Annotated in this window: 95 protein-coding genes and 2 tRNA genes (2 of these 97 cut by a window edge); 57 read left to right on the forward strand and 40 right to left on the reverse strand. The window is 73.4% G+C overall.

What is annotated here, in order from left to right:
- Window positions 1-2,335, forward strand: the 3' portion of a protein-coding gene (locus ACIP4O_RS03275; RefSeq protein ID WP_401570904.1) for a PQQ-binding-like beta-propeller repeat protein. The gene continues 14 nt to the left of window position 1, outside the view; the window shows 2,335 of its 2,349 coding nt (coding positions 15-2,349); its start codon lies off the left edge, out of view; its stop codon occupies window positions 2,333-2,335.
- 8 nt (window positions 2,336-2,343) lie between these two features.
- Here ACIP4O_RS03275 and ACIP4O_RS03280 read toward each other — a convergent pair whose 3' ends face one another.
- The 3 genes from ACIP4O_RS03280 to ACIP4O_RS03290 all read right to left on the reverse strand — a co-directional run bounded on the left by ACIP4O_RS03280 (window position 2,344) and on the right by ACIP4O_RS03290 (window position 7,108).
- Window positions 2,344-2,991 carry a hypothetical protein gene (locus tag ACIP4O_RS03280; RefSeq protein WP_401570907.1) on the reverse strand — a complete coding sequence of 216 codons (648 nt, stop codon included), beginning with the start codon at window positions 2,989-2,991 and terminating at the stop codon, window positions 2,344-2,346.
- A gap of 354 nt (window positions 2,992-3,345) precedes the next feature.
- Window positions 3,346-3,579, reverse strand: a complete 234-nt coding sequence (locus ACIP4O_RS03285; protein ID WP_401570910.1) for a hypothetical protein — start codon at window positions 3,577-3,579, stop codon at window positions 3,346-3,348.
- A gap of 361 nt (window positions 3,580-3,940) precedes the next feature.
- Entirely contained in the window at window positions 3,941-7,108 is a 3,168-nt protein-coding gene (locus ACIP4O_RS03290; RefSeq protein ID WP_401570913.1) for a BTAD domain-containing putative transcriptional regulator, read from the reverse strand.
- 248 nt (window positions 7,109-7,356) lie between these two features.
- Here ACIP4O_RS03290 and ACIP4O_RS03295 point away from each other — a divergent pair, with 248 nt between their 5' ends.
- Window positions 7,357-9,954: a bifunctional FO biosynthesis protein CofGH gene (locus ACIP4O_RS03295; protein WP_401570916.1), complete on the forward strand. Its 2,598-nt coding sequence runs from the start codon at window positions 7,357-7,359 to the stop codon at window positions 9,952-9,954.
- Between the two features lie 158 nt (window positions 9,955-10,112).
- On the forward strand, window positions 10,113-11,354 hold the full coding sequence (locus ACIP4O_RS03300; protein WP_401570918.1) for an ADP-ribosylglycohydrolase family protein: 1,242 nt from the start codon (window positions 10,113-10,115) through the stop codon (window positions 11,352-11,354).
- 147 nt (window positions 11,355-11,501) lie between these two features.
- On the opposite strand, the gene ACIP4O_RS03305 is transcribed toward ACIP4O_RS03300, so the two are convergent.
- The 3 genes from ACIP4O_RS03305 to ACIP4O_RS03315 all read right to left on the reverse strand — a co-directional run bounded on the left by ACIP4O_RS03305 (window position 11,502) and on the right by ACIP4O_RS03315 (window position 13,829).
- The gene (locus ACIP4O_RS03305; protein ID WP_401570921.1) at window positions 11,502-11,705 is read right to left on the reverse strand and encodes a DUF397 domain-containing protein; all 204 of its coding nucleotides are present in this window, start codon (window positions 11,703-11,705) and stop codon (window positions 11,502-11,504) included.
- Window positions 11,706-11,949: 244 nt separating this feature from the next.
- The gene (locus ACIP4O_RS03310) at window positions 11,950-12,825 is read right to left on the reverse strand and encodes a helix-turn-helix transcriptional regulator (protein WP_361319960.1); all 876 of its coding nucleotides are present in this window, start codon (window positions 12,823-12,825) and stop codon (window positions 11,950-11,952) included.
- A gap of 296 nt (window positions 12,826-13,121) precedes the next feature.
- Window positions 13,122-13,829, reverse strand: coding sequence for a GPP34 family phosphoprotein (locus ACIP4O_RS03315; RefSeq protein WP_361319963.1), 708 nt, complete (start codon window positions 13,827-13,829; stop codon window positions 13,122-13,124).
- A gap of 203 nt (window positions 13,830-14,032) precedes the next feature.
- On the opposite strand from ACIP4O_RS03315, the gene ACIP4O_RS03320 reads away from it, so the two are divergent.
- Window positions 14,033-16,606: a D-alanyl-D-alanine carboxypeptidase gene (locus ACIP4O_RS03320; RefSeq protein WP_401570924.1), complete on the forward strand. Its 2,574-nt coding sequence runs from the start codon at window positions 14,033-14,035 to the stop codon at window positions 16,604-16,606.
- A gap of 240 nt (window positions 16,607-16,846) precedes the next feature.
- Window positions 16,847-18,871, forward strand: a complete 2,025-nt coding sequence (locus ACIP4O_RS03325; RefSeq protein ID WP_401570927.1) for an MFS transporter — start codon at window positions 16,847-16,849, stop codon at window positions 18,869-18,871.
- A gap of 153 nt (window positions 18,872-19,024) precedes the next feature.
- On the opposite strand, the gene ACIP4O_RS03330 is transcribed toward ACIP4O_RS03325, so the two are convergent.
- A tRNA-Arg gene (locus ACIP4O_RS03330) sits at window positions 19,025-19,097 on the reverse strand.
- Window positions 19,098-19,286: 189 nt separating this feature from the next.
- Entirely contained in the window at window positions 19,287-20,783 is a 1,497-nt protein-coding gene (locus ACIP4O_RS03335; RefSeq protein WP_401570929.1) for a M6 family metalloprotease domain-containing protein, read from the reverse strand.
- Window positions 20,784-21,141: 358 nt separating this feature from the next.
- On the opposite strand from ACIP4O_RS03335, the gene ACIP4O_RS03340 reads away from it, so the two are divergent.
- Window positions 21,142-21,900 carry a TetR/AcrR family transcriptional regulator gene (locus ACIP4O_RS03340; protein WP_401573792.1) on the forward strand — a complete coding sequence of 253 codons (759 nt, stop codon included), beginning with the start codon at window positions 21,142-21,144 and terminating at the stop codon, window positions 21,898-21,900.
- Between the two features lie 427 nt (window positions 21,901-22,327).
- Complete coding sequence (locus ACIP4O_RS03345) at window positions 22,328-23,896, forward strand: MFS transporter (RefSeq protein WP_401570932.1); 1,569 nt, start codon at window positions 22,328-22,330, stop codon at window positions 23,894-23,896.
- A 552-nt stretch (window positions 23,897-24,448) separates the two neighbouring features.
- Here the strand turns inward: ACIP4O_RS03345 and ACIP4O_RS03350 are convergent.
- A complete protein-coding gene (locus tag ACIP4O_RS03350; RefSeq protein WP_401570934.1) occupies window positions 24,449-24,964 on the reverse strand; it encodes a MarR family winged helix-turn-helix transcriptional regulator in 516 nt (171 codons plus the stop codon).
- A gap of 215 nt (window positions 24,965-25,179) precedes the next feature.
- Between ACIP4O_RS03350 and ACIP4O_RS03355 the strand changes: the two genes are divergently transcribed.
- Window positions 25,180-25,944 (forward strand): dioxygenase, encoded by a 765-nt coding sequence (locus ACIP4O_RS03355; protein WP_401570937.1) that lies wholly within the window; start codon window positions 25,180-25,182, stop codon window positions 25,942-25,944.
- A 179-nt stretch (window positions 25,945-26,123) separates the two neighbouring features.
- On the opposite strand, the gene ACIP4O_RS03360 is transcribed toward ACIP4O_RS03355, so the two are convergent.
- Window positions 26,124-27,188, reverse strand: a complete 1,065-nt coding sequence (locus ACIP4O_RS03360; protein WP_401573794.1) for a questin oxidase family protein — start codon at window positions 27,186-27,188, stop codon at window positions 26,124-26,126.
- A gap of 364 nt (window positions 27,189-27,552) precedes the next feature.
- On the opposite strand from ACIP4O_RS03360, the gene ACIP4O_RS03365 reads away from it, so the two are divergent.
- A complete protein-coding gene (locus ACIP4O_RS03365) occupies window positions 27,553-27,987 on the forward strand; it encodes a pyridoxamine 5'-phosphate oxidase family protein (protein ID WP_401570940.1) in 435 nt (144 codons plus the stop codon).
- A 135-nt stretch (window positions 27,988-28,122) separates the two neighbouring features.
- Here the strand turns inward: ACIP4O_RS03365 and ACIP4O_RS03370 are convergent, their stop codons facing one another.
- Window positions 28,123-28,656 carry a GNAT family N-acetyltransferase gene (locus ACIP4O_RS03370; RefSeq protein WP_401570943.1) on the reverse strand — a complete coding sequence of 178 codons (534 nt, stop codon included), beginning with the start codon at window positions 28,654-28,656 and terminating at the stop codon, window positions 28,123-28,125.
- A gap of 197 nt (window positions 28,657-28,853) precedes the next feature.
- Between ACIP4O_RS03370 and ACIP4O_RS03375 the strand changes: the two genes are divergently transcribed.
- Both ACIP4O_RS03375 and ACIP4O_RS03380 read left to right on the forward strand, forming a co-directional pair.
- On the forward strand, window positions 28,854-29,879 hold the full coding sequence (locus ACIP4O_RS03375) for an RNA polymerase sigma factor RpoD/SigA (RefSeq protein ID WP_401570945.1): 1,026 nt from the start codon (window positions 28,854-28,856) through the stop codon (window positions 29,877-29,879).
- 266 nt (window positions 29,880-30,145) lie between these two features.
- Window positions 30,146-30,427 carry a hypothetical protein gene (locus ACIP4O_RS03380; RefSeq protein ID WP_401570948.1) on the forward strand — a complete coding sequence of 94 codons (282 nt, stop codon included), beginning with the start codon at window positions 30,146-30,148 and terminating at the stop codon, window positions 30,425-30,427.
- A gap of 387 nt (window positions 30,428-30,814) precedes the next feature.
- Here ACIP4O_RS03380 and ACIP4O_RS03385 read toward each other — a convergent pair whose 3' ends face one another.
- Window positions 30,815-31,552: a DUF6227 family protein gene (locus tag ACIP4O_RS03385; RefSeq protein ID WP_401570950.1), complete on the reverse strand. Its 738-nt coding sequence runs from the start codon at window positions 31,550-31,552 to the stop codon at window positions 30,815-30,817.
- A gap of 635 nt (window positions 31,553-32,187) precedes the next feature.
- On the opposite strand from ACIP4O_RS03385, the gene ACIP4O_RS03390 reads away from it, so the two are divergent.
- A complete protein-coding gene (locus ACIP4O_RS03390; protein ID WP_401570953.1) occupies window positions 32,188-32,661 on the forward strand; it encodes a hypothetical protein in 474 nt (157 codons plus the stop codon).
- 59 nt (window positions 32,662-32,720) lie between these two features.
- On the opposite strand, the gene mscL is transcribed toward ACIP4O_RS03390, so the two are convergent.
- From mscL to ACIP4O_RS03420, 6 genes are all read right to left on the reverse strand, one after another.
- Window positions 32,721-33,293, reverse strand: a complete 573-nt coding sequence (mscL, locus tag ACIP4O_RS03395; protein ID WP_401570955.1) for a large conductance mechanosensitive channel protein MscL — start codon at window positions 33,291-33,293, stop codon at window positions 32,721-32,723.
- A gap of 207 nt (window positions 33,294-33,500) precedes the next feature.
- Window positions 33,501-33,869, reverse strand: a complete 369-nt coding sequence (locus tag ACIP4O_RS03400) for a hypothetical protein (RefSeq protein WP_401570958.1) — start codon at window positions 33,867-33,869, stop codon at window positions 33,501-33,503.
- An 874-nt stretch (window positions 33,870-34,743) separates the two neighbouring features.
- Window positions 34,744-35,631, reverse strand: a complete 888-nt coding sequence (locus ACIP4O_RS03405; protein WP_361320009.1) for an S-methyl-5'-thioadenosine phosphorylase — start codon at window positions 35,629-35,631, stop codon at window positions 34,744-34,746.
- Between the two features lie 454 nt (window positions 35,632-36,085).
- On the reverse strand, window positions 36,086-36,415 hold the full coding sequence (locus ACIP4O_RS03410) for an FmdB family zinc ribbon protein (RefSeq protein WP_401570961.1): 330 nt from the start codon (window positions 36,413-36,415) through the stop codon (window positions 36,086-36,088).
- Window positions 36,416-36,514: 99 nt separating this feature from the next.
- The gene (locus tag ACIP4O_RS03415; RefSeq protein ID WP_401570963.1) at window positions 36,515-37,876 is read right to left on the reverse strand and encodes an MFS transporter; all 1,362 of its coding nucleotides are present in this window, start codon (window positions 37,874-37,876) and stop codon (window positions 36,515-36,517) included.
- Window positions 37,877-38,121: 245 nt separating this feature from the next.
- Window positions 38,122-40,503 carry a potassium/proton antiporter gene (locus ACIP4O_RS03420; protein WP_401573796.1) on the reverse strand — a complete coding sequence of 794 codons (2,382 nt, stop codon included), beginning with the start codon at window positions 40,501-40,503 and terminating at the stop codon, window positions 38,122-38,124.
- 440 nt (window positions 40,504-40,943) lie between these two features.
- On the opposite strand from ACIP4O_RS03420, the gene ACIP4O_RS03425 reads away from it, so the two are divergent.
- The gene (locus tag ACIP4O_RS03425) at window positions 40,944-43,874 is read left to right on the forward strand and encodes a penicillin acylase family protein (RefSeq protein ID WP_401570966.1); all 2,931 of its coding nucleotides are present in this window, start codon (window positions 40,944-40,946) and stop codon (window positions 43,872-43,874) included.
- Window positions 43,875-44,037: 163 nt separating this feature from the next.
- Here ACIP4O_RS03425 and ACIP4O_RS03430 read toward each other — a convergent pair whose 3' ends face one another.
- Window positions 44,038-44,655 carry a 5-formyltetrahydrofolate cyclo-ligase gene (locus tag ACIP4O_RS03430; protein ID WP_401573798.1) on the reverse strand — a complete coding sequence of 206 codons (618 nt, stop codon included), beginning with the start codon at window positions 44,653-44,655 and terminating at the stop codon, window positions 44,038-44,040.
- 101 nt (window positions 44,656-44,756) lie between these two features.
- Here ACIP4O_RS03430 and galU point away from each other — a divergent pair, with 101 nt between their 5' ends.
- The 6 genes from galU (at window position 44,757) to ACIP4O_RS03460 (ending at window position 50,625) form a co-directional block, all read left to right on the forward strand.
- The gene (gene galU, locus ACIP4O_RS03435; protein WP_401570969.1) at window positions 44,757-45,665 is read left to right on the forward strand and encodes a UTP--glucose-1-phosphate uridylyltransferase GalU; all 909 of its coding nucleotides are present in this window, start codon (window positions 44,757-44,759) and stop codon (window positions 45,663-45,665) included.
- The gene (gene glp, locus ACIP4O_RS03440; protein WP_401570972.1) at window positions 45,665-47,053 is read left to right on the forward strand and encodes a gephyrin-like molybdotransferase Glp; all 1,389 of its coding nucleotides are present in this window, start codon (window positions 45,665-45,667) and stop codon (window positions 47,051-47,053) included. The genes galU and glp overlap by 1 nt, the downstream gene beginning before the upstream one ends.
- A 152-nt stretch (window positions 47,054-47,205) precedes the next feature.
- Window positions 47,206-48,345 carry a bifunctional molybdenum cofactor biosynthesis protein MoaC/MoaB gene (gene moaCB / locus ACIP4O_RS03445; RefSeq protein WP_401570975.1) on the forward strand — a complete coding sequence of 380 codons (1,140 nt, stop codon included), beginning with the start codon at window positions 47,206-47,208 and terminating at the stop codon, window positions 48,343-48,345.
- Between the two features lie 26 nt (window positions 48,346-48,371).
- Window positions 48,372-48,989, forward strand: coding sequence for a GNAT family protein (locus tag ACIP4O_RS03450; protein WP_361320030.1), 618 nt, complete (start codon window positions 48,372-48,374; stop codon window positions 48,987-48,989).
- A gap of 165 nt (window positions 48,990-49,154) precedes the next feature.
- Entirely contained in the window at window positions 49,155-50,465 is a 1,311-nt protein-coding gene (locus ACIP4O_RS03455) for a hypothetical protein (protein WP_401570978.1), read from the forward strand.
- Between the two features lie 86 nt (window positions 50,466-50,551).
- Window positions 50,552-50,625: transfer RNA gene (locus ACIP4O_RS03460), tRNA-Ala, on the forward strand.
- Window positions 50,626-50,859: 234 nt separating this feature from the next.
- Here the strand turns inward: ACIP4O_RS03460 and ACIP4O_RS03465 are convergent.
- The 4 genes from ACIP4O_RS03465 to ACIP4O_RS03480 form a co-directional block, all read right to left on the reverse strand.
- Window positions 50,860-51,054 (reverse strand): hypothetical protein, encoded by a 195-nt coding sequence (locus ACIP4O_RS03465; RefSeq protein WP_401570981.1) that lies wholly within the window; start codon window positions 51,052-51,054, stop codon window positions 50,860-50,862.
- 382 nt (window positions 51,055-51,436) lie between these two features.
- Window positions 51,437-53,188: a hypothetical protein gene (locus ACIP4O_RS03470; protein WP_401570984.1), complete on the reverse strand. Its 1,752-nt coding sequence runs from the start codon at window positions 53,186-53,188 to the stop codon at window positions 51,437-51,439.
- Between the two features lie 92 nt (window positions 53,189-53,280).
- The gene (locus tag ACIP4O_RS03475; RefSeq protein ID WP_401570987.1) at window positions 53,281-54,099 is read right to left on the reverse strand and encodes a YwqG family protein; all 819 of its coding nucleotides are present in this window, start codon (window positions 54,097-54,099) and stop codon (window positions 53,281-53,283) included.
- Window positions 54,100-54,213: 114 nt separating this feature from the next.
- Complete coding sequence (locus tag ACIP4O_RS03480) at window positions 54,214-54,702, reverse strand: DUF4265 domain-containing protein (RefSeq protein WP_401570990.1); 489 nt, start codon at window positions 54,700-54,702, stop codon at window positions 54,214-54,216.
- Between the two features lie 270 nt (window positions 54,703-54,972).
- Here ACIP4O_RS03480 and ACIP4O_RS03485 point away from each other — a divergent pair, with 270 nt between their 5' ends.
- Entirely contained in the window at window positions 54,973-55,095 is a 123-nt protein-coding gene (locus tag ACIP4O_RS03485) for a hypothetical protein (protein WP_401570993.1), read from the forward strand.
- 344 nt (window positions 55,096-55,439) lie between these two features.
- Here ACIP4O_RS03485 and ACIP4O_RS03490 read toward each other — a convergent pair whose 3' ends face one another.
- Entirely contained in the window at window positions 55,440-55,580 is a 141-nt protein-coding gene (locus tag ACIP4O_RS03490; protein ID WP_401570995.1) for a hypothetical protein, read from the reverse strand.
- A gap of 333 nt (window positions 55,581-55,913) precedes the next feature.
- Here ACIP4O_RS03490 and ACIP4O_RS03495 point away from each other — a divergent pair, with 333 nt between their 5' ends.
- Together ACIP4O_RS03495 and ACIP4O_RS03500 are read left to right on the forward strand one after the other, a co-directional pair.
- Window positions 55,914-56,369: a hypothetical protein gene (locus tag ACIP4O_RS03495; protein ID WP_401570996.1), complete on the forward strand. Its 456-nt coding sequence runs from the start codon at window positions 55,914-55,916 to the stop codon at window positions 56,367-56,369.
- Complete coding sequence (locus tag ACIP4O_RS03500; protein WP_401570999.1) at window positions 56,366-58,618, forward strand: NB-ARC domain-containing protein; 2,253 nt, start codon at window positions 56,366-56,368, stop codon at window positions 58,616-58,618. Before ACIP4O_RS03495 ends, ACIP4O_RS03500 begins: the two co-directional genes overlap by 4 nt.
- A gap of 80 nt (window positions 58,619-58,698) precedes the next feature.
- Here the strand turns inward: ACIP4O_RS03500 and ACIP4O_RS03505 are convergent, their stop codons facing one another.
- Together ACIP4O_RS03505 and ACIP4O_RS03510 are read right to left on the reverse strand one after the other, a co-directional pair.
- Window positions 58,699-60,552 carry a hypothetical protein gene (locus ACIP4O_RS03505; protein ID WP_401571002.1) on the reverse strand — a complete coding sequence of 618 codons (1,854 nt, stop codon included), beginning with the start codon at window positions 60,550-60,552 and terminating at the stop codon, window positions 58,699-58,701.
- 303 nt (window positions 60,553-60,855) lie between these two features.
- Window positions 60,856-61,341 carry a GNAT family N-acetyltransferase gene (locus ACIP4O_RS03510; protein ID WP_401571005.1) on the reverse strand — a complete coding sequence of 162 codons (486 nt, stop codon included), beginning with the start codon at window positions 61,339-61,341 and terminating at the stop codon, window positions 60,856-60,858.
- A gap of 77 nt (window positions 61,342-61,418) precedes the next feature.
- Between ACIP4O_RS03510 and ACIP4O_RS03515 the strand changes: the two genes are divergently transcribed.
- On the forward strand, window positions 61,419-62,222 hold the full coding sequence (locus ACIP4O_RS03515) for an exodeoxyribonuclease III (protein ID WP_361320063.1): 804 nt from the start codon (window positions 61,419-61,421) through the stop codon (window positions 62,220-62,222).
- 106 nt (window positions 62,223-62,328) lie between these two features.
- On the opposite strand, the gene ACIP4O_RS03520 is transcribed toward ACIP4O_RS03515, so the two are convergent.
- Window positions 62,329-63,027, reverse strand: coding sequence for a MerR family transcriptional regulator (locus ACIP4O_RS03520; protein ID WP_401571009.1), 699 nt, complete (start codon window positions 63,025-63,027; stop codon window positions 62,329-62,331).
- Window positions 63,028-63,647: 620 nt separating this feature from the next.
- Here ACIP4O_RS03520 and ACIP4O_RS03525 point away from each other — a divergent pair.
- From ACIP4O_RS03525 to ACIP4O_RS03545, 5 genes are all read left to right on the forward strand, one after another.
- Window positions 63,648-64,148, forward strand: coding sequence for a peptidylprolyl isomerase (locus tag ACIP4O_RS03525; protein ID WP_401571012.1), 501 nt, complete (start codon window positions 63,648-63,650; stop codon window positions 64,146-64,148).
- A 919-nt stretch (window positions 64,149-65,067) separates the two neighbouring features.
- Entirely contained in the window at window positions 65,068-66,612 is a 1,545-nt protein-coding gene (locus ACIP4O_RS03530; protein WP_401571015.1) for a flavin-containing monooxygenase, read from the forward strand.
- Between the two features lie 29 nt (window positions 66,613-66,641).
- The gene (locus tag ACIP4O_RS03535) at window positions 66,642-67,742 is read left to right on the forward strand and encodes an alpha/beta fold hydrolase (protein ID WP_401573800.1); all 1,101 of its coding nucleotides are present in this window, start codon (window positions 66,642-66,644) and stop codon (window positions 67,740-67,742) included.
- Between the two features lie 71 nt (window positions 67,743-67,813).
- Window positions 67,814-68,680 carry an SDR family oxidoreductase gene (locus ACIP4O_RS03540; RefSeq protein WP_401573802.1) on the forward strand — a complete coding sequence of 289 codons (867 nt, stop codon included), beginning with the start codon at window positions 67,814-67,816 and terminating at the stop codon, window positions 68,678-68,680.
- A 100-nt stretch (window positions 68,681-68,780) separates the two neighbouring features.
- Window positions 68,781-68,954, forward strand: a complete 174-nt coding sequence (locus tag ACIP4O_RS03545; protein WP_203607248.1) for a hypothetical protein — start codon at window positions 68,781-68,783, stop codon at window positions 68,952-68,954.
- A 207-nt stretch (window positions 68,955-69,161) separates the two neighbouring features.
- Here the strand turns inward: ACIP4O_RS03545 and ACIP4O_RS03550 are convergent, their stop codons facing one another.
- Together ACIP4O_RS03550 and ACIP4O_RS03555 are read right to left on the reverse strand one after the other, a co-directional pair.
- Window positions 69,162-72,779 carry a S41 family peptidase gene (locus ACIP4O_RS03550; protein WP_401571019.1) on the reverse strand — a complete coding sequence of 1,206 codons (3,618 nt, stop codon included), beginning with the start codon at window positions 72,777-72,779 and terminating at the stop codon, window positions 69,162-69,164.
- Window positions 72,780-72,877: 98 nt separating this feature from the next.
- Window positions 72,878-74,218: a SulP family inorganic anion transporter gene (locus ACIP4O_RS03555; RefSeq protein ID WP_401571021.1), complete on the reverse strand. Its 1,341-nt coding sequence runs from the start codon at window positions 74,216-74,218 to the stop codon at window positions 72,878-72,880.
- Window positions 74,219-74,326: 108 nt separating this feature from the next.
- On the opposite strand from ACIP4O_RS03555, the gene ACIP4O_RS03560 reads away from it, so the two are divergent.
- The 6 genes from ACIP4O_RS03560 to ACIP4O_RS03585 all read left to right on the forward strand — a co-directional run bounded on the left by ACIP4O_RS03560 (window position 74,327) and on the right by ACIP4O_RS03585 (window position 80,373).
- Complete coding sequence (locus ACIP4O_RS03560) at window positions 74,327-74,773, forward strand: MerR family transcriptional regulator (RefSeq protein WP_401571023.1); 447 nt, start codon at window positions 74,327-74,329, stop codon at window positions 74,771-74,773.
- A gap of 246 nt (window positions 74,774-75,019) precedes the next feature.
- Window positions 75,020-75,616: a TetR/AcrR family transcriptional regulator gene (locus tag ACIP4O_RS03565; RefSeq protein ID WP_361320081.1), complete on the forward strand. Its 597-nt coding sequence runs from the start codon at window positions 75,020-75,022 to the stop codon at window positions 75,614-75,616.
- Between the two features lie 274 nt (window positions 75,617-75,890).
- Window positions 75,891-78,179 (forward strand): MMPL family transporter, encoded by a 2,289-nt coding sequence (locus tag ACIP4O_RS03570; protein ID WP_401571027.1) that lies wholly within the window; start codon window positions 75,891-75,893, stop codon window positions 78,177-78,179.
- A 354-nt stretch (window positions 78,180-78,533) separates the two neighbouring features.
- Entirely contained in the window at window positions 78,534-79,106 is a 573-nt protein-coding gene (locus ACIP4O_RS03575) for a dihydrofolate reductase family protein (RefSeq protein WP_401571030.1), read from the forward strand.
- Between the two features lie 54 nt (window positions 79,107-79,160).
- Window positions 79,161-79,688 carry a tetratricopeptide repeat protein gene (locus ACIP4O_RS03580; protein WP_401571033.1) on the forward strand — a complete coding sequence of 176 codons (528 nt, stop codon included), beginning with the start codon at window positions 79,161-79,163 and terminating at the stop codon, window positions 79,686-79,688.
- Window positions 79,689-79,854: 166 nt separating this feature from the next.
- Window positions 79,855-80,373 carry a pyridoxamine 5'-phosphate oxidase family protein gene (locus tag ACIP4O_RS03585; RefSeq protein ID WP_401571036.1) on the forward strand — a complete coding sequence of 173 codons (519 nt, stop codon included), beginning with the start codon at window positions 79,855-79,857 and terminating at the stop codon, window positions 80,371-80,373.
- Between the two features lie 78 nt (window positions 80,374-80,451).
- Here the strand turns inward: ACIP4O_RS03585 and ACIP4O_RS03590 are convergent, their stop codons facing one another.
- The gene (locus tag ACIP4O_RS03590; protein ID WP_401571039.1) at window positions 80,452-80,934 is read right to left on the reverse strand and encodes an SsgA family sporulation/cell division regulator; all 483 of its coding nucleotides are present in this window, start codon (window positions 80,932-80,934) and stop codon (window positions 80,452-80,454) included.
- Between the two features lie 158 nt (window positions 80,935-81,092).
- On the opposite strand from ACIP4O_RS03590, the gene ACIP4O_RS03595 reads away from it, so the two are divergent.
- The 5 genes from ACIP4O_RS03595 (at window position 81,093) to ACIP4O_RS03615 (ending at window position 85,879) form a co-directional block, all read left to right on the forward strand.
- On the forward strand, window positions 81,093-82,163 hold the full coding sequence (locus tag ACIP4O_RS03595; protein WP_401571042.1) for an energy-coupling factor ABC transporter permease: 1,071 nt from the start codon (window positions 81,093-81,095) through the stop codon (window positions 82,161-82,163).
- Window positions 82,164-82,167: 4 nt separating this feature from the next.
- Window positions 82,168-82,929: a cobalt ECF transporter T component CbiQ gene (gene cbiQ, locus ACIP4O_RS03600; protein WP_401571045.1), complete on the forward strand. Its 762-nt coding sequence runs from the start codon at window positions 82,168-82,170 to the stop codon at window positions 82,927-82,929.
- A complete protein-coding gene (locus ACIP4O_RS03605) occupies window positions 82,917-83,780 on the forward strand; it encodes an energy-coupling factor ABC transporter ATP-binding protein (RefSeq protein WP_401571048.1) in 864 nt (287 codons plus the stop codon). Before cbiQ ends, ACIP4O_RS03605 begins: the two co-directional genes overlap by 13 nt.
- Window positions 83,777-84,985, forward strand: coding sequence for a serine hydrolase domain-containing protein (locus ACIP4O_RS03610; protein WP_401571050.1), 1,209 nt, complete (start codon window positions 83,777-83,779; stop codon window positions 84,983-84,985). Before ACIP4O_RS03605 ends, ACIP4O_RS03610 begins: the two co-directional genes overlap by 4 nt.
- Window positions 84,986-85,066: 81 nt before the next feature.
- The gene (locus ACIP4O_RS03615; protein WP_401571053.1) at window positions 85,067-85,879 is read left to right on the forward strand and encodes an SDR family NAD(P)-dependent oxidoreductase; all 813 of its coding nucleotides are present in this window, start codon (window positions 85,067-85,069) and stop codon (window positions 85,877-85,879) included.
- Between the two features lie 44 nt (window positions 85,880-85,923).
- Here ACIP4O_RS03615 and ACIP4O_RS03620 read toward each other — a convergent pair whose 3' ends face one another.
- The 4 genes from ACIP4O_RS03620 to ACIP4O_RS03635 all read right to left on the reverse strand — a co-directional run bounded on the left by ACIP4O_RS03620 (window position 85,924) and on the right by ACIP4O_RS03635 (window position 90,837).
- Entirely contained in the window at window positions 85,924-86,844 is a 921-nt protein-coding gene (locus ACIP4O_RS03620) for a phosphotransferase (RefSeq protein WP_401571056.1), read from the reverse strand.
- A gap of 216 nt (window positions 86,845-87,060) precedes the next feature.
- Window positions 87,061-88,680 carry a penicillin-binding transpeptidase domain-containing protein gene (locus ACIP4O_RS03625; protein WP_401571059.1) on the reverse strand — a complete coding sequence of 540 codons (1,620 nt, stop codon included), beginning with the start codon at window positions 88,678-88,680 and terminating at the stop codon, window positions 87,061-87,063.
- Window positions 88,681-88,815: 135 nt separating this feature from the next.
- Window positions 88,816-89,046, reverse strand: coding sequence for a hypothetical protein (locus tag ACIP4O_RS03630; RefSeq protein WP_401571062.1), 231 nt, complete (start codon window positions 89,044-89,046; stop codon window positions 88,816-88,818).
- A 36-nt stretch (window positions 89,047-89,082) separates the two neighbouring features.
- Window positions 89,083-90,837: a dolichyl-phosphate-mannose--protein mannosyltransferase gene (locus ACIP4O_RS03635; RefSeq protein ID WP_401571065.1), complete on the reverse strand. Its 1,755-nt coding sequence runs from the start codon at window positions 90,835-90,837 to the stop codon at window positions 89,083-89,085.
- A 178-nt stretch (window positions 90,838-91,015) separates the two neighbouring features.
- Between ACIP4O_RS03635 and rsmI the strand changes: the two genes are divergently transcribed.
- The 5 genes from rsmI (at window position 91,016) to ACIP4O_RS03660 (ending at window position 94,880) form a co-directional block, all read left to right on the forward strand.
- Window positions 91,016-91,924, forward strand: a complete 909-nt coding sequence (gene rsmI / locus ACIP4O_RS03640; RefSeq protein WP_401571067.1) for a 16S rRNA (cytidine(1402)-2'-O)-methyltransferase — start codon at window positions 91,016-91,018, stop codon at window positions 91,922-91,924.
- A 274-nt stretch (window positions 91,925-92,198) separates the two neighbouring features.
- Window positions 92,199-92,729 carry a hypothetical protein gene (locus ACIP4O_RS03645; protein WP_401571070.1) on the forward strand — a complete coding sequence of 177 codons (531 nt, stop codon included), beginning with the start codon at window positions 92,199-92,201 and terminating at the stop codon, window positions 92,727-92,729.
- 115 nt (window positions 92,730-92,844) lie between these two features.
- Window positions 92,845-93,744, forward strand: a complete 900-nt coding sequence (locus ACIP4O_RS03650) for a TatD family hydrolase (protein WP_401571072.1) — start codon at window positions 92,845-92,847, stop codon at window positions 93,742-93,744.
- Between the two features lie 19 nt (window positions 93,745-93,763).
- The gene (locus ACIP4O_RS03655) at window positions 93,764-94,051 is read left to right on the forward strand and encodes a hypothetical protein (RefSeq protein WP_401571075.1); all 288 of its coding nucleotides are present in this window, start codon (window positions 93,764-93,766) and stop codon (window positions 94,049-94,051) included.
- 313 nt (window positions 94,052-94,364) lie between these two features.
- Entirely contained in the window at window positions 94,365-94,880 is a 516-nt protein-coding gene (locus tag ACIP4O_RS03660; RefSeq protein ID WP_401571078.1) for a GNAT family N-acetyltransferase, read from the forward strand.
- Window positions 94,881-95,043: 163 nt separating this feature from the next.
- Here ACIP4O_RS03660 and ACIP4O_RS03665 read toward each other — a convergent pair whose 3' ends face one another.
- Window positions 95,044-96,069 (reverse strand): aldo/keto reductase, encoded by a 1,026-nt coding sequence (locus ACIP4O_RS03665; protein WP_401571081.1) that lies wholly within the window; start codon window positions 96,067-96,069, stop codon window positions 95,044-95,046.
- 181 nt (window positions 96,070-96,250) lie between these two features.
- Between ACIP4O_RS03665 and ACIP4O_RS03670 the strand changes: the two genes are divergently transcribed.
- The 6 genes from ACIP4O_RS03670 (at window position 96,251) to ACIP4O_RS03695 (ending at window position 104,246) form a co-directional block, all read left to right on the forward strand.
- The gene (locus ACIP4O_RS03670; protein ID WP_401571084.1) at window positions 96,251-97,174 is read left to right on the forward strand and encodes an AraC family transcriptional regulator N-terminal domain-containing protein; all 924 of its coding nucleotides are present in this window, start codon (window positions 96,251-96,253) and stop codon (window positions 97,172-97,174) included.
- A gap of 98 nt (window positions 97,175-97,272) precedes the next feature.
- Window positions 97,273-98,163: a 16S rRNA (adenine(1518)-N(6)/adenine(1519)-N(6))-dimethyltransferase RsmA gene (gene rsmA, locus ACIP4O_RS03675; RefSeq protein ID WP_401571086.1), complete on the forward strand. Its 891-nt coding sequence runs from the start codon at window positions 97,273-97,275 to the stop codon at window positions 98,161-98,163.
- A complete protein-coding gene (locus ACIP4O_RS03680) occupies window positions 98,160-99,068 on the forward strand; it encodes a 4-(cytidine 5'-diphospho)-2-C-methyl-D-erythritol kinase (RefSeq protein ID WP_401571088.1) in 909 nt (302 codons plus the stop codon). The genes rsmA and ACIP4O_RS03680 overlap by 4 nt, the downstream gene beginning before the upstream one ends.
- A 155-nt stretch (window positions 99,069-99,223) precedes the next feature.
- Complete coding sequence (locus tag ACIP4O_RS03685) at window positions 99,224-101,020, forward strand: ABC-F family ATP-binding cassette domain-containing protein (protein WP_401571091.1); 1,797 nt, start codon at window positions 99,224-99,226, stop codon at window positions 101,018-101,020.
- Between the two features lie 287 nt (window positions 101,021-101,307).
- Window positions 101,308-103,206, forward strand: a complete 1,899-nt coding sequence (locus tag ACIP4O_RS03690; RefSeq protein WP_401571094.1) for a PQQ-binding-like beta-propeller repeat protein — start codon at window positions 101,308-101,310, stop codon at window positions 103,204-103,206.
- A 344-nt stretch (window positions 103,207-103,550) separates the two neighbouring features.
- Window positions 103,551-104,246, forward strand: a complete 696-nt coding sequence (locus ACIP4O_RS03695) for a LuxR C-terminal-related transcriptional regulator (RefSeq protein WP_361320918.1) — start codon at window positions 103,551-103,553, stop codon at window positions 104,244-104,246.
- A gap of 118 nt (window positions 104,247-104,364) precedes the next feature.
- Here the strand turns inward: ACIP4O_RS03695 and ACIP4O_RS03700 are convergent, their stop codons facing one another.
- Both ACIP4O_RS03700 and ACIP4O_RS03705 read right to left on the reverse strand, forming a co-directional pair.
- A complete protein-coding gene (locus tag ACIP4O_RS03700) occupies window positions 104,365-104,733 on the reverse strand; it encodes a hypothetical protein (RefSeq protein WP_401571097.1) in 369 nt (122 codons plus the stop codon).
- Window positions 104,734-104,779: 46 nt separating this feature from the next.
- Complete coding sequence (locus tag ACIP4O_RS03705) at window positions 104,780-106,447, reverse strand: sodium:solute symporter family protein (protein WP_401571098.1); 1,668 nt, start codon at window positions 106,445-106,447, stop codon at window positions 104,780-104,782.
- 325 nt (window positions 106,448-106,772) lie between these two features.
- On the opposite strand from ACIP4O_RS03705, the gene galT reads away from it, so the two are divergent.
- The 4 genes from galT (at window position 106,773) to ACIP4O_RS03725 (ending at window position 111,071) form a co-directional block, all read left to right on the forward strand.
- Window positions 106,773-107,867, forward strand: coding sequence for a galactose-1-phosphate uridylyltransferase (gene galT / locus ACIP4O_RS03710; protein ID WP_401571101.1), 1,095 nt, complete (start codon window positions 106,773-106,775; stop codon window positions 107,865-107,867).
- A 34-nt stretch (window positions 107,868-107,901) separates the two neighbouring features.
- Window positions 107,902-108,873 carry a UDP-glucose 4-epimerase GalE gene (galE, locus tag ACIP4O_RS03715; protein WP_401571103.1) on the forward strand — a complete coding sequence of 324 codons (972 nt, stop codon included), beginning with the start codon at window positions 107,902-107,904 and terminating at the stop codon, window positions 108,871-108,873.
- Window positions 108,870-110,099 (forward strand): galactokinase, encoded by a 1,230-nt coding sequence (gene galK, locus ACIP4O_RS03720; RefSeq protein WP_401571105.1) that lies wholly within the window; start codon window positions 108,870-108,872, stop codon window positions 110,097-110,099. Before galE ends, galK begins: the two co-directional genes overlap by 4 nt.
- 234 nt (window positions 110,100-110,333) lie before the next feature.
- Window positions 110,334-111,071: a LuxR C-terminal-related transcriptional regulator gene (locus ACIP4O_RS03725; protein ID WP_401571107.1), complete on the forward strand. Its 738-nt coding sequence runs from the start codon at window positions 110,334-110,336 to the stop codon at window positions 111,069-111,071.
- A 340-nt stretch (window positions 111,072-111,411) separates the two neighbouring features.
- Here ACIP4O_RS03725 and ACIP4O_RS03730 read toward each other — a convergent pair whose 3' ends face one another.
- Entirely contained in the window at window positions 111,412-111,909 is a 498-nt protein-coding gene (locus ACIP4O_RS03730; RefSeq protein ID WP_401571110.1) for a MarR family winged helix-turn-helix transcriptional regulator, read from the reverse strand.
- 99 nt (window positions 111,910-112,008) lie between these two features.
- Between ACIP4O_RS03730 and ACIP4O_RS03735 the strand changes: the two genes are divergently transcribed.
- From ACIP4O_RS03735 to ACIP4O_RS03745, 3 genes are read left to right on the forward strand one after another with little or no spacing between them, the layout of a single operon-like run.
- The gene (locus ACIP4O_RS03735; protein WP_401571113.1) at window positions 112,009-112,404 is read left to right on the forward strand and encodes a RidA family protein; all 396 of its coding nucleotides are present in this window, start codon (window positions 112,009-112,011) and stop codon (window positions 112,402-112,404) included.
- Window positions 112,405-112,427: 23 nt separating this feature from the next.
- Entirely contained in the window at window positions 112,428-113,240 is an 813-nt protein-coding gene (locus ACIP4O_RS03740) for a trans-aconitate 2-methyltransferase (RefSeq protein ID WP_401571115.1), read from the forward strand.
- A gap of 15 nt (window positions 113,241-113,255) precedes the next feature.
- Complete coding sequence (locus ACIP4O_RS03745; protein ID WP_401571117.1) at window positions 113,256-113,639, forward strand: VOC family protein; 384 nt, start codon at window positions 113,256-113,258, stop codon at window positions 113,637-113,639.
- A 30-nt stretch (window positions 113,640-113,669) separates the two neighbouring features.
- Here the strand turns inward: ACIP4O_RS03745 and ACIP4O_RS03750 are convergent, their stop codons facing one another.
- The gene (locus ACIP4O_RS03750) at window positions 113,670-114,245 is read right to left on the reverse strand and encodes a Uma2 family endonuclease (protein ID WP_401571120.1); all 576 of its coding nucleotides are present in this window, start codon (window positions 114,243-114,245) and stop codon (window positions 113,670-113,672) included.
- Between the two features lie 187 nt (window positions 114,246-114,432).
- Window positions 114,433-114,826 carry the 3' portion of a TetR/AcrR family transcriptional regulator gene (locus ACIP4O_RS03755; RefSeq protein WP_043255687.1) on the reverse strand. 209 nt of this gene lie beyond the right edge of the window, so only the last 394 of its 603 coding nucleotides appear in the window; its start codon lies beyond the right edge, outside the window; it ends in the stop codon at window positions 114,433-114,435.

Raw genomic sequence — 114,826 nt, forward strand, 5'->3', positions numbered from 1 at the left:
ACAGCACGATCCGCGACGCATCGGGCAGTTCGAGGTGCTGGGGCGGCTCGGCGCGGGCGGCATGGGCCTCGTGTACATGGCGCGGTCCGCCTCGGGGCGGCGGGTCGCGATCAAGACGGTGCGGGCCGAACTCGCGCAGGACCAGCTCTTCCGCGTGCGGTTCACCCGCGAGGTCGAGGCCGCCCGCGCCGTCTCGGGCTTCTACACGGCCGCCGTCGTCGACGCCGACCCGCGTGCCGCCGTGCCCTGGCTCGCCACCGCCTACGTGCCCGCGCCCTCGCTGGAGGAGATCGTCAACGAGTGCGGGCCGCTGCCCGCCAACGCGGTCCGCTGGCTCGCCGCGGGCGTCGCCGAGGCCCTGGAGTCGATCCACGGCGCCGGGCTCGTGCACCGCGACCTGAAGCCGTCGAACGTCCTCGTCATGCACGACGGCCCGCGCGTCATCGACTTCGGCATCGCGTCCGGGGTCTCCAACACGCGCCTGACGATGACGAACGTCGCCGTCGGCACCCCCGCGTACATGTCCCCCGAGCAGGCGAAGGACTCCCGCAGCGTCACGGGCGCGAGCGACATCTTCTCGCTCGGCTCCACGCTCGTCTTCGCCGCGACCGGCCACGCGCCCTTCCACGGCGCCAACCCCGTCGAGACGGTCTTCATGCTGCTGCGCGAGGGCCCGGACACGGAGGGCATGCCGGAGGAGCTCCAGCCGCTCATCGAGTCGTGCATGGGCATGGAGGCGGCGATGCGCCCGAGCCCCGCCGACCTCCAGGCGTCCCTGTCGCCGCACCTCTTCGCCGCCGGCGCCGACGACAGCGGCACGGCCTCGGCGTGGCTGCCGCAGCGCGCGGTCGCGCTCATCGAGTCCAAGAGCCGGACGGGCATGGGCCCCCGGCAGCCCGCGCCCCCCAAGCCCGTGCCGCCGAGCCCGCCCGTGCCGCCGAGGCCCCCCGTCGAGCCCGCCGTCCCGAACCAGCCCGGCAAGCACGCCGCCGAGCCCGAGGTCATGCTGCCCGGGGCGCGCGTCCCGGTCCGCGAGGGCCCGCGCGTCGCCGAGGCGCGCGCCGTGGGCGAGGCGGAGCGGCAGGCCGGGCATGTCGCGCTCGCCTCGCGGTGGACGCGCGAGTCCAACCGCCGTGCCCCGGTCGCCGCGCCGCCCACGACGGCGGCGACCGAGCCGCGCCCCGGCGTCCCCGGGCAGCCGTGGCGGCCCTGGCGGTTCCGCATGTCGAACGACGTGTGGGGCACACCCGTGCTCGCCGACGACCTCGTGTACGTGACGTCCTTCGAGGTGCACGCGCTCGACGTGGCGACGGGTCGCCGCCGCTTCAAGACGCGCGACGTCGCCCTCGTCATGGCCGTCGACCAGGGCCGTATCCACGCCTCGGACGGCCCCGGCGTGCACGCGCTCGACGCCCGCACGGGCAGCGAGATCTGGCGCGCCGCGGCGCCCGGCTGGGTCTACGGGCTCGCCGCCGGGCGCGGCACCGTGCTCACCGCGAGCCGCGGCGGCACCGTGCGCGGCTGGGACGCGGCGAGCGGGGAACGGCTCTGGGAGGCGAACGGCCTCCAGACCGACTTCGAGACGGCCGAGGCGGCCCCCGTCCTGCACGAGGGCACCGCCTACCTGTGGCAGGACGCCCGGCTGCGGGCCGTGGACGCGCGCACGGGCGCCGAGCGCTGGTCGTACCCGGTCGGCGACGTCAGCGCCTGCGGCGGCGTCCCGCCGCGCGTCACCCCGGCGGCGGACGGCGGCGTGTACGTGTGCGCGGGCACCCGCGTCCTCGCGATCGAGGCGCTCGGCGGGCGGGTGCGCTGGCAGTTCGAGGCCCCCGCGGTCTTCCTCAGCCCGCCCGCCTTCGCGCCGGGACCCGCCGTCACGGGCGGCGGCGTGTACGTGGCGGACTACCACGGCGCGGTGTGGGCGCTCGACGCGGAGGACGGCCGCGACCGCTGGCGCATCGCGACCGAGGCCCGCTCCTCGGTCGATCCGGTGCTCGTCGCGGGCGGTCTCGTCCACGTCGCCTCGGGCAACGGCATGTACACCCTCAACGCGGTGCACGGCACGCCCGCCTGGCGCTTCCAGGCGGGCGGCGACATCGTCGGGGCGCCGGTCGCCTCGGGCGATCTGCTGCACTTCGGCTCGGCGGACAACTGCCTCTACACCCTGAGCGCCTCGGGCGGTCAGCTGCGCTGGAAGCTCCTCACGGGCGGCGCCGTGACCGGCTCGCCCGTCGTGCGCGGCGGCGTGGTCTACGCGTGCAGCGGCGACCGCTGCGTCTACGCGCTCGACGCGAAGGAGGGGACGGGGACGCAGTCGGCGCAGGGGCGCGGCTGAGCCCCGGTTCAGCCCTTCTCGCGCCGGATCGTCGGCAGGGGAGTGGTCGGCTCGGGCTCGGCGCTCCCGCAGGGGCCCGGGCGGCTCGACCCGTACGCGCCGCTCGCGCCGCCCGCACCGTAGGAGGCCGGCGCGTGCCAGTCGTCCTCCTCGGGGCCGTCCGCGTACGGGCCCGCGCTCGCGGGCGGCGGCGGGGGCGGCGGGGCGGGAGCGGCGGGGGCCGGTTCGGGGGCGCGGACGCGGCCTGTCATGACGGCCGCCGCGAGGATCAGCAGGACCCCGCCGGCGGCGGCGGCGCCCGCGCCGGTGCGTACCCCGGAGCCGTCCGCCGCGATCGTGAGCGCGTCGCCGCCTGCCTGCGCGGCCCGTACGGCCCACAGCACCGTGCAGCCGAGCGCGATTACCCCGGCGAGCAGGACGACGGTCCGCAGGCGGGTGAAGAGGCCGAGGAGCGTCAGCGCGGCGGCGAGGAGGAACGGCAGGAAGAGCGACCACAGCAGATTGGGGTGCGCGGCCGTGATCCCGCCGGAGCCGAAGAGGTCGGGGAGCCGGTACTCGCGGCCCAGGCGCGAGGCGTACCAGGGGCGGAAGGGGCTCGCGACGGCGGCGGCCGCGCCGAGCACGGCGAGTACGCCACCGAGGACGTTACGGACCATGGCGGGGCCTCCCTGTCGGCCGTTGTCTGTCCCGCGTCTACCCGCCGCGGCGGGCGGCAGACACGGAAACCGGCCAACAGCACGGCACCGAAAGGCATTTGGGCATACGAACGCACCGGCCGTGACGGTCTTCCCCCGATGGCCGTCACGACCGGTGCGCTTTCCCCTTTTCTTTTTCCCCCGGGTCCGTGACGGCCCCCCAGCCGTCACGGACCCTCGGTCCCCCTGCGTGGCGCACGTCCCCCGTACGCCCCCGTGGTCAGCGGGGACCCGCTCACCCGGCGTCCGTGCCCCCTCGTGTCCCCCGTTTCCCCCGTGAGGACATCCCCCGTGGGGACGGACGCCGGGTGAAGATCACTTCTTCTCGTCGCCCGCGGGGCGGTCGAGTATCTTCGCCTCCGGGTCGGCGGGGCTGCCGGTGGCGTAGACGTCGCCCAGCGGGGTGATCGTGGCGTCGCCGCCCTCGCTCAGCTTCGCCTCGCCGCCGTCGGGGTTCGCCGGGCTGCCGGTCGCGTAGACGTCCTTGAGCGGCTTCATGGCGCCGCCGTTGTGCTCGGTGGCGGGCTTGGGCTGCTGGCTGTCGGCCATCGTCTCTGCTCTCCTGTTCGACGGGGACGGTGGGTTGCCGCCCGCCCGGCCACTCCCCCGGTCGGAGGCCGGGCGGGCAGTTACCGGGCGGTTCACCCTAGCGGGTGAGGAATGCCCGGAGCCGTGCCGTCTGCCCCCCGACGCGACGGAACGGTTGGAAGAAGCATGGCCGGTGGCGATAAACGAACGATGAACGCGAAACCCGTGCCGGGAAACCGCTGCTGAGCGGCCGTCCGCGTCCCGGGAGCGCCTGCCGGCGACCGCGTGCGCCGGGCCTGCCGACGGCCCCGGGCGGAGCCGAGGGGACCTCACGGAGCCGCTGGTGCCCTCGGGCAGGGGCCGGTGGGGCCGGGGGAGTCGGTCAGGGGGCGGGCACCGTCGCGCTCAGGGCCCGGACGGCGGTCGCCTCGGCGCTCGCGCCCTGCTCCTCGTACACCCTTTCCGCCTCGGCCCAGCACACGTGCGCGCGGCCGGGCTGCCCGGTGCGGGCGAGGGCGCGCCCGAGGACGACGAGGACCTGCGCCCTGCGCCACTCGCCGCCCACGTCGCCCAGGACCGTGAGCGCGTTCTCCGCGTCGACGGCCGCGCGGGCCGCCTCCGCGCCGGCGAGCCGCACCTCGGCGAGCCGGCACAGCGTCATCCCCTCCCACAGCCGCTGCCGGTTGGCGCGGAAGACGGCGAGCGCCTCGTGGAGCCGCTCGGCCGCCTCGGCGGACCGGCCCGCCGCGGTGAGCGCGAGACCGAGCGCGTACCTGCCGTTGGCGCCGCGCAGCGCGTTGCCGCTCGTGTCGTTGAGGAGGGTGCCGCGACCGGCGAGCGCGATGGCGCTGTCGAGCCGGCCGGTGGCGAGGTGGATACGCGAGAGATTGCACAGCGCCGCCGCCTCGCCCGCCTGGTCGCCGAGCGCGCGGAAGTGCTCGACGGCGGAGCCGAGATGGTGCTCCCCGACCTCGTACTCCTCGCGGTAGAGGGCGCCGACGCCGAGGATGTTGTGCGCCCACGCCACCACGAGCGCGTCGTCGGTGCCCTCGCCCCGCGCGGACTCGCCGCTCGCGCGGGCGAGGATGCCTTCCGCGTTCTCCCGCACCTGGCCGAGCCCGCCCGCCGCGTGCTCGGCGTCGGTGAGGACGAGCAGCGCCCGGTTGAGCGCCCGCCACGCCCCGTGCTCCTCGGCCCGCTCGATCGCGGTACGGGTCACCTCGCGGTACTGCCGCGCGTTCGCCCCCGACTCGCTCAAGTCCTTCGCGACCCACAGCAGATCCACGGCGGCCGCGAGCGAATCGGCCCGCTCGGTGGCCCGGCGCGCGGTCGCGAGGAGGCTCTGCGCCTCCGCGTACAGCCAGTCCTGCGCCTCCTCGGGCGCGGTCAGCTCCAGGCCCGGGTAACGGGTCGTGGCGAGGTGGTCCACAAGCCGGTCCCCGGGCCGTTCGAGGGCGTACACGCGAGCCGTCGTCGCGAGGTAGAAGTCGAGGAGCCGCCCGAGGGCGTCGGCGCGCGCGGAGGCGGGCTGCTCGTCGCGCTCGGCGCAGGAGCGGGCGTAGAGCCGGACGAGGTCGTGGTAGCGGTAGCGGCCCGGCGCGGCCGATTCGAGGAACGAGGTGTCGACGAGGGATTCGAGGAGGTCCTCGGCCTCGTACCGGTCCAGGCCGAGCAGCGCCGCGGCGGCGGCGAGCGAGATGTCGGGGCCCTCGACGAGCCCGAGCAGCCGGAAGGCCCGCGCCTGGTCGGCTTCGAGCTGCCCGTACCCCAGCTCGAAGGTCGCGGCGACGGCGAGGTCACCGGCCTGCAACTCGTCGAGCCTGCGCCGTTCGTCGGCGAGCTTCGCGGCGAGTACGGAGACGGTCCAGGTGCGGCGCGCGGCGAGCCGGGAGGCGGCGACGCGGATCGCGAGCGGCAGGAAGCCGCAGGCGGCGACGACGTCGAGCGCCGCCTCGCGCTCGGCGTGCACGCGCTCGGCGCCGACGATGCGCGTGAACAGCGTGAGGGCTTCCTCGGGGGACATGACGTCGAGGTCGACGAGGTGCGCCCCGGCGAGGCCGACCATGCGCTGGCGGCTCGTCACGAGCGTCGCGCAGCCCTCCGTACCGGGCAGCAGCGGACGGATCTGCGCGGGGTCCTTGGCGTTGTCGAGCAGGATGAGGACGCGGCGGCCGTCGAGCGCGGAGCGGTAGAGCGCGGCCCGTTCGTCGAGCGAGGCGGGCAGCGCGGTGTCGCGCACGCCGAGCGCGCGCAGGAAGCCGCCGAGCACCGTCTCGGGGTCGACGGGGTGCGCGCCGGCGCCCTGGAGGTTGGCGTAGAGCTGGCCGTCGGGGAAGGCGGCGCGGGAGCCCTGCGCGACGTGCACGGCGAGCGTGGTCTTGCCGACCCCGCCGATGCCCGCGACGGCCGAGACCGCCATGACCTGCGAGCCCGCGCCCGCGAGGGTGTCGCTCAGCTCCTTGACGAGGTTCTCGCGTCCCGTGAAGTCCGCCACGGAGGCGGGGAGCTGCGCGGGCTTGAGCGGGGGCGGGCCGCCGCGCGGGGCGGGCTGCGGGGAACGGGCCAGTTCCTCGTCGCCCGCGAGGACGCGCTGCTGGAGCCGGGCGAGCGCGGGCCCGGGGTCCACGCCCAGCTCCTCGGCGAGCAGGCGCCGGGTGTCGGTGTAGACGGCGAGGGCCTCGGCCTGGCGCCCCGAGCGGTAGAGGGCGAGCATGAGCAGTTCGCGGGGGCGCTCGCGGAGCGGGTGGGCCGTGGTGAGCGCGGTCAGCTCGGAGACGGCCTCGGCGTGGCAGCCCTGCTCCAGGTCCATCGCGAAGCGGGATTCGAGCACCTGGAGCCGCCACTCGGCGAGCCGGGCCCGCTGGTTGGCGGCGTGCGGCCCGGGGACCTGGGCGAGCGGCTCGCCCTCCCACAGCGCGAGGGCCTCGTCGCTCAGCGCTCTCGCCCGGCACAGGTCCCCCTCCTCCCGGGCGGCGTCGGCGGCGGCGACCAGCTCCTCGGCACGGCTGAGGTCGAGGGCCCGCGCGCCGAGCGCGTCGGGGTGCAGCGCGTAGCCGCCCGCCTCACTGCGCAGGACACTCCCGCCGAAGGCCTTGCGCAGCCGCGAGGCGTACGTACGGAGCGCGGCGAGGGCCTGCGCGGGGGGCTCCTCGCCCCACACGGCGTCGATCAGCTCGGGCGCCGTCGCGGTCCGGCCCGCGCGCAGCAGCAGCACGGCGAGGAGGGCGCGTTGCTGCGGGGACCCGGTGGGGAGCTGCTCGGTACCGCGCCAGGCACGGATGGGGCCGAGGAGGGCGAAGCGGAGGGGGGCGGGGGCGGTGGGGGATTCCGGCGCGGTGGGGGGTTCCGGCGAGGCGGGGTGCGGTGCGGTGGCCGGCGGTGCGGTGGCGTCCGGTGCGGTGGTGGGCGGCGAGGCGGGGCGCGGTGCGGTGGCGTCCGGTGTGGCGGTGTCCGGCGAGGTGGGGTGCGGCGTGTGGGCGGGGGGCGCCGCGTCGGTGGCGGGTCCCGCGTCCGGGGCTCCCCGCCCCGGTATCCCGGGTCCGTCGTTCATGCTCGTCTCCCCTTCGCCGGCCGCCCCGGCCGGCCATCGGCGGTCACAGAGGCCAGTTTGCCTGCCGGGGGCGGAAACGTCAGCCTCGGGAGGGGGTGAGGGGCTGTCAATCAGGCACCCCACCGCGGGCCCCGCACCCGGCCACCGCCCAGCCCGCCCCCCACCAGCACCCCCCGCACCCCCACCAGCGCGCTCCCCACCGGCAGGCCCTCCGCCCCCCGCCCCGCCCCCGTCCTATGCTCGACGTCATGACTGCTCCGCACCCCTCCCGGCCCACCGAATCCGCCATGCGCCGCGCGCTGCGGCGGGCGAGGGACGGGGTCGCGCTCGATGTGACAGAGGCCGCCGTCCTGCTCCAGGCCCGCGGCGACGACCTGAAGGACCTCTCGGCCTCGGCCGCGCGCGTCCGCGACGCGGGCCTCGAAGCGGTCGGCAGGCCCGGCGTGCTCACGTACTCGAAGAAGGTCTTCATCCCGCTCACCCGCCTGTGCCGGGACACGTGCCACTACTGCACCTTCGTGACCGTCCCCGGCAAGCTCCGCCGTGAGGGCCGGGGCATGTTCATGTCGCCGGACGAGATCCTGGAGGTGGCCCGCGAGGGCGCCGCGCTCGGCTGCAAGGAAGCGCTCTTCACGCTCGGCGACAAGCCCGAGGACCGCTGGCCCGAGGCCCGCGAGTGGCTCGACGCGCACGGCTACGACGACACGCTCGCGTACGTACGGGCCATGGCGATCCGCGTCCTGGAGGAGACCGGTCTCCTGCCGCACCTCAACCCCGGCGTCCTGTCCTGGTCCGACCTCCAGCGGCTCAAGCCCGTCGCTCCCTCGCTCGGCATGATGCTGGAGACGACGGCGACCCGGCTGTGGTCCGAGAAGGGCGGCCCCCACCACGGCTCCCCCGACAAGGAACCCGCCGTGCGCCTGCGCGTGCTGGAGGACGCGGGCCGCAGCAACGTCCCCTTCACGAGCGGGGTCCTCATCGGCATCGGCGAGTCGTACGAGGAACGCGCCGACTCCCTCTTCCAGCTCCGCCGCGTCCAGCGCGCCTACCACGGCCTCCAGGAAGTCATCGTCCAGAACTTCCGCGCCAAGCCCGACACGGCCATGCGCGCGATGCCGGACGCGGAGCTGGAGGAACTGGCCGCGTGCGTCGCCGTCGCCCGTCTCCTCCTCGGCCCCGAGGCGCGCATCCAGGCGCCGCCCAACCTCGTCGACCGCGAGTACGGCCTCATCATCGGGGCGGGCATCGACGACTGGGGCGGCGTCTCACCGCTCACGCCCGACCACGTCAACCCCGAGCGCCCCTGGCCGCACATCGACGAACTCGCCGCCCACACCGCGGAGTCCGGCTACGAGCTGCGCGAACGTCTCACCATCTACCCGGAGTTCCTCCAGCGCGGCGAGCCCTGGCTCGACCCGCGCCTCCTCCCGCACGTCCGCGCCCTCGCCGACCCGGAGACGGGCCTCGCGCGCCCCGACGCGCGCCCCGAGGGCCTGCCCTGGCAGGAGCCCGACGAGGGATTCACCGCGAGCGGCCGCACCGACCTGCACACGGCGATCGACACGGAGGGCCGTACGGGCGACAGGCGCGGCGACTTCGACGCGGTGTACGGGGACTGGGCGGCCCTGCGCGAGCAGGCCGCGCCCGGCATGGTCCCCCAGCGCATCGACACCGACGTGCGCCAGGCCCTCGCCGTCGCCGCCGACGACCCGACCCGCCTCACCGACGACGAGGCCCTCGCCCTCCTGCACGCCGACGGGCCCGCGCTCGACGCCGTCTGCCGCGTCGCGGACGACATCCGCAAGAGCGTCGTCGGCGAGGACGTCACCTACATCGTCACGCGCAACATCAACTTCACCAACGTCTGCTACACCGGCTGCCGTTTCTGCGCCTTCGCGCAGCGCCGCACCGACGCCGACGCCTACACGCTCTCCCTCGACCAGGTCGCCGACCGCGCCCAACAGGCGTGGGACGTCGGGGCCGTCGAGGTCTGCATGCAGGGCGGCATCCATCCCGACCTGCCCGGCACCGCCTACTTCGACATCGCGCGCGCGGTCAAGGAACGCGTCCCGGGCATGCACGTGCACGCCTTCTCGCCGATGGAGGTCGTCAACGGCGCGGCGCGCACGGGGCTTTCGGTGCGGGAGTGGCTCACCGCCGCGAAGGAGGCGGGCCTGGACACGATCCCCGGCACGGCCGCCGAGATCCTCGACGACGAGGTCCGCTGGGTCCTCACCAAGGGCAAACTCCCCGCCGCCGACTGGATCGACGTCGTCACGACCGCGCACGAACTCGGCATCCGCTCCAGCTCCACGATGATGTACGGGCACGTCGACCAGCCCCGCCACTGGCTCGGCCACTTCCGCACCCTCGCGGAGATCCAGCAACGCACGGGCGGCTTCACGGAGTTCGTGACGCTCCCCTTCATCCACACCAACGCCCCCGTCTACCTCGCGGGCATCGCCCGCCCGGGCCCGACCGCCCGCGACAACCGCGCGGTCACCGCGATGGCCCGCATCCTCCTGCACCCCCACATCCCGAACATCCAGACGAGTTGGGTGAAGCTCGGCGCGGAAGGCGCGGCGGAGATGCTCCGCTCCGGCGCCAACGACCTCGGGGGCACCCTGATGGAGGAGACCATCTCCCGCATGGCGGGCTCGCGTTACGGCTCCTACCGCTCGATCCGCGACCTCGAGGCCATCGCCGAGGCAGCGGGCCGCCCCCACCGCCCCCGCACCACGACATACGGCGAGGTCCCGCCCGAACGCATGACCGCCGCCCGCGCCTCCGACGGCCACCTCCCGGAACTCCTCCCGGTCCTGGACGGGGCCGGAGGAGCGCACTGACCTGCCGGGCCCGCGGGCGGGGGGCGCCGCCCGCGCGAGGCGGCGTTCCCCGCCCGTACACCTGTCGCCTCCCTCCCGCCCCCGCGTCCCCCGTGACACCCCGTCCCCGCACCCGCTAGCGTGCGAGATCCCCACAGCGGCGAAGGAGGCGGCAGCCAATGGGCAGCGCGACACCCGGGACCGCGGACCGCGCGCACGCCACCCCACCGGGAGCGCGGACGCCACCCGGGGCGGACGTCGCGCCGGGAGCGCGGGCCCGGGACGGAGCCGGTCGGGAAGCCTCCGGGCGGGCCCCCGAGCCGCAGGCCGTCTGGGGCCGCCCCGAGCAGCAGGACTACCGGGCCCGTATCCGCGGGACGCTCCTCGGCGCCGCGCTCGGGGACGCGCTCGGGGCGCCGCTCGACGTGGCCGGGGGCGAGGCGTTCTGGGCGGACGGGCCCGGGGATCTGCTCGCCGTGCCGGGCGGGGGGCGGGCAGGGACCGTCACCGCGCACACCCAGCTCGCGCTCTTCACCGCCGAGGGCCTCGTCCGCGCGCAGGTACGGCGCGACACGGGCGCCTGGCACCCGCCCACCGATCTGCACGCCGCCTACCGCCGCTGGTACGCGACGCAGGCCGAGTGGGGGCCCGACGAGCGCCGTACGGCCGATGGCTGGCTCGCCCGCGAGGAGTGGCTCTACGCCCGCCGCGCCCCCGACCGCGACTGCCTCACCGCGCTCGGCGACGCGAGCGCCGGCACCCTCGACCGCCCCCGCAACCCGCGCGCCCTGAGCCTCGCCCCCGCGACCCGCTCCACGCCGCTCGGTCTGCTCAGCGGCTGGGACCCGGCGCTCGTGCTCCAACTCGCCCTGGAATGCGCCGTGCAGACCCACGGGCACCCCGTGTCGATGCTCACCGCCGCAGCCCACGCCCTTCTCGTCCACGCGCTGACCCGGGGCGCGGGCCCCGAGGACGCCGTACGGGCCGCGCTGCCGCTCCTCGCCCGCCACCCCGGGCACGAGCCCGTCACCGAGGCCCTCACCGCGGCGCTCGACGCCGTACGCGCCGGAGCCCCCGACCGCCCCCGGGCCGCCGCGCTGCTCGGCGACGGCTCCCCGGCGCGCGGACTCGCGCTCGCCGTCTGGGCCGCCGCCGTCGCCCCCGATATCCGTACCGGTCTGCTCCTCGCGGTCGGCCACGGCCCCCACTCGGCCGCGCGCGGCGCGTTGTGCGGCGCGCTGCTCGGTGCCGCGCACGGCGACACCGCGCTGCCCCCCGACTGGCTTCCCGCGCTGGAAGGCCGCGCGAGCCTCCTCGCCCTCGCCGAGGACTTCGCCCTGGAGATGACCCAGGGCCCCGCGCTGCACGGCCAGGACCGCGCCGTCCCCGCCTGGCTGGAGCGCTACCCGCGCGAACTGTGAGACGGGGCGGGGTGGTCGCGGGCATGCGGGAGCCCCCTCGGCCAGGACGGCGGACCGGTCGAGAGGGCTCGTGCCGCCGCGGCCCGCCCCGGGGTGGGAGGGGAAGCGGCTGTGCGGGGTGCGGGCGCCGCAGGCGCTGCGGGCTGATCAGGCGCCGGCGACGCGGGTGACCGCGCTGACGAAGGTGCCCCAGGAGGCCGCCGGGAAACCCAGCTCGGGCCCCTCGGTGACCTTCGAGTCGCGCACCGAGATCGCCGCGCTGACCGGGGACTTGACCTCGACACAGGCGCCATTGCCAGTCGAGTAGGAGGACTTGACCCATTCGTTGGTGCGACCGTGCTGAAGAGACATGAGAATTGCTCCGGTTGTACGAGGAGGTGGCGACGCCCCCGCCGGAACGGCCGACGGGCGCCGATACGCCCCTGACGTGCCCGTTCGGGCCGCATCAGGTGGCGTGAAGGACGCTACCCGCCCCCCGCGCCGCCGAAAGCGACCGTTCACCCGACCGGATGGCATATTCCAGAGGTCCCTACCGCGAGCGCGGGAAAAGGTGTACCGTCCCGCGCCGCGCGGTCAACTCAGCGGTTAAGAAGCCTCATTCGGCGCCCGAGCCGTACAACTCCTGGCCCACGCGCGTGATGAAGTCGCGGCTCACGTCCGGGTTGAGCGCCATCGCGCGCAGGTGCTCGTACATGACGCTGTACTGCTCGACCTCCGCGGCCTTCTCCAGGTAGAGGTCGCTCACGACACCCTCGATGTAGACGACGCTGGAGTCCGCCGTGTCGGGGAACTCCAGTACCGCGTACTGCCCGTTGAGCCCCGGGTGCGCGCCCACCTCGAAGGGGATCACCTGCACCGTGACGTGCGGCAGGTGGGACATCTTCACGAGGTGCTCCAACTGCCCCCGCATGACGTCCTCGTCGCCGACCCTGCGGCGCAGCGTCGCCTCGTCGATGACGGCCCAGAGCCGCAGCGGCTTCTCGGCGTCGACGTCCCGGACGCGGTCCTGGCGCGCCATCCGCACCCGCACCCGCTTCTCGATATCGGCGGCGGCCGTCTCGGGCAGCGCGCCGGTGACGAGCGCGTGCGCGTACTCGGGCGTCTGGAGCAGCCCCGGCACGACCTGCGGGTCGTAGATCCGCAGACTCGCCGCGTCCGTCTCCAGGCCGATGTAGATGGAGTACGGGATATCGCCGAAGGTGTGCCACCAGCCCTGCTGGCGCGAGTCCTTGGCCATCTGCATGAGCGAGTCGACGATGCGCAGGTCCTCGACCTCGTAGACCCCGCACAGGTCGCGGACATCGCGCTGGCTGATGCTGCGCCGCCCGTTCTCCAGGCGGCTGATCTTCGACTGCGAGACGAGCAGGCGCTCGGCGACCTCCTCGGCCGTCATGTTCCGGGCCTCGCGCAGTTTGCGCAGTTCCTGACCCAGTCGCCGACGCCTGACGGTGGGGTTGACATTGGACGCCACGGGCGGGCACCTCCGGCTCGCGTTCTTCACCGCCCCGCACGAGGCGGCGCGTGTCTGCTGCTCAGCAGGGTGCCACCGACACGCCGTACCCGGGCGCGAAACAGTCGAGTTGAGCCAAAAACGCGGAAGGGCACGACGGAGGGGCGCCCGATGGTGTAGGGGGGCGCGGCGGGTGGTACGGGTCCGGGGCGCCGCGCGCCGTCTGCCGCCCGGCCGGGTCCGCCCCGTACCCGTCCATCCGTATGCGTGGTCCTCGCTCTACCCGCACATCGAGAACCACCCGTCCGCCGCGGGCGTCAGCGCACCGCCGTGCCCACCGACGCCGCCCGCTGCGGCTGCGAGGGGACGCGTCCCGGTGCCTGTCCGCGCCGCGCGGGCGCGGCCGCCCCGTTCTGCACGTCCATGACCGCGTGCGCCACGAGCCCGCCCATCGGGTCGTGCCGGATCAGGTCCCGCAGCCGGGAGCGCGAGGAGCGCCCCTCGTTGCCGGGATAGAGGTGCTTGCCGAGGCCCACCGCGTGGGCGAGGGCCGCGAGGGCGGCCGTGCGCGGGTCCGGTGGCACGCCGGTGCGGATTGCCGTGTCGAGCCGGGACCTGATCTCCCTGCTCGTCGACGTCTCCGCGGCCTGGTAGCGCGTCGTCGGCAGCACCCCGCACATCTGGCCCGCGACGGCGGTGACCATGCCGATGCGCTCCAGGTGCGAGAGATACGTCTGACGCAGCCCGAGACGTGGCCCACCGATCCAGTGGACCGCGCGCACCGGGGCGCCACGCCTGCGCAACAGCTCAAGCGCGTGGTCCAGGGTCGGATCACCGGTCGGCCGCGGTACGACCACGGCGATCCGGTCCCCGTCCGGGGCTATCCGTCCGGCCAGCGCCAGCTCCACTAGCTGTGCTCCGGCCAGACCGAGGTCGAGCGACTGCGGCTGCGCTGTGGTACCCGTGGCCGGGTCCAGAGCGAGCAGCAGAAGCTCCTCCGGAAGTGTTCTGCGGCTCTTGCCCATCCATGCCTCCCCGCGTGGATGTCTGACAGGGTGACCCCTCTCACATTGGTCTGTCGAGGGTGCCTGACCTTTTCGGCAGGGAATGCGCACACATGTCGTTCTTGTCCCGAGCCCGAGTCGCGGCCGTGCCAAGGACACTGGTAGAGGTTCGGCAGCACGACCGGTTCGAGTGCGTGCGCGCACGGCTTACGGAGGAGGCATCGGTGGCGGGCGAGTCCCCCGACAGGGCACAGGAGCACAACTCACCGGAGGGAAGTGCCCGGACACGTACGACGGGAACGGGGGGAGGCATCCCCGTCTCGCGCCCCGACGACCGGCTGCGCGCGGCGGTCGCGCAGTGGGTGCGCTCGGCCGACGAGGCGGAGGGACCGGCCGCACGGGCGGAGGAACCGGCGCCACGCGCGGAGGAACCCGCCGTACGGGCGGAGGAACCCGCCGTGAAGCCCGCGGGCCCCTCGTGGGCGCGGGGGGCGCGGGAGGACGACGACAGGGAGCCGGACGGCCCGGGGGCCGGGGCGGCACCCGAGGAGGCCGGGGCGGCACCCGAGTGGGAGGCCGAGGCCCTGCCCGCGCAGGCCGAGGAGCCCCCCGTGCCCGAGGAGTCGCCGGAGCCGCCGGCGGCCAAGGGGCCCGCCGGGGAACCGGAGGAGGCGAAGAAAGCCGAGGAGCCCGAGGCGGCCGCCGAGGAGCCCGAGCAGCCGGAGGAGCCCGAGGCGGAGCCGGAGCCCGCTCCCGGGCCGAAGCGCGCCCCCACGTCCCGTGGACTCTCGTTCCACAAGGTCGACACCCCCACCACGTCCCTCTCCGTCTTCGGCGTCCTGCGTCCCCCGGTCGACAACACCACGACGGTCCTGAAGCTCCCGGAGGCCGAGGCCCCGAGCTCGAAGCTCAGCGACGCCCCGAAGCCCGCCCAGAAGGCCCCGAAGCCCGCGTCCCCGGAACCCACCGAGGCCCCCGAGCCCCCGAAGCCCGCCGAACCCCTCAAGCCCGCCGGACCGCTCCCCGACGAGGAGCCCCCCGCCGAGCGCACGAGCACGTTCGTCCCGCTGCGCCCCCTCGACGACGCCCGCCCCGCCGCGCTGCGCCCGAAGGACCCCCGCGCCGCGGCGGGGACGCCCGCCGAGCCCCGTGCCACCGGCAAGGGCGCGGAGAAGGCCCGCGACAAGGCCACGGACGCGGCCCCCGCCAAGGCGAAGAAGAAGCCCAGGACGGACGCCCCGGCCGCCCAGCCCTCCGGGGCCGCCGCCGGGAAGTCCGCCCAGCCCTCCGGGGCCGCCGCCGGGAAGAGCGCCGCGTCCGCGGACGACTCCGCCGCCAAGTCCTCGTCCACCTTCGGCGCCGGTTACACCGCGTCCCAGCCCGACAACACCACCACCGGCTCCACACCGTCCTCCACGAGCCCCACGACCCCCGCCTCGATCACCGCCGAGATCCCGGCCGGGACGGCCGTCGGCGCCGAGGAGACCCGCCAGCAGCCGCTGCCGCCCAAGGCGCCGCTCGACCTGCTCGCCGAGCTGACCAACACGCCGCCCCCGCCCGAGACCCCGATGCGCACGGTCGTGCGGCGATTCAAGATCTGGACGCCGCTCGTCCTGCTCGTGGTCGTCGTCCTCGGCATCGTGCAGGCGGTGCGCCCGCTCCCGCGGCCCACGCTCTCGCTCACCGCCGCGACCACGTACCAGTTCTCCGGCAAGGCGGCCCCCATGCCGTGGCCGAAGAGCGGGCAGGCCGCGATGGACGTCGACGGGCTCGGCAGTTTCGGCAGTGCGGGCGCCCAGAAGCCGGTGCCGATCGCGAGTGTCGCGAAGGTCATGACCGCCTACCTCGTCCTGCGCGACCACCCGGTCAAGAAGGGCGGCGACGGGGCGAGCATCACGATGGACCAGAAGGCCGAGGACGACGCGGGCCTGTCCGCGCAGAACGAGTCCACGGTCGACGTGCGCGCGGGCCAGAAGCTCTCCCAGAAGGAGGCGATCGAGGCGATCATGCTCGCCTCGGCGAACAACATCGCCCGCCAGCTCGCCCGCTGGGACGCCGGTTCCGAGAAGGACTTCGTCGCGAAGATGAACCGGGCCGCCGACGAACTGGGCATGAAGAACACGACGTACACCGACCCCTCCGGCCTCACCAAGACGACCGTCTCGACCGCCGAGGACCAGGTGAAGCTCGGCAAGGTCGCGATGAAGGACCCGCTCTTCCGCGAGGTCGTGCGGATGCCCGCGTACGTCGACAGCAACGGCAAGACGCAGACGAACTGGAACCGGCTCGTCCCGATGAACAACACGGTCGGCATCAAGACGGGGACGACGACGGCGGCCGGCGGCAACCTGCTCTACGCCGCGACGAAGGAGGTCGGCGGCACGACGCGCACCATCGTCGGCGCCGTGCTCGCCCAGCCGCCCGCGCCCGAGGACAACTCGATCCTCACCGGCGCGCTCAACGCGGGCAAGGCGCTCATCGAGGCCGCGCAGGGCACGCTCGTCGCTGAAAAGGTCGTGAAGAAGGGGGACGTCGTCGGTAGTGTCGACGACGGTCTCGGCGGCACGACGTCCGTCGTCGCGGCCAAGGACCTGACAGCGGTCGGCTGGCCGGGGCTGACCGTACGGCTCAAGCTCGTCGACGACGGCACGGCGCTGCCGCACGAGGCAGCGGCGGGCACGAAGGTCGGCGTGCTGCGGGCCGGGGACGGCACGAGCAGCGCCGTCGAGATCCCGGTCGTGCTCGGAGCGGCGCTCAACGAGCCGGGCCTCGGCGCGAAGCTCACCCGGCTGGGGTGAGCGGGAGCCCGGGGGAGGCGGCTCACTCGGCCGAGTGGCGGCCCCCTCCGGTGCCCCGCGCTCGGGGCGGGCCGCGTGCTCGACGGGGCGTGGCGGGTGGATGACCGGGGGTGAGGACCACCTCGCCCCCGGTCACGAGGCGCGTGCTAGCGTCACCGGATCGGGGCAGAACGGACAGGCGGTCGCGAAGTCCACCCGGCAGGACCGGGAGCGGCCGGCACGGGGTTGGGAGGGCCTTCGGTGGCCACTGCGGAGCCGACGCGAGCGGACGGCGTGGACGGGGCGCGCCGCGTGCGCGCGTCCCGGGACGCGGGAGCGGAGCGGTCGCCCGCCCCGGAGCGCTCCACCGCGCCCGTACGAAGCAAGGAAGCCGCACGGGACGAGACGGCCGTACGGGACAAGGCGGCAGTACGAGGCAAGGCGGCCGTACGGGACAAGGCGGCCGTCCCGCGCCAGGGCGGCGCCCCTGAGGCGGCACCCTCCCTTCCCCCGCCGCCTCCGCCCCCGCCCGCCGCGCCCCGCCCCCGCTGGCGCCGCTTCGCCTTCCACCCCGTCACCGTCGCCACGACGCTCTCCGCCGTCCTCCAGCTCGTCTGGTTCTTCACGTTCGCGAACAGCGGGGGAGACCTCGCGGCGCAGGACGCCTGGGCCGAGTTCGTCGGGCGCCACCCCGACTCCGCGTACAACCTCGCCTGGTACGGGGGCATGCACCCCGTCTCGTACAGCATGGTGTCGCCGTACCTGATGCACGTGCTCGGCGTACGCACGACGCTGATGCTCGCGAGCACCGCGGCCGCCGGCCTCATCGCGTACTGCGCGACGCGCGTCAAGGCGGTGCGCAACCCGCACCTGGTGGGGCTCGCGGGCGTCTACGCGCTGCTGTGCAACACCGGTTCGGGCCGGGTCACCTTCGGCCTCGGGATGATGTTCTCCGTGGCCGCCGTGGCCGCGGTCTTCGCCTGGCCCGGACGCTGGCGCGAGGCGCGCAGGACGCGCGCGGTCGTCGCCGCGCTCTGCGCGGCGCTCGCGACGGCGGCCTCGCCGGTCGCGGGCCTGTACGTGGGGCTCGTCGCCGTCGCGATGTTCCTCTGCAAACGCCGCAAAGCCGCGTACGTCCTCGGCATCCCGCCGCTCCTCGTGGTCGGCGTCTCGACGCTCCTGTTCCCCTTCTCGGGGACGATGCCGATGTCGCTGGGCTCGGCGAGCCTGCCGATGCTCTTCTCGGTCTTCGCCTTCCTGCTCGTGCCGAAGTCGTGGCACACCGTGCGGATCACGGCGGTGGTCAACTTCGTCGTCGTGCTCGGCGTGTGGGTCATCAGCTCGCAGATCGGCAGCAACATCACACGGCTCGCGATGCTCTTCGGCGGCGTCGTGCTCGTCGCCGCGCTGCCGTACCTGCGCGCGCGGAGCTGGCGCTGGTGGACGGCCGTCGTGGGTATCTGCGGCTTCACCTTCTGGATCGGCCTCAAGACGGCGGACGACATCGTCCACACGACGCCCGCCGCCTCCTGGGGCCGCGAACTCGCCCCGCTGATCCACCAGCTCCAGCACCACGACGCCGAGAAGGGCCGCGTCGAGGTCGTCCCGACCGGCGGCCACCGCGAGGCCTCGGCGCTCGCCCCGTACTTCAACCTGGCCCGCGGCTGGACCCGCCAGGCGGACATGGAACGCAACGCGCTCTTCTACGACTCGACGCTCAACTCGGCCAACTACCACGAGTGGCTCAAGCGCTGGGCCGTCCACTTCGTGGTCCTCCCCACGAGCGACGACAAGCCCGACGGCGACGGCGCGACCCGCGAACGCGCCCTCATCTCGGCCGGCCAGCCCTACCTGGACCTGCTCTGGGCCGACGCCAACTGGCAGGTCTACGAGGTCGACCACCCCGTCCAGCTCGCGGAGCCCCCCGCGACGGTCACGAGCGCGGGCCAGTCCGAGCTGGTCATCAAGGTCACGACCCCGGGCCGCGTCCTGATCCGCATCCCGTACTCGCCCTGGCTGAGCGTCGTCGACAAGGACGGCAAGAGCTACCACGCCCCCAAGGAGACCGAGGCGTCCAAGAACCGCGAGGACGACTCGGCCCCGAAGTCCTTCCGCAACCTCCACGGCTGCCTCTACGAGACCCCCGAGGACAAGTCCGGCGACAAATGGACCGAACTCCTCGCCCCCCACCCCGGCACCTACCACATCGCCGGCCCCTACCAAATCCCCCGCGGCACCCCCTGCCCGGAAGAACTGCGGCCCCCGGAGCCGGACCCGGCGAACTGACTCAGGCGCACCTTCACCCAGCTCACGCCGAGACGCCCCCGCTGGGACAGCCGCGCCCGCCGAAAGGAGACCACCTCCGAAAATTCGTAGGTGGTCCACACACCGAAAGGGCCCCACCTCAGGATTTCCCGAGGTGGGGCCCTTCTGAACCGGTGCCCCCGGCAGGATTCGAACCTGCGACACCCGCTTTAGGAGAGCGGTGCTCTATCCCCTGAGCTACGAAGGCGGGGTCCGTGGGATCAGCGCAGCTGAGCCAGGACGCCGGTGGCCGTCGGCGGGGTGCCGGTGGCCACCGTCAGTGTAGCGGGTGGGGAGCGGGGGCGGGGTGCCGCCGAGGGGCGTCCCCGGCTGCCGTTCGGGCCGCCGCGGGCGGGCGCGGGCGTACGGGGCTGTCGGGTCGGGGGGCGACCGGACCTCAGTCCCTGTGCACCCGTACCCGCCACTTCCCGTCCTCCGTCTTGCCCAGGACCTCCACCCGTGTCCGCGAGCCGTCGTCGCGGTAGGTCTCGCCGACGCCGAAGGGGGCGTCGGAGAGTTCCGCGTGGACGTTGGGGCTGCGGGTGCAGCCTCCGCTCTCCTGCTTCGAGTCGGCGACCATGATGGGGCCCTGGCCCGTGTCCACGTCCGCGTCGACGCGGTAGACGAGGACGCCCGGCTTGCAGACGCTCTCGTCGTTGCCGCCCCGGGTGCGGACCTCCGCGGCGATTCCGGACGTCTGCGTCAGGGGGATGAAGAGGAGCTTCCTGTCGTGGCCCGGCGCGGCGAGCGGTGCCACGGTGAAGTCGTGGGTGCCGGGCGAGGCCACGCAGCCGACCTGCTCGTCGTCGAGCCAGCCCAGCTTCCACTTGTGCCAGCCCAGCAGGTCGTTGTCGGCCCCCCAGTCCTCGCTCATGATGTCCCAGTGCCCGACCGCGCCCCCGCCGTCCTGCGTGTAGAGGTCGGGAAGGCCGAAGACGTGGCCGTTCTCGTGCGGGAGGACGCGGTAGCCCGTGCGCGAGTACGAGCCCGAGCCGTCGTCCTGGCGGCTGTAGAGGAAGCTCGTGTTGGCGAGCGGGACGCCGTCGGCGACCGGCGCCTCGCGGTTGCCCGCGAAGGTCACGGAGAGGACCGTGTCGAGCGCGGACGGCCCGGCGTTCGGTGTCACGAGCACGTTCACGAGGTCGTACGAGGCGAAGTCGACGAGCGGGTCGGAGATCTTCACGAGGTCGCGCACGAGCTTGCGGTAACCCGGCTCGAAGGGGGCGCCGCGCTCTATCCCGTACGCGGAGAAGGGCTTCGGCATCCGCAGCCAGCGCTTCACCGGCGTCTCGGGCCGGTAGTCGATGCGCCCGTACGAACTCCGCTCGAACCACCGCGTGGTCTGCGGGAAGAACTCCCCGAGCCGGTCGTCGACCGTGCCCTCGCCGTGCGCGTCGGAGAAGTCGACGAGGAGGTTGAGCGCGCGCACGCGCCCGGTGGAGCGCGCGTACCCGGCGGTGGTCGGCAGCCCCTCCGACATCTGGGTACCGAGCGGCCCGGATATCCGGCACGCGTCCACGTCGTCCCCGCCCCCCGCGGCGACGGGCCCCGCGGCGGAGTGCCCGGCGGCGTCGGGGGAGCCCGAGCCCGTCGTGCTGAGCGTGACGGCGACGGCGAGCGGGGCGAGCGAGGCGACCGCGATGCCGCGGCGGAGTCGGGCGGCGCGGCGCAGGCGGGCGGCGGGGGCGGGGGCGGGAGCTGAGGAGGGGGTGGTGGATGCGCTGGGGGTACGGGGCGTGGCCGCGCCTGCCGTGGCGCCTGGGCCGGTACGGGGTCCGGCCGCGTCCGGGGCGGGGTTCCGGTCGTCGTCAGGAGCGGGCTTCCGGCTGTCCTGGCCGCCCCGGCCGGGTATCGGGCCCGAGGGGGGAGGCGCCCCGTTGGTCGGCTGCTCCATGCGTACCGGCCCTCCGTTCGCGGCAGCCACCGTCCTGACCTGCGAGGCTGCCCCCTTCCCGGCCAGCCTCCGGGCGGGACGGGCGGCGCGCGCGCCGGGTGCGGCCGATCGGTGGTTTTTGTGTGACGCGGGTCACATGCCGTACGGGAAATTTCCGGGGAGGCCGTCCCCGTTTAGGAAGGTGTCGTCACGAGGCGGGGAGTGGGTCCCCGTTTCGGGCGCGCAGGATTCGCAGGACGCACGCGGGACTCGGGGCGCCGCTTCGGCGGACGCCTCGCACGGCACGTACGTACGAGTGGGCAGCGGCCCGCGCGCGAGGGCCCCGGCCGGGGCCGGAAGGGAGGTGGCGGTGCTCGCCATGACCGAGGACATGACCGAGGACATGACCGTCGGCACGACCAGTGGTGTGACCGACGGCGATGACGTGGCCCGCTCCCGTACCGCAAGCGCGGGGGCCTCGTGCGGCACGCGGTGCGCGGGGGAGCCGGGGAAGAAGGCCGGGCGGCCACGCGCCGACGCGGTGCGCAATCGCGAGCGGATCATCGATGCCGCGCGCGAGATGGCCGCGGAGCACGGCGCGGAGGTCTCGATCGACGAGGTCGCCCGCCGCGCCGGAGTCGGCAACGCCACGGTCTACCGGCACTTCCACGACCGCTCCGCCCTCATCCGCGAGGCGGTCAGGTCCGTCATGGACCGGACCGCCGAACGGGCCGAGGAGGTGCTCGCCCTGTCCGGGCCCTTCGACGCGCTCTGTGTCTTCGCGCACGGGGCCGTCGAGGACCGTGCGGGTGCCATGTGCGGGTTGCTCAGCGCGAACGCCGACGAGGCCGAGCGTGAACACCCGGACCTGCGGGCCGCCCGCACCCGCCTGGAGGCGGGCGTGGAGGCAGTGCTGGGCCGGGCCCGCGAGGCCGGTGAACTGCGCCCCGACATCGGCGTGGGCGACCTGATGTTCGTCCTCTCCCAGCTCGCCCGGCCACTCCCGGGCTGCACCGCGGCCCTCAACGACCGCTATGTCCACCGCCATCTTCAGCTCTTCCTGGAGGGACTGCGGGCCCCGGCCCGCTCGGTCCTGCCGGGCAGCGCCGCCACCCTGGAGGCTCTCCGCACCACCTGACGGCTCCACCCCGACGGCCCCTCGCGAGGGCGGGCGACCGCCGCCGGCCGCGCTCCGTACCGCGTGTACGGACCGGACGGCGCGGCACCGCGCCCCGCGAGACCCCGCGCGTGTCCCGCGGGCCCGTACCACCGCGCGAGACCTCGCGCGCCGGGCCCGTACGGCCGCGCGCGTCGCGCGGCCCGAGGGCCCGTACCACCCAGTTCCACGCACACTCCAGTTCCACGAACACCCTGCTCACCCGACCGGTCGAGGTGTCGGTCCCTCCGGGCCGATGATCGCGACTTCTCGTCTTAACCCGGTCGCAACCACCCGCACGGTGCGGCGTACGACGATGTCGCCCACCGGCCCCTCCGTCCTTCCCGTCACCCTCCACGGCGCCGCGCCGAGCGATGGCGCGCGCCCGCGTCCCGAGGTGGATCTCCCCATGTCAGAAACCGTCCGTACCGGCCCCACGGCCGCTTCGCACGCCGACCCGGCCGCGCCCGACCCGCGCCGCTGGAAGGCTCTCGTCTTCATCGCGCTCGCCCAGCTGATGGTCGTGCTCGACGGGACGATCGTGAACATCGCGCTGCCGAGCGCGCAGCGGGACCTCGGCATCTCCGACGGCAACCGCCAGTGGGTCATCACTGCCTACGCCCTCGCCTTCGGCGGGCTGCTCCTCTTCGGCGGCCGCATAGCCGACATGTGGGGCCGCAAGCGCACCTTCATCACCGGCCTCATCGGCTTCGCCGCTGCCTCCGCGCTCGGCGGCGCCGCCAACGGCCAGGCCATGCTGCTCGGCTCCCGCGCCCTCCAGGGCATCTTCGGCGCCCTGCTCGCCCCCGCGGCGCTCTCGCTGCTCGCGGTCACCTTCACGCAGGCGAAGGAGCGCGCGAAGGCCTTCGGCATCTACGGCGCCATCGCCGGTGGCGGCGGTGCCGTCGGGCTCATCCTCGGCGGCTTCCTCACCGAGTACCTGAACTGGCGCTGGACCTTCTTCGTCAACGTGCCGTTCGCCGTCGTCGCCGCGCTCGGCGCCATCTTCGTCGTCGTCGAGCCGAAGGGGCAGCGCAACAGCGCCTCCCTCGACATCCCCGGCGTCCTGCTCTCGACGCTCGGCCTCGTCTCGCTCGTGTACGGCTTCACGCGTGCCGAGTCGGACGGCTGGAGCGACAGCATCACGATCGGCAGCTTCGTCGCGTCCGTCGTGCTGCTCGGCTCGTTCCTCCTCGTCGAGGCGCGCGTCAAGTCGCCGCTCCTCCCGCTGCGCGTCGTCGCCAACCGCACCCGGGGCGGGATCTACCTCTCGCTCGGACTCGCGATCATCGGGATGTTCGGTCTCTTCCTCTTCCTGACCTTCTACCTCCAGGTCGTGAAGGGTTACTCGCCCGTCAAGACCGGTTTCGCCTTCCTGCCCATGGTGGCGGGCATGATCACCGGCTCGACGCAGATCGGCGCCCGGCTCATGACGAAGGTCCCCGCGCGCTTCCTGATGGGCCCGGGCTTCCTCCTCGCGGCGGTCGGCATGCTGATCCTGACGCAGATGGAGGTCGGCTCGGGCTACGCGAGCCTCGTGCTCCCGGCCGAGCTGATGCTGGGCCTCGGCATGGGTACGGCCTTCATGCCGGCCATGTCGCTCGCCACGCACGGCATCCAGCCGCGTGACGCCGGCGTCGCCTCCGCGATGGTCAACACCTCGCAGCAGGTCGGCGGCGCGATCGGCACGGCGCTCCTCAACACGATCGCGGCCTCGGCCACGACCGCGTACCTCACCTCGCACGCCGGCAAGGGCGGCGACGCCCGCCTCCTCCAGGCCGAGGCCCTCGTCCACGGCTACAGCAACGCCATCTGGTGGGCCGTCGGCATCCTGGTGGTCGCCGCGACCCTCGCCTTCACCCTCGTCTCCACCGGCAACCGCAAGAGCGGCGCGGCGGCGACGAGCGGCGACGGCGAGTCGGCGGACGCCAAGTCGGCGGACGCCGAGATCGCGGACATCCCGGTCATCGCTCACTGAGCGGCTGGCCGGCTGGCCGAGCGCTGGCCGGCTGGCCGGCTGGCCGAGCGGTTGGCTGGCTGAACGGCTCGCTGGCTGAGCGGCTCACGCGAGTGGGCGGGGGGCCGGTGGGTTCCGGTACGGGGTCCGGTGCAAGGTTTCCGTACGGGGATCTGCGGCGGATCGGGCCCGGCCGGGCCTGGGCCCTTGACGGGGCTGGGACCCGTGGCGGGCTCGGACCTGTGGTGGGTCGGGGCCCGTGGCGGGCTCGGACCTGTGGTGGGTCGGGGCCCGTGGCGGGCTCGGACCCGTGGTGGGTCGGGGCCCGTGGCGGGCTCGGACCTGTGGTGAGCCGGCTTGCTGAGCCGGGCCTCCTGAGGTGACAACGCGATACGAACGGCCCGGCGGCCGGGACTACGAGCCCTTGGCCGCCGGGCCGTTGGCGTTCCTGCGGCCCGCGCCCGCGTCGTCCCCGCGCCCGCGTCGTCCCCGCGCCTGCGTCGCCTTCGCGCCCGCGTCGCCCTCGCGCCCGCGTCGCCCTCGCGCCCGCGTCGTCCCCGCGCCCGCGTCGGCTCAGCGGAGCCAGGGCAGGTCGCTGTCCGGGGCCGTGGGCTGGAGTCCGTCGGCGATCGTCCGCATGATCTCGCCCAGGGCCCGCTGCTGCTCCCCGTCGAGCCGGTCGAAGAGCGCCTTCCGTACGGCGGCGACGTGCCCGGGCGCGCTGCGCCGCAGCATTTCCGCTCCCGCCTCGGTGAGCACGGCGAACTGGCCCCGCTTGTCCCCGGGGCAGTTCTCGCGCCGTACCCACCCGTTCCGCTCCAGGCGCGCCGTCGCGTGCGAGAGCCGTGAGCGCGTGATCTTCGCCCGGCAGGCCAGCTCCGTCATCCGCAAGCGGCCGCCGGGCGCCTCGGAGAGCGTGACGAGCAGCCCGTAGTACACGTGCGGCATCCCGGCGTCGCGCTGCAGCTGCCGGTCGAGGTGATCGTCCAGCAACGTCGTCGCCTGCCGGAACGCCCGCCAGACCTCCTGCTCGGCGTCCCCCAGCCACACGGGCCCGGCGGCGGGAGCGGGCGTCTTTCCCTCGCTCATCCTTGCCTCCTCCTCGCGGTGGGCCTGGCGACCCGACGACCTTATTGAAGCTTAAACAATGTTGTCGTACTCTCGCTGAGTGAGAAGCGCTTGATGTTTCAAGCATCATGAGTCGCCTCGCGCGGGTCGCGTCACCCCCGGGCCGAGGACACGAGAAGGAAGCAGGTCCACGGATGCCGACCCCGGCCCCGCCCCCCGCCCCCGCCGCAAGCCGTATGCCCACGCTGTACCTGAGCCACGGCGCGCCGCCGCTCGCGGACGACCCGGTCTGGCCCGGCCAGCTCGCCGCCTGGTCGGCCGAGCTGCCCCGCCCCCGCGCGATCCTCATGATCTCCGCGCACTGGGAGGACGCCCCGCTCGCCCTCGGCGCCACCCGCACGCTGCCCCTCGTCTACGATTTCTGGGGCTTCCCGGAGCACTACTACGCGGTCCAGTACGCGGCCCCCGGCGCCCCGTGGCTCGCGGAAGCGGTCCGCAAACTGCTCGGCGGCGCCGGCACCCCGGTCCAGGACGTCGAGGACCGAGGCCTCGACCACGGCGCCTACGTCCCGCTCGTCGAGATGTACCCGGACGCCGACATCCCCGTGCTCCAGATCTCCCTGCCCACCCTCGAGCCCGAGCGCCTCATGGACCTCGGCCGCAGACTCGCCCCGCTGCGGGACGAGGGCGTACTCATCGTGGGCAGCGGCTTCTTCACGCACAACCTCGCCGCGCTGCGCCACGCGGGAGGTGTGCCGAGCTGGTCGACGGAGTTCGACGACTGGGGCAGGCGGGCGCTGGAGGACGGCGATATCGACTCCCTCCTCGACTTCCGCCGCACCTCCCCCGCCGGACAGCTCGCCCATCCCAGGACCGAACACTTCGCCCCCCTCTTCGTCACCCTCGGCGCCGCCGACGCCACCGGCGAACTCGACACCCGCCGCAGCGTCATTGACGGCTTCTGGCTCGGCCTCGCCAAACGCTCCCTCCAGTTCGGCTGAACTCCGGGGTCAGTTGTTCGGCAGCTGTTGGGGTCGGGCGTGAGCGGGGGTGGTCGTCCGCGTGGGCGGGGTGTGGAGCCCGGCTCCGCCTCGTCCACCGCCCCCCCCCCGCCTCGTCCTCCGTCCCCCTTGCCTCGCCCCCGGACCGCTCCAGCGCCCGCCGACCCCCGATCCGCCCCTCACCACACCGGTTCGATGAGTTCCACCGCGCGGAGGGCCGCCGCTCGTGCACGGGGGTCGGTGAGGTGCAGGGCGGGGTCGAGTGCCGTGTCGGCGAACTTCACCGCGTGTTCGTCCCCGTGGGCCGCCGCGCGGGCGAACACCTCGGCCTCGTCCAGGACTTCGGCCTCCGCCTCAAGTGCCTCCCAGGACGCGGCCCGTGCCGGGCCGTAGGCAGCCGTCACCGCCGCACTCGCCGCCCAGGCCGCCGACAGGCTCGGCGCCCAGAGCCCGGAGGGCAGTGCGGGCAGCGTGCGCAGCACGGCGTTGGGCGCCGTCGCGGCGTGCACGAGCATCACCGGCTCGCCGTGCGCGTGCGTCGCGTACCGGTGTACGGCCGCCGCGACCAGCTCGCGGAGCCGCTCCGCCGTCTCCTCGGGGCCACGGACCTCGACGGCCGGCCACACCGGGAAGGCGTCGAGCCGCGCCAGCCGTTCCCTGGTGCCCCCGCTCTGCCTCCGGATCGCCGGCACCGCCTCCAGCGCCTCGCCCGCGCTCGCGTGCGACTCCAAGGCTCGTACTCGTGGCAGCGACTGGCTGCGCGCCGCCCAGTACCCGAGCGCGTGCGCCAGCTCCGCGAGCCGTGGCAGGGCCGGGTCCCGTACCGCGGACGCCTCACCCCCGCCCACCGCACCCGCCTCCGTCGCGAGCAGCGTCCGCACGGCGTGGCCGGTCCGGATCACGGGGTGTGTCGCCCCGGCCGCGATCCCCGGCAGCAGACGCGGCCACCACGTCGCGAGCACCGTGCGCCACGGCGCCTCGGCGAGTCGTACGCCGAAATAGGTCGTCCAGTCCGCGATCCGGCGCGGATCGCCCATCGCCTCCTGCCAGTTCTCCTCGGTGACGCGCGCGTACGAGGAGGGGGCCTCCTCCAGCTTGTGCCGGTAGCGATCGACCCAGCGGTGCACCGTGCCGCCGTGCCCGCCCCGCACCAGCGCCTCGACCGCCATCGGCGCGTGGTTGCTCAGCCAGCCGTTCCGCTCCGGTCCCGTGGAATGCAACCGCTCCAGGGCCTCGTCGAGCACCCCGTCGTCTCCCCCTCGGGGGACCCGCACCGCCTTCCGTACGCCTCCTTCCGCCCGCGCGTCGACCGGTACCGCTCCCGGTCGCTCGCGGGTCCGCCGCTCCTCGGTGGTCCGCTTGTCCTGCTGCCGCTGGTGAAGGGCCCCGCGTGGGGTGTCATCGGGAGTCATGACGCCGCACGCTAGGCCGTTCAGCAGAGGAACGTAACGGACCGTAGTCCTAGTTCCCACGTCCAGTGACTTTTTTCGGGTAGACCGGAGGGACTGGGGCCAAAGGCGGGGGGCCCGCCAGGACCCGTACCGAAACCCCTGGTCAGCAGCCCGGGACCGACGGGGAACAAGCAGCCGGACCAACGAAGGAGTCTCCATGACACTCAGCCCGGAGGAGCGCCGCGCCTTTCTCGACGAGCCGCTCATCGCCACCCTCGCCGTCGCCAGGGAGGGCGAGCGCGCGCCGCTCGCCGTGCCCGTCTGGTTCTGGCAGGAGGACAACGGCGACCTGCTCTTCTTCACGGAGGCCGACTCGCTGAAGTCCCGGCTCGTCGAAGCGGCGGGCCGCTTCAGCCTGCTCGTACAGCGCACCGAACCCACGTACCGCTACGTCTCCGCCGAGGGCCCGGTCGTCTCCGCGACGCCGACGACCCCGGACGAGTCGTACACCGACGCCTCCCGCTACCTCGCCCCCGACAAGGTCGACGCCTACGTCGAGCGCACCGGCGCCACCGGCGACCCGACCGCCGGCCTCGTCACCTACCGCATGCGCCCCGAGCACTGGTTCTCCGCGGACCTCGGCTCGCTCTGACCGCGCCGCCGCCCGGACGGGGGCGCGAGGTGCGCGGCCGTCACTGAGAGCCGCGCACCGCTCCCGCCCGCGCACGGCGCACCGCGCACCGCGCTACGGCCTACGGTCCGTGGCCTACCGCCTACGGCCTACGGCCTACGGCGCGAGCTCCTTCTCGTACCACGCCACGTCCCAGTACCGCCCGAACTTCCTCCCCACCTCCGCGTACGTGCCCAGGTGCCGGAAGCCGAAGCGGCCGTGGAGCGCCTGTGAGGCCCGGTTCGGCAGGGCGATCCCGGCGTAGGCGCGGTGGACGTCCTCCCCGGCGAGATCCGCGAACAACGCGGTGTACAACAGCGTGCCCAGGCCGCGACCCCCCTCGCCGGGACGGGTGTAGACGCTGACCTCCACGGAGGTCGCATAGGCCGGCTTGGCCCGGAACGCACCGCTCGTCGCGTAACCGAGCACGTCCGCGCCCGCCGGACGGCCGGGGTCGCGGGCGACGAGCAGCCGGTGCGGGCCGCTGATCGGGTGAGCGCGGAACCACTCCAGACGCTGATCGGGAGTGAATGGAACCGTGTCGAATGTGATCGGCGTCTCTGTCACATAGTGGTTGTAGATCTCTGTGAGCTGCGGCAGATCCCCGTCCTGCCCCGCCCTGACCTGCACCTTTTCGGTGGATTCTGGCATCTTCCCTCCCCCTGTGGCGCGACAGGGTACTGCATGATCCCGAAGATTGATGTGCCCCCGGGGAATTCTGTCCTGTTTCCGGTCGTTGTTTCCCACAGATGCCGGGCACCCGCGAGGGTGAAGCACTCCGCGCGAGAGCGTGCCGAGTGCGGCATCCGACAGGGAGCACGTCCACCCACCACCGCAAGGGAGTACGCATGGCAACCCGTGCCGTCGCCCGTCGTAAGTCCGCCACCGGGAGCGGCGCCTCCCAGGCTTCGGGCTCCGGGGAGACCCGGGGTTCCAGGGGTGCCCGTTCCATGGGCGGGGAGATAGCCGACCGCGACCTGGTCGGCATGTACCTCGACGAGATAGCCCGTACGCCGCTGCTCGACGCCGCCAAGGAAGTCGAGCTCTCGCAGACCATCGAGGCGGGAGTCTTCGCGCGCCAGGTTCTCGACGGCGAGACCGACACCAAGAACGAGGCGTCCCGCGAGGAACTGGAAGAGCTCTGGGAGGCGAGCGAGCGGGCCAAGGACGTCTTCATCCGGTCCAACCTGCGACTCGTCGTCGCCGTGGCCCGGCGCTATCCGCGTGCCGGACTGCCGCTCCTCGACCTGATCCAGGAGGGGAACGCGGGCCTGGTGCGCGCGGTCGAGAAGTTCGACTACCGCAAGGGCTTCAAGTTCTCCACCTACGCGACCTGGTGGATTCGCCAGGCCATCACCCGGTCCATCGCCGACCAGTCGCGCACCATCCGACTCCCCGTCCACCTCGTGGAGGAGCTGGGCCGCATCCGCCGGGTCCAGCGCGAGTTCAACCGCGAGCACGGCCGCGACCCCGAGCACGCCGAGATCGCCGCCGAGCTGGGTTCGACGCCGGAGCGCGTCTCCGACGTCCTCGACTGGGCGCGCGACCCCGTCTCGCTCAACATGTCCGTGGACGACGAGGGCGACACCCAGTTCGGTGACCTCCTGGAGGACACCTCGGCCGTCTCGCCGGAGCAGTCCGTCATGACGCTGCTGCGCAGCGAGGAGCTGGACGAGCTGATCGGCCGGCTCGACGAGCGCACCGCCTCGATCATCAAGATGCGCTACGGCATCGATGACGGGCGCGAGCGCACCCTGACCGAGGTCGGCAAGCAGCACGGCCTCACCCGGGAGCGCATCCGCCAGATCGAGAAGCACGCCCTGCTCGAACTGAAGAAGCTGGCGCACGACACCGGCTTCGACGCGGCGGCGTAAAGGCCGCGGACCGCCGCGAGCCTCCCGCCCGCACCACTGGGCGTACCGGAAGGGCCCGAGCCGCGAGGCACGGGCCCTTCGGCGTGCCGTGGGGTACGGGCCCCTCGGTGTGTCGTGGGGCGAGTGAACGCGCACGCGCGAGGTGACGTGAGGACGCGTGCATCGGGTCGAACCTGGGCAGAAGTGGCATAGGAGATGCGTCACTTCGGGAGTAAGAAGCCGATTTTTCCTCTCATTGGTCCAGTGGAGTGAGGTCTACTGAAGCCATGCCTCAGCACGTATCGGTCATGCAGCAGGTCGGAGTGGCCGCCCTGGTAACGGCGGCGGTCGCCTGGGCCGTTGGGCTCGCCCGCGGGGCGCGCGGTGTACGTGGGGTACGTGGCACCGAGCCCGTGTCCCCGCGCGTGGCCACGACTCCGGCACCCGCCGGTGCGCGGCGCCCGCGGATACCGCGCCAGTCCGTCCCCGCCTCGGAGAGCGTCGAACTCACCCCCGCCGAACGCGCCGCCTTCGCGGGCCTCGTCCGGCGCCTCGAAGGACGCGGCTGAACGCGATCACGGGGTTGCTTGGACCGGGAGGGGGCGGGGTCGCCCGTATCGGTGGGTCGGCCGTGTCGCCGTATCGGTGGGGCGGCCTTGTCAGTGGCCGCGTTGGTGGGTAGGCCGTGTCGGTCGGCGGGTCGGCGGGTCGGCGGGTCGGCGGGTCGGCGGGTCGGCTGGGTCCGTGAGTCAGCTGCCCGTGGGGCGGTGCGTGCGTGGCTGCCTGGTCGCCGGTGCCGACTGCCCGCTCGTGCCGGTTCTCGCGCGGAGACCCCGGCCGGGTGACGGGCGGCCTTCCCGCTGTCGCGCGCCGACCTTCCCGCTTCGCCACGTGTGCCGACGGGCGCGGGTACGAGCGGGGCCGGCTCCGGACGACCGGCCCGGTCCCCCTCCCTCTCAGAGCACGCGAGCGCGGCGTTCCATCGCCTCGTGCGCCTCCCCTTCCGTCTCGTAGACCTCGCACATGTGGCGCCGGTCGGGCGTCGCCGTGTGCTCGACCTCCCACAAGGACACCTCGGTCCCGTCCAGGAGGAGGAAGGCGTGCTCGTAGAGAGCGAAGCCGATACCGGCGGCTGCCCGCAGCCCCGGGCGCGTGAACGCCTGGGTGATCTCGTGCGCGAAGGCGTTCCGCAGCAGGTCGGCGATGTCCTCGCGCGGGCAGTCCTCGTTCTCGGCCCGGCGCAGGAGCCGGCGGGCGTGGTCGGCCGAGTTGTCCGGGACGTATTCGCGGTGCGGGACCGTCTCCTCGGCGATCAGGTCGGAGGCGGACGGATCATCGATGTCGGACGACAGCGTGTTCCACTCCGTCGGGGTGAACGGGGCGCGCGACGCGGCCACCCTGGCTTCCTCGGGGTCCGCGTAGACCTCGTGGAGTATCTCGTTCCCGGGAGCGCCGCGCCGCGTGATCTCCCACAGGGTGAGATCGCTGCCGTCGGGCAGCAACCAGCAGTGGCGGTAGGTCTCCTGGTGCAGCGTGGCGCTGTGGTGCGCCGAGTGCAGGGAGGTGTCGTGGGCGAGTGCGGAGTCGAGCCGAGCGAGGATCTCGTCGGGCAGTTCGAATGAGTTGAGGGCGCGTCCAAGCAGTCGCATGAGGGGGTTCTCCGGCGACTCAGGTGTCTCGTACGGAACGCTCAAGGCATCTCCCGGCGTTGCTGCATGTCACCTCGTGGGTGCATACCGTAGCCCTATGGTTGGACATCATGTCCGGGAATCGTGAAAACGAACGAAGCTCGCGGGTGGTTCCCGCACATGCCCTCGTCGTATGCCCCGAATCCGGAAGCGACGCTCGGAAGGTAGCGCCAACTGCCACCGAGGCGGAAGACGGCACGCTTGTACGGAAACTGACGCCTCGTCCACCCAAAGGGTTGCCCTCCACCGCTCAAACCCGGCTGGCCATCCCGAGTCCGCCGGAGCCCGCTGCCGCCGGGTCCCGCCCGGACCCGGGCCCCGTCCCTGACAGCCCCGCGGCCCCGCCTTCCACGTACGTCGGCGTGTCGCCCCGAAGCCCACTGCGCCGGTGGCCGGCGGAGGCGCCGGAGCCGCACGGCATCCAGGGTGGTGCGGATGCGCGCCAGGGGCGCCAGGGCGGGCCCGGGGGGTGCCACAGCGGGCGCGAGCGCCCCCATCGAGGCCCACCCACACCTCCATACCGCGTTCCACGCGGCCCGCCCGGCGGCACGCGTCCCCGGGCCGCCACCCGCGCGCCCACTCCACTCCGGCCCGTACCGCTCGCCCGCCGGGGAACCGGAGCGCGGACGTACGCTGGAGGAATGAGCGAGACCCCCGAGCCGACGGCCGGCCCTTCCCAGCAGCCCCTGCCCGGCTCGGCGGAGGCCCAGACGCCCGGCGAGGCGGGGGCCGGTGCGCCCGGCCCGGCGGAGGCTGGAGTTCCCGGCCCGGCGGAGACCAGTGCGCCCGCCCCGGCGGAGACCGGTGCGCCCGGCCCGGCGGGGGCCGGGATACCCGGCCCGGCGGAGGCCGAGGCACCCCAGGGCGCCCCGACCCCGGGCGAAGCCGCTGCGCCCGCCCCGGCGGCGGGCACGGAAGCCGTGGCCGCCCCCGCTGAGGAGGTGGAGGCCGCTCGCCTGCGGCGGGCCAAGGCGCGCCTGGTCTTCGACGATCCGCTCTACGGGCGGGGCCGCGACGACTCCGACCGGGGCTGGGGCGACCGCCCGGTCCCGCGCGGTGGCTCGGCGGCCGACCTGGCCCGCTTCCTCGACGAGAAGCCCCCGCACCACATCTGACCGAAGGCGGTCCCAGGAGCCCCACGCGCCCAGCCGGACATGGCCCAGCCGGACGTGGCTCAGCCCTTCGTGGGCCCCCGGTTTCCTGTCGGGCCCTCCGGTGAACCCGGCCCCTCCGGCGGCTGCCACGCGGTCGCTCCGGGCGCCGCCGGGCCGTTCGGCGCGGCCTCGCCGCGCGCGATCCGGGCGGCGACGAGCTCGTCCCTGATGTCCTTCAGCACGTCCAGCTCCGAGGCCGGCACCTCGGGGGCGCCGTACTTCGCCTCGCGACGGGCCGCCAGCCGGGACAGGTAGCGCGACATCGGCAGGACCATCAGGAAGTACACGACAGCTGCCGTGATGAGGAAGGTGAGGGCCGCGCTGAGGACCGTGCCCCACATGATCTGGATACCCTCGGCCTCCTTGCCCCCGCTCGCGGGGCGGCAGGGACTTTGCAGGCAGTAGCTGTACTTGTCCAGGTCCTGTGTCCCGAAGGCGCCGACCAACGGGTTGATGACGCCCTTGACCACCGCGTTGACGATGTTCGTGAAGGCGGCCCCGATGACCACGGCGACCGCGAGGTCGATGACATTGCCGCGCATGAGGAAGGACTTGAAGCCTTCCCACACACCAGGCTTGCTGTTCTCGCTCACCCAAGGACCTTTCCGTATGCGTATGTTGTGCGGTGCAAACAGTCCCGCAACCTACGACATCCGTCCCGGCCCCTGTCCAATTGGCCCCCTCTATCGAGGGACTTGACACGGCCCGGCCCGCTGTCCCGCGTACGGACCCGAAGCCCGGAGCCGACTTCTCCCCGGCTCTCCGGGGCAATACCCTCGCCACCATCTGCGGCAGGTTCCTCAGCATGCGACCACCGCCAGCGCGGAGGTCGCGGATGCCGCGGCGAGGTCCACTGCCGAGGCGCGCGGCACCGTGAGCACGATGACGGAGCCGGAATCCGTCGCGTCCCAGCGCGTTTCCGCGTCGGCCTCCGGCCAAACCTCCGCCCTCGCCCCCGCCCCCGCGCTCGCGGGAGACGGAGCCGGGAGGGACGCCGTCGTCTCCCCGGACGGCGAAGGCGCGGAGCCCGGCGGGCGCGGAAGCGCGACGACCCGCGCCCCGGTCACCACGACGCGCGCCGTGCGCGGGCCCGTGCCGCTCACCGCGATCACGTCCACCCGGTCGCCGGGCCGCACCAGTCGCAGACCTGCGGGATCCGCGATCCGCACCGCCGTGCGTACGGAACGCTGCTCGGGCGGGGGGCGCGTCCCGGCGGCATGAGCTCCGGCGGCCTGCGTTTCAGCGGCTCGCGTTCCGGCGCGCCCCGGCCCGGAGGCGCCCTTCGCCGACGGAGCACCGGCCTCCGGTGAAGGTACGGCGACGAGGAGCGCGCCGCAGAGCGCCAGGAGCGCGAGGGCCAGGCCTCGGCTCGAAAGGCGCCCTGGCCACAGTCGGCCCAGTCCCGCACGGCGGACGGGCAGCGGCGGGAAGAGCGGGACCGTACCGGTCGGCGGTACTTCGCGCCCCGGCGGCCCCGTCCCCGTACCCCCGCCGGACCGGGCGCCGTCCCGCCCATTGCCGGGGATGCCGTGCCCCGCGAATTCGTTCCCCGTGAGGCCGTGATCCGTGAGGCCGTGATCCGTGAGGCCGTGACCCGTGAGGCCTAGATCCGTGGGGTCGTGATCCGTGAGGCCGTACGCCGGGGGTTCGTGCCCTCGGAGCTCCTGCTTGGTGGAGGCGTGTCCGAGGGCCTCGTGCCTTGAGGGCTCGTACCCGAGGGGATCGGGTCCGTGCGGAGCCCGCGCGGGCTCGCGCGACAGAGAAGAAGAGAGGGAGGAAAGGGGCGTGGAAGGCGTGTGTGTCATGACGGGCGGTCCGTTCGTACCGAGGGATGGGCCCGGTGGTGGCACGGGACGCGCCACCACCGCGTCCGTCACGTGGCCGGCCGAGCACCGGTACGAAGCGGACATGCACACCCTGCCCGAGCGGACTGACACTCGATGAACGCCTGTGGATAACTCAGGACTTGCCGAGATATCCACAACCCGAACGAGTGATCGCTTTCTCTCCGGCTCGACACGGACCGCCCGAGGTGTTCTACGGTTACGGCAACGCGAACCCGGGGTCCCATCCCCCGAGGGCCTTCGTGCACAGGCAGGCCCGGTCCTCCGTAGCCGGAAGATCTGCCACGACGTCGAAAAGGACCGTCCGCAGTCGGTCGACGTTCGCCGCGAAGACCTCCAGCACATCCTGGTGCGAGACACCCTCCCCTGTCTCGGTGCCCGCGTCCAGGTCGGTGACCAGCGTCAACGAGGTGTAGCAGAGCTCCAGTTCACGAGCGAGCATCGCCTCCGGATGCCCGGTCATCCCGACCACCGACCAGCCCTGCGCCGCGTGCCAGCGTGATTCGGCACGGGTGGAGAACCGCGGACCCTCCACCACGACGAGCGTTCCGCCGTCCACCACGTCCCAGTCGTGCCGCCTGGCCGTGGTGAGGGCGACGGACCGGCCCGTCGGGCAGTACGGATCGGCGGGGGAGACGTGGACGACGTTCGGCACGGCGCCGTCCGGACGTGGCTCGCCGTCGAAGTAGGTCTGGGCCCGGCCCTTCGTACGGTCGACGAACTGGTCGGGAACGAGCAGGGTGCCAGGACCGTACTCGGGCCTGAGCCCACCCACCGCACAGGGCCCGAGTACCTGCCGCACGCCGACCGAGCGCAGGGCCCAGAGGTTGGCGCGGTAGTTGATGCGGTGGGGCGGCAGGTGGTGGTCGCGCCCGTGCCGGGGCACGAACGCGACCTGCCGGCCCGCCACCTCGCCGAGGAAGAGGGAGTCACTCGGCGGCCCGTACGGAGTCTCGACCGAGACTTCCGTGACGTCTTCGAGAAAGGAGTAGAAGCCTGAACCGCCGATGACCCCGATATCGGCCCGGGGCCCCGAGGGGCCCGCGGCACCGGGCACAGCGGGGCTGGTGGAGGTGGTGTTCGACATGGCGGCACATTATCGGGACACCACCAGGAACACGTCCGGGCCCCGCCCCTCCGGCGGAGCGGAGGAACAGGGCCCGGACGAGGAAGCGGATGGTCCGTCGCCGTCACTGCGGGGCCGACTCAGGATGGGAGGAGTCGGCGATCCCGGCCGAGGCCGGAGGCCGCGCGCACGCGCGAGCTACAGGTGACGGACCTGTCCGCGACCCGGGACGCAGCCCTGCCCCGGTGTGGGAACAACCGTGCCCAGGGGCTGGGGGCCGGCCTGCACACGGCGCGGGAGGCGACAGATCCACCGTGCGGGAACCGCCAGGTCCACCGTGCGGGAACCGCCAGGTCCACCGTGCGGGGACCGGCAGCTCCACTGTGCGGGAACCAGCAAGTCCACCGTTCGGAGACCAGCGCGTCCGCGCCACGGGGGCAAGGCCCGTCCGTGGCAGCGGACCGCGGGGCAGGTCTCAGGCGGCGGGCGCCGGCGAGGTGCTGCTGGAGGAGCTGCTGCTCGACGAGCTGGAGCCGGCGTCCGACTTCTTCTCCGCCGCGGGCTTCGCGGAGGCGTCTGAGCCGGTCGAGGTCTGGGGCTTGGCCGCGGGGGAGCTGCTGCTCGACGCGCCCCGGCTGTCGTTGCGGTAGAAGCCCGAGCCCTTGAAGACGATGCCGACAGCGGAGAAGACCTTCTTCAGGCGGCCCCCGCAGTTCGGGCACTCGGTGAGTGAGTCGTCCGAGAACTTCTGGACGGCCTCCAGGCCCTCACCGCACTCGGTGCACTGGTACTGGTACGTCGGCACTTGCTTCCTCCTGGCACTCTGACTCGATGAGTGCTAACGACACTCCATAGTGACGTATTCCGCGCCGTCAGTCCACTGCCGACGAGCCCCGGTGACCGATCACACGCCTGGCGCGGGCTCCTCGGCGGCCCCGGCCGGGGCCTTGGCGGCGGTCGGTACGAGTCGCCCGCGCAGGAGTGCCAGCGTGAGGAGGGCGGCCAGTGTGCCGAGTGCGGGGACCAGGAAACCGGCCTGTGAACCGTGCGCATCCGCGAGCCTCCCCGCGGCCGTCACCGCCGCCGCCTGCCCCAACGCCACCGCGCCGGTGAGCCAGGTGAACGCCTCGGTCCTGGCCCGGACCGGGACCAGCGCGTCGACCAGGGTGTACCCGGTCACCAGGGAGGGCGCGACGCAGAGCCCCGTCAGGAATCCGACCACGGCGAAGAGAGGAACGGAGTGCACGGCCCACAGGGTCGAGGCCACGACGGCGAGCGCCGTGTAACCCACGAGCAGTCGGCCGTGCGCGGGCCGCTTCCAGGCGATGGCGCCCACGGCGGCGCCCGAGAGCATGTTCCCGCAGGCGAAGATCCCGTAGAGGAGGCCGTTGACGCCGGAGTGACCCGACTCCTCGGCGAAGGCCGTGAGAGACACCTGCATACCGCCGAAGACCACCCCGATCCCGAGGAAGGCCACCACCAGCACTCGGACGCCCGGCACCCGCAGAGCCGAGGACGGTCCGGCCGTCCCCGTGCGGCCCGTGCCCGATTGGCTTGGGGCCGCCCCGCCGGGTTCCGTTTCACGGCCCGGTCCGGTGGCGGGCTTGTGGTGCCCGCCGCTCGGCAGGCCCGCGCGCTGGGCGGCGAAGAGCAGGCCGCCGACGAGGGTGAGTGTGGCCTCGGCGGCGAGACCGGCGACAGGGTGCACACCGGTGCACAGCGCGGTGGCGAGGACCGGTCCGATGACGAACGTGAACTCGTCGGTGACCGATTCGAAGGCGGCGGCCGTGGGGAGGAGCGGGCTGCCTGCCAGCTTGCCCGCCCAGCGCGCCCGCACCATCGGGCCGACCTGCGGCACCGACGCGCCGGACGGTACGGCCAGCAGGAACAGGGCCCACAGCGGGGCGTCGGCGAGAGCGAGGGTGGCCAGCGCGGCGACCGAGACGGCATGCAGGAGAACGCCCGGGACGAGCACGGCGCGTTGTCCGTGGCGGTCCGCGAGCCGGCCGTTCTGCGGGGCGAAGAGGGCCATCGAGACGCCGGTGACGGCGGCGACGGCGCCCGCGGTGCCGTAGGAACCGGTGGTGTGTTCCACGAGCATGACCATGCCCATGGTCAGCATTCCGAAGGGCTGCCGGGCGGCGAAGCCCGAGAGGAGGAAACCGGCGACGCCGGGGGTGCGCAGGAGCTGTCCGTAGCCGGGGCGGCGCGGGGGTGCGCTCTTGGGGGAGCCGGGGCCGGACGAGGAGGCGACCGTGGTTGCCACGGCGCACACCTTTCTGCCGCCTGGTAGCGCCTCGACGGGGAGGCACCGAGAGCTGTCCACTCGCGCGGGACTGCGGTAGATACCAGCGCCCGGGAGGGCGTCACGGCCGCCATACGGTCGCGCCAGCTCTGCGTCAGGCAGAGTTGGTCGGTCAGTGATGCGCACCCATCGTATGACGGGCGCGGGCCCCGGCGCGCCCTCGCCGCCGGGGCCTCGCACCAGCGACGAGCGACGGTAGCGGCAGCTCAGGCCGGGTCCCGCTCCTCGTCCGGCTCCCCGATCCCGGCCCCTTCGGCCTGGTGTTCCTCGGCCGGGCGGAGGTCCTCCGGCGTGCGGTGCTCGGCGTCGGACGCGTCGCGGGCCGCCTGCTCGCGCGCCCTGTCGCGTACCGAGGAGGCGGGCGGCAGCGGTGGCACGGAGCCGTTGCCGCGCCGCTCGGCGGCCGGAGCCTCCCGCTCCTCGGGCACGAAGGCATCGCCCGAGCGGCCTGCACCGCCCGAGCCCGTACCGGCCGCGCCGCCAAAGCCCGTACCGGCCGCACCGCCGGCACCCGGACCACCCGCACCCGAGCTGCCCGTTACGCCTGAACCCGTCCTGCCACCACTGCCAGTACCCAGGCCGTCCGCCCCCGAGCTGCGCTGACCGAACCGGCCCGTCCCGGAGCCGTCCACCCGCGAGCCGTCCGCCCCGGAGCCACCCGTGCCCGCCCCGCTCGCCGCGCCCGACTCTCCGTACTCCGGGCGGATCTTCCCGTTCTCGCCGCGCCCGCTTACGTCCGCGGACCGGCTGAATCGGAGGCGGCCCAACGCACGGCCCCCAGTCTGTCCGGCTCCCTGCTCCCGCGGGGCCGCCCCCCTCCCGGCCGCGCCGGACCGCCCGGCACCGGCACCGGCACGCGCCGCTCCCGCCCCGGACCGCCCCGCACCAGCCCCGGCACGCCCCGCACCCACTCGACCCGAGCCCGAGCCCGCACCCGCTCGACCCGAGCCCGCACCCGCTCGACCCGAGCCCGCACCCGCTCGACCCGAGCCCGAGCCCGCACGCGACCGTCCCGAGCCCGCGCCCGCCCCCATCCGTCCCGCGCCGGCCACCGCGCCCGTCACCGCGCCGGAGGTCGCGCCCGAAGTCGGGCCCCCAGGCTCCTCGGCTCCCAGCCAGCCCGCGAGCTTGCCGCCGTGGGCGACGGCGCGGAGGCGGTCCTCCGCGGCCTCGCGGACGGGGTCGGTGGCGACGACGAGGAGTTCGTCGCCGCGGTGCAGGGTCGTGGTCGGGGTGGGGACGAAACTCGTGCCCTCGCGGACGACGAGCGTGACGGCAGAGCCCTTCGGCAGTCGCAGTTCGCTCACCTCCACGCCGTGCATCCGCGAGTCGCCGGGGACCGCGACCGACAGGAGGTGGCCGCGCAGGCGCTCCAGCGGCGCGGACTCCACGCCGAGGTCCGCGGTCTCGGCGCGGTTGCCGAGGCCCAGGCGGCGGGCGAGCCAGGGCAGGGTCGGGCCCTGGACGAGGGTGTAGACGACGACGAGGACGAAGACGATGTTGAAGATGTGCTGGCTGTCCTCGATCCCGCCCACCATGGGGATCGTCGCCAGGATGATCGGCACCGCGCCGCGCAGTCCCGCCCACGACATGAGCGCCTGTTCCCGCCAGGGCAGCCGGAAGGGCAGCAGGCTCAGCAGGACCGAGGCCGGGCGGGCGAGCGCGGTCAGGACGAGGCCGATGAGGAGGGCGGGAACCATGTCCGCGGCGAGTTCGTGCGGCGTGACGAGCAGCCCGAGCAGGACGAACATGCCGATCTGCGCGATCCAGCCGAGGCCCTCGGCGAAGCCCCTGGTCGCGGGCCAGTGCGGCAGCTTGGCGTTGCCGAGCACCATCGAGGCGAGGTAGACCGCGAGGAAGCCGCTGCCGTGGACGAGGGCGCCCGAGGCGTAGGCGGTGACGGCGATCGCCATGACCGCGATCGGGTAGAGCCCCGAGGCGGGCAGTGCGACGTGGCGCAGCCCGTACGCGCCGAGCCAGCCCACCGCGAGGCCCACCGCGGCCCCGATGGCCAGTTCGAGCGCGATCTCGCCGAGCAGCACGTACCAGTGCTCGACCGGGCCCGCCGTGGAGAAGGCCACGACGAGGATGACGACGGGCGCGTCGTTGAAGCCCGACTCCGCCTCCAGCGTGCCCGTGATGCGGGAGGGTAGCGGCACCTTGCGCAGCACCGAGAAGACCGCCGCCGCGTCCGTCGAGGAGACCACCGCGCCGATGATCAGCGCGGGCCGCCAGTCGAGACCCACCACGTAGTGCGCCCCGAGCGCCGTGATCCCGACGCTGATCCCGACACCCACCGTGGAGAGCGCCGCCGCCGCGGGCAGCGCCGGGCGGACCTCTTTCCACTTCGTGCCGAGCCCGCCCTCGGTGAGGATCACCACAAGGGCCGCGTAGCCGATGACCTGGGTGAGCCGGACGTCGTCGAAGGACACGTTGCCGAGTCCGTCGGTGCCCATGACGACACCGATGCCGAGATAGACGAGCAGGCTCGGCAGGCCGCTGCGCGAGGAGAGGCGCACGGCCGCGACGGCGACGAGGAGGACGACGGCGGAGACGAGCAGGAGCTGGTTGAGGTGGTCGACAGTCAGGGGCCGGTTCCTTTCCGCGGGGGCGGGAACCCGCGTCCACCGGGGGCGGACGGGGAGGAGGTGCCGGCAAGGGGTACGAGCCGGGCGGAGGGGGCGACTCCGGAACAGAGCCGACCCGGTTACTTCGTTACCTTACCTAATCGTTAACGGTTTCTTGATGCGTCTTCGCGAACCGGCCGCACCGCGTGCGTGCGTCTGACCATGCGGAGATACGACCGCCTTGCACCGGAGAAGTCGGCACACATGGGGCAAGCCGGTCGGGCGGGGGAGTGCTCAAGTGCCGTGCGAAGCGGGGCGAACGGGCCCTGCGGCCCCGCCTCCGTCCCCGTACCGCGTCCTTGGCCTCCAGGCGCTGCGCCTATGGTTGCTCCAGCGTTGGGGTGACTCTCCGCCCGGACGATTCCGCCCGCTCGGCCGCTCGAAGGACAGCAAGGACAGCGATGCCCGCGAATACAACCCCCTCTTCCGGTCATAAGTCCGGCAAGAAGAAAGGGCGTCGAGCCCGCCTCCTCGTGATCCTCCTGGTCCTCGTCGTCGTGGCGGGAGTCGGGTACGGCGGCTGGTGGGGAGTGAGCACCGTACGGGCCTCCTACCCGCAGACGAGCGGGACGCTCCAACTCAAGGGCCTGAGCGGCAAGGTCGAGGTCCGCCGCGACGCCTACGGGATTCCGCAGATCTACGCGGACAGCGACGCCGACCTCTTCATGGCGCAGGGCTACGTGCAGGCCCAGGACCGCTTCTACGAGATGGACGTGCGCCGCCACACGACCTCGGGCCGGCTCTCCGAGATGTTCGGCGACAGCCAGGTCGACACCGACGCCTTCCTGCGCACGCTGGGCTGGCGGAACGTGGCGCAGAAGGAGTACGACACGAAGCTGTCGGCCGCCACGAAGCGCTCGCTCGATGCCTACACCCAGGGCGTCAACGCCTACCTCGCGGGCAAGGACGGCAAGGACATCTCGCTGGAGTACGCCGCGCTCGGCTTCACCAACGACTACAAGCCGCAGAAGTGGGACGCGGTCGACTCGGTGGCGTGGCTCAAGGCGATGGCCTGGGACCTGCGCGGCAACATGCAGGACGAGATCGACCGCTCCCTGATGAGCAGCCGCCTCAGCGCGAAGCAGATCAAGGACCTCTACCCCGAGTACCCGTACGAGAAGAACGCGCCGATCATCCAGGGCGGCGGCGTCGACCCGGTCACCGGCAAGTACGACCCCGACTACAAGGGGTCCCCCGGCGGGATGGGCACGGGCGTCGGCGACGGCACGTCCACGGGAACCGACGGCACGGGTACGGGCACCGGTACGGGTACGGGTACGGGCACCGGAACAGGTACGGGCACGGGTACGGGTACGGGCACCGACGGTACGGGCACGACGGGCACCGGTACGGACGCCACCGGCACCAACGCCACCGCCACCGGCACCAACGCCACCGCCGCCCAGGGCAGCTTCGGCTCCACCGACGCCGAGGCCATCAGCGACAAGCTCACCGGCGTCTACGACGCGCTCGACCGCGTCCCCGACCTGCTCGGCCCGAGCGGCAACGGCATCGGCTCGAACTCCTGGGTCGTCTCCGGCAAGTACACGACGACGAACAAGCCGCTGCTCGCCAACGACCCGCACCTCGCCCCGCAGCTCCCCTCGGTCTGGTACCAGATGGGGCTGCACTGCCGCACGGTCTCCGCGAAGTGCCAGTACGACGTCTCCGGCTACACCTTCTCCGGGATGCCCGGCGTCGTCATCGGCCACAACGGCGACATCTCCTGGGGCATGACGAACCTCGGCGCCGACGTCACCGACCTCTACCTGGAGAAGGTCACGAGCGACGGCTACCAGGTCGACGGCAAGATCAAGAAGTTCACGTCCCGCAAGGAGACGATCAAGGTCGCGGGCGGCACGTCGAAGGTCATCACCGTCCGGGAGACCGACAACGGCCCGCTCATCTCCGACCGCGACGACGAACTGACCAAGGTCGGCAAGAAGGCGCCCGTCGCGAGCGCGGCGCCCGACCGCGGCGACGGCTACGGCGTCTCGCTGCGCTGGACCGCACTCGACCCCGGCCGTTCCATGGACGCGGTCTTCGCCCTCGACAAGGCGAAGGACTTCAAGGAGTTCCGCTCCGCCGCGGCGCTCTTCGAGGTCCCCTCGCAGAACCTCATCTACGCCGACACCGAGGGCCACATCGGCTACCAGGCACCCGGGAAGATCCCGGTCCGCGCCAAGGGCGACGACGGTTCGCTGCCCGCGCCCGGCTGGGACTCCGACTACGACTGGCAGGGCTGGATCAAGCAGGACGAACTGCCCTGGGAGTACGACCCGGCGCGCGGCTACATCGTCACCGCCAACCAGGCCGTCGTCGACAAGGACGACTATCCCTACGAGCTGACGAGCGACTGGGGATACGGCACCCGCAGCGAGCGCATCACCGACCTGATCAAGTCGAAGATCAAGGACGGCGGCAAGATCTCCACCGACGACATGACCTCCATGCAGATGGACAACAGCAGCGAGATCGCCCGCCTGCTCACGCCCTACCTGCTGAAGATCGACGTCAAGGACCCCTACGTCCGCGAGGCGCAGAAGCTCCTGGAGGGCTGGGACTACACCCAGGAGCCCGACTCGGCCGCGGCCGCGTACTTCAACGGTGTGTGGCGCAACATCCTGACCCTCGCCTTCGGCCAGAAGCTGCCGAAGGAGGTACGGGTCAAGGACGAGTGCCTCAACGTCGAGCCGGCCGGCACCACGGGCCCCGTCGACGAGGACACCCGGGTGCGCGAGTGCGGGCAGCGCGACGCGGACAGCGCGCAGCCCGACGGCGGCGACCGCTGGTACGAGGTGGTCCGCGAGCTCGTCAAGGACCCGAAGAGCCAGTGGTGGTCCTCGCCCAAGACCCGCAAGGACAAGGCGACCGCCACCCGCGACGGTCTCTTCGCGCGCGCCATGAAGGACGCCCGCTGGGAGCTGACCGCGAAGCTCGGCAAGGACATCGACACCTGGAGCTGGGGACGCCTGCACCAGCTCACGCTGAAGAACCAGACGCTCGGCACCGAGGGCCCCGGCTTCCTCCAGCGGATGCTCAACCGCGGCCCGTACAAGCTGGGCGGCGGCGAGGCGGCGGTGGACGCGACCGGGTGGAACGCGGCGGGCGGCTACGACGTCGTCTGGGTCCCGTCGATGCGGATGATCGTGAACCTCGCCGACCTCGACAAATCCCGCTGGATCAACCTCACGGGCGCCTCGGGCCACGCCTACAGCGCCCACTACACCGACCAGACGAAGAAGTGGACCGAGGGCGAGACGCTGCCCTGGGCCTACAGCGACTCGGCGGTGAAGAAGGGGACCAAGGACACGCTGATCCTGGAACCCTGAGCCACCCGCCGCACGCGAGCGGCGGTACGGGTCCGCACGGCGGTACGGGTCCGCACAGGGGTCCGGGTGAGGGGCGCTCCCACGACGGGGGCGCCCCTCACCCGTACCCCCGAAGCACGCCCCGCTCGTACGACTGCGGGGCGCGCCCTCGCCCGGTACCGCTCTAGCCGCCGAACCGCCGCACCCCGGCCGGGGTCACCGCCGCGTGCACGGGGCGGTCGTGCGGCTCGGCGGGGACGCTCTCGCGCACCTCCTCCTCGTACAGCAGGACGAGCAGGAGCGGGTCGGCGCCGGATGCGGCGAGCCGCGTCAGGACCCTGTCGTACGAGCCGCCGCCGCGCCCGAGCCTGCGCCCCGCGCGGTCCACGGCGAGTCCCGGCAGCAGCACGGCCCCCGCCTCCGTGACCGCGCCGGGCCCGAGTCGCGGACCGGCGGGCTCGCGCAGCGTCATCCGGCCCGCGCGCCGGACCTCGCGCAGCGAGGCGGGACCCTCGTAGGCGGCCCAGTCGAGGTCGTCGTCGGGCAGCAGCACCGGCAGCAGGACCCGTACGCCCCGCGCGTGCCACAGCTCGACGAGCGGCGCGGTGTCCGGCTCGCCGCCGATCGACACGTACGCCGCGACGGTCCGTACCCCGTCCAGCTCGGGGAGCCGCGCGGCGACCTCGGCGAGCGTGTGTCCCAGGCGCCGTACTTCCGCGGCCGACCTGGCCTTTCGCGCTGTCAGCAGGGAGCGCCGCAGGGCCCTCTTCGCCTCCTTCGCCTCGCTCGACGCACCCGGCATTGGGCTCAATGCGCGCTCCTTATTACGTCATATCAGTCAATATGACCGCTACCTGTGGACAACTTCTCGGGCAATGGCAAAGCCCTGGCTATGGTGGCGCCATGACTTCCGCACACTCCAGGATCACGAAGGTCGTGATCCCCGCCGCCGGCCTCGGTACCAGGTTCCTCCCGGCGACCAAGGCCACCCCGAAGGAAATGCTGCCGGTCGTGGACAAGCCCGCGATCCAGTACGTCGTGGAGGAGGCCGTCTCCGCGGGTCTGAACGACGTCCTCATGGTGACAGGCCGCAACAAGCGCCCGGTCGAGGACCACTTCGACCGGAACTACGAGCTGGAGGAGGCGCTCCGTCGCAAGGGCGACGGCGACCGCCTCGCCAGCGTGCAGGAGTCCTCCGACCTCGCGGACATCCACTACGTGCGCCAGGGCGACCCCAAGGGCCTCGGGCACGCCGTGCTCTGCGCGGCGCCGCACGTGGGCCAGGAAGCCTTCGCCGTGCTCCTCGGGGACGACCTCATCGACCCGCGCGACCCGCTCCTCGCCCGGATGATCGAGGTCCAGGCCCGTGAGGGCGGCAGCGTCGTCGCGCTCATGGAGGTCCCGCCCGAGCAGATCCACCTCTACGGCAGCGCGGCGGTCGAGACGACGGAAGACGACGACGTCGTGCGCATCACCGGGCTCGTGGAGAAGCCCAATCCCGCCGACGCGCCCAGCAACTACGCGATCATCGGCCGCTACGTCCTCGACCCGCGCATCTTCGACATACTGCGCAAGACCGAGCCGGGACGCGGCGGCGAGATCCAGCTCACCGACGCCCTCCAGCACCTCGCCGAGGACGAGAACGCGGGCGGCCCGGTGCACGGTGTCGTCTTCCGCGGCCGCCGCTACGACACCGGCGATCGCGGCGACTACCTGCGCGCCATCGTCCGGCTCGCGTGCGAACGTGAGGACCTGGGCCCGGACTTCCGCGCCTGGCTCCGCAGTTACGTCGACGAGGAGATGCAGCCGTAGTGAGCACGACGACGCAGCCCCAGGGCCCCGAGGCCATTTGGCCGGTGACGGCGCACCTGGACGACATCCTGGCCACGGTGCGCCCGCTGGAGCCGATCGAGCTCCAGCTGCTCGACGCCCAGGGCTGCGTCCTCGTCGAGGACGTGACCGTGCCGCTCTCGCTGCCACCCTTCGCCAACAGCTCCATGGACGGGTACGCGGTCAGGGCGGCCGATCTCGCGGGTGCCGGCGAGGACGCGCCCGCCGCGCTGCGGGTCGTCGGGGACGCGTCCGCCGGCCTCCTCGCCCCGCCCGCCGCGGGCGCGGGCGAGGCGGTCCGCATCATGACCGGTGCCCCGCTGCCCGAGGGCGCGGACACCGTCGTGCCCGTCGAGTGGACCGACGGCGGCCTCGGCGCCGGCCCCGTCGACCGCATGACCCCGCACAGCACCGCCCCCGAGGGCGCCTCGGGCACGGTCCGTGTCTTCCGGCCCGCCGAGCCCGGCGCGCACGTACGGGAGGCGGGCGGGGACGTGCGCGAGGGCGACCTCGCGCTCGCGGCGGGCACCGTGCTCGGCCCGCCCCAGCTCGGCCTGCTCGCCGCCGTGGGCCGCGACACCGTCCGCGTACGCCCCCGCCCCCGCGTCGTCGTCCTCGCCACCGGCAGCGAACTCGTCCAGCCGGGCGAGTCCCTGGCCCCCGGCCAGATCCACGACTCCAACAGCTTCACCCTCACCGCGGCGGCTCGCGACGCGGGCGCGCTCGCCTTCCGCGTCGGCGCCATCGGGGACGACGCCGAGACCCTGCGGGCCACGATCGAGGACCAGCTCATCCGCGCCGACCTCGTGGTGACCTCGGGCGGCGTGAGCGTGGGCGCGTACGACGTGGTGAAGGAGGCCCTGACCGACTGGACGGGGCTGCCGGAGTCCTCCGCCGAAGGAGAGGGCGAGGAGGAGGGCGCGGGCGAGGGCGTCCCCGCGGCCGAAGGCGCCGAGCCGCCCCGCGGTGTCGCCTTCCGCAAGCTCGCGATGCAGCCGGGCAAGCCCCAGGGCTTCGGCACGATCGGCCGCGACGCGACGCCCGTCCTCGCCCTCCCGGGCAACCCGGTCTCCGCGTACGTGTCCTTCGAGCTGTTCGTGCGCCCGGCGATCCGCGCCCTCGCGGGCTTCACGGACCTGCACCGCCCCACCGTCCGCGCCCTCGTCGAGGCCCCCAAGGCCCTCACCTCCCCCGCGGGCCGCCGCCAGTACCTGCGCGCCCGCCACGCGGACGGCCGCGTCACCCCCGTCGGCGGCGCCTCCTCGCACCTGGTCGGCGCCCTCGCGCGGGCGGACGCCCTCCTCGTCGTGCCCGAGGAGCGCACCTCGGTGGAGCCGGGCGAGGAAGTGGAGGTCGTCCTGCTCGGCTGAACGGCTCCGGTACGGGGCGGCTCCGCGCGGCGCGTGGGGCGCCCCGGGACCGGTGCTGCCCTGATTCCACCGGGCTCGGGCGAGTACCGTGGCTGCCCGACACCGGCCCGCGCGGGACGCCCGCGAGCCCTCGACGGGAGCATTTTCGCCTCATGACCGCCACGCCCGCGGGGGCCGCCGCCCCCGAGCCCGCGGACCCGCCGCCCGGCGGGCTCACCCACCTCGACTCCTCGGGCGCGGCCCGCATGGTCGACGTGACCCGCAAGGACGTCACCGCCCGCACCGCCCGCGCCACCGGACGCGTCCTCGTCACCCCCGAGGTCGTCGCCCTGCTGCGGGGCGAGGGCCTGCCGAAGGGCGACGCCCTCGCGACCGCCCGCATCGCGGGCATCATGGGCGCCAAGCGCACACCGGACCTCGTACCGCTGTGCCACCCCCTGGCCCTCTCCGGCGTGACCGTGGACCTGGAGGTCACCGACGCGGCCGTCGCGATCACCGCCACGGTCCGTACGACCGACCGCACGGGTGTCGAGATGGAGGCCCTCACCGCCGTCTCGGTCGCGGCCCTCACGGTCGTCGACATGGTCAAGGCCGTCGACAAGGCCGCGACCATCACCGACATCCGCGTCGAGACCAAGACCGGCGGCAAGTCGGGCGACTGGCACCGCGACGGCGCGTCCGCGGGGACGGGCGCGAGCCCCGAGGACCGCGAGGCCGCGCCCCGTACGCCGCTCGGCCCCCGTACCGCCCTCGTCGTCACCGCCTCGAACCGGGCGGCCGCCGGGGTCTACCCGGACCGGGGCGGGCCGCTGATCGCCGAGGCGCTGCGGGCCTGGGGCTTCGCGACCGAGGGCCCGCAGGTCGTGCCGGACGGGGCGCCCGTGGAGGCAGCGCTGCGCGCCGCGATCGCGACCGGCTACGGCGTCGTCGTGACGACGGGTGGCACCGGGCTCACACCCACCGACCTCACCCCCGAGGCGACGCGCGCCGTCCTGGACCGCGAGATCCCGGGCGTCGCCGAGGCGATCCGCGCCGAGGGGCTCGGCAAGGTCCCGAGCGCGGCGCTCTCGCGCGGGCTCGCCGGGGTCGCGGGGACCACCCTCGTCGTGAACCTGCCGGGCTCCACGGGAGGGGTCCGCGACGGACTCGCCGTCCTGGAGCGCTGGCTGCCGCACGCCGTCGACCAGATCCACGGCGGCGACCACCGCCCGGCGCCCGGGCAGACCGGGGCCGGCACCCACCCGGAACCGGGCCCCTCCGGCTCCGCCGATACTGCCGGGAGCCCGAGCTGAACGGGTATCTGCCCACGTGGCCCGTCGTGCTGACGGAGGGCGACGTGACCCTGCGCCCGATAAGACAGCGGGACCAGAGCGCCTGGCGCGAGGTCAACCGGCGCAATCGCGACTGGCTGCGCCCCTGGGAGGCGACGATCCCGCCGCCGACCCCCTCGGGCCCCATCACGCACCGCCCGACCTACCGTCAGATGGTGCGACACCTGCGCACAGAGGCGAAGGCGGGCCGCATGCTGCCCTTCGTCATCGAGTACCAGGGGCGCATGGTCGGTCAGTTGACGGTCGCGGGAATCACCTGGGGTTCGATGTGCTCGGCGCACATCGGGTACTGGGTGGATCAGGACATCGCCGGACGGGGCGTCATGCCGACCGCGGTCGCACTCGCGGTCGACCACTGTTTCTTCCGGATGGGCCTGCACCGCATCGAGGTCTGCATCCGCCCCGAGAACGGCCCGAGCCGGCGCGTCGTGGAGAAACTCGGCTTTCGCGAAGAAGGCCTGCGCCCTCGTTATCTGCACATCGACGGCGGCTGGCGCGACCACCTCGTCTTCGCGCTGACGGCGGAGGAAGTACCGCACGGGATGCTGACGCGGTGGCGGTCCCGGCGCAGCTCACCGGGGGAGCGGAAAAGCCCCTCATCGTAATTCGAAAAGGCATTCGAATATGAGGGTGATCTGATCCTTACATACCATTCATGCCTTTCCGGTGATCAGATCGTTCCTAAAAATGCCCGTGTTATCAGTAGGTTCGTGCGACACACCGACTCAATTGGCGGATCGCCCGGTGAAAACCCCTCTACCGTGTGAGAGGTGAGCAGTAGTGGCCTCATTTACGCAGTCATCGTCGGGGCCTGGGCGGCCTACCTGGTGCCCATGTGGCTCCGCAGGCAGGACGAGCTGAACGAGGCCCGTCCGACGGAACGTTTCAGTACCGCCATCCGGTTGCTGTCCGGACGCGCGGGAATGGAACGCCGTTACGCCAAGGAGCTGCGGGAACGCGCCCCGGGCGAACCGGCGCAGGCCCTCGCGGGCGAAGCGGAGCCGACCGAATCGGTCGACGTCCGCGCCTTCGCCGCGCCCAGGACCGAGCTCCGCCCGGCATCGCGGCAGCAGCCGCCCGCGTTCCCCTCCTCCCCTTCGCCCGCCCCCGCCCCGCCTCCCGAGGCGCCGCGCGAGCCGGTCGCCGAGGAGCCGCACGGCCGCGAGCAGGCCCGGCACGGTGGGGCGGCACGGGGCCCGGCGGAGACCGAGGCGGTACGGGACGAGCGGCCCCGGACCGTATGGAGCCCCGGTGCCGCCGAGGTGCAGGCGCGGGCCCGCCGCACCCGCGTGCTCGCCCGCCGCAGGCGCACCACGGTGCTGCTCTTCCTCGTCTTCACGCTGGGCTCGGTCGCCGCCGCCGTGTGGGGACTCGGCTTCCTGTGGGTGCCCGCGATCCCGGCGGTGCTGCTCAGCGCGTACATCGTCTACCTGCGCGGCCAGGAACGCCGCCGCTTCGCGTACACGATGGACCGCCGCCGCGCCGAGGACGCCGCGGCCCGCCTGCGCGACCACGGCCGCGCCGAACGGCCCGAGGACCCCGCCCCCGAGCGCCGCCCGGCCCCTGAGCGGCGGCCCGCTCCCGAGCGCCGCCCGGCTGCCGAGCGGCGTCCCGTGGTCGACGAGCGCCCGACCGAGCCGGTGGCCGTGCGCCCGGAAGCGCCCGCGCGCCGCACCCCCGCCGAGGAGACGCGGCATCCCGAGCCCGCCGGTCACCCCGACGCCTCCGCGCTCGCCGCTGGCCGCCGCGCCCTCGTGGAGCAGACCGACCACGCGGAGTGGGTCGACCAACAGCGCGCCCCGGGCAGAGAGCCGCGCGGCGCGGGCTGGGACCCCGTGCCCGTACCGCTGCCGACGTACGTCACCGCCCCCGTCGCCCCGCGCGCGACGCAGGACGTCGACCTGGGCGCCCCCGACGTCTGGTCCTCGGCCCGCTCCACCTCCGCGGAGCCCACCCCGCGGCCCGAGCCGGAGCAGCCCGTCGAGTCCCGCCCCTCACGCCGCACCCGCGGCCGCCGCCGCACCACCCCCCTCTTCGACCAGTACGAGGAGAAGCCCCCGCGCCGCGCGGCGGGCGAGTGAGCCGACGGCCGCGCCGGGGCGCCTGACCTGTGCGGAACGGATTACCGAGCACCCCTTCGGGGGTGCTAGAGTTTCACTCGTCGCAAGGGCCTGTGGCGCAGTCCGGTAGCGCACCTCGTTCGCATCGAGGGGGTCAGGGGTTCGAATCCCCTCAGGTCCACAGACGACTGTTCTTGAGTTTGCTCAGGAGTGGTGACGAGATCCCGTCCGATCGCAAGATCGGGCGGGATCTTCGTCGTTTCGGGGGTCGTTCGATGCCTGTTCGGGGTGGTGGATGGCGGCGTATCGGGTCTGGCGGGTTGCCCGGCAGGTGCCTGGCCGCTGCCGGGGCATGCGAACCGGCCCCGGTCGCCCGGGGCTGGTGATGGTGCTGTGCGGTTGTGGCGCTGCCCGATCAGAGGTTGGCCGGCGGATGCCGCCCCATGTCGAGTGGGGTGGGCATGCACGCCAAGTCATGACCTGGGGCAGCTGGAACGGATTCGAAGTCGGCGTCGGAGAGTCGGCTGCCAGTGCGCTCGTAGAGCCAGGTTTCCAGGATGTCCAGGTTTCCGATGGTCACCATGATCGCGATGAGGATCGTCTGGGCCACCTGGTGGGCGCTCGGCGGTGCATGGGGATCCCGATGTTCATCTCGGCGCTCTTGAGACGACCGTTGAGCCCCTCGTTGTGGGAGCGGATCGGCTTGTAGATCCGGTCCCAGGCGGGGCTGAGGTAGTGACTGTCCTGCCGGAACTTTGCGATCTTCAGGTCTCCGGCCGCGTCGGCGGGGACGCTGATCGCGGATGCCCCGCAGACGGCGGGCAGCGCCTCGTTGCCGGGAGGGTCCGTCCACTCTCTGTCAGGGAGCTGGATGGTCGGGCGAGCCGAGGCGTGGCTGGTGCGAGAGCGGAGATCCGCCAGTTTGATCACGGTCTGAGGCGGGCCCGAGGCGGTCGGTCGAGTAGGGCGGAGGCGTTCTCGGCGTGGACAGTTCACCGAAGGCGACGGGCCGGCCGCTGGGCATTGCAGGCGCACGTTCCGCGGGCGTCGGCGTTCTGCTTGAGCTTGAGGAAGTAGGGCAGCCGCTCGGCGGCCACCGGTTTCAGTTCATCGAGCCGACGGCGGAAGGTCTTGTCGTCCATGCCGTGAGTGGCCTGGGCCAAGGCGTTGGGGATGTGTGGACAGGTGAGGGAGCCGTCGATCAGTACGGCTCCTTGCCAGCTGCCCTGGATGCCACGGTCGGCCGCCTTGTAGTCCAGGGCCAGGCGGTAGCCGAGTCGGCGTACCGGAACCTGAAAGTTCTCCGGCGAGCAGCCGGTGCAGGCCCGATCTGCGGCACAGGTACCTGTCGGCAGTCGAAGCTCGGCGAGGTGCTTCAACACGGTGACCGCGTTCTCGCCCGTACGGACGGTCGGAGTGTCCAGGCTGAGGCCGAGGCAGAGCTGCGGGTAGGAGGGCGCGCGGCGGCCCTTCGCGGCTCTTTCGCCTGTGCGGGAGTGAGCGGCGACGAGCAGGCTTGCGCTGTAGCCGAAGATGCCCTTGTCGGAGCCGCCGCTGAAGTGCCAGCCGGCGGTGATCTCGACGGAGGCCGTGCCCGAGTAGTCGCTGTCGGGCTTGGCCAGAACCGGGATCGAGGTGGCGTCCACTCCCACGTCACCGGCCCAGCGCCGCATGTATCCGTGTTGCTGTGCCAGCCGGACTGGAACCAGTACGAGGTCGTTCGCCAGCCTTTGGAGCCGGTTCGCGGCCGCGCGGCCGACAGCCTCGTCCCGGGCAGCGGAGTGGATGTCAGCCTCCGCTTGGCCCAGGCGCCGGCGCCGGTCGCATCGTGCCGGGTCGAGCGCGGTGGTGATCCGGTCCAGCCCTCGGTAGAGGCGACGACTGGCAGCTATGCACGCACGTGCCGTGGACGGCGGAACCTCGGGGACGCCGAGCCAGGCGCGTGCTGCCGGCTGAAGACGGAAGTGCAGGATCTGCCAGGCGTCGGAGACCGTGGCTCGGCCCGTGTAGTACACGGCGAGCATCAGCCCGGCCAGTACGGTCCTCGGCCGAACGCCTGGTGGCCCGGGGCGGCCTCTCAGCATGTCTTCCAGCTGCTGGGGCAGGCCGGAGCGGTCGAGGACGGTCAGCAGCTGTCCGACCTTCGAGTCGGGGATCTCGGTGAGCCGTCCAGGCCGCAGCCGTGGTCGCGCATGGCGGGCGGCCAGCTGGTCGGTCTCAGGCCGCGCCCTCGCGAGCGGCGGCCGCGCAGCGGTGGTGTCGGTGCAGGTGCCTTGGTGGGCCACGGCATCCGGAGCATCCTCCGAGCTGCCGTGCATGCGCTCTGCGACCGCCACCACGGCCTGGACCAGTACTGCGGGCTCACCGACCTCAACGCACTTCCACGGCGGACCGGCCGGAGGTGCGGGATCCTCGGGCAGAGAGCTCGGAAGGGCGACGTCGGCGCCGGCCTGCTCATGGACCAGGCCGTCCTGTTGGAAGACTTCTTCGAGAGTCGCAGCATGGACCTCGCTGTGCCCCTGCTGAAAACCGGCGTGGGCACGGGCCACGTCGGCCACCCGAATCCGTTCACTCCGGAAGAACGGCTCCAGAGCCATGCGCTCGTACCCGCTGTGGACGGCCAGCGAGAAGACCGGCCACCACCCCTCCAGCTCCGGGTCCATCGACGGCTCTCCGTACCAGAAGCTCGACGGAACGAATCGGTAGTGACCGTGGGCGCGCACTGCCGTCAGACGGCGGCCCATCCCGGAAAGCTAGGCCGCGGCGGCGCGGGCAGCGTCCTCACTCGGCAGGACCAGCGTGTACTGGACTCCCCAGGCGGGAGGTGCCGCGCTCATCAGCTGCACTGCCAGGTGAACATCGCCCGCTCGAAGCGCCGCTCGGCCAGATCTTCCGGGCGGATCAGCCAGTACAGGGCTCCGGCATCGCCCCACATCATGTCCGCGGCGTCCTCGCTGTCGAACTGGGCCAGCAGCAACCAGTTGCCCGCCTCCTCGGACAGCCGCGGGTCGTCCCAGGACGCCTCGCCGTCCAGGACCGCCTCCGCAATCTCGATCTCGACCGGGTTCTGCACTGAGTGAGCGTGGCCGCCGATCTGATGCCCTACCTCATCATCGAACTCCCACAGCGCGTCGAGGAACTCCTGTGAGCAGACGGGGTGGTCGTACCGGTTCCCCAGTGGGGCGTCTGGGGCGAAGGCGGCCCGGACGGACGGATGCCAGGGCTCGGTCGCCGTCACCTCCACTCGACCGGTCAGCGGCACCGCCGGATACGGCTTGAGCCCTGCAGGCGCTTCATGCTCCGCCACCTTCTCGTCAGCCGCCACATAGAGCACGCGGGCGCCCGCCCAGCTCTCCCGGTCCTCGGCCAGAACGAGGGCCTCACCGTCGTCCAACTGCCCGTCGAAGTAGAAGAACAGCAGTGTCCCCGCCGCGGGCAGGTCGATGTCCAGCGCCGCCGCCGACAGGCGCGCGCAGTCGATCGAGGCAATGAAGGAGAGCGGCCCGCGCCCATCCCACACCGGCCACTCCGCGCTGGCAGGCAAGGCGGGAAGACCACCGAGGCGACCCACGGCGTCGTCAGTGTCAGTTGCTACCTCAAGACGCATGCCAGGGCGAAGCAGACCGAGCCACTTCTCAGAATCCTCGGGCGACATGTGCTGCAAGGTGAGGGATCGAAGGGCTTCTCGGGAACCATGTGTCATGCGCCCGATCATCCACGGTGACGCTGACAGAGACCTCGGCGGCCTTCCCGTTGCACACGCGGCCGTTCAGTCCGTGGCCGTGGACCTCCAAGCAGCGGTAACGCACCCTTCTTCCCAGTGCCACCAGCCCTCCGTCGCACCGTGTTCAAGGAGCTTTCGGATCTGTGGCAGGTCCGCCCCTGGCGGGACATCCAGTGCAACCATCCGGAATCTCTCGATACCTTCGCCTGTCGCGCCGAGCTTGTGGAAGATCTCCAGAACGCTCTGCCGGGCTGCGGCTGATCCGCCGTCCTTGAGCACGATCAGCCGGATCGTGCAGTTCTCTGAAGCTCGGACCGTCTCTCCAGCCCAACGGATGCCCTCAGCGTCGATCTCAACCCGGATGATGTCGTCGCTGGCGACGCCACGGACGAACCACGGGGTGTTGTCCAGCTGCACGGTGCCGTCGCCGAGGTCCATGGCCCACAGGTTCTCGATGCTCGCCGGCGGCCAGCCGTCTTCGTCAATGTCCAGCCGGAAATGGACCTTCACATGGTCGTCACTGGTGTTCGTCACGGCGCCATCATCCCCGCTACATCCACGCGATCGGACGTGGGAGTGCGGACGGAAGAGGTCACCGGATCCGGAGGGTGGCGCAGATGCACGTCGTGTCCTGAAGCAGCGCCACGCTGACGGCGATGCCAGTCAGCTCATCGGCATCCCTTGGACTGCGAAGGTGCTGTCAGTGGCCTCTGTCAGGATGCCCCGGTCAACATCGTGATCGGGAGAGAGCACGGGCACTTGGGACGTCGGCCCCTCCGACAACGACACGGTTCCTTCTACGCCGTGGAAGCCGCCCGGGTGCTCGGTCTCGGCACCGAGGGAGGCGTGCGTCTCGGGCTGGCGCCGTACAACAACGACGAGGACGTGGACCGGCTGGTGGCCGCGCTGGCGGAGCTGGTCGCGTGACACGCGGGCGGTGAGCGGGGGCGCCTTGCGCGTAGCCGACGCCCGCCAGGTGCGGGGCGGGCGGGGCAGGCGGGGCGCGTTGCGCGGATGCGCCGCTCGGTACGGGCCGGGGGCGGGCGTGTCAGCGCTCGCCCCCGCCCTCGCCGGGAGGACCGGGGAGAGGCCGGAGAGGCGGGAACGGGCTCTGGCGGTGGCGCTGTTGGCCTCGTCGGCAGGTCGGTGACGAGGTGTGTGAGCGGGTCCTCGCGGGTGCGGGCGTCGTGGGTGTACGCGCTCACGGACCGGCGGAAGGACTCGCCGGCCTTGGCGCCCTCGCGCAGGCGCGACCTTCAGCGCCGTCGTCGTCAGGAACGGCAGGGTCGTGCGCGGTACACGGAGTGGCCGCAGAGCGCGTGCCCCACCTCGTGGCCGATGACGTCGAGGACGCGGCAGGCGTCGACGGCCAGCACGTGCGGGGTGGGGAACCGGTCCTCGTCGACCCGCACCGGGCCGGAGAGGTGGCGCGGGCGCGGGCCGCGTTCGGGGAACTGCCGCTGAGCGCCGTGACGACCGTGTCGAAACCGGTCGGGCGGCGCGGGGCGCCGAGCGGTCCGAGGGGTGCCCATATGGCCGGTGACGTGCGGGTTCTTCCTGTTCAGGAGCCTTTGTCGGTGGGGGACTTTATGGTGGGAGGTGCTTCGGGTACCCCGGGGGAGCGGGCTGCCGGGCGGTGGGGCCTGGCGCGCGTCGGTCTGTCCAAGGTCTGCCGTCCTCTCTACGGTGGGACGAGCACGGGAGCCGGGCCCGGCAAGGGGCACGGCACGGGGGAAGAGGGAACGATGGACGTGAGCCTGCTGGCCGGTGAAGGAGCGACCGCGCTCGTCGGGCTGATGGTCGCCGACGGGTGGACGGCCGTCAGGGAGCGGGTGGCGCGGTTCTTCTCGCGCGGGGACGGGGACCTTGGGGAGGTGGAGCGGGTCGAGACCGACCTGGAGGAGGCGCGGGGCGAACTGCTGACGGCGGGCGAGGACCGCGAGGTCGCCGAGGACGTCGAGGCGGCCTGGCGGCTGCGGTTCCGGCGGGCCCTGCGCGCGCACCCGGAGGCGGCGGACGAGCTGCGGGCCCTGCTCGACGAGCTGACACCGCAGCGGGACCGTACGGGGAGCGGCGATACGTACAACTCGGTGAGCGGCACGGTGCACGGCGGTTCGGTCGTGCAGGGACGGGACTTCGGGGCCCTGACCATCGGTCCTGCCGCGTCCGCCCCGTACACGGACGGGCGGTCCGGCACATGACGGCCCCGGAGGACGAGCCGGGCGCCGACGGCCCCTGGACCAACAGCGTCTCCGGGACGGTGGACGGCACGGTCGTCCAGGCCGGCCGGGTCCACGGCGGCATCACCGTCGTCACCGGGAAACCCGCCCCCGAGCCCGTCATCCCGGACACGATCCCGGCCCTGACCACGAGGTTCATCAACAGACGCGCCGAACTCGCCCTCCTGACGGCGGACTCGGCGCCACGCCCGTACGAGGACGATCCACCCGGCGACGCGGCCGATCCGCCTGACGACGACACGGTGGAGGTCGGCTACCGGGTGTTCTTCGGGCTGCCGGGCGTGGGGAAGACCGCGCTCGCCTGCCGGTGGGGACGGGCGCAGGGAACCCGGGAGCGTTTTCCGGACGGCCGGCTGTACGTGGATTACGCCGGTCTGCGGGGAGTGGACGGCGACAGCGCCATCGCGCTCGCCCGCTGTCTGCGCGAGCTGGGCGTGAAGGACGAGTTCATCCCGCACACGCTGGAGGACCGGGCCGCGCTCTACAAGCGCCGTACGGCGGGCCGAAGGCTGCTCGTGGTCGTCGACGACGCGCTCAGGGCGGCGCAGGTCAGGCCGCTGCTGCCCCAGGGGGCGGGCAGCATGCTCCTCGTCACCAGCACCCGTCGGCTCTTCGAACTGACGCTCGAAGGCGCCCGGTTGACGCCGATGGCCCCGCTGGACGAGGAGGCCGCGCTGCGGCTGCTCGCGGACCGTCTGGGACCCGAGACCGTCCGTGCGCACCGGGAGGCCGCGCTGCGGGTGGTCGCCGCCTGTGGCGGGCTGCCCCTGGCGCTGCACCTCGCGGCGGTCCGGCTGCTCCAGCGACCGCACCTGACCTTGCCCGCGCTGGCCCGGGAGCTGGCGGGGGAATCGGACCGGCTGCGCGGACTCGCGCTCGGAGGGGGACCCGCCATGTCCGGCGTACTCGAACTGACCTACAGCGAGCTGACGTCCCGGGAGGCCGGCCTGTACCGGCTTCTCGGGGTGCTCCCGGGACGGACGTACGAGCCGGTGACCGTCGCCGCCGGGCTCTCACCGGCGGCCGGGACCGGCGAGGAGGAGGCGGCGGCGCTGCTCGGGCGGCTCTTCGAGGCGGGGCTCCTCGACGCGGCCGGGGACGGGCACTACCGGATGCACGACCTGGTCCGCGCGCACGCGCGCGAGAAGGCCGGGGCAGTGGAGGACGAGGGGTGGGCGGACGGCGTCGTGGAGCGGGTGACGCGCGCGCTCCTGCTGCGCACCGCGCAGGCGGACCGGGCGCTGCGCGCGGACCGGCTGCGGGTCGCGGTCCTCGACGAACTGCTCGACGGGGCGCCCGACCCCTTCGCGGACGGGGAGGGAAACGCGGACGGGGCGGAGCGGGCGCTGGCGTGGCTGGAGGCCGGGAAGTACAACACTCTCGCCGTCCTCGCCGCTGCCGAAAGCCTGGGGTTGCACGGTCTCGTGTGGCCGCTCGCGGAGGCGCAGACGGCGTTGTTCCTGCACCACCGTCATGTGCGCGAGTGGCTCACCAGCCTGGAGACGGGGGCGCGTGCGGCGGCGGCCGATCTCGCCCCGGCCGGGGAGGCGCGTTTGCGGAGCCTGCTGTCGCGCCCGCTGCTCGACCTCGGTGAGGACGAGCGGGCGCGCGCCGAGCTGGAGCGGGCGGCGGCGTGCGCGGAGGTCGCGGCGAGCCCCGTACTGAGCGCTTCCGTCCTGGAGTTCTCCGGGCGTTACTGGGATCGCGCGGACCCGGAGCGGGCGGTCGGGGTGTACACGCGGGCGGTCGAGCTGAACACGGCGGCGGGGGAGGAACGCGGGCGGGCGCTCGCGGAGTTCTTCCTCGGCAGGGCGATCGCGGCGACGGGCCGCGCGGTCGAGGCGCTGCCGGTCCTGGAGCGGGCGCGGGACGCGCTGCGGGGCCTGGGCGAGGACGACCGGAGGATGGCGGCGCGGGCGGAAGCGGCGCTCGGCGAGGTTCGCGAGGCGCTGGGAGACCTGGCCGGGGCGGTGCGGGAACTGCGGCGAGCGGCCGAGGAGTTGCGCGCGGTGGATGCCACGTATTACGAGGCGCAGGCGCGCGAGCGGCTCGCCGGGCTGCTGCTGCGCGAGGGGCGGCCGGAGGCGGAGGTACGGGCGGAGGCACTGCGCGCGTACACGATCTACGAGGAGGGCGGGAGCCCCGAGGCCGGGCGACTGCGGGCGCGGATGACGGCCTTGCTGGGAGAGGACGTGGTGGCGGGGGAGTAGGCGGGCCGGGGTGGGCTAAGCCGTGGGCCGCCGTGTCCCGCCCGGCGGGCTCGGCCGCCGCCGGAGCCAGTGGCCGGGGGTCAGTGGCCGGGCTTGGGGAGGCGGCGCAGGCTGAGGGCGACCGGGGGGCGGTCGCCGGGCGCGGTGTGCAGGCGGACGTCGAGCGGGGCGGGTAGGAAACCGGCTTCGGTGGGCGCGTCGAGCCCGCCGGGGCACAGGTGGGCGAGTGTCGTGGCGTAGGAGACGGCGGCGAGCAACTGCGGGTCGGGGTGCTCGCCGGGGGCGGTGGGCACGGCCTCGACGAGGCGGCCGTCGCGCCAGTGGGCGAGGCAGCCGCCGCTCTGGAGCGGGACGACGGCGAGGACCGCGCCGGGCAGCCGGTCGAGGAGCCGGCTCGTGCGCAGGCAGGCGTCCGCCGGGCGTGCGGCCGGTTCGCGTTCGGCGACGACGGAGGCGTGTTCGAGGCGGCCCAGGTCGGGCTCGGCGGAGTCGCAGGCGAGGTAGGCGAAGCGGAGCGGGAGCGGGGTGTCCGCACGGCCAGGAGGGGCTCCGGGCCCGTATGGGGCCCCGGCATCCGCCGCCTCCCCCGGCTCCATCGCCTCGTCGGCGTCCTGGGGCAGGACGGCGGCGGGGGTGCGGTGGACGTGGACGACGGGGGGCTGGTGGGCGGGGGTGCGGAGGCTCGCGATGACGTGCCAGGAGGTGGCGGCGTTGTCCTCGGTGGGTGGGGCGGGGTCGGGGAGGGCGAGGACGGGGGCGCGTTCGCGGGGCGGGGACAGGCGCAGGAGGCGGTAGACGATCCCGCGGAGCCGGTCGACGGCTTCGCCGGGGTCGGCGAACGCGGCCTCGGCGACGGCCGCGTACCGGTCCGGGCTGTGGTTCTCGCGTACGGTGTCGACGAGTTGGCGGAGCCGGTGGCCCGTGGCCGCGGGCGGCAGGTGCGGGGCGGTCCGGGAGAGGAGGGCGCCGGCGGTGCCGGGCACGGCCTCGCTTCCGTAGGCGCCGAGCAGTACGGGCTTGCCGAGCGCGGCGCCGAGCAGGGTGACCGAGCCGTGGTCGCCGACGACGAGCGAGGCCCCGACGAGGGCGCTGCGCCAGGCGTGCGCGGCGGGGACGAGGAGGAGTCCCGCCGCGCGGGCGGGAGCGAGGACGTGGCGGAGTTGCCAGGCGCCGTGCGCGGACCAGACGTTCGGGTGGACGACGGCGGCGACGCGGTACTCGTCGTACGGGAGCGCGGCGAGGAGTTCCGCGGCGAGGCGGGGGCGGCGGCCGAGGAGGGAGGTGGGGCCCCAGGTGGAGCTGAGGACGAGGAGGGCGCGCTCGGGGGAGCCGGTGAGGATCTGCCGGTAGTGGGCGGCGTGCGGGAGGTTGCGGCGGAGTTCGTCGTAGCTGGGATCACCGACGAGGAGGGTGCGCCCGGCGGTGCCGGGGTGGGCGGAGTGCAGTTGGGCGGCCTGGTCGGGGTGCGAGACGGTGAGCCAGGCGCGGCCCGAGGCGAGGAGGGCGTCGGGGACGAGGCCGGAGAGACGGCGGCCCGGGGCGCGGGCGTCGGGGACGAGTTTCTGGAAGCCGACGCCGTGCGGGAGGACGAGGACGGGGCAGTCGCCCGCCGGGACCTCGATGTTCTCGCTCGCGGAGAGGATGAGGTCGGGGGCGCTCTCGGCGAGCTGGCTCCAGGGCATGACGCGGCAGCCGTGGTGGTGGAGCAGGTCGAGCACGCCGTCGCCGAAGGCGGAGCCGGGGTCGTGCGCGAAGACGACGGAGACGCGGGGGTCGCTGTGCAGGATCGCGGGGAGCGCTTCGAGTGCCCGCGTGGTGGAGGTCACGGTGCGGGCGGCGACGACGAGGGTGCGCTCGGTGGGAAGGGTCGCCCAGCGCTCGGCGTCGGGGCCGACGGGTACCCGCAGGTGCCGCGGCGTCGGGGCGCCGCTCACGGCGCGCCCCCGGAGCGGGCCGCCGCCGCTCGGTGGGCCCCGGCCGGGGCTGTCAGGGTGGACACCTGTTGCTCCGCCTTCGCACGGTGGTGATCTCCCGTACGGGATACGAGGTGTGGACGTCGTCCACAGTACCCGGCGGGGTGGGGGCGCGGGGGTTTGTGCGGGGCGGGGAGGGGGTGCGGGCGGAGGGGGCGTTTGGCGGGGGTGCGGCGGGTGGGGGACTGGTGGGGGCGCGGGGCGGGGTGCGGCGGGCCGGGGTTGTTCGGCCGGCCGGGGGCGCGTCGGCTGGGGTGTGTCCTGTCAGAGGTGGAGGGACTTCACGTAGCAGAGGCTCGTGTCGTACTCGCGGTAGAGGCCGAACTTCGCGGGGGCCGGGGTGTAGCCGCTGGAGAGGTAGAGGGCGACGGCCTCGGGCTGCATCGTGCCGGTCTCCAGGACCATGCGGGTACGGCCCGCCTCGCGGGCGTCCTCCTCCAGCAGCGCGAGGATGCGGCGCGCGAGGCCGAGGCCGCGGGCCTCGCGGACCACGTACATGCGCTTGAGCTCGGCGTCGCCGTTCGCGTACCCCTCCTCGCTGGTGTCCTGCCGTCGCCAGCCGCCGGTGGCGACGGGGCGTTCGCGCTCGTCGTAGGCGAGGAGGTAGAGGCCGCGCGGCGGGGTGAACATCCCGGCGTCGAGCGGGGTCATGTCGCCGTCGTCACCGTAGCGCTCGGCGTATTCGAGCTGGACCTGGTCGTTGAGCTTGACGGCGTCCGGGTGGTCGTACGGGACGGGGCGGATCTGCATGAGGATGATCGTACCGCCGGTCGCATCTGTGGATAACTCCGGACGAATGTCCGAGCGTGTGCTCTAGGGTTTCGAGTGTGCTGATCGTGACGAGTGTGAACGTGAACGGGCTGCGCGCAGCGGCCAAGAAGGGCTTCACCGAGTGGCTGGCGGGCACCTCGGCGGATGTGCTGTGCCTCCAGGAGGTACGGGCCGAGGCCCACCAGCTGCCGGAGGAGGTGGCCCGTCCCGAGGGCTGGTTCAGCCTGCACGCGCCGGCGGCCGACAAGGGAAGGGCCGGGGTCTCGCTCTACACGCGGCGGGAGCCGGACCGGGTGCGGACGGGCTTCGGCAGTGCGGAGTTCGACGGGTCCGGGCGCTACGTGGAGGCGGACCTGCCGGGTGTGACGGTGGCGAGCCTGTATCTGCCGAGCGGTGAGGTGGGGACCGAGCGGCAGGAGCAGAAGTACCGCTTCATGGGCGAGTTCCTCGCGTACCTGAAGGAGCTGCGCGAGCGGGCGGCGGCGGAGGGGCGCGAGGTGCTCGTCTGCGGGGACTGGAACATCGCGCACACCGAGGCCGACCTGAAGAACTGGCGGGGCAACCGCAAGAACGCGGGCTTCCTGCCGGAGGAGCGCGAGTGGCTGTCGCAGGTCCTCGATCCGGCGGACGGCGGTTACGTGGACGTGGTGCGCGCCCAGCACGCGGGGGTCGAGGGGCCGTACTCGTGGTGGTCGTACCGGGGCCGGGCCTTCGACAACGACACGGGGTGGCGGATCGACTACCACATGGCGAGCGCGGGGCTCGCCGGGCGGGCGGTTAAGGCGGAGGTGGAACGAGCGGCGACGCACGCGGAGCGGTGGAGCGACCACGCGCCGGTGACGGTGACGTACGAGATGTGAGGTGAGGGGGAGGGGCTGAGGTTGCGGGCCGAGGGTGGTGTGGGGCGCGGGGTTCGGGGCCGGTGTCGGCTCGGGGGCGTGCCCGGCTCGGGTACGGGTGCGGTGGTCAGGCGGGAGGGGGTGAGGTGGGCGGGTCCGATGGGGGTCCGGGGGTGTGGCCCGGGCCGGGTTGGGGGGCGGCTTCGGGGGCCAGGGCCGGGTCGGTGAGGCGGCGGTCGAGGGCTAGGGAGAGTTCGGCGTCCACGACGGCCTTGGCGAGTGGCCGGAGTTTGGCGGGGTCGGTAGCGAGTGCGTGGGGGCGGAGGATCTCCAGGAAGAGGGTGGCGAGGGCCTCGGCGTGGACGCGGACCTGGCGGCCGGCCTCCAGGACGGTGGCGAGCGGGACTCCCTCGCGGACCAGGGTCGTGGAGACGTCCAGGAGGCGCCGGCTGATGTGGACGATCGTGTCCCCGTCGACGGCGAGGTAGCCGAGGTCGAGCGCGGCGGCGAGGTTCTCCGGGGTGACCTCGCCGGCGAAGTGGTCGGCGAGTTCCTCGGGGGAGAGGCGGACGGGGGTCTCCTCCGTCGGGGTCTCGCCGACGCCGAGGACGTCGGCGACGTCCCTGCCGTGCTCGAAGGCCTCGGCGAGTTCGGCGATGCCGCTGAGGGTGTGACCGCGCTCCAGGAGTGCCGCGATGGTGCGCAGGCGGGCGAGGTGGTGCTCGTCGTACCAGGCGATCCTGCCTTCGCGGCGGGGCGCGGCGAGCAGCTTGCGCTCGCGGTAGAAGCGCAGGGTGCGGGTGGTGATGCCGGCCGCCTCGGCCAACTCGGCGGTGCGGTACTCCCTGGCGGGGGCCGGTGAGTGAGGCGGGGCGGGGGTGGGGTTCGGCTCGGCTGGTGGGGTGGCTGAGGGGGTGTGGCCGGGTGCTTCTCCCGGGGTGGGGCTCGGCGCGGCCGCGGGGGTGGGGCTGGGTGGGGCCGGGGGGCTGGCTTCCGGGGTGGGGCCGGGGGTGGTGGCTCGGGCGGGCGGGTCTGCCTGGGTGGGGCCTGGCTCGGCTGCGGGGGTGGGGTCGGGGGCGGCTGTCTGGGCGGGAGCCGGTTCGGCTGTCGGCGTGGGCGGGGTTGCCGGGCCGGCTGTGGGCGTGGGGCGGGGCTGGGTTGCCGGGCTGGTTGCCGGGGTGGGGGCGTCCTCGGCTGTCTGGGCGGGGCTCGGCTCGGCCGCCGGGGTGGGGCTGGGTGTCGGGGCGGGGCCGGGGGCCGGGGTGGGGCCGGGTGCCGGCTCGGCTGCCGGGGTGGGCTCGGTCGTCGGGTGCTCGTCCACGTGGCGCACCTTATGCGGGGCGGAGGGGCGGTGGGGGTGGGGCGGGGTGGGGGAGGGGGGAGGGGGCCCCGCCCCCGCGCTGGCACAATGCGGGGATTGTTCCGGTTGGACCGAAGGAGAGCCGCATGACACAGGTGAAGCTGACCACGAATCGCGGGGACATCGTGCTGGCGCTGGATGAGGAGAAGGCGCCGCAGACGGTGGCCAACTTCGTCCAGTACGTCGAGGACGGGCACTACGACGGGACGATCTTCCACCGGATCATCGACAACTTCATGGTCCAGGGCGGCGGTTTCGACGCGAAGATGGTGCAGCGCCCGACGCGGGCCGCCGTGCCGAACGAGGCGGACAACGGGCTGAAGAACGACACGTACACCGTGGCGATGGCCCGTACGAACGACCCGCACTCGGCGACCGCGCAGTTCTTCGTCAACGTCGCGAACAACGACTTCCTCAACCACAGCGGCAAGAATCCGCAGGGCTGGGGATACGCGGTCTTCGGCGAGGTCGTCGAGGGGCGGGACGTGGTCGACGAGATCAAGGTGGTGCCGACCGGGATCAGGAACGGGATGCGGGACGTGCCGAAGAACGATGTCGTCATCGAGCGGGCCGAGATCGTCGGCTGACGGCGGTTCACCTCGCGTCGAAGGACGCGGCGGCGGGCGGGCGGGCGCGGGTGCCTGCCCGCCCTTCGGCGTCTTCGGCCACCTGTCCTCGTTTCGCGTGCTGTCGATTCCGGGCGCTCCTCGGCGTCTCCGGGCGCTCCTCGGCGTCTCCGGGCGCCCCTCGGTGTTATCGGGCGCCCCGTCGTTTCGAGGGGCACCCCTTCCGGGGCGACGCCTTCCGGCTCTTGGCGAAGCGCCCCCGTGCCGCCGCGAGGCTCCCCCGCGCGCCGCCGCGAAGCCGCCCGCGTCGCCGCGAAGCCCCCCGCGCCGCCCCGAAAGCCCCACCCCGCCGCGAGGCCCCCGCCCCCGCGAAGCCCCCTCGCACCGCCGCGCTCCGAAGCCCCCGCCCCCGCGAAGCCTTTCGCACCGGCCGCGCCCCCCGCTCCCGCGAAGCCCTCGCACCGCCGCGCTCCCCCGAAGCCCCCGCCCCCCGCCCCCCGCTCCCGCGAAGCCCTCGCACCGCCGCGCTCCTCCGAAGCCCCCCGCACTGCCCCCGCCCCCGAAGCCCCCACCCCGCCGCGAGGCCCCCCGCCCCGCCGCCGCCCCGCGAGGCCCCCCGCCCCCGCGAAGCCACCCCGCACCGCCCCCGCCCCCCGAAGCCCGTACCCCGCCGCGAAGCCCCCCCACCCCGCCGCGAAGCCCCCTCGCCCCGCCGCGAGGCCCCCCGCCCTGCGAGGCCCCTCGCCCCGCCGCGAGGTCCCCCGCCCCCGCGAGGCCCCCCGCCCCCCGAAGCCCCCGCACCCGTCCCCACCCCCCAAGCCCCCGTACCGGCGGTAACAAGTCCCGTCCGACCCCTACCCATGAGTACGGGTCTGTTCTACGCTCCAACCGTGCCAGTGATTGCTGGCAGCATCGTCGGGAGAGTGCGGGAGGCGGCTCGATGGCGAAGACAAGCAGCAGCACCCACGTGCGGGTGGCCGTGGTCGGTTCGGGGTTCGGGGGGCTCGGCGCTGCCGTGCGGCTGCGGCGCGAGGGGGTGACCGACTTCGTCGTCCTGGAGCGTTCGGGCTCCGTCGGCGGGACCTGGCGCGACAACACGTATCCGGGCTGTGCCTGTGACGTGCCCTCGCACCTGTACTCCTTCTCCTTCGCGCCCAACCCCGAGTGGCCGCGCACTTTTTCCGGCCAGCCGCACATTCGCGCCTACCTGAAGCGCGTCGCCGACACCTTCGGCCTCCGCCCGCACCTGCGCTTCGACAGCGAGGTGCGGAACATGCGCTGGGACGGCGAGCGGATGCGCTGGGAGCTGGACACGGCCTCGGGCCCGTACACCGCCGATGTCGTCGTCTCGGCGACAGGGCCGCTCTCCGACCCGAAGATCCCGGACGTCCCGGGGCTCGACACCTTCCCCGGGAAGGTCTTCCACTCGGCGCGCTGGGACCACGACTACGAGCTGCGCGGCAAGCGCGTCGCGATGATCGGTACGGGCGCCTCGGCGATCCAGATCGTCCCCGCGATCCAGCCCGAGGTCGAGCGGCTCACCCTCTTCCAGCGCACGCCCCCCTGGGTCATGCCCCGGATGGACCGCGAAGTGAGCGGTCTGGAGCGGCGGTTGCACCGCGCGCTGCCCTTCACGACGGCCGCCCGTCGCGCCGCGCTGTGGGGCATCCGCGAGCTCCAGGTGCAGGCGTTCACGAAGCGACCCGACGAACTGGGACTCGTCGAACGCCTCGCGAAGGCGAACATGCACCGGTCCATCAAGGACCCCGCGACGCGCGCGAAACTGACGCCCTCGTACCGCATCGGGTGCAAGCGCATCCTGCTCTCCAGCACCTACTACCCGGCCCTCGCGCAGCCGAATGTGGACCTCGTCGCCTCCGGGCTCAGCGAGATCAGGGGCAACACCCTGGTCGCCGCCGACGGTTCGACGGCCGAGGTCGACGCGATCGTCTTCGGCACGGGCTTCCACGTCACGGACATGCCGATCGCCGAGCGCGTCGTGGGCGCTCAGGGGCACACGCTCGCCGAGAGCTGGAAGGACGGCATGGCCGCGCTGCGCGGCGCGACCGCGAGCGGCTTCCCGAACTTCATGACCGTCATCGGCCCCAATACCGGGCTCGGCAACTCCTCGATGATCCTCATGATCGAGGCCCAGCTGAACTACCTCGCCGACTACCTCCGACAGCTCGACGTGCTGGGCCCGGGGACCGCGCTCGACCCCCGCCCCGCCTCGGTCGACGCCTGGAACGAGCGCGTCCAGACCCGCATGGAGCGCACGGTGTGGAACACCGGCGGGTGCACGAGCTGGTACCTCGACGCCTCCGGGCGCAATACGACGATCTGGCCGGGCACGACGGCCGAGTTCCGCGCCGCGACCCGGCGCGTGGACCTCCTGGAGTACGAGGTGCTGCGGCCCCCGCGCGCCGCCACGGAGCCGGACCCGAGCCGTACCACCGAGGACACGAAGGAGGTGGCGGCCGCGTGAGTCCGCTGCTCGCCAACCCCGGTCACGCCGTGCGCGGTACGTACGTGCCGCCCGCGCCCGTGCACGAACCGCGCGTCGTCTCGGCGGACGGCTCGCTCGTGCACGTCGAGGTCTTCGGGCCCGAGAACGCGCCCGCCGTCGTGCTCGCGCACGGCTGGACGTGCTCGATCGCCTTCTGGGCCGCGCAGATACGCGCGCTCGCCCCCGACCACCGCGTCATCGCCTACGACCAGCGCGGCCACGGCCGCAGCCCCGCGCCGCCCGGCCCCCTCGGCTACAGCCCGAAGGCGCTCGCCGACGACCTCGAAGCGGTGCTGGAGGCGACTCTCGCGCCCGGCGAGCCCGCCGTCCTCGCCGGGCACTCCATGGGCGGCATGACCTTCATGGCCGCAGCCGATCGCCCCGCCTTCCGCGAGCACGCCGCCGCCGTGCTGCTCTGCTCCACCGGTCCGGCCCGGCTCGTCGGCGAGGCGACCGTCCTCCCGCTGCCGAAGAGCCCCGTGCGCAGGCGGCTCACGGGCGCGGTGCTCGGGGCGCGGGCGCCGCTGGGGCCCGTCACGCCGCTCGGCAAGAAGGTGCTCAAGTACGGGGTGATGGGGCCGGGGGCGAGCCCCGAGCAGGTCGACGCCTGCGCGCGGATCGTGCACGCCTGCCCGACCCCGGTGCGTCAGGGGTGGTCGCGCGTCCTCGACCTCTTCGACGAGGAGGCGGGGCTGCGCGCGATCGAGGCGCCCACGGCCGTCGTCGTCGGCTCCGCCGACAAGCTCACACCGCCCGTGCACGCCCGCCTCATGGACGAGTCGCTGCCGCACTCGCTCGGCCTCACGACCCTGCCGGGCCTCGGCCACATGACGCCGATCGAGGGCCCTGCGGCGGTGACGGAGGCGATCCGGGACCTGGTGACGACGTACGTGGTACGGGCGGACGCGGTGAAGGCGGACGCGGTACGGACGGATGCCGACGCGCCTGCCGGGGACCCGCCTGCCGAGGACCCGCATGCCGGGGACATTTTCGCCGAGGACCCGCCCGCCCCGTCCCGTACGGCGAAGTCCCCCGCCAAGTCCCCCGCCAAGTCCCCCGCCAAGTCCCCCGCCAAGCGCCCCGCCCAGACCGCCGAGGAGTCCGCATGAGCCCCCAGCCGCCGCCCGGCACCGGCCGCACCCTCACCTCGCGCTCCGAGCGCCGTCGCCGCCCCGGCCCCCTGGAGGGGCAGGTCGCCGTCGTCACCGGGGCCGCGCGCGGGGTCGGTGAACTGCTCGCGCGCAAGCTCTCCGCGCACGGGGTCCGCGTCGCGCTCGTGGGACTGGAACCCGAGGCGCTCAAGGACCTGTCGACGCGGCTGTACGCGGACAGCGACCACTGGTACGCGGACGTGACCGACCAGGCCGCCATGACCCAGGTCGCCGCCGAGGTGAAGGAGCGTTTCGGGAAGGTCGACATCGTCGTCGCCAACGCCGGGGTCGCGATCGGGGGTCCCTTCATGGACTCCGACCCCGACTCCTGGCGGCGCGTGATCGAGGTGAACCTCCTCGGCGCGGCGGCGACCGCGCGTGCCTTCCTGCCGCTGCTCGCCGAGAGCCGTGGCTACCTGCTCCAGGTCGCCTCGCTCGCCGCCGTCACCCCGGCCCCGATGATGAGCGCGTACTGCGCGTCGAAGTCCGGGGTCGAGGCGTACGCCCACTGCCTGCGCGCCGAGGTCGGGCACCTCGGCGTGAAGGTCGGTGTGGCCTACCTGAGCTGGACCGACACCGACATGGTGCGCGGCGCGGACCAGGACGACGTCATGCGCGAACTGCGCGCCCGGCTGCCGTGGCCGGCGAACAAGACGTACCCGCTGAGCCCGGCCGTGGACCGCATCCTGCACGGCATCGAGCGGCGCTCGGCGCACGTGTACGGGCAGTGGTGGCTGCGGCACATGCAGTCGGTACGGGGCGCGCTGCCGATGCTCATCGGGACGGTCGGCGCGCACGAGGTGGCCCGGTACGGGGAGCGGCTCGCGCGGGTGCCGAAGGGCCTGGTGGGGGCCGGTGGGGCGGCGGACGAGCGGAGCAGGGGCGGCGGCGCCTGATCGACATGCGGGGCCGGTCCGCCCGTGCCAGGCTGGGACGGGGCGTTCGTCAGGGGCGCCCCCTTCTCTTCCCCCACCCCTCTTGAGGAGTGAGAGCTACATGGGCATCAAGGACCAGTTCCAGGACAAGGCCGATCAGCTCAAGCAGAAGGCGAAGGACGCGAAGGACCAGGCGTCCGAGAAGTCGTCCGACGCCTCGGACCAGGCCCGCGACACAGGCCAGGACAAGGCCGACGACCTGCGGGGGAAGATGGGTCACGACGACGACAAGTGAGACAGCCCCGCCCGGCGCGTGAGCGCGCGGGCGGTGGAGGGCGGCGGCGGGCCGGGAGCGGTCCGCCGCCGCCCTTCTCTCGTGCGTGCGGGCAGAGAGCGAGCGCCCCGGACCTGCCACAAGCGAGCGCCCCGGACCGGCCACAGGGGGCGACCTCAAAGCTGGGGCGACCTCGAAGCGACCTGCGCCCCTGGGCCGGCCCGCCCCCTAGGCCCGCTCCGGCGCCGCCCCCTCCCCCCGTTCCGCCGACTCCGCCCCCGCCGCCTTCCGCCCCGCAGCCGCCCCGCGCCTCGCCGATTCCTCGCGTCCCGGCAGTTCCGGGCGGGCCCGGTCCGGGACGGTCGCCACCGTCGGGGGCTCCGCCGGGGGCTGGGAGCGCAGGAGTTCCAGGGCGAGGGAGACCGCGTCGTCGAGTTGGGCGTGGCGGCCCTCGGCCCAGTCGAGCGGGGTGCGCAGGGCGGGGACGTCGGGGTCGACGCCGTGGTTCTCGACGCCCCAGCCGTAGGCGTCGAACCACGCCGCGTTCATCGGGACCGTCACCACCGTGCCGTCGACGAGCCGGTGGCGGCCCGTCATCCCGACGACGCCGCCCCAGGTCCGCTGCCCCACGACGGGGCCGAGGCCGAGGAGTTTGAAGGCGGCCGTGATCATGTCGCCGTCCGAGGAGGTGGCCTCGTCGGCGAGCGCGACGAGCGGGCCGCGCGGGGCGTTCGACGCGTACGAGACGGGCATGGCGTCGCGCGTGAGGTCCCAGCCGATGACGCGGCGCGTCAGCTTCTCCAGGACGAGTTCGCTGATGTTGCCGCCCGCGTTGCCGCGCACGTCGACGATGAGCGCGGGCATCGACATCTCCAGGCGCAGATCGCGGTTGAACTGCGCCCAGCCGGAGCCGCCGAGGTCGGGAATATGCAGGTAGCCGCACTGCCCGTCGCTCAACTCGCGTACCACGGCGCGTCGTTTGGCGACCCAGTCGTGGTAGCGCAGCGCGCGCTCGTCGACGAGCGGGAGCACGGCGACGCGGCGCGGCGGGCCGCCACCGGAGGCGGCGAAGGTGAGCTCGACGCTCGTGCCCGCCGCACCGGACAGGAGGGGAGCGGGGCCGGTGACGGGGTCGACGGGGCGGCCGTCGATGTGCGTGAGGACGGCGCCCTCGCGGATGCCCGTACCGGCGAGCGGGGAGCGGGCGCGCGGGTCGGAGGACTCGCCGGGCAGGATGCGCCGCAGCTCCCAGGCCCCGTCGCGGCAGGCGAAGTCGGCGCCGAGGAGGCCCTGCGCGCGCTGGTAGTGGGGCGGGCCCTCGCTGCGGCGCGCGGCGGTGACGTAGGCGTGCGAGGTGCCGAGTTCGCCGTACGCCTCGCGGAGCAGGTCGGCGAACTCGTCGGGCGAGGCGACGCGGTCGAGGAGCGGGCGGTACTGGTCGAGCACCGCGTCCCAGTCGATGTTGCTGAGGCCGGGGTCCCAGAAGTAGGCGCGGATGACGCGTCCGGCCTCGTCGTACGCCTGCCGCCACTCGGCGGGCGGGTCGACCTCGTGGAGGACGCGGCGCAGGTCGATGTACGAGGTGCCCGCGTCGTCGGGCAGGTCGTTGGCGGGGACGGCGCGCAGTTCGCCGTCGTCCACGACGACGAGGCGGCTGCCGTCGCCGCTGACGGCGAAGGCGTCCAGGTGGTCGACGAGCTGGGTGCGGCGGGCGCGGGCGGGGTCGAAGTGTTCGAGCGTGGGGCGGCTGGAGGTGTCGGCGGGGTTGGCGAAGGTCTGGCCGAGCGCGCCGGAGATGGGCCAGCGCAGCCACACGACGCCGCCGCCCGCGACGGGGGAGAGCGAGGAGTACTTCGAGGCCGGTACGGGGAAGGGCGTGACGCGGCTCGCGAGGCCCTCCGCCTCGACGATGACGACCCCCTCGTACCCCGAGGCGCGGTCGTCCGGGTCCAGGCCGCCGGCCGCCGGGCGGCCGTCCGCGCTGAGCGCGAAGGGCGAGGGGGTCGCGGAGGAGAGCGTGACGAGGTGGGGGCGGCAGCCGAGCGGGAAGGAGAGGTCGCCGGTGTGCACGTCGTAGACGGGGTCGAAGCCGCGCCAGGAGAGGAAGGCGAGGTAGCGGCCGTCGCGCGTGAAGACGGGGTTCTCGTCCTCGAACCGTCCGTCGGTCACGTCGATGAGCGAGAACGGCCCGTCCCCCTCGCCGATCCGCGCGAGCTTGATCTGCCGCAGACTCCGGCCGACCCCCGGGTGCGACCACGCGAGCCACGCCCCGTCGGGCGAGAAGGCGAGATCCCGCACGGGTCCGTTGAACGAGCGCACGACCTCGACGACACGCGCCTCGGGCGGCTCACCGGCCTCACGGGCCTCACCAACCTCAGCGGCCTGGGCGCCGCTTTCCTCCGCGCCCCCGGTGGTCGCGGCTCCCTCCGGTACGGGTCCGGAGCCGCCTTCCCGCGCGGGCCCGGCCTCCTCGCCGCCCCGGTCCCCGGCGTCCGGCCCGCTCCCGCCCGGTGACTCGCTCTCCGCCGCCGGATCGTCCTCGGGCCCTGCCCCGCCGGGCGTGCTCACGGGCGGCTCCACCAGCAGCAATCGCCCGTCGTGCGTCGCGACCGCGAGCCGGTCCCCCTTCGGCGAGGCGACCAGCTCCTCGACGAGCCCGAGCCGCCCGTGCGCCCAGCGCCGCACCGGGCCCGGAGTGCCCGCGCGGGGGAGCGGGGCGATCTCGATGCCGTCGGCGCCGCCCGCGTCGCTCACGTACGCGACGAAGGCCCCGCCCCCGTACAGCACCGGCATCCGCACCCGCACGCCCGGCGTGTCCGCGAGGGTGCGCGCCGGGCCGTCGCGGTGCGTGAGCCAGTAGAGGCTGCCGCGCACCGCGACGGCGCTCGCGCGGCCCGTCTCGTCCGGGCACACGGCGTCGAGGTGGCGTGCGGCGGGGACCTGGTGGCGGCGGCGGCCCGAGCGGGGGCCGCCGAGGCGGATGTCGAGGCGGCGCGGGACCGCGTCGGGCGCGAGGTCGTCGACGAGCCACAGCTCGCCCGCGCACTGGTAGACGATCCGCTCGCCGTCGCTCGCCGCGTTGCGGGCGTAGAAGGCGTCGTGGTCGGTGTGGCGGCGCAGGTCGGAGCCGTCCGGGCGGCAGGAGTAGAGGTTGCCGACGCCTTCGTGGTCGGAGAGGAACGCGACCCGGTCGCCGACGAACAGGGGGCAGTCGAGGTGCCCGTCGAGGTCGGCGAGGAGACGTTCGCCGTGCAGCCACAGGCGCCCGGTGGCGCCGCCCCGGTAGCGCTTCCAGGCGGCCGGTTCGTGCGGGGGCGTGCCGGTGAGCAGGAGGGTGCGCTCGTCACCGTCGTGGCCGTGCTGCGCGAGCGCGGCGACGGGGCCCCAGGGCAGGGGGCCGCCGGGGGAGCCGTCGGTGGGGACCTTGTAGGCCCAGGAGAAGTACGAGAACGGCTGGGCCTGCGAGGAGACGGCGAGGATGTCGCTGCGCCCGTCCGCGTCGGGCGGGCTCCAGCCGCACACGCGGGTGTCGCGTCCGGCCCAGTAGGTGAGCTGGCGCACGGGGGTGTCGCCCGCGACCTCGGCGAGGTGGATCTCGGGGTCCAGGCTGCGCCAGGAGACGAAGGCGAGGTGCGCGCCGTCCGGGGAGAAGCGGGGGTGGCTCAGCTTCGTGCGGTCCGCCGTGAGCCGGCGGGCGAGGGAGGGCTCCATCGCGCCGGGGGCCGGGAGCGGGGCGAGCCACAGGTCGTCCTCGGCGACGAAGCAGAGGAGGTCGGCGTGCAGGGCGGGGTGGCGGAGGTAGGCCGCTCCGCCCCGCGGGTACGGGTCCCTCGGGTGCGCGCTCACCCCTCCCATGCTCTACGCGCGGCGGGACGCGGCAACTCGGGGAACGGGTGGCGGAGGGGCGGCGGAGGGCCGTACGGGCGCGGGCGCGCCCCGCGCGGCTACGGCCGGTCGCCGCTCCCGGCCGTCCGCCACCACCCGTACCGCCGCGCGAGGAGCGTCAGGCACGTGCCGCACACGACGCCGATCGCGAGGTTGTGCGTCGCGACGACGACGGCGACCGTCAGGACCATGACGGCGATCTCGCCGAGGGGTGCGCGGCGCAGGGTGCCCGGGGCGATCGAGCGCCAGTCGAAGGTGGTCAGGGAGACCATGACCATGATCGCGACGAGCGCCGCCATGGGGATGTCCGAGACGACGGGGCCGAGCGCGAGGCACAGCGCCATGAGGAAGGAACCCGCGAGGAAGGTCGAGACGCGGGTACGGGCCCCGGAGACCTTCACGTTGATCATCGTCTGGCCGATCATCGCGCAGCCGCCCATGCCGCCGAGGAAACCGGAGACGACGTTGGCGATGCCCTGCCCGACCGACTCGCGCGTCTTCGACGAGGGCGTCCCGGTCAGTTCGTCCACGAGACGGGCGGTCATGAGCGACTCCATGAGCCCGACGAGTGCCATGGCGAACGCGTACGGGAGGACGATCCGCAGCGTCTCGGCCGTGAACGGCACGTCCGGCAGCCCCGGCGTGGGCAGCGAGGACGGCAGCGCGCCCTTGTCGCCCACGGTCGGTACGGCGATGCCCGCGCCCACCGTGAGCGCGGTGAGCACGGCGATCGACACGAGCGGCGCGGGGACGATCCGGCTCAGCCTCGGCAGCAGCACCATGAGCGCGAGCCCGCCCGCGAAGAGCGCGTACACCGCCCACGGCACGTGGCGCAGCTCGGGCAGTTGCGCCAGGAAGATGAGGATCGCGAGCGCGTTGACGAAGCCGGTCATCACCGGGCGCGGCACGAACCGCATGAGCTTCGCGACGCCGAGCGCGCCCAGCAGGACCTGGAGGACCCCGGCGAGGATCACGCCCGTGACGAGGTAGCCGAAGCCGTGCTCGCGGTTGAGGGGGGCGGTCACGAGGGCGACGGCGCCGGTCGCGGCGGAGATCATCGCGCGGCGCCCGCCGACGAGCGCGAGCGTCACGGCCATCGTGAAGGAGGTGCACAGGCCCACGGCCGGGTCGACGCCCGCGATGACGGAGAAGGAGATCGCCTCGGGGATGAGCGCGAGCGCGACGACGAGCCCGGCGAGCACCTCGGTGCGCCACACACGCGGGTCGGAGCACCAGGCGGGGAGGGAGCGGCGGAGGCCGGCGCGGGGGGCGACCCCGGAGGCGGGGCCGGATGCGGGGCTCGGGGGCGCGGTGGCGACGGGGGCGGCGGCGTGCGCGGTGGTGTCGGCGTGCGGGCTGTCGTCGGGGTGCGCGTCCGTGAGGCCGGGCGATGAGGTCACGAGGGGGAGGTACCTGTCGGAGGCGAGGAGGCGGGGGAGCCCTCACACTCTACCGTTACGTAAGGGTAGGAATGGCCGTCGAGGAGCCGCCGGTGCGACAATGCCCGCGTGACGGGCGAGCGCATGCGGATCGGCGAGGTGGCGGAGCGTACGGAGTTGTCGCTGCGCACGATCAGGCACTACGAGGAGACCGGTCTCGTCATCCCCTCGGCCCGCTCCCAGGGCGGCTTCCGTCTCTACACCGAGGCCGATGTCGCCCGGTTGATGGTGGTCCGGCGCATGAAGCCGCTCGGATTCACCCTGGAACAGATGCGCGAGCTGCTCGCCGCGACCGACCGCCTCGACGCGGGCGCCGGGGCCCTGCCGCCAAAGGAGCGCGAGGCGCTGCTCGGGCGCGTACGAGCCTACGAACGCGAGGCGAGCGAGCAGGTCGAGCGGCTGCGGGTGCAGCTCGCGCGGGCGGAGGAGTTCGCCGAGACCCTGCGCGGCAGGCTGCCGGGGCCGGAGGCGGGGCCGGGGTCGGGGTCCGGGTCGGGCGTCGAAGTCCAGGGGTGATCGGCCCGCTCCCCACCCCCGTGGGCCGAGCGTGTACGCGCCGGATAAATAAGCCCTGCGCAGCACGCGTGGCCCACCTCACGTACGAAACCGTTTCGTTTCGCTTGGCGGGCGGGTAGGCTCAGAGCGTGCGAGAGCGCATCCCGCTTCACTCCTGGAGCTAGGGTGCGTGGACCGACGCGTGTCGCTCGCCCGTCCCTCCCCGGGGCGAGGCGGACGCGCGGGAGCGAGCAGGAGGTGGGCCGGATGGCTGGAGCAGCGGGCGCGACGACGCGTCGCAGCCGTCTGACGCCGGAGCGCGAGGCCGAGTTGTACGGCGCCGTGCTCGACCTGCTCCGCGAGGTCGGCTACGAGGCGCTCACCATGGACGCCGTGGCCTCCCGCACCCGGTCCAGCAAGGCCACCCTCTACCGCCAGTGGGGGAGCAAGCCCGAGCTGGTCGTGAAGGCGCTGCGCCATCACAAACCGCACTCGATCGCCGACATCGACACCGGCAGCCTGCGTGGGGACTTCCACGCGATGGTGGGCAGCCAGGACGATTGCCGCATGGCGGAGGACGCCGCGCTGATGCGCGGGATCGCCATGGAGATGAAGAGCAACCCCGATCTGCACCGCGCCTTCCGTGAGCTGCTGATCGAGCCCGAGGTGACGGGGCTCGGCCAGGTGCTGCGGCGCGCGGTGGAGCGTGGCGAGGTGGAAGCGGACAGACCCGCGATCGACTTCGTCGTGCACATGATGGTCGGCGCCTTCGTCGCCCGGCAGATGATCGACGCGCGGCCCTTGGACCGGGACTTCCTCACCCGATACATCGACGCCGTGGTGCTCCCCGCCCTCGGCGCCTGACTCCGCACGACCCCCGCGCGGACTGACGCGCGCCCCTCGATTCCCCCTCCCCACCGGGCCAGCACGCCCCGCGACGCCTACCCGCGCCGCCGAGCCGGCCTGCCCGGACCAGGGTGAGCCGGGCGGGCACCGGTCCGCGCACCGCGCCCCCGTACCAGCCGTGTACGGGCCGCCGCGACCCGTACCACCTGACGTGACCGCCTCCCGTCAGGGCCGGACGCACCGCGAAGCCTTGTCCCTTTTCCGCCCCTGATCGAACGGGAGTTCCACCCCCGTGGCCACATTCCTCTACCGGCTCGGCCGGTTCGCCTTCAGGCGGCGCCGCGTCGTCGCCCTCATCTGGGTCGCGCTGCTCGCGCTCGTCGGCTTCGGTGCCGCCACCGCGAGCAGTCCCGGACCGACGCAGTTCTCCATACCCGGCGTCGAGGCCCAGAAGGCCTTCGACCTCCTCGACCAGCGCAACCCGGGGGGCAACGCCGACGGGGCGAGCGCCCGCGTCGTCTTCAAGGCGCCCGAGGGCCAGAAGATCACCGACCCGGCGAACAAGGCCGAGGTCACCAAGACGATCTCCGCGATCGAGCACGGTTCGAAGGAGGTCGCCCACGCGGCGAACCCCTTCGAGAACAGCGCGGCCGTCTCCAAGGACGGCAGGATCGCCTACTCCACCGTGAGCTACAAGGTCAGCTCGATGGAGCTGAAGGACGCCAGCCAGGACTCGCTGGAGCACGCCGCCGAGAAGGCCCAGGACAAGGGCCTCACCGTCGAGATCGGCGGCGACGCGCTCCAGGCCGAGCCCGAGTCGGGCTCCACCGAGGTCGTCGGCATCGTCATCGCGGCCGTCGTCCTCGTCATCACCTTCGGCGCGATCGTCGCGGCCGGGCTCCCGCTGCTCACGGCGATCATCGGCGTCGGCATCGGCGTCGCCTCGATCACCGCGCTCGCCTCCGCCCTCCACCTGGACTCGACGACCTCGACCCTCGCGATGATGATCGGCCTCGCGGTCGGCATCGACTACGCGCTCTTCATCGTCTCCCGCTACCGGGCCGAACGCGCCGAGGGCAGACTGCCCGAGGAAGCCGCCGGTCGCGCGACGGGCACGGCGGGCTCCGCCGTCGTCTTCGCGGGGCTCACGGTGATCATCGCCCTGTGCGGCCTCGCCGTCGTCAACATCCCGATGCTCACCAAGATGGGCGTCGCCGCCGCCGGTACGGTCGCGGTCGCGGTGATCGTCGCGCTCAGCCTCATCCCCGCGCTGCTCGGCTTCGCGGGCGACAAGGTGCTCGGCCGCAAGGCCCGCAAGGCCGCCAAGGCCGTCAAGGACCAGGGCCCCGAGGCGCAGGCCCGCGCCGTCGCCGCCGCCTCCCGCGGCGCGGACGGGGAGCACAAGGTCAACGGCGGCACCCGCTGGGCCCGCTTCGTCCTGCGCCGCCCCGTGCTCGTCCTCGTCCTCGGCGTCCTCGGCCTCGGTGTCATCGCCGTCCCGGCCACCCAGCTCGAACTCGGCCTGCCCGACGACGGCTCGCAGCCGACCGACACGACGCAGCGCCGCGCCTACGACCTGCTCTCGGACGGCTTCGGCCCCGGCTTCAACGGCCCGCTCATGCTCGTCTACGACGGCAAGGGCATCGCCGACCCGCAGGCGGAGGCGGCCCACGTCGCCGCCGAGGTCAAGAAGCTCCCGGACGTCGCGGCGGTCTCCCCCGCCGCCTTCAACAAGGCCGGCGACACGGCGACCATCAGCGTCGTCCCGGGCTCCAAGCCCTCCTCCAAGCAGACCGAGGACCTCGTCCACTCCATCCGCGACCTCGGCAAGGACGTCAAGGCCGGCAAGGACGGCGAAGTCCTCGTGACCGGTACGACGGCGATGAACATCGACGTCTCGCAGAAGATGAACGACGCGCTGCTGCCGTACCTGGTGCTCGTCGTCGGCCTCGCCTTCCTGCTCCTGATGCTCGTCTTCCGCTCGATCCTCGTGCCCCTCAAGGCGGCGCTCGGCTTCCTTCTCTCGGTGGTCGCCGCGCTCGGCGCGGTCGTCGCGGTCTACCAGTGGGGCTGGCTCGGCTCGCTCTTCGGGGTCGAGCAGACCGGGCCGATCATGAGCATGATGCCGATCTTCATGGTGGGCGTGGTCTTCGGTCTCGCGATGGACTACGAGGTGTTCCTCGTGACCCGCATGCGGGAGGCGTACGTCCACGGGGAGAGCCCGCGGCAGTCGATCGAGACCGGATTCCGGCACGGGGCGCGGGTCGTCACGGCCGCCGCCGTCATCATGATGGCTGTCTTCGGCGGCTTCATCGGCTCCAGCGAGCAGATGGTCAAGATGATCGGTTTCGCCCTCGCGATCGCCGTCCTCTTCGACGCCTTCGTGGTGCGCATGACGATCGTCCCGGCGGTACTCGCCCTGCTCGGCCGACGTGCCTGGTGGCTGCCGAAGTGGCTCGACCGGATTCTGCCGAACGTCGACGTCGAGGGCGAGAAGCTCCACAAGGCGCTGGGGGACACCTCGTCCTCCGGTGAAGGACCCCAGGACCCGGACGCGGAACGGGAGTTGACCCGCGTCTGAGAGTCCTGGCCCCGGGCGGGACGAGCGGCCTCCGCGGCCGCGTCCCGCCCGGTGACCGGGTGGCCGGCTTCGCGCCGCACACCACCCGGCGACCGTGCCGAGGTCCGTGGGGACGGGGCCGGCACGGCGGGCCCGGCGAGAGGGCAAGGCTCTCGCCGGGCCCTTCCCCGTCCACGGCAGGGCCGGTATCCGCGTGGCGCGGACACCGGCCCTGCCGCTCGTGGCGCGCCGCGCGATGAGTTTCCGCCGCCCCACCGGTCTTCAGTACGGGCGGTCCGCCACGCGGCTTCGGGGGACGTGGCGGCCCGCCCAGCCCGGCACCGCCACGGATCACGACCCCAGGGGACCCTCTCGATGCGCACTCTCATCAGCACCGCCTTCGTCTCGCTCGACGGCGTCATGGAGGCCCCCGGCGGCGAGACCGGCTACCGCAACGCCGGGTGGACCTTCGAGGGAGTGGAGTTCCTCCCCGAGGCGTACGCGATCAAGGGCCGCGAGCAGGAGGAGGCCGGCGCCCTGCTCCTCGGCCGCCGCAGCTACGAGGCGTTCAGCGCCGTGTGGCCGGGCAGGACGGAGTTCGCCACGTACAACGCGCTGCCCAAGTACGTCGTCTCGACCACGCTCGGCGAGGACGCCCTCGTCCCCGGCTGGGGCCCGACGACGCTCCTGCGCTCGCTCGACGAGGTCGCGGCGCTCAAGGAGGGCGAGGGCGGTCCGCTCCTCGTCCAGGGCAGCGCCCGCCTCCACCACGCCCTCGCCGACGCCGGCCTCGTGGACCGCTACCACCTGCTCGTCTTCCCGCTGCTGCTCGGCGCGGGCCTGCGCCTCTTCCCCGCCACCGACGCGGACACCCGCACGCTCCGCCTCGTCGAGCACGCGGCGTACGCGAACGGCATCCAGCTCAACATCTTCGACGTGGTGCGCTGAACGGGGCCGGGCCGGCCCGCCAGGGCCCCCGGCTCCCCCTGCGAGAATCGCCCCGTGACCAGCACCCCGCCGCTGCCCCCCGAGGCCCGCGCCCCTCTCGACGCGGCCGTGCGGCTGCGCGAGAACGGCGAGGCCGAGCGGGCCCGTACCGCACTGCTCGCGCTGAGTGCCGCGTATCCGCGTGATCCCGAGGTCGCCTACCAGACCGCCTGGGCGCACGACGTGCTCGGCCGGGAGGCCGCCGCCGTGCCCTTCTACGAGACCGCGCTCGCGGGCGTCGGCGCGCTCGGTGCCGAGGACCGGCACGGCGTGTACCTCGGGCTCGGCAGCACGTACCGGATTCTCGGGCGGTACGAGGACGCCGTCGCGACCCTGGAGGCCGGCCTCGCCGCCCACCCCGGCGACGGCGCGCTCACCGTCTTCCTCGCCATGGCCCGCCACAACACCGGCGCCCACCACGAGGCCATCCGCGCCCTCCTCACCCTCCTCGCCGGCACGAGCACCGACCCGGGCGTGCGCGCCTTCCGCAAGGCCATCGCGTACTACGCCGAGGACCTCGACCGCGTCGAGACCGGCGACTGACCCCCGCCTCCCGCACGCGCTACCGTCCGTGTCCCCGGCGCGGGCCGATGAGTTCTGCCGTCGGCCGGAGTCACCACGAGGGGACGAACGCCGGACCCGGGCGGGACACGACGAACGGCGGGCGGGGCGGCGCGGCCCGCGCACCCGCCCCCGGAGAGGACGCGGCATGGAGACTGAACCGGACGTGGAACTGGGAGCCTTCTCGGACCCGGGCGCGCGGGCGACCCCGTGGGCCTCGGCACGGGCGATCCTGGACGAGGCGGAGATCTTCTGGCTCTCCACGGTGCGGCCCGACGGGCGCCCGCACGTGACGCCGCTGCTGGCCGCGCGGGCGCTGGGCGCCCTGTGCTTCGTCACGGGCGGCCAGGAGCGCAAGGCGCTCAATCTCGACAGCAATTCCCACTGCGCGCTGACGACCGGCACGGGCACGCTGAACGGAGTGGACCTCGTCGTCGAGGGCCTCGCGTCCGCGGTGGGGGAACGTTCCGAGCGGGAGCGCGCGATGGCGGACTTCGCGCGCAAGTACGGCGCGCACCTGACCGACCCCGAGGGCACCTGGTACGGCATGGGCGCAGCCGTCGTCGCGGGCGACGTCCGGCTGTACCGGATCGAGCCGACGCGGGGATTCGCCTTCGCCAAGCTGCCGGTGTTCAGCCAGACGCGCTACACGTGGCAGGGACGCTGACACGCCGAGCGGGAGGCCGGAGCGCGGACATGCCCGCTCGTAGCGGGCCGCCGTTCCTGATGAGGGCGGCGGCCCGTACTACGCCGAGGACCGCGACCGCGTCGAGACCGGCGGCACCGGCCCGGCGGGCGGCGCCGGCCCGGCGGGCGCTGCCTGCGGCTGGCGGCCCGGCGCCCTCGGCGCCTCCCGCACCGGTCCCGTGAGCCCCGCCTCGTAGTGGGCCGCCGCCGTGTACGTGCGGCGCAGGAAGCGGATCAGGTCCGTGCTGTCGAACTGCAGGACCAGGAGGTGCCCCGCCGCGCGGCGCAGTTCGAGGACCGTCTGCGCGCGGCCGCAGGGCCAGATCCGCAGGGCCGCCGTCTCGGCCGGGCTGCGCAGGCCCTCCTCCAGGAGAGCGCGCGCGAAGACGTGGTCGTGCGCCCCCTCCGTACCGGGAAAGCCGAGGCCGACGAGCGTCGCGTCGGTGGCGGGGTCGTACCGCAGGAGCACGGGCAGCGTCTCCGCCTCGTCGGGGCCGCTCGCGCACACCCGTACCCGTACGTACTGCTCGATGCCTGTCACGGTCGCAGACTCGCACGAATGCGGGGAATCCGCCCGGTGAGGAGCGCGGGCCCGGAGCAGCTGCGGGGGACGCACTCTTGCAAGTCGCTCGCAACTGGGCACTATGATCGTACGGTTTTGCGAGCGTCCCCGCCCCCGCAGGAAGCGAAGTCCCCGCCATGCATGTCCCTGACGGATTCATCAACGCCCCCGTCTCCGCCGCGACCGGCGTCCTCGCCGCCGCCGCCGTCGCCGTCTCGCTACGTGGCGCCCGCCGGGAGCTCGGCGCGGCCGGTGCCGAGCGCACGGCGCCGCTCGCCGGTCTCGTCGCCGCGTTCATCTTCGCCGTGCAGATGCTCAACTTCCCCGTCGCCGCCGGGACCAGCGGACACCTGCTCGGTGGGGCGCTCGCGGCGATCCTCGTCGGCCCGTACACCGGCGTGCTGTGCGTGTCCGTCGTCCTGCTCATGCAGGGCGTGCTCTTCGCGGACGGCGGCCTCACCGCGCTCGGCGTCAACATCACCGACATGGCGATCGTGACGACCGTCGTCGCGTACGCCCTCTTCCGGGGCCTCGTGAAGGTCCTCCCGCGCCGCCGCTCCTCCATCACGGCCGCCTCCTTCGTCGCCGCGCTGATCTCCGTGCCCGCCGCGGCGGTCGCGTTCACGCTCATGTACTGGATCGGCGGGACGACGGACATCTCGATCGGCAAGGTCGCGAGCGCGATGATCGGCGTGCACGTCCTCATCGGGATCGGCGAGGCGGTCATCACCGCGCTGACGGTCGGCGCCGTCATCGCCGTACGCCCCGACCTCGTGCACGGCGCCCGCGGCCTCGAAGCGCCGCTCAAGCTCCGCGTGGGCGGCGAACTCGTCGACGCCGCCCCGAAGGCGCCCGCCCCGGCCCCCGTCGCCGCCCGCTCCACCCGCAAGATCTGGATCACCGGCATCGTCGCCTCCGTCGTCCTCGCCGGTTTCGTCAGCTTCTACGCCTCCGCGAACCCCGACGGGCTGGAGAAGGTCGCGCACGACAAGGGCATCGACAAGCAGGAGAAGGACCACGCCTCGAAGGACTCCCCGCTCGCCGACTACGGTGTCAAGGACATCGCCAACGCCCGGATCTCCGGCGGCCTCGCCGGCGTGATCGGTGTCGGCGCGACGATCGTCGTCGGCTCGGGGGTCTTCTGGGCCGTACGCAAGCGCCGCACCGACGAGGACCACGGCGCACCTACTTCCGCAGGGACCGTTTAAGCACATGGGAGCGGGCCACGCCCATCGCCTCTACCGGCACGGGCACTCCGTCGTGCACCGGCTGCCGCCGCACACGAAACTCGCCGCCGCCTTCGCCTTCGTCGTGGTCGTCGTCTCGACGCCGCGCGAGGCGCTGTGGGCCTTCGGCGGGTACGCGCTGCTGCTCGCCGCCGTCGCGACGGCGGCCCGCGTCCCGGCGGGCTACCTGCTGAAACGGCTGCTCATCGAGGTGCCCTTCGTGGCCTTCGCGGTGCTCATGCCGTTCGTCGCGGAGGGGCGCCACACGGAGTTCCTGGGCCTGTCCCTGTCCGTGAACGGCCTGTGGGGCGCCTTCAACGTCCTCGCGAAGGGCACGCTCGGCGTCGCCGCGTCCGTCCTGCTCGCCTCCACGACCGAACTGCGCTCCCTGCTCCTGGGCCTGCAACGGCTCCGGCTGCCCCCGATGCTCGTCCAGATCGCCTCGTTCATGATCCGCTACGGGGACGTCATCACGGACGAGATGCGCCGCATGAGGATCGCCCGCGAGTCGCGCGGTTTCGAGGCGAAGGGCGTACGGCAGTGGGGCGTCCTCGCGAAATCGGCGGGCGCGCTCTTCATCCGCTCCTACGAACGCGGCGAGCGCGTCCACCTCGCGATGCTCAGCCGCGGCTACACGGGCAGCATGCCCGTCATCGACGAGATCACCGCGAGCGGCACGCAGTGGGCGCACGCCCTCGCGCTGCCCGTCGCGGCGCTCGTGATCTGCCTGTTGGGATGGACCCTGTGACGAACTCAGCCACCGACCCGGTACCGACGAGCCCGGCCACCGACCCCGTACCGGCGAAACCCGCCACCGACCCCGTACGCGGCGACAGCGGGGCCGGAACGCCGCCCCCCTCGCTCGACGTGAGCGGACTCGCCTACGCCTACCCCGACGGCCACCAGGCGCTCTTCGGCGTCGACCTCCGGATCGGCAAGGGCGAGCGCGTCGCGCTCCTCGGCCCCAACGGGGCGGGCAAGACGACCCTCGTCCTCCACCTCAACGGCATCCTCGAAGCGGGCGCGGGCAGCGTCACCGTCGCGGGCCTCCCGGTCGGCAAGAAGCACATGGCGGAGATCCGCCGCCGCGTCGGCCTCGTCTTCCAGGACCCCGACGACCAGCTCTTCATGCCCACCGTCCGCGAGGACGTCGCCTTCGGCCCGGCGGCCTCGGGGCTGCGGGGCGCGGAGCTGGAGGCGCGGGTGCGCGAGGCGCTCGACGAGGTCGGCATGACCGAGTTCCTCGACCGTCCCCCGCACCACCTCTCCTTCGGCCAGCGCCGCCGCGTCGCCGTCGCGACCGTCCTCGCGATGAAGCCGGAGATCCTCGTCCTGGACGAGCCCTCCTCGAACCTCGACCCCGCCTCGCGCCGCGAACTCGCCGACATCCTCCAGCGCCTCGACGTGACCGTCCTGATGGTCACCCACGACCTCCCCTACGCCCTCGAACTGTGCCCGCGCGCGGCGATCCTCAGCGAGGGCGTCATCGCGGCGGACGGCCCGACCGGCGAGCTGCTGAGCGACGCCGCCCTCATGCGCGCCCACCGCCTCGAACTGCCCTTCGGCTTCGATCCGCGGTCTGTGACCATGGAGAGGTGAACGAGAGTGTGCGGCAAGCCGGGGACGTGACGGTCGAAGGACTCGTCGCCCCGGGATACGAGCAGGTCAGGGACGCCTTCGTCGGGAACTTCGCCCGGCTCGGGGAGCGCGGCGCCGCCGTCGCGGTCTACCGCGACGGGCGCAAGGTCGTGGACCTGTGGGGCGGTACGCGGGACGGGGACGCCGATTCCGCTGACGGGGCCGAGCCCTGGCGCCGGGGCACCGCGCAGATCGTCCGCTCCGCGACGAAGGGCGTCGCCGCGACCGTACTGCTCCTGCTCCACCAGCGCGGCGCCCTCGACCTGGAGGCCCCCGTCGCGACGTACTGGCCCCAGTACAAGGCGCACGGCAAGGACGCCACCCGTGTCCGCCACCTCCTCGGCCACCGCGCGGGCGTGCCCGCGCTCGACACGCCGCTCACCCCCGAGGCCGCCCGCGACCTCGACCGCGCCGCCGCGGCCGTCGCCGCGCAGAAACCCTTCTGGGAGCCCGGCACCGACCACGGCTACCACGCGCAGACGTACGGCTTCCTCACCGGCGAACTCGTGCGCCGCCTCACCGGGCGCACACTCGGCTCCTGGGTCGCCGAACACCTGGAGCGGCCCCTCGGCCTCGACCTCTGGATAGGGCTGCCCGAGGACGAGGAGTGGCGCGTCGGCCGCATCACGCCGCTCGCCCCGCCGCCCGTGGCGAACGGCCTGCGCCTGCGCCCGCGCAGGGACATCGCCGCCGCGTACGCCGACCCGGACTCGCTCACGAGCCGCGCCTTCGCCGCCGTACGCCCCGAGGCCGACGAGAACACCCGCGCCCACCGCGCCGCCGAACTCCCCGCCGCGAACGGCATCGCGACCGCGCGCGGCCTCGCCCGCTTCTACGCGGCGCTCATCGGAGACGTGGACGGTGGCCGCCGCCTGTTCACCCCCGCGACCCTCGCGATGGCCCGCACCCAGGAGTCCGAGGGCCCCGACCGCGTCCTCGTCGCCCGCACCCGCTTCGGCGCCGGCTTCATGCTCCACGGCCCCGCGAGCCCCCTCCTCGCCCCGGGCTCCTTCGGCCACCCGGGCCGCGGCGGCTCCCTCGGCTTCGCGGACCCCGAATCGGGCATCGGCTTCGGCTACGTGACGAACGGACTCCGGAAGGGCGTCACGGCCGACCCGCGGGCGCAGGCGCTGGTGAGGGCGGTGCGGGGGGTGGTGGGGGACTGAGGTGGGCTGAGGTGGGCTGAGGTGGACCGAGGCGGGCGGCCCCCTGTACCCATCCCCCGTCCCCCCGGTAGCTTCCGCGCCATGACTCAGCGATTCGATGGCCATGCCGCCCTCATCACCGGTGCCGCGCGCGGGATCGGCGCCGCGACCGCGCGCCGGCTCGCCGCCGAAGGGGCGCGGGTGCTGCTCACCGACGCCGACGAGGTCGCCGCGCGCGCGACCGCCGCCGGGATACCGGGCGCGGAGCCGTACCGCCTCGACGTGCGGGTACGGGCCGAGGCCGAGGCCGCCGTGGCGCACGCGGTGGAGCGCTTCGGGCGGCTCGACGTGCTCGTCAACAATGCCTACGCGGCGGGCGAGGACGCGGAACTCTTCGAGGACGAGAGCGACGAGGTCTGGGAGCGCGATATCGACGTGTGCCTCGGCGGTGCCTTCCGCTGCTCGCGCGCCGCGCTCCCGCACCTCGTCGCCTCGGGCCGGGGCGCGATCGTGACGATCGGCTCGGTCAACGCCGAGGCCGACTTCGGCGGCCACGCCTACAGCGCGGCGAAGGCCGGTCTCACCTCGCTGACCCGCACGCTCGCGGGCCACGCGGGCCCGCGCGGCGTACGCGTCAACCTCGTCGAGCCCGGCACGGTCCGCACGACGGCCTGGGCCGACCGCCCCGCCCACCTCGAAGCCTTCGCCGGCCTCTACCCGCTCGGCCGCGTCGGCGAACCCGAGGACATCGCGGCGGCCGTCGCCTACCTCGCCTCCGCCGACGCGGCCTGGGTCACGGGCACGACCCTGCGCGTGGACGGCGGCATCCTCGCGGTCCAGTCGGGATTCCGGCAGCGGGCGGCGGCGGCGAACGCGGCGGCGGTACGGGCCGAGGACGGGCCGGGCGTCGACTGAACCCCGTACCGCCGGACCCGCACCGGTCCGATCGCCGGCCCCCGCTACAGCTCCAGCAGGTCCAGCGCCTGGTCCATGTTGCGGCGGACCAGTGCCTGGCGGGTCGCATCGAGGCCCGGGTCGGCGTAGCGGACCGCGGACTGTTCGAGGTACCACTCGACGCGCCAGACCCGCAGCCAGGCGAGCGCCCAGCGCTCGGCGGACAGGCCCGCGCGGCGGTCGAGCGTCGAGGCCGGGCCGCCCAGGTCCACGTACCGCTCCAGGAACGCGCGCGCCTCGCGGGGGCGCGGGCGGTCGAGGCCGTCGCCCCAGGAGACGAGGTCGAAGAGGACGGGGCCGGCGTAGGAGCGCGCGAAGTCGATGAGGCGGATGCCCCTCGGCCCGACGTGCACGCCGTTCCCGGCGATCTCGGTGTGCACCCAGCCGAAGGGCTCCTGGTCGGCGCCCGCGCTGCGCTCCTCGGAGACCTTGCGCACCTTGTCGAGGTCGTCGCCGAGCCTGCCCGCCAGCGCGGTCCAGCGCCCCGTCTCCTGGAGCCGGTCCAGGTGCCAGCGCGCCCGGTCGGGCAGCGTGATCATCGTGGACTCGGAGAGCGAGGGGCTGCCGGGCGGCGAGGGCGCCCGGTGGAGGACGAGGAGCAGTGCGAGCACCTCGTCCTCGGTGGCGGGGCGTTCCGCCTCGCCCAGGTCCTCCATGACGATCGTCATGTGCTTGTCGCGCACCTCGCTGGAGTGCAGCGTCGCCACGGGCACCCCGGCGGCCTGGAGCACGCGGTGCGTCGCCGCCTCGTGCGCGAGCGGCGCGTGCCCGTACTTGTGGATGAGCGTCAGGCCGTCCGCGAAGACGAGCCGCTCGACCCCGCCGTGCGTCCACGCGCGCACCTTCTCGCGTCGGGGCTCCGGGGCGAGCCCCAGCCGGTCGAGGTGCTCCGCGAGGACCGTATTCAGGAGAGCGAAGTCGAGCACGGGACGTCCCGGGGGGAGGCGGTACGAGGCACGGACGGCCACATCGTGGCCCACACCCCCGCACCAGCCCAAGCCCGCGACCGATCGCGACCGTTATCGACCCGACGAGTCCGGAAGGCGGCCCTTCGTGAGCGGAATTGGCCGTACGGGTCCGGCGGCCGATCGGCAACGGTCGGCGTCAAGGTCCCTCACCCCGTCGCGATCATCCCGTCGCGATCACCCCGTCGCGCGCAGCACCTCCGCCACGATCGGGCCCGCCACGTCGCCGCCGTGGCCGCCCTGCTCCGCGTACGCGGCGGCCGTGAACTGGCCCCGGTAGCCCGCGAACCAGCTGTTCGACTGCGTCTGCCCGTCGACCTCCGCCGAGCCGGTCTTCGCGCCGATGTCCGGACCGAGGCCGCTCATCGCGGTCGCCGCGGTGCCGCTCGTCGCGGTGAGGTTCATCATCTGCCGCAATTGCGCCGCCGTGTTCGGGCTCAGCCCGGCGGCCGTGGCCAGTGGCCGCTTGTCGAAGGACGCGGGGACGAGGACGGGCTGGTGGAAGGCCCCGTCGCGGATCGTCGCGACGACGGAGGCGAGGTTGAGCGGATTGAGCTGCACCTTGCCCTGCCCGATGAGCGAGACGCCCTTGTCGTCCCCCTCGGCGACCGGCACCTTCCCGTCCGCCGAGGCGATGCCCGTCTTCCAGTTGTCGCGCCCGAGCCCGAACTTCTCGCTCGCCTCGGCACCGAGGTCGCCGGGCTGGAGCTTCGGCGCGAAGGAGACGAAGGAGGTGTTGCAGGAGATCGCGAAGGCACGTTGGAGCGTCGCGCCCGGATCGGCCTTCATCCCCGTCAGGTTGTGCACCGTCTGGCCGCCCGAGAGCGCCGTGTCGGGGCAGGGAGCGGGGCCGTTCGCGCTGGTCAGGCCCTTGTCTATGAGCATCGCGGCCGTGATCATCTTCATCGTGGAGCCGGGCGCCACGGTCCCTTGGAACGCGGCGTTGAACTGGTCGTCGCGGTGGTTGGCGACGGCGAGGATCTCACCCGTCCCGGCCCGCTCGACGACGACGGACGCGTTCGCGTACGCCGCCACGGCCTTCTCGGCGGCGGCCTGCACCCCCGCGCTGAGCGTCGTCGGCACCCGCCCCGGCTTGCCCTTCTCCAGCGTGAGCAGCGTCGTGTCCGGCGTGTCGTCGGAGTGCTTGATCATCAGCTCGACGGCCCCGGAACCGCCCGCCTGCTCCCCGTACCGCTCCCTGAGCTGGGCGAGGATCGGCGCGAGCGAGGGGTAGGTCCCCGCGTCGAGGGTCTTGCCGTCGTGGTCGACGAGCGTCACGGGCGGGGCGTCGGCGTCCCCGGTGACGAGCAGGTCGCCGTCCCTCATCCGCGGATGCACGAGCGCGGGCGTCCACTTGACGACCGGCTGACCGGTCGCCTCCGAGCGGACGACCTTCAACTCCGTGTCGTACGCGAGCGACTTGCCGCGCACGGCGAGCTTCACGTGGTACGGCAGCGTCGTGCCCGCCGCGGTGCCGGGCGTCAGCGTCACCTCGCTGACGTGTGCCTTGTCCCGTACGCCCTGGAGCGCGACCCCCGCCGGGGCGGGCTGACTGGTCAGCGCGGCGGCCGCGGTGAGGCGCCCGGCGCCCCACGTACGCAGGAACTTCTCCCCCGTCTCCCGTACGTCCTTCGCCGTCAGCGGCGTGTCGAGGCGCTTGGCGACCGCCTCGGCCGAATTCTCGTCCGCCGTGCCCGAGGTGACGGCGTGCACGAGGTTGTACGCCCCGTACCCGCCGCCACCGAGCAGCACGACGAGCGCCCCCGACACCACCGAAACCTTCACCCCGGTGCGCATGACAGCACTCCCCCTCCCCGCATGTGGTCGTCGGGAGCCTATGCGGCGGGCGGGACTTGTGGAGATCCCGTTACTGGATTGCGATGATCATGCGACCGTCGGTAGTCCCGGCCGGGGGCCCGTGGCCGGGGACGGTCAGCTCATGTCGCGTTCCGCCGCGGCCTGGCCGAGCAGTTCGGGGTACGCCTCCCGCGCCTCCTGCGTGGACAGGCCGAGGAGCATCGCGGACCAGGGGACGGGGCAGGGCGGGGCGTGGTCGGGGTCGGGGCACAGCAGGTGCTCGATCCGCCGCTTGATCTCCTCGGCCCGCGCCGGCGTGGCGTACAGGCCCAGGCGCAGTTCCTGGACGCTTCGCTCTTCGGTCATCGCTCACCTTTTCCGCAGTTCCGACCGGACTCCCGCTCAGATCCAGGAATTGAGCCACATCCGGTCGTGCCAGGACCCGTAGGGAATCGCCGTGCCCGTGTAGAGGGGCCAGAAGTACACGAAGTTCCAGGCGATGAGGAGGAAAAGCACGCCCGCCGCCGTCGCCCCGATCGTCCTGCGGCGCTCCGTGGCCCCGGCCGGGCCGAGCACGGCGCCCACCAGCATGGTCAGCGCGAGGCACAGGAAGGGCACGAAGACGACCGCGTAGAAGTAGAAGATCGTGCGCTCCTGGTAGTGGAGCCACGGCAGCCAGCCGATGGCCACCGCGCCGAGGATCGCGCCCGCGCGCCAGTCGCGGCGGAAGACCCAGCGCCACAGCACGTAGACGAGCGCGGCGCACGCCGCCCACCACAGCGCGGGCGTGCCGAGCGCGAGGACCTCGCGGGCGCAGTCGCCCGTGGTACCGCTCGGGCAGCCGTCGCTGCCGGGCGGCGGGGACTCGTAGAAGTACGAGACGGGACGGCCGTCGACCATCCAGCTCCACGCGTTGGACTGGTAGCGGTGGCCGTCGGTGAGGCCGACGTGGAACTTGTAGACCTCGTGCTCGTAGTGCCACAGGCTCCGCAGCCAGTCGGGCAGCCAGGTGAAGTGGCCGCCCTGCCCGGCCGTCTTCGCCCAGTCGCGCAGGTAGCCGCCCTTGCCGTTGTCGGGCGAGGCGATCCACGCGGTCCAGGAGGCCAGGTAGACGGCGAGGGCGACCGGGACGAGGGAGAGGAAGGCGAGCGGCGAGTCGCGGAGCAGCATGGCGAGCCAGGCGCGCCCTCCGCGCGCGCCCGCGACCTTGCGCGCGCCGACGTCCCACAGCACCGTCATGACGCCGAACGCGGCGAGCACGAAGAGCCCGTTCCACTTCGTGCCGAGGGCGAGACCCAGGCAGATCCCGGCGGCCCAGCGCCAGGGCCGCCAGCCGAGGAACGCGGTCTCGGCGACCGTGGCGTCCGCCCGTACGACCCCGTCGGCGTCGACCGGGAGCGCGGCGAGCAGCCGGGCGCGGGCGCGGTCGCGGTCCAGGAGCAGGCAGCCGAAGGCGGCGAGGACGAAGAACATCAGCACGAGGTCGAGGAGCGCGGTGCGGCTCATCACGAGGTGCAGGCCGTCGATCGTGAGCAGCGCGCCCGCGAAGCAGCCGAGGAACGTCGAGCGGAACATGCGCCGCCCGATCCGGCACAGCATCCACACGGACGCGGTGCCGAGCACCGCCGTCATGAAGCGCCAGCCGAAGGGCGTGAGGCCGAAGAGCCACTCGCCGATCCCGATGACGTACTTGCCGACCGGCGGGTGCACGACGTACGCGGCCTGCGTCGGGATGTCGACCGTGGAGGGGTCGGCGAGGATCTGCTTATTGGCCTGCTCGCCCCAGCTCACCTCGTAGCCGCGGTGGATGAGCGCCCAGGCGTCCTTCGCGTAGTACGTCTCGTCGAATATCACCGCCTTCGGCGAGCCGAGGTGCCAGAAGCGGGTGATCCCGGCGACGAGGGTGATCAGCAGCGGACCGAGCCAGCTCGCGGAGCGCACGAGGAAGGCCGAGAGGCGGTACGGGAGGCCGATCGCCGTCCACAGCCCCGGATCGGCGGGCCCCGCCCACGGCGGATCGAGCCGCTCGGCGACGCTCGCCTCGCGGCGCCCGGGGACGTAGCCGAAGCGGCGCAGCCGCCGCTGCCAGGGCGGCGGGGCCTGGGGATCGGCGGTCTGCCCCTGGCTGGCCTCGGTCGAGGACGCGGTACTGGTCACCGGGTCATCGTAGGGAACAGTCATGTGGACAGGAGTGAATGCTTCCCCGTTCTCGCGGCCGGCGTCGCGGGACTCCGCCCCGCACCCCGCTCCTCGATCTCCCCCAGCCTTCGGCCGGGAGGTACCCCAGAGGGGCTTGATTTTCGGGCCGGTGCGGGTGGGGCGTCATCATGGTGGGGTGACTTCCGAGACCTCCCCCGCCCCGTCCCCCGCTCCGTCGACCGCCGCCTCCGCCGGGCTGCTCGTCCTCGCCGGTACCCCCATCGGGGACGTGGCGGACGCGCCGCCCCGGCTCGCCCGCGAGCTGGAGACGGCCGACATCGTGGCGGCCGAGGACACGCGGCGGCTGCGGCGGCTCACGCAGGCGCTCGGCGTGCGGGTCGGGGGCCGCGTCGTCTCGTACTTCGAGGGCAACGAGTCGGCCCGTACGCCGGAACTCGCCGACGCGCTCGCGGGCGGTGCGCGCGTGTTGCTCGTCACGGACGCCGGGATGCCCTCCGTCTCCGACCCCGGCTACCGGCTCGTCGCCGCCGCCGTGGAGCGCGACGTACGCGTCACCGCCGTGCCGGGGCCCTCCGCCGTGCTCACCGCGCTCGCCGTGTCGGGGCTTCCCGTCGACCGCTTCTGCTTCGAGGGCTTCCTGCCGCGCAAGGCGGGCGAGCGCCGCGCGCGCCTGAGCGAGGTCGCCGACGAGCGCCGCACCCTCGTCTACTTCGAGGCCCCGCACCGAATCGACGACACCCTCGCCGCGATGGCGGACGTCTTCGGCGCGGCGCGCCGCGCGGCCGTGTGCCGCGAACTGACGAAGACGTACGAGGAGGTGAAGCGCGGCCCGCTCGCGGAGCTGGCGGCGTGGGCGGCGGAGGGCGTACGGGGCGAGATCACCGTCGTCGTCGAGGGCGCCCCGGAGCCGGATCCGGCCGGCCTGGACGCGGCCGAGCTGGTGCGCAGGGTGCGGGTGCGGGAGGAGGCGGGGGAGCGGCGCAAGGAGGCCATCGCGGCGGTGGCGGCGGAGGCGGGGCTGCCGAAGCGGGAGGTGTTCGACGCGGTGGTGGCGGCGAAGAACGCGGAGAAGAACGCCGGCTGAGGAGCGGCGGGGCGGGGGTGCGCCGCACACGGCGGGCGTTGCGGGAGACGTAACCGTTTCTCCGCGCCAAACTCGGGCAAAGCGTCCCGGTGTTTCGGCAAAGTCCGGGTCGCGGCGAAGGGCCCGAAGTGCACGGGTTCGCCAAATCCGGTCCAACGTTCGGCAGCCCCTGTGGTGCGGGCCGCCGGGCGGGAGTGCACTGGTCGTGGCGGGGCGGTGCGCCGCTCCGGGGCCGGCGGTTGGCAGCCGGCCGGGCACGACACGAGGAGCTGGCATGAGCGACTTCGCAGGCAGCGTCCACCCCGCGACCACGAGCGGCTCCGCCGCGAGCGCTGGGCCCGCCGGGACCCCTGGGACCACCGGGGCCCCGGGTGCTGCCGGGACCACCCGGGCCGTCGGCACCGTCCAGGAGTCCTACTCCTTCGCCTGCATGCGCTGCGGGCACGGCTGGGAGCAGGCGTACGAGATAGAACGGCACGCCGACCCGGACGGCCACCCCTACGTGGTCTACCTGGCCGGAGGCGAGCGCGTGCCGTCCCCGCTCAGCAGCCCGTCGTGCCTCAACTGCGGGGGCGGCGTCGTCCGGATCATGCGCGCGGGCCGCGTGACGTCGGCGGCTTCGCAGGCGCACACGTACGGGCACGGAGCGGCCCCCGCGAAGCCGGCCCGGCACCGTACGGCGGGCGGGGGGAGCGTGGCGGAGGCGGCGGAGCCGGGCGGCGAGCCCGGGGGCCCGCACCACTGGCACGTGCTCGCGGACCTGCTCCACGTCCTCCACCGGCAGCAGCCGCCGCAGGAGCGGTAGGGCGGGGCGGGACCGCCGGGCGGAGGCCTCCGGTCCCGCGTACGTGCCTGAGCCGGCCCGTGCCCGGCCCGCCTGCCCTCCGCCTCTACCGCCCCGCCTTCGTAGGATCGTTCCCATGAAGGCCAAGGACGACAAGACCGCGCCGCCACCGCTGCCCGAGCCCCTGCGGGTCGCGGTGGCGGACGCGCACACCCACCTCGACATGCAGGCGGGCACCGTCGATGAGGCGTTGGCCAAGGCCGCGTCGGTCGGGGTGACGCGGCTCGTCCAGGTCGGCTGCGACCTGGCGGGCTCGCGCTGGGCGGCGGAGACGGCGGCGGCGTACGCGCACATCCACGCGACTGTGGCGCTGCACCCGAACGAGGCGCCGCGCATCGTGCACGGCGACCCTGAGGGCGGCTGGTCCCGGCAGGGCGAGCGGCCGGGCGGCGGAGAGGCGGCGCTCGACGAGGCGCTCGACGAGATCGAGCGGCTCGCGGCGCTCCCGCAGGTGGTCGGGGTCGGCGAGACGGGCCTGGATTATTTTCGTACGGGCCCGGAGGGCAAGGACGCGCAAGAGCGGTCGTTCCGCGCGCACATCGAGATCGCCAAGCGCCACGACCGGACCCTCGTGATCCACGACCGCGAGGCGCACGCCGACGTGCTGCGTGTCCTGAAGGAGGAGGGCGCGCCCGAGCGGACCGTCTTCCACTGCTACTCCGGCGACGCGGAGATGGCGGAGATCTGCGCGCGCGAGGGCTACTACCTGTCCTTCGCGGGCAACGTGACCTTCAAGAACGCCCAGAACCTCCGCGACGCCCTCGCCGTCGCGCCGCTCGACCTCGTCCTCGTCGAGACGGACGCCCCCTTCCTCACCCCGGCCCCGTACCGAGGCCGCCCCAACGCCCCCTACCTGATCCCGGTCACGCTCCGGGCGATGGCGCGGGTGAGGGACATCGCGGAGGAGGAGATGGCGGAGGCCCTGGCCCGCAACACCGGACGGGCGTTCGGGATGCGGGGGCTGTTCGAGGGGTGAGGGGGCGGGGGACCGGACGGTGCTCGACGCGGCGGGCGTCGTGACCCTGCCCGAGGGCAGCTTCTGGGACTGGGAGGTCGTGCACTGGACCCCGGCGGAGCTGCGGCTACGCGCCGGATACGACCTGACGTACCACCACGAGCTGGAGCTGATTCCGGCCGGGGCGACCCTGGTCCGCTGCCCCGACATGTTCCACGACCCCGTCTTCCGTGCCCCGAGCGCGGCCGAAGGGGCCGCCGTAGCCGGGTGGTTGGGGGAGTCGCCCTCGCTCCTCATCGCCTTCGACGCGGACGGGGGGCGGAGCTGATGCCATGCCTCGTGGCGGTGGAGGGGATCGGGGGAATACTCCAGCGAGGTGAGTGAGCACTCACCCACCCGCAAGGGTTCGCTCACAATTACCCACTCCTTCGAGTGAGGCGTGTGACGGGTTCTCCGGAGTTATCCACAGATTCGCGATTTTGGTCGAAAGGGGGGCGAGGCGTCCGGAAGACTTGATGGCAGCGGGTGGCCCACCTCCCCTTTGGGAGGGTGGGGTCTGTGCGCGGACCGATCGCGACGCCGACCGCCCCCCCCCGAAAACCCCTCGCCCTCCGCCACCCCGCCCGCGACACTGCCCCCCTGTGACCTCAGCTCCCAACACCCCCGAACCGACCCCCAGCCCCACCACCCCGCCCACCCCCTTCACCCCGTCCACTCCGCTCACCCCCAACCCCTTCGCCCCACCCCACCCCACCCCCTTCACCCCAGCCTGGCGCACCCCCCTCGCCGACGACGAGCTCCGCGCCCTGCTCGCCGAGGCGTTCGGCGGCGTCCCCGCCCCCGGAATCGCCGCGCGCCTCGCCCGGCACAGCCTCGGCTGGGCCGCCGTGCGGGATGAGACCGGCCGCCTCGCCGGCTTCGTCAACGTCGCCTGGGACGGCGGCGCCCACGCCTTCCTCCTCGACACCGCCGTCGCACGAGCGCACCGCCGCCGCGGCCTCGGCCGCGCGCTCGTCGCCACCGCCGCCGCCGAGGCGCGCGCGGCGGGCTGCGACTGGCTCCACGTCGACTACGAGGAACACCTGCGCTCCTTCTACGAGAACGCCTGCGGCTTCGCCCCCACGGCGGCCGGACTCGTCCGCCTCCGCGCGGCCTGAGCCGGTACGGGGACGGGCCGGGTGCCTGCGGCTTCGCCCCCACGGCGGCCGGACTTCTCCGCCTCCGCGCAGCCTGAGCCGGTACGCGCACGGGCCGGGGGGCGCCCCTCCGCGCGCACCCGGCCCGTCCCCGTACCGCCGGGCCCTCAGGCACTCGCCCCGCTCAGTCCCAGTGCGGCATGATCTCCTCCCCGTAACGCGACCCCGCCGAGCCGTGCGGCAGGATCTCCTGGACGCGGGCGAGCTCCCGCGGGGTGAGGACGACCGAGGCGGCGGCCACGTTCTCCGCCAGGCGCCGCGGGCTGCGCGTGCCGGGGATGGGGACGATGTCCTCGCCCTGCGCCAGAAGCCACGCGAGGGCGAGCTGCGTGACGGTGATGCCCTTCTCGCCCGCGAGCGCGGTCAGCTGCCGTACGGCGTCCAGGTTCTTCTCGTAGTTGCCGGGCTGCCAGCGCGGGTCCGTCGCGCGCATGTCGTCCGCCGGGTACGCGGCGGCCGGCTGGACCGCCGAGGTGAGGAAACCGCGGCCGAGCGGCGAGTACGGTACGAAGCCGATGCCCAGTTCGCGCACCACCGGCAGGACCGCCGTCTCGACCTCCCGCTCGAAGAGCGAGTACTCGGTCTGGAGCACCGAGACCGGCTGCACGGCGTGCGCCCTGCGGATGGTCCGCGGTCCCGCCTCGCTCAGCCCGAAGAACCGCACCTTGCCTTCCGCGATCAGCTCCCCGACCGTGCCCGCCACCTCCTCGATGGGCACGTCCGGGTCCACCCGGTGCTGGTACAGGACGTCGATGTGGTCGGTGCCGAGGTACCGCAGGCTGTTCTCCGTCACCTCGCGGATGTGCGCGGGACGGCTGTCCAGCGCGACGCCCGCCCGCGCGGGATCGCTCATGTCGAAGCCGAACTTCGTGGCAAGGACGACCTCCTCGCGGAAGCCCCTCACCGCGCGGCCGAGCAGTTGTTCGTTGCTGCCCGTGCCCATGCCGTACAGCTCGGCGGTGTCGAAGAAGGTGATGCCGAGGTCGTGGGCGCGGTGGATCGTCTCGCTGGCGCCGCGCTCGTCCGGCGTCGCGGTGTCGCCGTACGCCATCGTCATGCCCATCGTGCCGAGGCCGAGCGCGGAGGTGCGCAGACCCTGCGCGCCGAGCGTGCGGGTGGGGAGCTTGGTCGTGTCGTCGTGCTGTGCCATGCCTCGACGCTAGGACCGCGCGCACCGGGAAACATGGGGCGTCACTCGCGTAACATTGCCTGATCCTCTCAGGCCGGATCTGAGTGGGCAGGAGCTGAGCGGTCGGCAGCTGAACGGGCAGGGCCTCAGCGGTCAGGAGCTGAGCGGTCGGCAGCCGAGGGGGCAGGAAAGGGGCGGGTACGTGCCGGACGACGCCGTACGGGAGGGTGCCGCCGCGCCCTGCCCCTCCGAGGCGGCCCTCCACCGCCTCACCGCCGCCGTCGCCCGCCATGCACCCGAGGGCGGTACGGAGACCGCGGTCCCCCGGCTCTCGCTCGCCGTCACAGAGGAGCCGGTCGGGCCCGTCGACCTCCTCTACGAGCCGATGATCTGCTTCGTCTCGGCGGGGGCGAAGCGCAGCACCGCGGGCGAGCGGACCCGGATCGCCCGCGCGGGCGAGATGCTCCTCAACAGCATCGACCTCCCCGTCTCCGTCTCCGTCGTCGAAGCGCCCTACTCCTCCGTGACCCTGCGCGTGGACGAACGACTGCTCGCGGACCTGCTCGTCGAGGTCGAGGAATCGGCCGGCGTCCCGCTCGCCCCCGCAGGGCAGCTCACCGCGCCCATGGCACCCGAACTCGTGGACGCCGTCACCCGCTTCGTGACCCTCCTCGACTCCCCGGAGGACATCCGCGCGCTCGCTCCCCGCGTCGAGGGCGAGATCCTCTACCGGCTGCTGCGCGGCCCCCTCGGCCCCGTGCTCCGCGCGGGCGCGCTCGCGGACTCGCCGACGCAACGGGTGCGCCGGGCCGCGCGCTGGATCTGCGAGCGGTACAGGGAACCTCTTGGCATCGACGTGATCGCCGCCGTCGCCCGCATGAGCCCCGCCGGTCTGCACCGGCACTTCAAGGCCGCCACCGGGATGAGCCCGCTCAGGTACCAGAAGTACGTGCGGCTCCAGGCCGCCCGCCGCCGCCTCGCCGCCGGGGACGCGACGGCGGCGCAGGTGGCGCGGGAGGTCGGATACGTGAGCGCGACGCAGTTCAGCCGTGAGTACCGCACCGCCTTCGGCCTGCCCCCGGCCCGCGACGCGGCCCGCCTGCGCGGGACAGGACGCCCCTCGTAGCCGCCACGCCCGCGTCAGGCGTCCCTGCCCGCGCCTCCGCGCCCCGCGCCCCCGCCGATCGATCGTTCTCCCCTGCGGGGGCCACGTACCCTTGCCAGGTGACTCGCACCGACCCCCTGCTCGGCCCGGCCGACATCCGTGAGCTGGCCGCCGCGCTCGACGTACGTCCCACCAAGCAGCGCGGGCAGAACTTCGTCATCGACGCCAACACCGTGCGCCGCATCGTCCGCACCGCCGAGGTGCGCGAGACGGACACCGTCGTCGAGGTCGGTCCCGGGCTCGGTTCGCTCACGCTCGCCCTGCTCGAAGTCGCCGCCGACGTCACCGCCGTCGAGATCGACGACACCCTCGCCGCCGCCCTCCCCGCGACCGTCGCCGCCCGGCTGCCCGAGAAGGCCGCGCACTTCCGGCTCGTGCACTCCGACGCGCTGCGCGTACGCGAACTGCCGGGCCCCCCGCCCACCGCGCTCGTCGCGAATCTCCCCTACAACGTCGCCGTCCCCGTCCTCCTCCACATGCTGGAGCACTTCCCGAGCGTCGAGCGGACCCTCGTGATGGTGCAGGCCGAGGTCGCCGACCGGCTCGCGGCCCCGCCCGGCTCGCGCGTGTACGGGGTGCCCTCGGTCAAGGCGGCCTGGTACGCGCACGTCAAGCGCGCCGGGTCGATCGGTCGCAGCGTCTTCTGGCCCGCGCCGAACGTCGACTCCGGGCTCGTCTCGCTCGTACGGCGCGAGGAGCCGCTGACGACGAGCGCGAGCCGCCGCGAGGTCTTCGCCGTCGTGGACGCGGCCTTCGCGCAGCGCCGCAAGGGGCTGCGGGCCGCGCTCGCGGGCTGGGCGGGTTCGGCGGCGGCGGCCGAGGAGGCGCTGCGCGCGGCCGGGGTGTCCCCGCAGGCGCGCGGCGAGTCGCTCACCGTCGAGGAGTTCGCCCGTATCGCCGAGCACAAACCGCAGGCCGAGCCCGAGGCCGAGAAGGAGATCACCGCGTGAGCGCCCCCGCCGTCACCGTCCGCGTTCCCGCCAAGGTCAACGTCCAGCTCGCGGTCGGCCCCGCCCGCCCCGACGGCTTCCACGACCTCGCGAACATCTTCCTCGCGGTCGGCCTGTACGACGAGGTGACCGCGACCCCCGCCGAACGCCTGCGCCTCACCTGTGAGGGCCCCGGTGCCGAGCAGGTGCCCCTCGACGAGGGCAACCTCGCCGCCCGCGCCGCCCTCGCCCTCGCGGAGCGCGCGGGCCGCCCCGCCGACGTGCACCTGCACATCGCCAAGGACATTCCCGTCGCGGGCGGCATGGCGGGCGGCAGCGCCGACGCGGCGGGCGCGCTGCTCGCCTGCGAGACGCTGTGGCGCACGGGCGCGAGCAGAGACGAACTCCTCGCGATCTGCGCTGAATTGGGCAGTGACGTGCCGTTCTCGTACGTGGGCGGCGCGGCGCTCGGCACGGGGCGCGGCGAACTGCTGACCCCGCTCGCGGTCGGCGGCACCTTCCACTGGGTCTTCGCGCAGGCGGACGGCGGCCTCTCGACCCCGGCCGTCTACGGCGCGTACGACCGCCTCGCGGAGACCGAGGGCCGTAGGGTCCCGGCGCCCGAGGCCGATCAGGCGGTGATCGACGCGCTCGCGAGCGGCGACCCGAAGGCGCTCGCGGCCGCCGTCCACAACGACCTCCAGACCGCCGCGCTCGACCTCTTCCCCGCCCTGCGCCGCACGCTGGACGCCGGTACGGAGGCGGGCGCCCTCGCCGCCCTCGTCTCGGGCTCGGGCCCGACGACGGCCTTCCTCGCCCCGGACGCGGACAGCGCCCGCACGATCGCGCGCGCCCTGACGCCCCACTGCCGCACGGCCCGTACGACGACGGCCCCGGCGCCGGGCGCGGTCGTGGTGGGGGAGTAAAAGGCCCTCGGCACGGCGTACCCGGACGTCTCCGGCACCGGGCCGAGAACGCGAGGGGACGCCGGGCCCGGCCGGGCGTTCCCCCGCCGACTACCCTGGGGAATCTGTCCCCCGGCCCGTTCCAGTGGTGCGGGGAGCGCGAGCGGGAGTGGTGGATGGCGGTCAATCTGGTCAACGTCGAAGCGGTCAGCAAGGTCTACGGGACCAGGGCGCTGCTCGACGGGGTCTCTCTCGGGGTCAACGAGGGCGACCGCATCGGCGTCGTGGGGCGCAACGGCGACGGCAAGACCACTCTCATCCGAATGCTCGCCAAGCTGGAGGAGGCCGACACCGGGCGTGTCACGCACAGCGGCGGGCTGCGGCTCGGCGTGCTCACCCAGCACGACTCGCTCGACCCGGCGGCGACCGTGCGGCACGAGGTGATCGGGGATCTCGCCGATCACGAGTGGGCGGGGAACGCGAAGATCCGCGACGTGCTGACGGGTCTCTTCGGCGGCCTGGACCTGCCCGGTTTCGCGGACGGGCTCGACACGGTGATCGGCCCGCTCTCCGGCGGTGAGCGGCGCAGGATCGCGCTCGCCAAGCTCCTCATCGACGAGCAGGACCTCCTCGTCCTCGACGAGCCCACCAACCACCTCGACGTCGAGGGCATCGCCTGGCTCGCCGCGCACCTCGCGAGCCGCCGCTCCGCGCTCGTCTGCGTGACGCACGACCGCTGGTTCCTCGACCAGGTCTGCACCCGCATGTGGGACGTGCAGCGCGGCGACGTCTACGAGTACGAGGGTGGCTACAGCGACTACGTCTTCGCGCGCGCCGAGCGCGAGCGCCGGGCCGCGACCGAGGAGACCAAGCGGCAGAACCTCGTCCGCAAGGAGCTGGCCTGGCTGCGGCGCGGCGCCCCGGCCCGTACCAGCAAGCCCCGCTTCCGCATCGAGGCCGCCAACGAGCTGATCGCCGACGTCCCGCCGCCGCGCGACAACTCCGAGCTGATGCGCTTCGCGTCGGCACGGCTCGGCAAGACCGTCTTCGACCTGGAGGACGTGACCGTCTCGGCCGGGCCGAAGACGCTCATCGAGCACCTCACCTGGCAGCTCGGTCCCGGCGACCGCGTCGGTCTCGTCGGCGTCAACGGCGCGGGCAAGACGACGCTGCTGCGCGCCATGGCCGCCGCCTCGCGCGGCGACGGCGAGGAGCAGCCCGAGAAGGGCCGGATCAAGGTCGGCAGGACCGTCAAGCTCGCCTACCTCTCTCAGGAGGTCGCCGAACTCGACCCGAACCTCCGGGTGCTGGAAGCGGTTCAGCAGGTGCGGGAGCGAGTCGACCTCGGCAAGGGCCGCGAGCTGACCGCCGGGCAGCTCTGCGAGACCTTCGGCTTCGGCAAGGAGAAGCAGTGGACGCCCGTCGGCGACCTCTCCGGCGGTGAGCGCCGCCGCCTCCAGATCCTGCGCCTCCTCATGGACGAGCCCAACGTCCTCTTCCTCGACGAGCCCACCAACGACCTCGACATCGAGACCCTCACCCAGCTCGAAGACCTCCTCGACGGCTGGCCCGGCTCGATGGTCGTCATCAGCCACGACCGGTTCTTCGTCGAGCGCACCACCGACCGCGTCTTCGCGCTCCTCGGCGACCGCGCGCTGCGGATGCTGCCGCGCGGCATCGACGAGTACGTGGAACGCCGCCGCGCCCGCGAGCAGCAGACCCAGACCGCACCGGCGAGCGCCGCCCCCAAGCCCGCCGCGACCTCCGCGAAGGAGGACCGCGAGCGGCAGAAGGAGCTTCAGCGCATCGAGCGGCGTCTGGACCGGATCGCCACCGAGGAGGCGAAGCTGCACGAGAAGATCGCCACGCACGCCACGGACTTCGAGAAGGTCGCCGGGCTCGACGCCGAACTGCGCGCCCTCGTCGGCGAGAAGGACGAACTGGAACTGCGCTGGCTCGAACTCGCCGAGTAGCGCAACGCGTCGAGGAGCGGCACACGTCGAGACCGGCACGCGTCGAGGAGCGGCGGACCGGGCGGTGCGTGCCGGTCACGGGAGCATCACGCGCCGGTTCTGCCTTGGGCACGGGAGAGCGGGGGCCGGGTGCGGCGGGCGTGGTCGATGGTAGAAAGAGTTCCCCGCCCGACCGACCAAGGACCGCGGGGGAGCGCGTCCCGATCCGCTCCGTTCCGCGGGGTGATCACCCACGGAACGGCGGGGGAGCCGGACGGGGGGCGCGAGCCCGCCACGAGGTAGCGCTGATGACTCAGCCGCCCCAGCCACCGCCCCGGCCCCCGCACGAGCCGCCGGGGGGCGAGCCCCCGCGGGACACCCCGCCCGGTTTCGGCCCGCCCGAGGCGGGCGGCGGCTTCGGCCCGCCCGTGCCGCCCGCGGAGGGCACCGGTACGCGCACACCGGCCCCGGCCCCCGTCCCGCCCCCGGCGGGCCCCGGCACCCCACCGCCCCCCGCCACCGGCTTCGGCCCGCCCCCCCCGTCCCCCGCCCCCGCGTACGGCACCCCGCAAGCCGCCCCGCCCCCGCCCGCCTACGGCACCCCGCACCCGGGTCCCGCCCAGGCCGGCGGGCAGGCCGCCTACGGCTACCCGCACCCCGCGCCCCCGTACGCCACCGCCCCGTACACCCAGCAGGGACACGGCGCGGGGCAGCCGCCCACCGGGCCGGGGAAGCGCCGTCCCGGACCGGTGTTCTGGATGATCAGCGCGACCGTGCTCGTCATCGCGCTCATCGTCGGCGGCGGCGTCTGGTACGCGAACTCCGGCACAGACGAGACACCGGTCGCGAAGGACAAGGACGACAAGAAGGACAAGGACGGGAAGGGCGGCGGCGGGACGCACGACCCCACCGTCGGTCCCGCGAAGGAGAAGGCCCCCGCCGACCCGGCGGCAAGGCAGCTCTTCTCCGTGCCGATGATCTACACCGGTGCGAACTCCCGGATCTACGAGGTGCCCGGCTCCTGGCTCACCGGCAAGGTGTACGCGAAGACCGGGCTCTTTGAGATCAACGGCTACGACGCCGTGGCCGGGAACCGCGTCTGGAACCTGAGGCTGCCCGGCCCGGTGTGCGCCGCGAGCGGCTTCCAGAGCGAGGAGGGCCTCACCGCCGTCCTGCACAAGAGCGTGCGGCCCACGCGGGACGAAGGGGGCCAGTGCGACAAGATCACCGTGTTCGACCTGCGGACCGGCAAGGCGCTGTGGACGAAGGGCGTGGGCTCGGGCCAGGGCAGCGCGGTCTTCACCGAGGTGACCGTCGGCGGCGGGACCGTCGCGGCGGGCGGCAGCCGCGGCGGCTACGGCTGGGACCTGAGGTCGGGTGACCAGGTGTGGTCCCCGAAGCCGGGCGACGAGTGCTACGACGTCGGCTACCAGGGCGGCAGCGGCGGCCTCGCGGTGATCCGCAAGTGCACGATCAACACCGACCAGGACCAACTGTTCGTGCAGAAGCTGGACCCGAAGGACGGCTCGGTCAGCGCCGAGTACAAGATGCCGCCCGGTATCGACTTCGCGCACATCCTCTCGGTCAGCCCGCTCGTCGTCGGCGCCGACGTCAACGAGGCGGCCGAGGACGGCTCCGGCGTCTCGGACTTCTTCTCGATCGACGGGAGCACCGGCAAGCTCCGCGCGCGGTGGCCCGCCGACGCGAAGACCTATGGCGCCTCGTGCGAGGCGACGGCCGTCTCCGGCTGCGTCGACTTCGCGGTCGGCGGCGACCGCCTCTACCTGCCGACCGAGAAGCACCAGGGGAAGCTGCAGGGGTACTCCAGCACCAACGAGATCGTCGTCTTCGACCTCGCCACCGGCAAGCTCACCGGCCAGCGCCTCGACGCGGGGGAGGACTGGGAACTGCGGCCGCTGCGCATGGACGGCCCCCGGCTGCTCGCCTACCGGGCCGGCCCCTACGACAAGGGCACCCAGGTCCTCTCGGTCGACACGAAGACGATGAAGAGCGAGGTGCTCCTGAACACGCCGGCGGACGAGCGCAGCGGCGAGACCGTCCAGGAATTCCAGAGCGAGTTCTCCGACACCCTCTTCGGTGACGGCCGCCTGTACCTCGGGGCGTCCATGCCCGAGGAGGAGAAGAAGCCGGTCGGTCCCGACGAGGCCATCCCCTACCTGGCGCTGTCCTTCGGCACCACGCGCTGAGGCGAGCGGGACAGGGGGAGCGGGACGGGACGAGCGGACGGGGCGAGCGGGACGGCGGCGAGCGGGACGGCGGCGAGCCGGGCGATACGGGGGCGGGGGCGTGCGCAGGGGCGCCCCCGCCCCCGTACGCGCTACCCCTCCGCGCCCGCACAACATGCTCGTCCGCACGCAACACCCCCGAAAAGCGGGGGATTTCAGCATTACGGGGCACTTCTTCACCGGAGGGGGCGCGCGAGGTCGAACATCCGTGTAGCTTCCGGTGCACGACGGACCGGCCGGGGGACAGCCCCGGCGGGGGCGGGGCCGGGACGAGGCGGGGACACGGGGGGACGCGGGGGATGCCCATGGGAGTGCGGCTCATGGTGGTCGACGACCACCGCTTGCTCGCGGAGGCGCTCGCCTCCGCGCTGAAACTGCGCGGGCACCGGGTGCTCGCCGCCGCGGCCCCCGCGGCGGGCGCCGCCGACCTCGTGGTGAGCCGGGCGCCGGAGGTGTGCCTGCTCGGCACGGCGGCCCCGGCCGAACCCGGCGCCTTCGACCCGGTCGTGAAGATCCGCAGGGAGCGCCCGCAGACGGCGGTGCTCGTCCTCGGCCCGGTGCCGAGTCCGCGGGGCATCGCGGCGGCGTTCGCGGCCGGGGCGTGCGGCTACGTGAGGCACGACGAGCGGATCGAGGGCGTCGAGCGCGCCATCATGAAGGCCCGCGCGGGCGAGGTGGCGGTGGCCCCGGGGCTCCTCCAGGGTGCCTTCGACGCCCTGCTCCACCCGGAGGCCGAGCCCGACGACGAGGGCAGACGCCTCCTGCACCTGCTGACCCGCCGGGAGGTCGAGGTCCTGGCGCGGGTCGCGGAGGGCGAGGACACCCGGCTCATCGCGGCGGGCATGCACATCGCCCCTTCCACGGCCCGCACCCACGTCCAGCGCGTACTGATGAAACTCGGCGTCGGCTCCCGCCTCGAAGCCGCCGCCCTCGCCGCCCGCACCGGCCTCCTCGATCACGCCCTGCCCCTGCTCGGCCCCCGGAACACGGACCCCGGCTGACGACGGCCGGCTGCGGGAGGACAGCGCGGCGGCACCGCGGTACGGCCGGGCAGCGGCAAGGGGCCGCCCCCACCGGGCGCACCCGGCCGGGACGGCCCCCACTGCCCTCAGGCCCCCGCTACTCCTCGCGGTTGAGGTCCTCGACGATCTCCTCGACCGGCGGCGGCGTCTGCGGGCGCCACAGCATCCAGGCCAGGAACAGCAGCCCGAGGACGAGCATGCCGAGGCCCGTCCACAGGTTGATGTTGATGTGCTGGGCCTTGGCGAGGTCGGCGTCCGAGGCGGTGATGCCGGTGATCGTGACGATGATCCCGTAGACCGTGAAGAGGCCGCCGATGATGAGCCGCACGTCGAAGAGGCGGCTCGCGGTGGCGGATTCGCGCTCCAGCCGCTCGACGGCCTTGATGTCGTCGAGGTTCGCCGGCTTGCGGGCGTCGTGCGGTGCGCCGGGGGTGTTGTCGTCTCTGGGGTTGCTGTGGTCGCTCATGGTCGTGTCGTCCTTGCCGGGTCAGACGGGGAGGGCTCGAAGGGGCTCACAGGGAGAACGGGACGTAGCACAGGGCCGCGAGGATCAGCGCGCCCCAGCCGAGCAGCGCCGGCTTGCGGTACCAGGCGTCGTCGCCCTCGGCGGGCGCTTCCTCGACGCCGGGCGACTTCGTCCCGTACACGAGCCCTCGCAGTTCCGCGGCGGGCTTCGGCTTCGTCACCATCGTCACGACGACCATGACGACCGCGCCGACGACGAAGGCGACGATGGAGGAGACGAAGTTCGCGCCCTGGTCGCTCGGGATGCCGATGACGCCCTGCTTGTAGAACCAGAAGTAGTTGATCATCGCGGCGACGGTTCCCGAGAGCAGCCCCCAGAACCCGGCCGCGCCGGTCGTCCGCTTCCAGAACATCCCGATGATGAACACCACGAACAGCGGGACGTTGAAGAAGGAGAACAACGTCTGGAGGTAGTTCATGATGTTGCTGAAGCCGGAGGCGATGAACGCCGTCCCGATGCCGATCACGACACCGACGGCCGTGATGACCCGGCCGACCTTCAGGTAGTGCGTGTCGGGCATGTTCGGCTTGATGTACGGCTGCCAGATGTCCGTCGTGAAGACCGTGTTGAACGAGGAGATGTTCGCGGCCATCCCGGCCATGAACGCGGCGAGCAGCCCGGTCACGGCGATGCCGAGCACCCCGTTGGGCAGCAGGTCGCGCATGAGCAGCGGGATCGCGTCGTTGAACTCGAAGTCCCCGCCCTGCTTGCCGATCGACGGCTCCAGGATGAGCGCGATGAGGCCCGGGATCACGACGATCGCGGGGATGAAGATCTTCGGGAAGGCCGCGATGAGCGGAGTGCGCTTGGCGGCCGAGAGGTTCTTCGCGGAGAGCGCGCGCTGCACCTCGGCGAAGTTCGTCGTCCAGTACCCGAAGCCCATCACGAAGCCCAGACCGAGGACGATCGTCAGCCAGTTGGCACCCAGCGGGTTGTCCGAGCCGATCCCGGTGTTCTGCCAGGCCGAGAGGAAACTGTCCCCCTTCGAGGCGTCCAGCTTGTCCGAGATCCCGCCCCAGCCGCCGACCCGCTTGAGACCCACGATCGTCAGCGGGATGAGCGCGGCGAGGATCACGAAGAACTGGAGCACCTCGTTGTAGATCGCCGAGGAGAGCCCGCCGACCGTGATGTAGACGAGGACGAACGCGGCGGCGACGACGATCGCCACCCACTGCGGCCAGCCCAGCAGGGCTTCGAGCACGATGGCCATCGCGTACAGGTTGACGCCCGCGATGAGCACCGCGGACACCGCGAAGATGATCGACGACAGCAGGTGCGAGGACTTGCCGAAGCGGTGCAGGAGGAACTCCGGCACCGAACGGACCTTCGAGTTGTAGTAGAAGGGCATCATCACGAGGCCCAGGAAGACCATCGCGGGGACGGCCCCGATCCAGTACCAGTGCACGGTGTAGGCGCCGTACTGCGCGCCGTTCGCCGCCATGCCGAGGATCTCCGTGGCGCCGAGGTTCGCCGCGACGAAGGCGAGACCGGTCACCCACGCGGGCAGGGAGCGCCCGGAGAGGAAGAAGTCGAGGCTCGTCTTCACACTGCGCCGCGCGGCGAAACCGATGCCGAGGACGACGACGAAGTACAGCGCGAGGATCGTGTAGTCCAGCCAGTTGGTCGGGAGTCTGAGCCCGTCCGCAAGGTACATGGGGGGAACTCGCTTTGTGCGTTGGGGATGAGGGGAAGAGGGTGCGAGGAGCGGTGGGGACGGTGGGGATGGTGCTTCGTACGGCGGTGCGCGTGCCCGCGCTCGCGCGCGGCGAACTCCACATGTGGTGTTCTTTGTTCGATCGTGATGTTCTCTTGGCGGCGATTGGGCCCTGTATGGCGCTGGCGGCCTCGTCCGTGGCGTAGTGCCTGCCCGTAGACGTGGTTTGTTATGTTGAATTATGTTCGTTACGAGGTGACGGTGCGACGGACGACGCGGCGGCGCCCCACCCGCGTGCGGCGATTCGCCAGAAAGAACGGTTGCCTTGAAGAAGACCCCGACCCGGCTCGCCGACGGCCGCGAGCTGATCTACTACGACCTCGACTCGACCGACGCGGTGCGCGACGCCGTCGACAAGCGCCCCCTCGACCCGATCAGCACCGCCTCCGAGGTACGCCGCGACCCGCTCCTCGGCGACGCCGTCGCGATCGCCTCGCACCGCCAGGGCCGTACGTACCACCCGCCGGCCGAGCTGTGCCCGCTCGACCCGACGCGCGGCGGCGAGCACCTCACCGAGATCCCCGACTCCGACTACGACGTCGTCGTCTTCGAGAACCGCTTCCCCTCGCTCTCCGGACCCACCGGACGCTGCGAGGTCGTGTGCTTCACCTCCGACCACCACGCCTCCTTCGCCGACCTCGACGAGACCCGGGCCCGCCTCGTCCTCGACGCCTGGACCGACCGCACCGCCGCACTCTCCCGCCACCCGGCCGTGCGCCAGGTCTTCCCCTTCGAGAACAGGGGCGAGGAGATCGGCGTGACCCTCGCCCACCCCCACGGGCAGATCTACGGCTACCCGTTCACCACGCCCCGTACCGCGCTCATGCTCCGCTCGGCCGCCGCGCACAAGGCCGCCACCGGGGGCGGAAACCTCTTCGACCACGTCCTCGCCGAGGAACGCGCGGCCTCCGAACGGGTCGTGATCGAGGGCGCGCACTGGACCGCCTTCGTGCCGTACGCCGCGCACTGGCCGTACGAGGTGCACCTCTACCCGCACCGCCGCGTCGCCGACCTCACCGAACTCGACGAGGCACAGCGCGCCGAATGGCCCGTGATCTACCTGGACCTGCTGCGCCGCTTCGACCGTCTCTTCGGGCCCGGCGCCGGACGCACGCCGTATATTTCCGGCTGGCACCAGGCGCCCCTCCTCACCCCCGAGGAGTACGCCGCGTACAGCACCGGCGCGGGCGAACCGCTGGAACGGGCGGACTTCGGGCTGCACCTGGAGCTGTTCACGATCCGCAGGACCGTGGACAAGCTGAAGTACCTCGCCGGCTCCGAGTCCGGCATGAGCGTCTTCATCAACGACGTGCCGCCGGAGAAGGCGGCCGAGCGACTGCGAGAGGTGGCACACGCGTGAGCTGCGGCCAGCGACTTCGGAAGGACGGGCACGCATGAGCGGCCACTACCTCGTCACGGGCGGGGCCGGTTACGTCGGCAGCGTCGTCACGGCGCACCTGCTGCGCGCCGGGCACCGCGTCACGGTCCTCGACGACCTGTCCACGGGCTTTCGCGCGGCGGTCCCCGAGGGCGCCGCGTTCATCGAGGGACGCGTCCAGGACGCCGCCACGCTCCTGCCGGACGGCCTCGACGGCGTCCTCCACTTCGCCGCCTCCTCACAGGTCGGCGAGAGCGTCGAGAAGCCGGAGAAGTACTGGGGCAACAACGTCGGCGGGACCCGCGCGCTCCTCGACGCGATGCGCGCGAAGGGCATCGGCCGCCTCGTCTTCTCCTCGACGGCTGCGACGTACGGCGAACCCGTGCACACCCCGATCGTCGAGACCGACCCGACGATCCCCACGAGCCCCTACGGCAACACGAAGCTCGCCGTCGACCACATGATCGCCGACGAGTGCCGCGCCCACGGCCTCGCCGCCGTCTCGCTGCGGTACTTCAACGTCGCCGGCGCCGACGGCGGCTTCGGCGAGCGCCACGACCCCGAGTCGCACCTCATCCCGATCGTCCTCCAGGTCGCCCAGGGCCGCCGCGCCGCCGTCTCCGTCTTCGGCGAGGACTACGCGACCCCGGACGGCACGTGCGTACGCGACTACATCCACGTCGCCGACCTCGCCGAGGCCCACCTCCTCGCCCTCAAGGCCGCCGCCGGGGGCACGCACGTGATCTGCAACCTCGGCAACGGCACCGGCTTCTCGGTCCGCGAGGTCATCGAGGCGGCCCGCAAGGTCACCGGGCACGAGATCCCCACCGAGAGCGCACCGCGCCGCGCGGGCGACCCGGCCGTCCTCGTCGCCTCGGCGGAACGGGCCAGGCAAGCACTCGGCTGGCAGCCCTCCCGCACCGACCTGACCGGCATCGTCGCCGACGCCTGGGCCTTCGCCCAGCAGCTCGCGGAGGCGGTCCGATGAGCGACCTCATCCCCGGCCAGGGCAACGGCCCCGCACCCGCACAGGACACGACCCTCCCCGAGGACACCGCGCTCGCGCACGCCGACGAGGTCGCGGCCGGTTTCCGCGAGCTGTACGGGAGCGAGCCCGAGGGCATCTGGGCGGCCCCGGGACGCGTCAACCTCATCGGCGAGTACACCGACTTCAACGGCGGCTTCGTCATGCCGCTCGCGCTCCCGCACACCGCGGTCGCCGCGGTCCGTACCCGTACGGACGGCGTGCTGCGCGTCCACTCGGCCGACATGGAGGGCCCCGCGCTCCGCCTCGACCTCGCGACGCTCGCGCCCGGCGCCGACACCGGCTGGGCCGGCTACCTGTCCGGCGTCGTCTGGGTCCTGCGCACCTCCGGTTACGACGTCGGCGGCGCCGACATCCACCTCGCCTCGACGGTGCCCACCGGCGCGGGGCTCTCCTCCTCGGCCGCGCTCGAAGTCGTCACGACCCTCGCGCTCAACGACCTCTTCTCCTTCGGCATCGACCGCGCCGAGATCGCCCGGGTCGGGCAGCGCGCGGAGAACGACTTCGTGGGCGTACCGACCGGGATCATGGACCAGACGGCCTCGGCGCGCTGCACGGCCGGGCACGTACTCCACATGGACACCCGTGACCTGAGCGCCCGCCAGGTCCCCTTCGACCTGCCCGCGCACGGCCTCGACCTGCTCGTCTTCGACACCCGCGTGCAGCACGCCCTCGGCGACGGCGCATACGCGGAACGGCGTGCGGGCTGCGAGGAGGGCGCGCGGCTGCTCGGCGTGGACCAACTGCGGGACGTGCCCTTCGAGACCCTGCCGCAGGCCCTCGAAAAGCTCGACGACGAGCGTGTGCGCCGCTACGTGCGGCACGTCGTCACGGAGGACGAGCGCGTCGAGACCGTCGCGCGACTCCTCGACGCGGGCGAGATCCGCGCCGTCGGCCAGATCCTCACGGAGGGCCACCGCTCGCTCCGCGACGACCTGCGCGTCTCGGCCCCCGAACTCGACCTCGTCGTCGAGTCGGCGGTACGGGCCGGGGCGCTCGGCGCCCGCATGACGGGCGGCGGCTTCGGCGGCTCGGCGATCGTGCTGGTCGACGCGGGGCTCGTGGAGCCGGTGAAGGCGGAGGTCGCGCGGGCGTTCGCGGAGGCGGGACACCGGGAGCCGCGCGTGTTCTCGGCGGTGCCGAGCGAGGGGGCGCGCCGGGTGCGGTGAGCCCCGGGCGGGACGGCGGCGTTCCCTGGGGGGCGTTCCCTGGGGGGACGGCGGCGCTCCGTGAGAGGGACGGCGGCGCTCCGTGAGAGGGGCGGCGGGTCACCGCCGTCCCGCAGGCCCCCTCGGCCAGGGGTGTTTCGGGCGGGAATCGGGGAAATCCTCTCCTGGGAAGAGCCCACGTCCGTACTCTGAGGCGGGGTCACCTCCGTCGAGGGACGGAGGGAGGGGGAGGCCGTGATGCGTACGAGGGTGCTGGTCGTCGACGACCACCGGATCTTCGCGGAGTCGCTCGCCGCCGCGCTGGCGGCCGAGCCGGACGTCGAGGTGGGCGCGGCGGGAAGCGGCCCGGCGGCGCTGCGCAGCCTGGAACGCGCGGCGACCGAGAAACGCCCCTTCGACGTCGTCCTCGTCGACGCCGACCTCGGCGTCGGCCCCGTCCCGCGCCAGGCCAGTCCGCAGGGCGCGCCCGCCGCCGAGGAGCCGCTCGACGGGATCTCCCTGGTGGGCGGCTTACGCGCGGCGCAGCCCGGCGTGCGCACGGTGGTCCTCGCGGAGCGCGACGACCCGCGCCGCGCGGCGCTGGCCCTGCTGGCGGGGGCGAGCGGCTGGGTCGCGAAGGATTGCTCGCTCTCGCGGCTGCTCACGGTCGTACGGGGAGTGCTGCGCGACGAGACGCACCTCCCGCCCGCCCTGCTCACCGGTGTCCTGCGCGAACTGACGGCGGCCCGCCGCCACCGCACCGAGTCGGAGCGCCTGGTCGAGTCCCTCACGCCGCGCGAACGCGAGGTCCTGCGCTGCATGGTCGCGGGCCTGGGCCGCAAAGCGGTCGCGGACCGCCTCTACCTCTCCCCGCACACGGTCCGCACCCACATGCAGAACGTCCTGGGCAAACTGGGCGTCCACTCCACGCTGGCGGCGGTGGCGCTGGCGCGGAGAGCGGGGGTGGGGCCGGTGGATCAGCGGGTGGGGTGAGGGGGGTGGGCGGCGCGGTCGGCCCGGCCCCGCACACACAGACCCCACCCTCCCAAAGGGGAGGTGGGCCACCCGCTGCCATCAATTCTTCCGGCTCCCCGACCGCCCTCCCGACCAGAACCGCAAATCTGTGGATAACTTCGCCAAACCCGAAAAACCCCTCACACTTTCGAGTGAGGACCGTTCCCGAAGTCCGGGCCAGGGTCTGTCGGCCCGCAGCCTGGCAGCCGACCGCTCCGCTCCGTCAGCTCGTAGCCCCGTCAGCTCGTAGCCCCGTCAGCTCGTCGCCTCGTCAGCTCGTAGCCCCGTCAGCTCGTAGCCCCGTCAGCTCGTAATCTCGTCAGTTCGGCGTGTTGTCGAACGGCGCCGTGAGCTGGCGGAGGAGGTCCGCCAAATCCTGGCGCTGGGTGCGGCTCAGTTCGGAGAGAAGGGCGCGTTCCTGGGCGAGGAGGCCCGCGAGGGCGGCGTCGGCGACCTCGCGGCCCGAGGGTGTGAGGCGGACCAGGACGCCGCGGCGGTCGTTTGGGTCGGGGAGGCGCTCGACGAGGTTCTTCTTCGTGAGGCGGTCGATGCGGTTCGTCATCGTGCCCGAGGTGACGAGCGTCTGCGTGAGCAACTGGCCCGGTGAGAGCTGGTACGGCTGCCCGGCGCGCCGCAGCGCCGTGAGCACGTCGAACTCCCACGTCTCCAGGTGCAGCTCCGCGAAGGCGAGCCTGCGGGCCCGGTCCAGATGACGCGCCAGCCTGCTGACGCGACTGAGCACCTCCAGCGGCTCCACGTCGAGGTCCGGGCGCTCCCGGCGCCAAGCCGCGACCAGCCGGTCGACCTCGTCCTCCATGCCCCCAGTGTAGTGGGTCGCTCGACGTGAAGTCTCTTGACGTCGAGATAACTCGGCTTCATGATGACAGCACATGATCCCCGCCGAGGAGGTACCGCCGTGCCGCAGCACCACGTACGCCCAGAGGGCTCCCCGCCCGTCAACGGCTACAGCCACGCCGTCGCCGTCCCGGGGCCGCTCGTCGTGGTCTCCGGTCAGGTCCCGCTCGACACCGAGGGCCGCCTCGTCGGCGAGAACGATACGGAGGCGCAGGTCCGGCAGGTGTACGCGAACCTCGCCACCGCCCTCGAAGCGGCCGGCTCCGATCTCGCGCACGTCGTCAAGTACACCTTCTTCCTCACCGACCTCGCCCGCGACCTCCCCGCCCTGCGCGCGGTCCGCGACGCGCACCAGGACCCCGCGCGCCCGCCCGCCTCCAGCCTCGTCCAGGTCGCCGCCCTCGTGCACCCCGCCTTCCGCGTGGAGATCGAGGCGCTCGCCGTCCCGGCCCTCTGACCGGCCCGCGTCAGGAGTACGTCATGCCCCTCGCCCCCACCTGGGACCCCGCCCAGTACCTGCGCCACGCCGACCACCGCACCCGGCCCTTCGCCGAACTGCTCGCCCGCGTACCCGACCCGGCCACCGAGCGCCCCCGCGTCGTCGACCTCGGCTGCGGCGCTGGGAACGTCACCGCGCTGCTCGCCGCCCGCTGGCCCGCCGCCCGCATCACCGGACTCGACAACTCACCCGCCATGCTGGACCGGGCCCGTACCGGATACGCCGGACCCCTCGACGGCGGCGGCTCCCTCGACTTCGCCGAGGCCGACCTCACCGACTGGCACCCCGACCGCGGCTACGACCTCATCGTCTCCAACGCCGCCCTCCAGTGGGTCCCGGGCCACCTCGACCTGCTCCCCGCCTGGGCCGAGGCCCTCCACCCCGGCGGCACCCTCGCCTTCCAGGTCCCCGGCAACTTCGGCGCCCCGAGCCACGTCCTCATGCGCGAGACCGCCGCCCTGCCCCGCTTCCGCCCGCTCCTGGACGGCGTACTGCGCCACGACGACGCCGTCGCCACACCCGCCGACTACCTCGCCCGGCTCACCGCGCTCGGCCTCGCCGCCGACGTCTGGGAGACCACCTACCTCCATCTCCTCACCGGCGAGGACCCCGTACTCGACTGGGTCAAGGGCACCGGACTGCGCCCCGTCCTCGACGCCCTCGCCCCCCACCCCGAGGCCCGCGCCGACTTCCTCACCACCTACCGCGACGCCCTCCGCACCGCCTATCCGGCGGGGGAGCACGGCACCGTCTTCCCCTTCCGCCGCCTCTTCGCCGTCGCCCACGCGGCCTGATCAGGGAGTACGAGAATGATCACCGCGCTCGACCACGTACAGCTCGCCGCCCCGCCCGGCAGCGAGGACCGCCTCCGGGCCTTCTACGTCGACGCGCTCGGTCTCACGGAACTGCCCAAGCCCCCCGTCCTCGCCGCGCGCGGCGGCTGCTGGTTCGGCAGCGGACCCGTACAACTCCACCTCGGCATCGAGGCGGACTTCCGCCCCGCCCGCAAGGCCCACCCCGGCCTCCGCGTCACCGCCATCGACGCCTTCGCCACCCGCCTCACCGACCACGGCGTCCCCGTCACCTGGGACGACAACCTGCCGGGCCATCGCCGCTTCTATGCGGACGACCCGGTGGGAAACCGCCTGGAGTTCCTGGAACCGGACGCCGACGAATCCGCCGAGCCCGCCTAACACGCCGGGCCCCCGCCCCCCCCCAAGCCGTCACGACCGCCGGAGCGCCGCGCGCGAGATGTCCACGTCCAGCGGGTACGGGGCGGCCACGCGTAGCCGCTCGCGATACGTCCCCGTCCAGGCGTATCCCCGCGGCCCCTCGCGCGCGTACGTCCGGACCTCGGGACCCACCGGGGAGACCTGCCATACGTGCGGGACGCCCGCCGCCGCGTACCGGGGTGGCTTCGCCGCCTCGTCGCGCTCCCGCGTCCACGGCTCCTGCACCTCCACCGCCAGCACGAGGTCCGCCGCCTCGAAGCGGTCCTGCCCCCAGCCGCGTACCGCCTCCGCCCGTACCACCGAGACGTCCGGGATCAGCACGTCGTGCGCCCCGAGGACCACCGCCATCTGCCGCTCCACCTCGAACGCGGGCGGACAGCACGCGCGCAGCGCCGCCACCAGGAGGTCCACCATCAAGCTGTGGAAGCTCGTCTGCGGGCACGGCCGTACGAAATGCCCGCCCAGCAACTCCGTGCGGTAGTGCAGCGCGAAGGAGCGGTAGAGATCGGCGACTGTCCGCTCACCGAGCGGCGGCACCCGACGGCGCACCTCTTCGACTCCGGACACCGCGACCACCCCCGGGACAAGGAGCGGGCACGTCACCCGCTCGGCTCTCACCCCTTCGTACGAACGGCAGCGCCCATCCCTTCCCGAAACGGCGCCCGATTCACCCCAAGGAGTGCCGAAATCCCACCGGGCTGACGCCCCGCCCCGCCCCCCGCCCCCCACTCCCGCCCGGCCAGCCGGCGGAACCCTACTGCCGCCGATGCCCTATCAACCTCGGCTTCTGCTCCAGTCCGTCCAGCCCGTGCCACGCCAGGTTCACCAGGTGCGCCGCGACCTCCGCCTTCTTCGGCTTGCGGACGTCCAGCCACCACTGGCCCGTCAACGCGACCATCCCCACCAGCGCCTGCGCGTACAGCGGCGCCAGCTTCTGGTCGAAACCGCGGCTCTTGAACTCGCTGCCCAGGATGTCCTCGACCTGCGTCGCGATATCGCTGATCAGCGAAGCGAACGTGCCCGTCGACTGGGCCACCGGGGAATCACGGACCAGGATGCGGAAACCGTCCGTGTACGTCTCGATGTAGTCCAGGAGCGCGAAAGCCGCCTGTTCGAGCAGCTCCCTGGGGTGCCCCGCGGTCAGGGCA

Origin of the sequence: Streptomyces sp. NPDC088923 (genome assembly GCF_044749745.1) — a bacterium.
In the GTDB taxonomy this organism is placed as follows: domain Bacteria; phylum Actinomycetota; class Actinomycetes; order Streptomycetales; family Streptomycetaceae; genus Streptomyces.

What these genes read in the sequence shown, in the direction of transcription:
- ACIP4O_RS03280 (WP_401570907.1), bottom strand. Translation starts at nt 2,991, where the DNA reads ATGGTCCGTAACGTCCTCGGTGGCGTACTCGCCGTGCTCGGCGCGGCC.
- ACIP4O_RS03285 (WP_401570910.1), bottom strand. Translation starts at nt 3,579, where the DNA reads ATGGCCGACAGCCAGCAGCCCAAGCCCGCCACCGAGCACAACGGCGGC.
- ACIP4O_RS03290 (WP_401570913.1), bottom strand. Translation starts at nt 7,108, where the DNA reads ATGAACGACGGACCCGGGATACCGGGGCGGGGAGCCCCGGACGCGGGA.
- ACIP4O_RS03295 (WP_401570916.1), top strand. Translation starts at nt 7,357, where the DNA reads ATGACTGCTCCGCACCCCTCCCGGCCCACCGAATCCGCCATGCGCCGC.
- ACIP4O_RS03300 (WP_401570918.1), top strand. Translation starts at nt 10,113, where the DNA reads ATGGGCAGCGCGACACCCGGGACCGCGGACCGCGCGCACGCCACCCCA.
- ACIP4O_RS03305 (WP_401570921.1), bottom strand. Translation starts at nt 11,705, where the DNA reads ATGTCTCTTCAGCACGGTCGCACCAACGAATGGGTCAAGTCCTCCTAC.
- ACIP4O_RS03315 (WP_361319963.1), bottom strand. Translation starts at nt 13,829, where the DNA reads ATGGGCAAGAGCCGCAGAACACTTCCGGAGGAGCTTCTGCTGCTCGCT.
- ACIP4O_RS03335 (WP_401570929.1), bottom strand. Translation starts at nt 20,783, where the DNA reads ATGGAGCAGCCGACCAACGGGGCGCCTCCCCCCTCGGGCCCGATACCC.
- ACIP4O_RS03340 (WP_401573792.1), top strand. Translation starts at nt 21,142, where the DNA reads ATGACCGAGGACATGACCGAGGACATGACCGTCGGCACGACCAGTGGT.
- ACIP4O_RS03345 (WP_401570932.1), top strand. Translation starts at nt 22,328, where the DNA reads ATGTCAGAAACCGTCCGTACCGGCCCCACGGCCGCTTCGCACGCCGAC.
- ACIP4O_RS03350 (WP_401570934.1), bottom strand. Translation starts at nt 24,964, where the DNA reads ATGAGCGAGGGAAAGACGCCCGCTCCCGCCGCCGGGCCCGTGTGGCTG.
- ACIP4O_RS03355 (WP_401570937.1), top strand. Translation starts at nt 25,180, where the DNA reads ATGCCCACGCTGTACCTGAGCCACGGCGCGCCGCCGCTCGCGGACGAC.
- ACIP4O_RS03365 (WP_401570940.1), top strand. Translation starts at nt 27,553, where the DNA reads ATGACACTCAGCCCGGAGGAGCGCCGCGCCTTTCTCGACGAGCCGCTC.
- ACIP4O_RS03370 (WP_401570943.1), bottom strand. Translation starts at nt 28,656, where the DNA reads ATGCCAGAATCCACCGAAAAGGTGCAGGTCAGGGCGGGGCAGGACGGG.
- ACIP4O_RS03375 (WP_401570945.1), top strand. Translation starts at nt 28,854, where the DNA reads ATGGCAACCCGTGCCGTCGCCCGTCGTAAGTCCGCCACCGGGAGCGGC.
- ACIP4O_RS03380 (WP_401570948.1), top strand. Translation starts at nt 30,146, where the DNA reads ATGCCTCAGCACGTATCGGTCATGCAGCAGGTCGGAGTGGCCGCCCTG.
- ACIP4O_RS03390 (WP_401570953.1), top strand. Translation starts at nt 32,188, where the DNA reads ATGAGCGAGACCCCCGAGCCGACGGCCGGCCCTTCCCAGCAGCCCCTG.
- ACIP4O_RS03405 (WP_361320009.1), bottom strand. Translation starts at nt 35,631, where the DNA reads ATGTCGAACACCACCTCCACCAGCCCCGCTGTGCCCGGTGCCGCGGGC.
- ACIP4O_RS03425 (WP_401570966.1), top strand. Translation starts at nt 40,944, where the DNA reads ATGCCCGCGAATACAACCCCCTCTTCCGGTCATAAGTCCGGCAAGAAG.
- ACIP4O_RS03430 (WP_401573798.1), bottom strand. Translation starts at nt 44,655, where the DNA reads ATGCCGGGTGCGTCGAGCGAGGCGAAGGAGGCGAAGAGGGCCCTGCGG.
- galU (WP_401570969.1), top strand. Translation starts at nt 44,757, where the DNA reads ATGACTTCCGCACACTCCAGGATCACGAAGGTCGTGATCCCCGCCGCC.
- moaCB (WP_401570975.1), top strand. Translation starts at nt 47,206, where the DNA reads ATGACCGCCACGCCCGCGGGGGCCGCCGCCCCCGAGCCCGCGGACCCG.
- ACIP4O_RS03470 (WP_401570984.1), bottom strand. Translation starts at nt 53,188, where the DNA reads ATGGGCCGCCGTCTGACGGCAGTGCGCGCCCACGGTCACTACCGATTC.
- ACIP4O_RS03475 (WP_401570987.1), bottom strand. Translation starts at nt 54,099, where the DNA reads ATGTCGCCCGAGGATTCTGAGAAGTGGCTCGGTCTGCTTCGCCCTGGC.
- ACIP4O_RS03495 (WP_401570996.1), top strand. Translation starts at nt 55,914, where the DNA reads ATGGACGTGAGCCTGCTGGCCGGTGAAGGAGCGACCGCGCTCGTCGGG.
- ACIP4O_RS03500 (WP_401570999.1), top strand. Translation starts at nt 56,366, where the DNA reads ATGACGGCCCCGGAGGACGAGCCGGGCGCCGACGGCCCCTGGACCAAC.
- ACIP4O_RS03510 (WP_401571005.1), bottom strand. Translation starts at nt 61,341, where the DNA reads ATGCAGATCCGCCCCGTCCCGTACGACCACCCGGACGCCGTCAAGCTC.
- ACIP4O_RS03525 (WP_401571012.1), top strand. Translation starts at nt 63,648, where the DNA reads ATGACACAGGTGAAGCTGACCACGAATCGCGGGGACATCGTGCTGGCG.
- ACIP4O_RS03530 (WP_401571015.1), top strand. Translation starts at nt 65,068, where the DNA reads ATGGCGAAGACAAGCAGCAGCACCCACGTGCGGGTGGCCGTGGTCGGT.
- ACIP4O_RS03545 (WP_203607248.1), top strand. Translation starts at nt 68,781, where the DNA reads ATGGGCATCAAGGACCAGTTCCAGGACAAGGCCGATCAGCTCAAGCAG.
- ACIP4O_RS03565 (WP_361320081.1), top strand. Translation starts at nt 75,020, where the DNA reads ATGGCTGGAGCAGCGGGCGCGACGACGCGTCGCAGCCGTCTGACGCCG.
- ACIP4O_RS03575 (WP_401571030.1), top strand. Translation starts at nt 78,534, where the DNA reads ATGCGCACTCTCATCAGCACCGCCTTCGTCTCGCTCGACGGCGTCATG.
- ACIP4O_RS03585 (WP_401571036.1), top strand. Translation starts at nt 79,855, where the DNA reads ATGGAGACTGAACCGGACGTGGAACTGGGAGCCTTCTCGGACCCGGGC.
- ACIP4O_RS03595 (WP_401571042.1), top strand. Translation starts at nt 81,093, where the DNA reads ATGCATGTCCCTGACGGATTCATCAACGCCCCCGTCTCCGCCGCGACC.
- cbiQ (WP_401571045.1), top strand. Translation starts at nt 82,168, where the DNA reads ATGGGAGCGGGCCACGCCCATCGCCTCTACCGGCACGGGCACTCCGTC.
- ACIP4O_RS03605 (WP_401571048.1), top strand. Translation starts at nt 82,917, where the DNA reads ATGGACCCTGTGACGAACTCAGCCACCGACCCGGTACCGACGAGCCCG.
- ACIP4O_RS03615 (WP_401571053.1), top strand. Translation starts at nt 85,067, where the DNA reads ATGACTCAGCGATTCGATGGCCATGCCGCCCTCATCACCGGTGCCGCG.
- ACIP4O_RS03625 (WP_401571059.1), bottom strand. Translation starts at nt 88,680, where the DNA reads ATGCGCACCGGGGTGAAGGTTTCGGTGGTGTCGGGGGCGCTCGTCGTG.
- ACIP4O_RS03630 (WP_401571062.1), bottom strand. Translation starts at nt 89,046, where the DNA reads ATGACCGAAGAGCGAAGCGTCCAGGAACTGCGCCTGGGCCTGTACGCC.
- ACIP4O_RS03645 (WP_401571070.1), top strand. Translation starts at nt 92,199, where the DNA reads ATGAGCGACTTCGCAGGCAGCGTCCACCCCGCGACCACGAGCGGCTCC.
- ACIP4O_RS03650 (WP_401571072.1), top strand. Translation starts at nt 92,845, where the DNA reads ATGAAGGCCAAGGACGACAAGACCGCGCCGCCACCGCTGCCCGAGCCC.
- ACIP4O_RS03665 (WP_401571081.1), bottom strand. Translation starts at nt 96,069, where the DNA reads ATGGCACAGCACGACGACACGACCAAGCTCCCCACCCGCACGCTCGGC.
- ACIP4O_RS03685 (WP_401571091.1), top strand. Translation starts at nt 99,224, where the DNA reads ATGGCGGTCAATCTGGTCAACGTCGAAGCGGTCAGCAAGGTCTACGGG.
- ACIP4O_RS03690 (WP_401571094.1), top strand. Translation starts at nt 101,308, where the DNA reads ATGACTCAGCCGCCCCAGCCACCGCCCCGGCCCCCGCACGAGCCGCCG.
- ACIP4O_RS03695 (WP_361320918.1), top strand. Translation starts at nt 103,551, where the DNA reads ATGGGAGTGCGGCTCATGGTGGTCGACGACCACCGCTTGCTCGCGGAG.
- ACIP4O_RS03700 (WP_401571097.1), bottom strand. Translation starts at nt 104,733, where the DNA reads ATGAGCGACCACAGCAACCCCAGAGACGACAACACCCCCGGCGCACCG.
- ACIP4O_RS03705 (WP_401571098.1), bottom strand. Translation starts at nt 106,447, where the DNA reads ATGTACCTTGCGGACGGGCTCAGACTCCCGACCAACTGGCTGGACTAC.
- galE (WP_401571103.1), top strand. Translation starts at nt 107,902, where the DNA reads ATGAGCGGCCACTACCTCGTCACGGGCGGGGCCGGTTACGTCGGCAGC.
- galK (WP_401571105.1), top strand. Translation starts at nt 108,870, where the DNA reads ATGAGCGACCTCATCCCCGGCCAGGGCAACGGCCCCGCACCCGCACAG.
- ACIP4O_RS03730 (WP_401571110.1), bottom strand. Translation starts at nt 111,909, where the DNA reads ATGGAGGACGAGGTCGACCGGCTGGTCGCGGCTTGGCGCCGGGAGCGC.
- ACIP4O_RS03740 (WP_401571115.1), top strand. Translation starts at nt 112,428, where the DNA reads ATGCCCCTCGCCCCCACCTGGGACCCCGCCCAGTACCTGCGCCACGCC.
- ACIP4O_RS03745 (WP_401571117.1), top strand. Translation starts at nt 113,256, where the DNA reads ATGATCACCGCGCTCGACCACGTACAGCTCGCCGCCCCGCCCGGCAGC.